Annotated in this window: 131 protein-coding genes, 1 pseudogene and 1 other annotated feature (1 of these 133 cut by a window edge); of the genes and pseudogenes, 13 read left to right on the top strand and 119 right to left on the bottom strand. The window is 42.9% G+C overall.

What is annotated here, in order from left to right:
* Positions 1–89 precede the first annotated feature (89 nt).
* From mtrB to J2Z69_RS02630, 20 genes are all read right to left on the bottom strand, one after another.
* Positions 90–320: a trp RNA-binding attenuation protein MtrB gene (gene mtrB / locus J2Z69_RS02725; RefSeq protein ID WP_209858913.1), complete on the bottom strand. Its 231-nt coding sequence runs from the start codon at positions 318–320 to the stop codon at positions 90–92.
* A gap of 99 nt (positions 321–419) precedes the next feature.
* A complete protein-coding gene (locus tag J2Z69_RS02720; protein WP_209858912.1) occupies positions 420–692 on the bottom strand; it encodes an HU family DNA-binding protein in 273 nt (90 codons plus the stop codon).
* Between the two features lie 216 nt (positions 693–908).
* Positions 909–2,387, bottom strand: coding sequence for a stage IV sporulation protein A (gene spoIVA, locus J2Z69_RS02715; protein ID WP_209860455.1), 1,479 nt, complete (start codon positions 2,385–2,387; stop codon positions 909–911).
* A gap of 390 nt (positions 2,388–2,777) precedes the next feature.
* Complete coding sequence (locus J2Z69_RS02710; protein ID WP_245338925.1) at positions 2,778–3,521, bottom strand: DUF3939 domain-containing protein; 744 nt, start codon at positions 3,519–3,521, stop codon at positions 2,778–2,780.
* 27 nt (positions 3,522–3,548) lie between these two features.
* On the bottom strand, positions 3,549–3,893 hold the full coding sequence (locus J2Z69_RS02705; protein WP_209858911.1) for a 2Fe-2S iron-sulfur cluster-binding protein: 345 nt from the start codon (positions 3,891–3,893) through the stop codon (positions 3,549–3,551).
* A gap of 53 nt (positions 3,894–3,946) precedes the next feature.
* On the bottom strand, positions 3,947–4,534 hold the full coding sequence (locus J2Z69_RS02700) for a nucleotidyltransferase family protein (protein ID WP_209858910.1): 588 nt from the start codon (positions 4,532–4,534) through the stop codon (positions 3,947–3,949).
* Positions 4,535–4,576: 42 nt separating this feature from the next.
* Positions 4,577–4,756, bottom strand: coding sequence for a DUF2768 family protein (locus tag J2Z69_RS02695; RefSeq protein WP_209858909.1), 180 nt, complete (start codon positions 4,754–4,756; stop codon positions 4,577–4,579).
* A gap of 144 nt (positions 4,757–4,900) precedes the next feature.
* Positions 4,901–5,176 carry a stage VI sporulation protein F gene (locus tag J2Z69_RS02690; protein ID WP_209858908.1) on the bottom strand — a complete coding sequence of 92 codons (276 nt, stop codon included), beginning with the start codon at positions 5,174–5,176 and terminating at the stop codon, positions 4,901–4,903.
* 66 nt (positions 5,177–5,242) lie between these two features.
* On the bottom strand, positions 5,243–6,283 hold the full coding sequence (locus tag J2Z69_RS02685; protein ID WP_281069375.1) for an NAD(P)H-dependent glycerol-3-phosphate dehydrogenase: 1,041 nt from the start codon (positions 6,281–6,283) through the stop codon (positions 5,243–5,245).
* Positions 6,276–6,887 (bottom strand): glycerol-3-phosphate 1-O-acyltransferase PlsY, encoded by a 612-nt coding sequence (gene plsY / locus J2Z69_RS02680; RefSeq protein WP_209858904.1) that lies wholly within the window; start codon positions 6,885–6,887, stop codon positions 6,276–6,278. The genes J2Z69_RS02685 and plsY overlap by 8 nt, the downstream gene beginning before the upstream one ends.
* A 12-nt stretch (positions 6,888–6,899) precedes the next feature.
* Positions 6,900–8,222, bottom strand: a complete 1,323-nt coding sequence (der, locus tag J2Z69_RS02675) for a ribosome biogenesis GTPase Der (RefSeq protein WP_209858901.1) — start codon at positions 8,220–8,222, stop codon at positions 6,900–6,902.
* 236 nt (positions 8,223–8,458) lie between these two features.
* A complete protein-coding gene (gene rpsA, locus J2Z69_RS02670) occupies positions 8,459–9,703 on the bottom strand; it encodes a 30S ribosomal protein S1 (protein ID WP_209858899.1) in 1,245 nt (414 codons plus the stop codon).
* A gap of 137 nt (positions 9,704–9,840) precedes the next feature.
* Complete coding sequence (locus J2Z69_RS02665; protein ID WP_209858897.1) at positions 9,841–10,425, bottom strand: lysophospholipid acyltransferase family protein; 585 nt, start codon at positions 10,423–10,425, stop codon at positions 9,841–9,843.
* On the bottom strand, positions 10,422–11,120 hold the full coding sequence (cmk, locus tag J2Z69_RS02660) for a (d)CMP kinase (protein ID WP_209858895.1): 699 nt from the start codon (positions 11,118–11,120) through the stop codon (positions 10,422–10,424). The genes J2Z69_RS02665 and cmk overlap by 4 nt, the downstream gene beginning before the upstream one ends.
* A gap of 95 nt (positions 11,121–11,215) precedes the next feature.
* Positions 11,216–11,464 carry a hypothetical protein gene (locus J2Z69_RS02655; protein WP_209858894.1) on the bottom strand — a complete coding sequence of 83 codons (249 nt, stop codon included), beginning with the start codon at positions 11,462–11,464 and terminating at the stop codon, positions 11,216–11,218.
* An 86-nt stretch (positions 11,465–11,550) separates the two neighbouring features.
* Positions 11,551–12,204 carry a flagellar brake protein gene (locus tag J2Z69_RS02650; protein ID WP_209858893.1) on the bottom strand — a complete coding sequence of 218 codons (654 nt, stop codon included), beginning with the start codon at positions 12,202–12,204 and terminating at the stop codon, positions 11,551–11,553.
* Positions 12,205–12,334: 130 nt separating this feature from the next.
* Positions 12,335–13,696, bottom strand: a complete 1,362-nt coding sequence (gene ypeB / locus J2Z69_RS02645; protein WP_209858892.1) for a germination protein YpeB — start codon at positions 13,694–13,696, stop codon at positions 12,335–12,337.
* Positions 13,697–14,010: 314 nt separating this feature from the next.
* Positions 14,011–14,700 carry a glutamic-type intramembrane protease PrsW gene (gene prsW, locus J2Z69_RS02640; RefSeq protein WP_209858891.1) on the bottom strand — a complete coding sequence of 230 codons (690 nt, stop codon included), beginning with the start codon at positions 14,698–14,700 and terminating at the stop codon, positions 14,011–14,013.
* A gap of 76 nt (positions 14,701–14,776) precedes the next feature.
* The gene (locus J2Z69_RS02635) at positions 14,777–15,391 is read right to left on the bottom strand and encodes a genetic competence negative regulator (RefSeq protein WP_209858890.1); all 615 of its coding nucleotides are present in this window, start codon (positions 15,389–15,391) and stop codon (positions 14,777–14,779) included.
* A gap of 191 nt (positions 15,392–15,582) precedes the next feature.
* On the bottom strand, positions 15,583–15,936 hold the full coding sequence (locus J2Z69_RS02630) for a hypothetical protein (RefSeq protein WP_209858889.1): 354 nt from the start codon (positions 15,934–15,936) through the stop codon (positions 15,583–15,585).
* A gap of 94 nt (positions 15,937–16,030) precedes the next feature.
* Here J2Z69_RS02630 and J2Z69_RS02625 point away from each other — a divergent pair, with 94 nt between their 5' ends.
* On the top strand, positions 16,031–16,888 hold the full coding sequence (locus J2Z69_RS02625) for a polysaccharide deacetylase family protein (RefSeq protein WP_425354974.1): 858 nt from the start codon (positions 16,031–16,033) through the stop codon (positions 16,886–16,888).
* Positions 16,889–16,964: 76 nt separating this feature from the next.
* Here the strand turns inward: J2Z69_RS02625 and J2Z69_RS02620 are convergent, their stop codons facing one another.
* Together J2Z69_RS02620 and J2Z69_RS02615 are read right to left on the bottom strand one after the other, a co-directional pair.
* Positions 16,965–17,393, bottom strand: a complete 429-nt coding sequence (locus J2Z69_RS02620) for a hypothetical protein (protein ID WP_209858887.1) — start codon at positions 17,391–17,393, stop codon at positions 16,965–16,967.
* A complete protein-coding gene (locus tag J2Z69_RS02615) occupies positions 17,390–17,983 on the bottom strand; it encodes a CPBP family intramembrane glutamic endopeptidase (RefSeq protein ID WP_209858884.1) in 594 nt (197 codons plus the stop codon). Before J2Z69_RS02615 ends, J2Z69_RS02620 begins: the two co-directional genes overlap by 4 nt.
* 140 nt (positions 17,984–18,123) lie before the next feature.
* Positions 18,124–18,354 (top strand) — a binding site (T-box leader).
* A gap of 202 nt (positions 18,355–18,556) precedes the next feature.
* Between J2Z69_RS02615 and serA the strand changes: the two genes are divergently transcribed.
* Complete coding sequence (serA, locus tag J2Z69_RS02610; protein WP_209858882.1) at positions 18,557–20,155, top strand: phosphoglycerate dehydrogenase; 1,599 nt, start codon at positions 18,557–18,559, stop codon at positions 20,153–20,155.
* A 132-nt stretch (positions 20,156–20,287) separates the two neighbouring features.
* Here the strand turns inward: serA and J2Z69_RS02605 are convergent, their stop codons facing one another.
* The 34 genes from J2Z69_RS02605 to J2Z69_RS02440 all read right to left on the bottom strand — a co-directional run bounded on the left by J2Z69_RS02605 (position 20,288) and on the right by J2Z69_RS02440 (position 48,783).
* Positions 20,288–21,742, bottom strand: a complete 1,455-nt coding sequence (locus J2Z69_RS02605) for an ATP-binding protein (protein WP_209858880.1) — start codon at positions 21,740–21,742, stop codon at positions 20,288–20,290.
* Positions 21,743–22,459: a response regulator transcription factor gene (locus J2Z69_RS02600; protein WP_209858878.1), complete on the bottom strand. Its 717-nt coding sequence runs from the start codon at positions 22,457–22,459 to the stop codon at positions 21,743–21,745.
* Between the two features lie 71 nt (positions 22,460–22,530).
* Positions 22,531–23,805, bottom strand: coding sequence for a cytochrome c biogenesis protein CcsA (gene ccsA, locus J2Z69_RS02595; protein ID WP_209858876.1), 1,275 nt, complete (start codon positions 23,803–23,805; stop codon positions 22,531–22,533).
* Positions 23,802–25,475, bottom strand: coding sequence for a cytochrome c biogenesis protein ResB (resB, locus tag J2Z69_RS02590; protein WP_209858872.1), 1,674 nt, complete (start codon positions 25,473–25,475; stop codon positions 23,802–23,804). The genes ccsA and resB overlap by 4 nt, the downstream gene beginning before the upstream one ends.
* Positions 25,476–25,497: 22 nt before the next feature.
* Entirely contained in the window at positions 25,498–26,022 is a 525-nt protein-coding gene (gene resA, locus J2Z69_RS02585; protein WP_209858870.1) for a thiol-disulfide oxidoreductase ResA, read from the bottom strand.
* Between the two features lie 115 nt (positions 26,023–26,137).
* Positions 26,138–26,896, bottom strand: coding sequence for a pseudouridine synthase (locus J2Z69_RS02580; RefSeq protein ID WP_209858869.1), 759 nt, complete (start codon positions 26,894–26,896; stop codon positions 26,138–26,140).
* 84 nt (positions 26,897–26,980) lie between these two features.
* Entirely contained in the window at positions 26,981–27,514 is a 534-nt protein-coding gene (locus J2Z69_RS02575; RefSeq protein ID WP_281069362.1) for a spore maturation protein, read from the bottom strand.
* A gap of 6 nt (positions 27,515–27,520) precedes the next feature.
* Positions 27,521–28,156 carry a nucleoside recognition domain-containing protein gene (locus tag J2Z69_RS02570; RefSeq protein WP_209858868.1) on the bottom strand — a complete coding sequence of 212 codons (636 nt, stop codon included), beginning with the start codon at positions 28,154–28,156 and terminating at the stop codon, positions 27,521–27,523.
* 19 nt (positions 28,157–28,175) lie between these two features.
* Positions 28,176–29,255: a D-alanyl-D-alanine carboxypeptidase family protein gene (locus tag J2Z69_RS02565; protein WP_209858867.1), complete on the bottom strand. Its 1,080-nt coding sequence runs from the start codon at positions 29,253–29,255 to the stop codon at positions 28,176–28,178.
* A 140-nt stretch (positions 29,256–29,395) separates the two neighbouring features.
* Positions 29,396–29,911, bottom strand: coding sequence for a GerW family sporulation protein (gene ytfJ, locus J2Z69_RS02560; protein ID WP_209858866.1), 516 nt, complete (start codon positions 29,909–29,911; stop codon positions 29,396–29,398).
* Complete coding sequence (locus J2Z69_RS02555; protein ID WP_209858864.1) at positions 29,884–30,567, bottom strand: DUF2953 domain-containing protein; 684 nt, start codon at positions 30,565–30,567, stop codon at positions 29,884–29,886. Before J2Z69_RS02555 ends, ytfJ begins: the two co-directional genes overlap by 28 nt.
* 160 nt (positions 30,568–30,727) lie before the next feature.
* Positions 30,728–31,396, bottom strand: a complete 669-nt coding sequence (gene scpB, locus J2Z69_RS02550) for an SMC-Scp complex subunit ScpB (protein WP_209858862.1) — start codon at positions 31,394–31,396, stop codon at positions 30,728–30,730.
* Complete coding sequence (locus J2Z69_RS02545; protein WP_342591545.1) at positions 31,365–32,156, bottom strand: segregation and condensation protein A; 792 nt, start codon at positions 32,154–32,156, stop codon at positions 31,365–31,367. The genes scpB and J2Z69_RS02545 overlap by 32 nt, the downstream gene beginning before the upstream one ends.
* Before the next feature lie 694 nt (positions 32,157–32,850).
* Positions 32,851–32,973: a cyclic lactone autoinducer peptide gene (locus tag J2Z69_RS02540; RefSeq protein WP_209858858.1), complete on the bottom strand. Its 123-nt coding sequence runs from the start codon at positions 32,971–32,973 to the stop codon at positions 32,851–32,853.
* On the bottom strand, positions 32,974–33,495 hold the full coding sequence (locus J2Z69_RS02535) for an accessory gene regulator ArgB-like protein (protein WP_209858856.1): 522 nt from the start codon (positions 33,493–33,495) through the stop codon (positions 32,974–32,976). It abuts the gene before it with no gap.
* A complete protein-coding gene (locus J2Z69_RS02530) occupies positions 33,488–34,117 on the bottom strand; it encodes a hypothetical protein (protein WP_209858854.1) in 630 nt (209 codons plus the stop codon). Before J2Z69_RS02530 ends, J2Z69_RS02535 begins: the two co-directional genes overlap by 8 nt.
* 16 nt (positions 34,118–34,133) lie before the next feature.
* Positions 34,134–34,445: a hypothetical protein gene (locus tag J2Z69_RS02525; protein WP_209858852.1), complete on the bottom strand. Its 312-nt coding sequence runs from the start codon at positions 34,443–34,445 to the stop codon at positions 34,134–34,136.
* Positions 34,446–34,694: 249 nt separating this feature from the next.
* Positions 34,695–35,096, bottom strand: a complete 402-nt coding sequence (locus tag J2Z69_RS02520; protein ID WP_209858850.1) for a PH domain-containing protein — start codon at positions 35,094–35,096, stop codon at positions 34,695–34,697.
* A 351-nt stretch (positions 35,097–35,447) separates the two neighbouring features.
* The gene (locus tag J2Z69_RS02515; protein ID WP_209858848.1) at positions 35,448–35,882 is read right to left on the bottom strand and encodes a peptidylprolyl isomerase; all 435 of its coding nucleotides are present in this window, start codon (positions 35,880–35,882) and stop codon (positions 35,448–35,450) included.
* 180 nt (positions 35,883–36,062) lie between these two features.
* The gene (gene lysA / locus J2Z69_RS02510; RefSeq protein WP_209858846.1) at positions 36,063–37,397 is read right to left on the bottom strand and encodes a diaminopimelate decarboxylase; all 1,335 of its coding nucleotides are present in this window, start codon (positions 37,395–37,397) and stop codon (positions 36,063–36,065) included.
* Positions 37,398–37,501: 104 nt separating this feature from the next.
* Positions 37,502–39,220, bottom strand: a complete 1,719-nt coding sequence (locus tag J2Z69_RS02505) for a spore germination protein (protein WP_209860447.1) — start codon at positions 39,218–39,220, stop codon at positions 37,502–37,504.
* Between the two features lie 37 nt (positions 39,221–39,257).
* Entirely contained in the window at positions 39,258–39,683 is a 426-nt protein-coding gene (locus J2Z69_RS02500) for a stage V sporulation protein AB (RefSeq protein ID WP_209858844.1), read from the bottom strand.
* Positions 39,683–40,312, bottom strand: a complete 630-nt coding sequence (locus tag J2Z69_RS02495; RefSeq protein WP_281069361.1) for a stage V sporulation protein AA — start codon at positions 40,310–40,312, stop codon at positions 39,683–39,685. Before J2Z69_RS02495 ends, J2Z69_RS02500 begins: the two co-directional genes overlap by 1 nt.
* A gap of 165 nt (positions 40,313–40,477) precedes the next feature.
* Complete coding sequence (gene sigF, locus J2Z69_RS02490; RefSeq protein ID WP_209858842.1) at positions 40,478–41,233, bottom strand: RNA polymerase sporulation sigma factor SigF; 756 nt, start codon at positions 41,231–41,233, stop codon at positions 40,478–40,480.
* A gap of 11 nt (positions 41,234–41,244) precedes the next feature.
* Positions 41,245–41,697, bottom strand: a complete 453-nt coding sequence (spoIIAB, locus tag J2Z69_RS02485; RefSeq protein WP_209858840.1) for an anti-sigma F factor — start codon at positions 41,695–41,697, stop codon at positions 41,245–41,247.
* A complete protein-coding gene (gene spoIIAA / locus J2Z69_RS02480) occupies positions 41,694–42,047 on the bottom strand; it encodes an anti-sigma F factor antagonist (protein WP_209858838.1) in 354 nt (117 codons plus the stop codon). The genes spoIIAB and spoIIAA overlap by 4 nt, the downstream gene beginning before the upstream one ends.
* A gap of 91 nt (positions 42,048–42,138) precedes the next feature.
* On the bottom strand, positions 42,139–43,326 hold the full coding sequence (locus J2Z69_RS02475; protein ID WP_209858836.1) for a D-alanyl-D-alanine carboxypeptidase family protein: 1,188 nt from the start codon (positions 43,324–43,326) through the stop codon (positions 42,139–42,141).
* Between the two features lie 169 nt (positions 43,327–43,495).
* Entirely contained in the window at positions 43,496–44,320 is an 825-nt protein-coding gene (locus J2Z69_RS02470; RefSeq protein WP_209858834.1) for a purine-nucleoside phosphorylase, read from the bottom strand.
* 60 nt (positions 44,321–44,380) lie between these two features.
* A complete protein-coding gene (locus J2Z69_RS02465) occupies positions 44,381–45,277 on the bottom strand; it encodes a site-specific tyrosine recombinase (protein WP_209858832.1) in 897 nt (298 codons plus the stop codon).
* A 78-nt stretch (positions 45,278–45,355) separates the two neighbouring features.
* Positions 45,356–45,592: a DUF4227 family protein gene (locus tag J2Z69_RS02460; protein ID WP_209858830.1), complete on the bottom strand. Its 237-nt coding sequence runs from the start codon at positions 45,590–45,592 to the stop codon at positions 45,356–45,358.
* Between the two features lie 152 nt (positions 45,593–45,744).
* A complete protein-coding gene (gene fur, locus J2Z69_RS02455; protein ID WP_209858828.1) occupies positions 45,745–46,212 on the bottom strand; it encodes a ferric iron uptake transcriptional regulator in 468 nt (155 codons plus the stop codon).
* Between the two features lie 95 nt (positions 46,213–46,307).
* A complete protein-coding gene (gene spoIIM / locus J2Z69_RS02450) occupies positions 46,308–46,952 on the bottom strand; it encodes a stage II sporulation protein M (RefSeq protein ID WP_425354979.1) in 645 nt (214 codons plus the stop codon).
* Positions 46,953–47,030: 78 nt separating this feature from the next.
* Positions 47,031–48,221: an endonuclease Q family protein gene (locus J2Z69_RS02445; protein WP_209858824.1), complete on the bottom strand. Its 1,191-nt coding sequence runs from the start codon at positions 48,219–48,221 to the stop codon at positions 47,031–47,033.
* The gene (locus J2Z69_RS02440; protein WP_209858822.1) at positions 48,214–48,783 is read right to left on the bottom strand and encodes an NUDIX hydrolase; all 570 of its coding nucleotides are present in this window, start codon (positions 48,781–48,783) and stop codon (positions 48,214–48,216) included. Before J2Z69_RS02440 ends, J2Z69_RS02445 begins: the two co-directional genes overlap by 8 nt.
* A 97-nt stretch (positions 48,784–48,880) precedes the next feature.
* Here J2Z69_RS02440 and J2Z69_RS02435 point away from each other — a divergent pair, with 97 nt between their 5' ends.
* Positions 48,881–49,024 (top strand): Z-ring formation inhibitor MciZ, encoded by a 144-nt coding sequence (locus J2Z69_RS02435; protein ID WP_209858820.1) that lies wholly within the window; start codon positions 48,881–48,883, stop codon positions 49,022–49,024.
* A gap of 76 nt (positions 49,025–49,100) precedes the next feature.
* A complete protein-coding gene (locus tag J2Z69_RS02430) occupies positions 49,101–50,300 on the top strand; it encodes a hypothetical protein (RefSeq protein WP_209858818.1) in 1,200 nt (399 codons plus the stop codon).
* 96 nt (positions 50,301–50,396) lie between these two features.
* Here the strand turns inward: J2Z69_RS02430 and J2Z69_RS02425 are convergent, their stop codons facing one another.
* A complete protein-coding gene (locus J2Z69_RS02425; protein WP_209858816.1) occupies positions 50,397–51,518 on the bottom strand; it encodes a M20/M25/M40 family metallo-hydrolase in 1,122 nt (373 codons plus the stop codon).
* An 82-nt stretch (positions 51,519–51,600) separates the two neighbouring features.
* Between J2Z69_RS02425 and prli42 the strand changes: the two genes are divergently transcribed.
* Positions 51,601–51,699: a stressosome-associated protein Prli42 gene (prli42, locus tag J2Z69_RS02420; RefSeq protein ID WP_209858814.1), complete on the top strand. Its 99-nt coding sequence runs from the start codon at positions 51,601–51,603 to the stop codon at positions 51,697–51,699.
* On the opposite strand, the gene lipB is transcribed toward prli42, so the two are convergent.
* The 5 genes from lipB to lpdA all read right to left on the bottom strand — a co-directional run bounded on the left by lipB (position 51,689) and on the right by lpdA (position 57,391).
* Complete coding sequence (lipB, locus tag J2Z69_RS02415) at positions 51,689–52,384, bottom strand: lipoyl(octanoyl) transferase LipB (protein ID WP_209858812.1); 696 nt, start codon at positions 52,382–52,384, stop codon at positions 51,689–51,691. The genes prli42 and lipB overlap by 11 nt on opposite strands.
* Before the next feature lie 25 nt (positions 52,385–52,409).
* Positions 52,410–53,795, bottom strand: coding sequence for a dihydrolipoamide acetyltransferase family protein (locus J2Z69_RS02410; RefSeq protein ID WP_209858810.1), 1,386 nt, complete (start codon positions 53,793–53,795; stop codon positions 52,410–52,412).
* A gap of 33 nt (positions 53,796–53,828) precedes the next feature.
* The gene (locus J2Z69_RS02405; RefSeq protein ID WP_209858808.1) at positions 53,829–54,815 is read right to left on the bottom strand and encodes an alpha-ketoacid dehydrogenase subunit beta; all 987 of its coding nucleotides are present in this window, start codon (positions 54,813–54,815) and stop codon (positions 53,829–53,831) included.
* Entirely contained in the window at positions 54,815–55,843 is a 1,029-nt protein-coding gene (locus J2Z69_RS02400) for a thiamine pyrophosphate-dependent dehydrogenase E1 component subunit alpha (RefSeq protein ID WP_209858807.1), read from the bottom strand. The genes J2Z69_RS02405 and J2Z69_RS02400 overlap by 1 nt, the downstream gene beginning before the upstream one ends.
* 129 nt (positions 55,844–55,972) lie before the next feature.
* Positions 55,973–57,391, bottom strand: a complete 1,419-nt coding sequence (gene lpdA / locus J2Z69_RS02395; RefSeq protein ID WP_209858806.1) for a dihydrolipoyl dehydrogenase — start codon at positions 57,389–57,391, stop codon at positions 55,973–55,975.
* A 156-nt stretch (positions 57,392–57,547) separates the two neighbouring features.
* On the opposite strand from lpdA, the gene J2Z69_RS02390 reads away from it, so the two are divergent.
* Positions 57,548–57,841, top strand: coding sequence for a DUF2627 domain-containing protein (locus J2Z69_RS02390; protein WP_209860443.1), 294 nt, complete (start codon positions 57,548–57,550; stop codon positions 57,839–57,841).
* Positions 57,842–57,989: 148 nt separating this feature from the next.
* Here the strand turns inward: J2Z69_RS02390 and J2Z69_RS02385 are convergent, their stop codons facing one another.
* The 5 genes from J2Z69_RS02385 to J2Z69_RS02365 form a co-directional block, all read right to left on the bottom strand.
* Positions 57,990–58,208 (bottom strand): hypothetical protein, encoded by a 219-nt coding sequence (locus J2Z69_RS02385; protein WP_209858805.1) that lies wholly within the window; start codon positions 58,206–58,208, stop codon positions 57,990–57,992.
* A 21-nt stretch (positions 58,209–58,229) separates the two neighbouring features.
* Complete coding sequence (locus J2Z69_RS02380; protein ID WP_209858804.1) at positions 58,230–58,619, bottom strand: hypothetical protein; 390 nt, start codon at positions 58,617–58,619, stop codon at positions 58,230–58,232.
* A gap of 270 nt (positions 58,620–58,889) precedes the next feature.
* A complete protein-coding gene (locus J2Z69_RS02375; protein ID WP_209858803.1) occupies positions 58,890–59,432 on the bottom strand; it encodes a GNAT family N-acetyltransferase in 543 nt (180 codons plus the stop codon).
* 41 nt (positions 59,433–59,473) lie between these two features.
* Positions 59,474–60,478 (bottom strand): LLM class flavin-dependent oxidoreductase, encoded by a 1,005-nt coding sequence (locus J2Z69_RS02370; protein ID WP_209858802.1) that lies wholly within the window; start codon positions 60,476–60,478, stop codon positions 59,474–59,476.
* Positions 60,479–60,828: 350 nt separating this feature from the next.
* Positions 60,829–62,064, bottom strand: coding sequence for a WG repeat-containing protein (locus J2Z69_RS02365; RefSeq protein ID WP_209858801.1), 1,236 nt, complete (start codon positions 62,062–62,064; stop codon positions 60,829–60,831).
* Positions 62,065–62,325: 261 nt separating this feature from the next.
* On the opposite strand from J2Z69_RS02365, the gene J2Z69_RS02360 reads away from it, so the two are divergent.
* From J2Z69_RS02360 to J2Z69_RS02350, 4 genes are all read left to right on the top strand, one after another.
* A complete protein-coding gene (locus J2Z69_RS02360) occupies positions 62,326–62,793 on the top strand; it encodes a hypothetical protein (protein ID WP_209858798.1) in 468 nt (155 codons plus the stop codon).
* 423 nt (positions 62,794–63,216) lie between these two features.
* The gene (locus J2Z69_RS19090) at positions 63,217–63,912 is read left to right on the top strand and encodes a tyrosine-type recombinase/integrase (protein WP_245338922.1); all 696 of its coding nucleotides are present in this window, start codon (positions 63,217–63,219) and stop codon (positions 63,910–63,912) included.
* A gap of 129 nt (positions 63,913–64,041) precedes the next feature.
* A complete protein-coding gene (locus J2Z69_RS19085; protein WP_245338921.1) occupies positions 64,042–64,926 on the top strand; it encodes a hypothetical protein in 885 nt (294 codons plus the stop codon).
* Positions 64,927–64,973: 47 nt separating this feature from the next.
* Entirely contained in the window at positions 64,974–65,417 is a 444-nt protein-coding gene (locus tag J2Z69_RS02350; RefSeq protein ID WP_209858796.1) for a hypothetical protein, read from the top strand.
* A gap of 511 nt (positions 65,418–65,928) precedes the next feature.
* On the opposite strand, the gene J2Z69_RS19080 is transcribed toward J2Z69_RS02350, so the two are convergent.
* From J2Z69_RS19080 to J2Z69_RS02190, 33 genes and pseudogenes are all read right to left on the bottom strand, one after another.
* Positions 65,929–66,129: a hypothetical protein gene (locus J2Z69_RS19080; RefSeq protein WP_245338920.1), complete on the bottom strand. Its 201-nt coding sequence runs from the start codon at positions 66,127–66,129 to the stop codon at positions 65,929–65,931.
* Positions 66,130–66,159: 30 nt separating this feature from the next.
* Positions 66,160–66,366: pseudogene (locus J2Z69_RS19445) on the bottom strand (BRO-N domain-containing protein); the annotation flags it as partial.
* Between the two features lie 341 nt (positions 66,367–66,707).
* Positions 66,708–67,529 carry a sporulation transcription factor Spo0A gene (gene spo0A / locus J2Z69_RS02340; RefSeq protein ID WP_209858792.1) on the bottom strand — a complete coding sequence of 274 codons (822 nt, stop codon included), beginning with the start codon at positions 67,527–67,529 and terminating at the stop codon, positions 66,708–66,710.
* Between the two features lie 203 nt (positions 67,530–67,732).
* Complete coding sequence (gene spoIVB, locus J2Z69_RS02335; protein WP_209858789.1) at positions 67,733–69,064, bottom strand: SpoIVB peptidase; 1,332 nt, start codon at positions 69,062–69,064, stop codon at positions 67,733–67,735.
* 134 nt (positions 69,065–69,198) lie between these two features.
* Positions 69,199–70,917, bottom strand: a complete 1,719-nt coding sequence (gene recN, locus J2Z69_RS02330; RefSeq protein WP_209858787.1) for a DNA repair protein RecN — start codon at positions 70,915–70,917, stop codon at positions 69,199–69,201.
* Between the two features lie 24 nt (positions 70,918–70,941).
* On the bottom strand, positions 70,942–71,391 hold the full coding sequence (ahrC, locus tag J2Z69_RS02325; protein WP_209858785.1) for a transcriptional regulator AhrC/ArgR: 450 nt from the start codon (positions 71,389–71,391) through the stop codon (positions 70,942–70,944).
* 30 nt (positions 71,392–71,421) lie between these two features.
* Positions 71,422–71,889: a hypothetical protein gene (locus J2Z69_RS02320; protein ID WP_209858783.1), complete on the bottom strand. Its 468-nt coding sequence runs from the start codon at positions 71,887–71,889 to the stop codon at positions 71,422–71,424.
* Positions 71,890–72,056: 167 nt separating this feature from the next.
* A complete protein-coding gene (locus J2Z69_RS02315; protein ID WP_209858781.1) occupies positions 72,057–72,899 on the bottom strand; it encodes a TlyA family RNA methyltransferase in 843 nt (280 codons plus the stop codon).
* 43 nt (positions 72,900–72,942) lie between these two features.
* Positions 72,943–74,850 (bottom strand): 1-deoxy-D-xylulose-5-phosphate synthase, encoded by a 1,908-nt coding sequence (gene dxs / locus J2Z69_RS02310; protein WP_209858779.1) that lies wholly within the window; start codon positions 74,848–74,850, stop codon positions 72,943–72,945.
* Between the two features lie 138 nt (positions 74,851–74,988).
* On the bottom strand, positions 74,989–75,894 hold the full coding sequence (locus tag J2Z69_RS02305) for a polyprenyl synthetase family protein (RefSeq protein ID WP_245338918.1): 906 nt from the start codon (positions 75,892–75,894) through the stop codon (positions 74,989–74,991).
* A complete protein-coding gene (xseB, locus tag J2Z69_RS02300; protein WP_209858777.1) occupies positions 75,891–76,157 on the bottom strand; it encodes an exodeoxyribonuclease VII small subunit in 267 nt (88 codons plus the stop codon). The genes J2Z69_RS02305 and xseB overlap by 4 nt, the downstream gene beginning before the upstream one ends.
* Positions 76,138–77,460, bottom strand: a complete 1,323-nt coding sequence (gene xseA, locus J2Z69_RS02295; protein WP_245339002.1) for an exodeoxyribonuclease VII large subunit — start codon at positions 77,458–77,460, stop codon at positions 76,138–76,140. The genes xseB and xseA overlap by 20 nt, the downstream gene beginning before the upstream one ends.
* A gap of 72 nt (positions 77,461–77,532) precedes the next feature.
* Positions 77,533–78,396 (bottom strand): bifunctional methylenetetrahydrofolate dehydrogenase/methenyltetrahydrofolate cyclohydrolase FolD, encoded by an 864-nt coding sequence (gene folD, locus J2Z69_RS02290; protein ID WP_209858774.1) that lies wholly within the window; start codon positions 78,394–78,396, stop codon positions 77,533–77,535.
* Between the two features lie 27 nt (positions 78,397–78,423).
* Positions 78,424–78,882 (bottom strand): transcription antitermination factor NusB, encoded by a 459-nt coding sequence (nusB, locus tag J2Z69_RS02285; protein WP_209858771.1) that lies wholly within the window; start codon positions 78,880–78,882, stop codon positions 78,424–78,426.
* A 188-nt stretch (positions 78,883–79,070) separates the two neighbouring features.
* Positions 79,071–79,304 (bottom strand): DUF2273 domain-containing protein, encoded by a 234-nt coding sequence (locus J2Z69_RS02280; protein ID WP_209858769.1) that lies wholly within the window; start codon positions 79,302–79,304, stop codon positions 79,071–79,073.
* A gap of 14 nt (positions 79,305–79,318) precedes the next feature.
* Positions 79,319–79,861, bottom strand: coding sequence for an alkaline shock response membrane anchor protein AmaP (amaP, locus tag J2Z69_RS02275; RefSeq protein ID WP_209858767.1), 543 nt, complete (start codon positions 79,859–79,861; stop codon positions 79,319–79,321).
* 71 nt (positions 79,862–79,932) lie between these two features.
* On the bottom strand, positions 79,933–80,340 hold the full coding sequence (locus tag J2Z69_RS02270; protein ID WP_209858765.1) for an Asp23/Gls24 family envelope stress response protein: 408 nt from the start codon (positions 80,338–80,340) through the stop codon (positions 79,933–79,935).
* Positions 80,341–80,453: 113 nt separating this feature from the next.
* The gene (gene accC, locus J2Z69_RS02265) at positions 80,454–81,797 is read right to left on the bottom strand and encodes an acetyl-CoA carboxylase biotin carboxylase subunit (protein ID WP_209858763.1); all 1,344 of its coding nucleotides are present in this window, start codon (positions 81,795–81,797) and stop codon (positions 80,454–80,456) included.
* Positions 81,798–81,855: 58 nt separating this feature from the next.
* Positions 81,856–82,356, bottom strand: coding sequence for an acetyl-CoA carboxylase biotin carboxyl carrier protein (accB, locus tag J2Z69_RS02260; RefSeq protein ID WP_209858761.1), 501 nt, complete (start codon positions 82,354–82,356; stop codon positions 81,856–81,858).
* 170 nt (positions 82,357–82,526) lie between these two features.
* Positions 82,527–83,315 (bottom strand): SpoIIIAH-like family protein, encoded by a 789-nt coding sequence (locus J2Z69_RS02255; RefSeq protein WP_209858759.1) that lies wholly within the window; start codon positions 83,313–83,315, stop codon positions 82,527–82,529.
* A gap of 30 nt (positions 83,316–83,345) precedes the next feature.
* Entirely contained in the window at positions 83,346–83,990 is a 645-nt protein-coding gene (spoIIIAG, locus tag J2Z69_RS02250) for a stage III sporulation protein AG (protein ID WP_209858757.1), read from the bottom strand.
* A gap of 30 nt (positions 83,991–84,020) precedes the next feature.
* Positions 84,021–84,839 (bottom strand): stage III sporulation protein AF, encoded by an 819-nt coding sequence (gene spoIIIAF / locus J2Z69_RS02245; RefSeq protein ID WP_209858755.1) that lies wholly within the window; start codon positions 84,837–84,839, stop codon positions 84,021–84,023.
* A 13-nt stretch (positions 84,840–84,852) separates the two neighbouring features.
* Entirely contained in the window at positions 84,853–86,046 is a 1,194-nt protein-coding gene (gene spoIIIAE, locus J2Z69_RS02240) for a stage III sporulation protein AE (protein WP_209858753.1), read from the bottom strand.
* Positions 86,047–86,065: 19 nt separating this feature from the next.
* Positions 86,066–86,455: a stage III sporulation protein AD gene (gene spoIIIAD, locus J2Z69_RS02235; protein WP_209858751.1), complete on the bottom strand. Its 390-nt coding sequence runs from the start codon at positions 86,453–86,455 to the stop codon at positions 86,066–86,068.
* Positions 86,456–86,465: 10 nt separating this feature from the next.
* Positions 86,466–86,669: a stage III sporulation protein AC gene (gene spoIIIAC, locus J2Z69_RS02230; protein WP_209858749.1), complete on the bottom strand. Its 204-nt coding sequence runs from the start codon at positions 86,667–86,669 to the stop codon at positions 86,466–86,468.
* A gap of 40 nt (positions 86,670–86,709) precedes the next feature.
* Positions 86,710–87,228, bottom strand: a complete 519-nt coding sequence (spoIIIAB, locus tag J2Z69_RS02225) for a stage III sporulation protein SpoIIIAB (protein ID WP_209858748.1) — start codon at positions 87,226–87,228, stop codon at positions 86,710–86,712.
* Positions 87,229–87,274: 46 nt separating this feature from the next.
* A complete protein-coding gene (spoIIIAA, locus tag J2Z69_RS02220; RefSeq protein ID WP_209858747.1) occupies positions 87,275–88,219 on the bottom strand; it encodes a stage III sporulation protein AA in 945 nt (314 codons plus the stop codon).
* A 92-nt stretch (positions 88,220–88,311) separates the two neighbouring features.
* Positions 88,312–88,578 (bottom strand): YqhV family protein, encoded by a 267-nt coding sequence (locus J2Z69_RS02215; protein ID WP_209858746.1) that lies wholly within the window; start codon positions 88,576–88,578, stop codon positions 88,312–88,314.
* A gap of 132 nt (positions 88,579–88,710) precedes the next feature.
* The gene (locus tag J2Z69_RS02210) at positions 88,711–89,964 is read right to left on the bottom strand and encodes an aspartate kinase (RefSeq protein WP_209858745.1); all 1,254 of its coding nucleotides are present in this window, start codon (positions 89,962–89,964) and stop codon (positions 88,711–88,713) included.
* 189 nt (positions 89,965–90,153) lie between these two features.
* Positions 90,154–90,711 (bottom strand): elongation factor P, encoded by a 558-nt coding sequence (gene efp / locus J2Z69_RS02205; protein WP_209858744.1) that lies wholly within the window; start codon positions 90,709–90,711, stop codon positions 90,154–90,156.
* A gap of 48 nt (positions 90,712–90,759) precedes the next feature.
* Entirely contained in the window at positions 90,760–91,833 is a 1,074-nt protein-coding gene (locus tag J2Z69_RS02200; protein ID WP_209858743.1) for a M24 family metallopeptidase, read from the bottom strand.
* A gap of 13 nt (positions 91,834–91,846) precedes the next feature.
* Positions 91,847–92,290, bottom strand: coding sequence for a type II 3-dehydroquinate dehydratase (gene aroQ / locus J2Z69_RS02195; RefSeq protein WP_209858742.1), 444 nt, complete (start codon positions 92,288–92,290; stop codon positions 91,847–91,849).
* A 77-nt stretch (positions 92,291–92,367) separates the two neighbouring features.
* Positions 92,368–92,859, bottom strand: a complete 492-nt coding sequence (locus J2Z69_RS02190) for a YqhR family membrane protein (protein ID WP_209858741.1) — start codon at positions 92,857–92,859, stop codon at positions 92,368–92,370.
* Between the two features lie 201 nt (positions 92,860–93,060).
* On the opposite strand from J2Z69_RS02190, the gene J2Z69_RS02185 reads away from it, so the two are divergent.
* Together J2Z69_RS02185 and J2Z69_RS02180 are read left to right on the top strand one after the other, a co-directional pair.
* On the top strand, positions 93,061–94,056 hold the full coding sequence (locus J2Z69_RS02185; RefSeq protein ID WP_209858739.1) for a DUF1385 domain-containing protein: 996 nt from the start codon (positions 93,061–93,063) through the stop codon (positions 94,054–94,056).
* A gap of 9 nt (positions 94,057–94,065) precedes the next feature.
* The gene (locus J2Z69_RS02180; RefSeq protein WP_209858737.1) at positions 94,066–94,389 is read left to right on the top strand and encodes a hypothetical protein; all 324 of its coding nucleotides are present in this window, start codon (positions 94,066–94,068) and stop codon (positions 94,387–94,389) included.
* A gap of 7 nt (positions 94,390–94,396) precedes the next feature.
* Here the strand turns inward: J2Z69_RS02180 and J2Z69_RS02175 are convergent, their stop codons facing one another.
* The 3 genes from J2Z69_RS02175 to mntR all read right to left on the bottom strand — a co-directional run bounded on the left by J2Z69_RS02175 (position 94,397) and on the right by mntR (position 97,617).
* A complete protein-coding gene (locus J2Z69_RS02175) occupies positions 94,397–95,362 on the bottom strand; it encodes a patatin-like phospholipase family protein (RefSeq protein ID WP_209860439.1) in 966 nt (321 codons plus the stop codon).
* 151 nt (positions 95,363–95,513) lie between these two features.
* On the bottom strand, positions 95,514–97,124 hold the full coding sequence (locus J2Z69_RS02170) for a family 10 glycosylhydrolase (protein ID WP_209858735.1): 1,611 nt from the start codon (positions 97,122–97,124) through the stop codon (positions 95,514–95,516).
* A gap of 64 nt (positions 97,125–97,188) precedes the next feature.
* On the bottom strand, positions 97,189–97,617 hold the full coding sequence (mntR, locus tag J2Z69_RS02165) for a transcriptional regulator MntR (RefSeq protein ID WP_209860437.1): 429 nt from the start codon (positions 97,615–97,617) through the stop codon (positions 97,189–97,191).
* Positions 97,618–97,822: 205 nt separating this feature from the next.
* Between mntR and splB the strand changes: the two genes are divergently transcribed.
* Positions 97,823–98,887, top strand: coding sequence for a spore photoproduct lyase (splB, locus tag J2Z69_RS02160; RefSeq protein WP_209860436.1), 1,065 nt, complete (start codon positions 97,823–97,825; stop codon positions 98,885–98,887).
* A gap of 19 nt (positions 98,888–98,906) precedes the next feature.
* On the opposite strand, the gene J2Z69_RS02155 is transcribed toward splB, so the two are convergent.
* The 16 genes from J2Z69_RS02155 to pflB all read right to left on the bottom strand — a co-directional run.
* Entirely contained in the window at positions 98,907–99,620 is a 714-nt protein-coding gene (locus tag J2Z69_RS02155; RefSeq protein ID WP_209858733.1) for a cytochrome c biogenesis CcdA family protein, read from the bottom strand.
* Positions 99,621–99,661: 41 nt separating this feature from the next.
* Positions 99,662–100,465 carry a metal ABC transporter permease gene (locus J2Z69_RS02150; protein WP_209858731.1) on the bottom strand — a complete coding sequence of 268 codons (804 nt, stop codon included), beginning with the start codon at positions 100,463–100,465 and terminating at the stop codon, positions 99,662–99,664.
* A 24-nt stretch (positions 100,466–100,489) separates the two neighbouring features.
* On the bottom strand, positions 100,490–101,200 hold the full coding sequence (locus J2Z69_RS02145; protein WP_425354978.1) for a metal ABC transporter ATP-binding protein: 711 nt from the start codon (positions 101,198–101,200) through the stop codon (positions 100,490–100,492).
* Positions 101,201–101,283: 83 nt separating this feature from the next.
* Positions 101,284–102,237: a metal ABC transporter solute-binding protein, Zn/Mn family gene (locus J2Z69_RS02140; RefSeq protein WP_209858727.1), complete on the bottom strand. Its 954-nt coding sequence runs from the start codon at positions 102,235–102,237 to the stop codon at positions 101,284–101,286.
* A 177-nt stretch (positions 102,238–102,414) separates the two neighbouring features.
* Positions 102,415–104,439, bottom strand: coding sequence for a methionine--tRNA ligase (metG, locus tag J2Z69_RS02135; RefSeq protein ID WP_209858725.1), 2,025 nt, complete (start codon positions 104,437–104,439; stop codon positions 102,415–102,417).
* 163 nt (positions 104,440–104,602) lie between these two features.
* Positions 104,603–104,737, bottom strand: coding sequence for a hypothetical protein (locus J2Z69_RS19440; RefSeq protein ID WP_425354973.1), 135 nt, complete (start codon positions 104,735–104,737; stop codon positions 104,603–104,605).
* Between the two features lie 53 nt (positions 104,738–104,790).
* A complete protein-coding gene (gene yidD, locus J2Z69_RS02130; RefSeq protein ID WP_209858723.1) occupies positions 104,791–105,057 on the bottom strand; it encodes a membrane protein insertion efficiency factor YidD in 267 nt (88 codons plus the stop codon).
* Position 105,058: 1 nt separating this feature from the next.
* Positions 105,059–105,520: a Fur family transcriptional regulator gene (locus J2Z69_RS02125; RefSeq protein WP_209858721.1), complete on the bottom strand. Its 462-nt coding sequence runs from the start codon at positions 105,518–105,520 to the stop codon at positions 105,059–105,061.
* A 179-nt stretch (positions 105,521–105,699) separates the two neighbouring features.
* Entirely contained in the window at positions 105,700–107,319 is a 1,620-nt protein-coding gene (gene nagZ / locus J2Z69_RS02120; RefSeq protein WP_342591544.1) for a beta-N-acetylhexosaminidase, read from the bottom strand.
* A gap of 25 nt (positions 107,320–107,344) precedes the next feature.
* On the bottom strand, positions 107,345–108,970 hold the full coding sequence (locus J2Z69_RS02115; protein ID WP_245338917.1) for a response regulator transcription factor: 1,626 nt from the start codon (positions 108,968–108,970) through the stop codon (positions 107,345–107,347).
* On the bottom strand, positions 108,924–110,765 hold the full coding sequence (locus J2Z69_RS02110) for a cache domain-containing sensor histidine kinase (RefSeq protein ID WP_209858717.1): 1,842 nt from the start codon (positions 110,763–110,765) through the stop codon (positions 108,924–108,926). Before J2Z69_RS02110 ends, J2Z69_RS02115 begins: the two co-directional genes overlap by 47 nt.
* A 24-nt stretch (positions 110,766–110,789) precedes the next feature.
* A complete protein-coding gene (locus J2Z69_RS02105) occupies positions 110,790–111,617 on the bottom strand; it encodes a carbohydrate ABC transporter permease (protein WP_209858715.1) in 828 nt (275 codons plus the stop codon).
* Positions 111,617–112,501 carry a carbohydrate ABC transporter permease gene (locus J2Z69_RS02100; RefSeq protein ID WP_209858713.1) on the bottom strand — a complete coding sequence of 295 codons (885 nt, stop codon included), beginning with the start codon at positions 112,499–112,501 and terminating at the stop codon, positions 111,617–111,619. The genes J2Z69_RS02105 and J2Z69_RS02100 overlap by 1 nt, the downstream gene beginning before the upstream one ends.
* Positions 112,502–112,623: 122 nt before the next feature.
* Positions 112,624–114,000, bottom strand: a complete 1,377-nt coding sequence (locus J2Z69_RS02095) for an ABC transporter substrate-binding protein (protein WP_209858712.1) — start codon at positions 113,998–114,000, stop codon at positions 112,624–112,626.
* Positions 114,001–114,217: 217 nt separating this feature from the next.
* Positions 114,218–114,955 (bottom strand): pyruvate formate-lyase-activating protein, encoded by a 738-nt coding sequence (pflA, locus tag J2Z69_RS02090; RefSeq protein ID WP_209858711.1) that lies wholly within the window; start codon positions 114,953–114,955, stop codon positions 114,218–114,220.
* A 48-nt stretch (positions 114,956–115,003) separates the two neighbouring features.
* Positions 115,004–115,343, bottom strand: the 3' end of a protein-coding gene (gene pflB / locus J2Z69_RS02085; RefSeq protein ID WP_209858710.1) for a formate C-acetyltransferase. It continues 1,910 nt past the right edge of the window; the window shows 340 of its 2,250 coding nt (coding positions 1,911–2,250); its start codon lies beyond the right edge, outside the window — the gene reads right to left on this strand; its stop codon occupies positions 115,004–115,006.

Here is a 115,343-nt window from a genome sequence, read left to right as displayed (position 1 = left end):
TACAGTTTGCCCAAAAGGAAGAACGTTCAAAAGCACTGGAATCTTAAGGGTGACTCTTGCGATTAAAAAAAGGCAGGCTAAGCCTGCCTTTACTCTTCTGTATCTACTACTCCATGTTTCGTCATGACGATGGCTTTGCCCCGTACTTTTACAGCAGAAGTATGATCAGTGAATTGCGCGATCAGCACTTCACCTTTGTCCAATTTCTCCGTATGATGAAACCGGGTATCCTTGCCTCTTGTTAAGCCAATGACTTGAACACCTTGTTCTTTCGCCTTAATGACAAAGTACTCTGTATTTTTCTGTTCTTGCTCTTCCATGCTCTTACACCTCCACGAATCCTACGAATCTTCTAAAAAGAAAGAAAAGGCCGTGAACATCTGCTCACGGTCTTTGGGTTCGGAAAGTATGTAGAAATCTTATTTGATTCCGTCTTTGAGTGCTTTACCCGGTTTGAAAGCGGGAATTTTACTCGCAGGGATTTCGATTTCCTCTCCGGTTTGTGGGTTGCGTCCTTTGCGTGCGGAACGTTCACGAACTTCAAAGTTGCCAAATCCCACTAATTGTACTTTATCTCCGTTTTGAAGAGCCTCGGAAATAGCTTCAAATACCGCATCAACTGCTTTGGTAACATCCTTTTTGGATAGTTCCGTAGATTCGGACACGTGTGCGATCAAGTCTGATTTATTCATCCTGTTTCACCTCCCCGAAAAGGAATAACTTCTTCTCTGCTATACTGTGTTTCCGTTTTGACCGAAAATATACATATCTTCGGAAGAACAAACTTATAGTAATACACCTACAACATAATTTCAAGGGATAATCCGCTTCTGGCTTGCGATTAGTATGCTTTTTCGCATAAAAATAGCCGATCCACCGCTAAAATGGACCGGCAAAAGCTAATGTAGTTAAAGGATGATAGCGATTAATCCACCTGAACCTTCATTGATAATTCGCCCTAAAGTTTCTTGTAATTTATAGCGAGCATTATCTGGCATTAGCGCTATTTTACCCTGTATGCCTTCTCTTACGATAGAGTGAAGCGAGCGACCAAAGATGTCAGATTCCCATATTTTAATCGGATCACTCTCGAAATCTTGCACGAGATAGCGTACAAGTTCTTCACTTTGTTTCTCCGTACCAATGATAGGAGAGAACTCCGATTCCACGTCGACTCGAATCATGTGAATAGATGGAGCCGTGGCTTTTAGCCGCACACCAAATCTAGATCCTTGGCGTATCAGCTCAGGTTCATCGAGAGCCATTTCTGCTAAAGAAGGAGCAGCAATTCCGTAGCCCGTTGTCTTAACCATCTCAAGTGCCTCAGCAAAACGATCATATTCGCGCTTCGCATGGGTAAAGTCTTGCATTAATTGTAGCAGGTGATCTTTGCCTCTGATCTCAACTCCAACCACATCGGTTAGAATCTGATCATATAGCTCATCTGGGGCGAACAAATCAATCTCTGCAACTCCTTGCCCCATATTTAAGCCACTGAGTCCGGCACGATCAATAAATTCATACTCTAGGAAATTACTCACTACTCTATCGACATCACGCAAACGACGGATATCCTTCACTGTATCTCGGACAGAATTCTCATAATTGCTACGTAGCCAGTGGTTCTCATTAAGAACCATTACCCAACTAGGAAGATTAACATTAACTTCATGAACAGGGAACTCATACAGAACTTCTCTGAGAACACCCGTTACGTCTTCCTCAGTCATAGTTGCCGCACTAAGTGTCAATACAGGAATATCATATTTTATAGCCAACTCATTTCTAAGTTGAAGAGCCTCTTCGCTCCGAGGGCGTGTCGAATTAATAATTAAGACGAACGGTTTCCCCACTTCTTTGAGTTCCTCTATAACACGTTCTTCGGACTCTATATAGGAATAACGGGGAATATCTGCAATTGTCCCATCTGTGGTGACTACAACACCTAGTGTGGAGTGCTCTTGAATGACTTTACGAGTCCCAATCTCCGCCGCTTCCTGAAAAGGAATAGGTTCCTCGAACCAAGGAGTAGAAATCATACGAGGACCGTTCTCATCTTCGTATCCTTTGGCTCCTTCGACTGCATAGCCTACGCAATCGACCAGTCTTACATTGACTTCAAGCCCTTCATCCACCTTAATTTGAACCGCGTTATTTGGCACAAATTTGGGCTCCGTGGTCATGATTGTTTTGCCTGCTGCACTTTGTGGAAGTTCATCTACTGCACGAACGCGATCAGCTTCGTTAGTAATATTTGGGAGAACTACAGTCTCTACAAACCTTTTTATAAAGGTTGATTTACCCGTTCGCACTGCACCGACAACACCTAGATAGATGTCTCCGCCGGTCCGCTCTGCGATGTCTTTAAAAATATCCACTTTCTCCAATGCCAATGAAATCCCCTCCTCAAATTTCGCCGAAGGAAAAATGCTTTTGAGAGCATCCGCTTCGTTATTCACCACAATCTTAATTACTGTTGCAACGGCAGAGCGCAGTTGCCCTTGCCCGTGTCCGCCGCCGGAAGTCGCTTGGAGAAAAAAGAACGAAGCGGCGTTAACTCGTACATGCCTTAGGACTAGTACCATCATATGTACCAGTTGAGAAAATATGACTGAAATATTCCGATAGAATGCATAGAATAGCACGCTTCTAGCTAGCCATGAGAGTCTATCCCTCAGCATTTTCCGCCATAGAATATATGTATGTGGAGCAGTCGGGAGTATGCATTTAATATATAGTAAATCACAAAAAAAAGACCCCTAAAGGAGTCTTATCTATTATAGATTTGGCTGTGGAACAGGCTGATTATTGACCCAATAATAAGGCAAAGAACGGACGGGAACATAGTAGGATTGATCTAATAAAAGATCCCGAATATCTTTTCCAAGCTCAGGTTTTGTTCCGGATTTTTGAACAGCTTGCATAAGATCAAAGGCATAATCTGGATATATAATTCCTTTTTTGTCCATTATAAAATCCACAATCTGGTTGGAATAAAAGCTCGTCCATGCATAAGATTCTCCATTTAAAACTTTCAAATCCACGGTGTAAATTCCAGGAGATTGTTCCTTAAACTCTGGAAGTTTGCCAGCATGCGCGCTCTTATATTTCGTTACTAACCTCTGAACATCATTAGTCTTCTGCACTGTAATCAGGTCCATCACTTTGACCGTAGGCTTGATCTCTTCGTTCTGAATTAAGAAGTAGACCGAACCACCCATTTCATACGCAGAAGAGGGGATCTCGTCTATGAATCCTTTCTTCTGGAGTTGATCCACATTGACTTTGTATTTCTCGTATTTTGGCGTATCCTCAGAAGCTGTCACAATAGGTAAAATACCCGTTTCCTTCTGAAACTGATCTACAGCCCGTTGTACGCGGTCCACACTCTCGCGGTAAGAGGCCTGCTGTCCTCCATTTTTGCCCGGATACATGCATCCACTCATAGAAAGGATGAACAGGGCGCATACCGTCATCAGAACAGTTGTGCGTAGAACTCTAATTCCATACCATGTATTCAACCGAATTCACCCTTTATCTAAATTACTTCACCAAAGATCATCATTTTGCTGCATTTCAAGTTGGCGACGGACCGCAGCTTTCAAAGGATCTTCTGGCAGATCTACATGACCGTTCCCAACGATTTTGGCCTGACAAGCAAGCCGGGTCCCTTGATCAATCAATTCTCCTAATTTGTGAAGTTCTGCTCTTTCAGGTGAAGAAAAAGAGGACGAAGTTTCTCCTATACTCACCTTGCACATAAGGCATCCCGCATTACCACCACACCGTGTAGCTATGAATATCCGAGCTTGACGTGCCGCTTGAAGTACCGTTGTCCCAGGACGAACCTTTACGGTCTTGTTCTGAGGACCGAACGATATCTCATAGTCCATAATACGCACGTCCTTTCCTTGAAGTATGTATTGCAATTTTGTATAACCACTACTTAGCCTATTACATCCAAAATAGAAGCACGATGTGCCTTTGACCAGCGATTGGATTGAAGTATTTCCAACAAAAGAGCTCTATGCTTATTAGCATTGTTCTTCAAAACCTCGGCTATAGGCACGTACCGATCAGGTCGATCTCTAAGCAAATTAAAAACATATTCATGCGCAAGTGGCATAAGATAAAGATGGTGTCCATTCATTTGAAGAGTCGGAGCCTCCTGCTTGAGCAGACCTCGAATATTCACACAATAGTGACTTCCTCCACTTCGAACTTCGAATCCTCCAACCAACTCTGCGGTATAGTTCCCAATTTCATAATGGCTTAATATAGATTTATATATTCCAGATGTGTCCAAACGAGGAGTATCCAAAGCCATGTAATTAAGCTTGTTATGTACATTTCCGATATCCTGTTCATCCATATAAATATCAATATCCCTCGGGGGTTGATGAACTTGAACACCTTGCAACCATAGGCTACAACTGCCTCCAATGAGCCAGTCTTGCTCATCCTCTAAATGCCTAGCAAGCTTCGTCAAGGATTCAGATAATGCATTAGATTGTATCTGCCACTCTACTTCCATCCATGGTACCTCACTTTATGCCCTAATTCTGTTGATGTAATGTTAAGTTATGGATACGACACCGACTAAAAAACCTGTAACCATAATAAGAAATGCGATAAGTGACAGTATACCCCTAACCCAGCCTTTCGTCTTGGACCTGGCAAACGTAATTAAAAAAACGGACAAGCCCATAACGAGAATAGCCGCGATGGATAGCCACATTTTTGTCATTGCATCCATGAAAAAGTTCCCCCAATATATCATGATATGAATCATATTATAGCATCCCCCTATTAAAAGGGCTACGAAAAAGCACAGATCAAAAAGACTCTGCATCCTAAAATGCAGAGTCTTCGTTGGCATAATGCCTATTCAAGAATGATTTTATTTTTTGATCATTAACTTCATTAATGCTTCCATGTTGCTAGGGTTCATTCCACTTTTCTTTACAGCACCCACGATTTCATTCATCGTTGCATCTGAGACCGGAACCTTAGCCATAGCAGACACTTGTTTGATTAATTGGCGAAGCTGCGCTTCACTCTGAAGTGTCGAAGGTTTCACCGTGCTGGCAAGTTTCTTCACAGCGCCTTCCGTGATCGTTTTCCCTGTCTTTTTGTTAATCGCGTTCAGGGCGTCTTTAGAAATGCTCTTGTTCATGTTCTCCCCTCCTCCGGCAGTCGTCACACTCAGTGTATGAGTTCCTGCCGAAAAGGGTGTAGGCTATTAGGTATGCCACTGCTCATAGGTTTCTTGAGACATCATTTCCATCTCATTCTTCTTATCTCGGCCCATGAGAGCCTCTACAGCCGTCTTAGTGTCCATATCCTCGAACAGCACATGATAGATCTGTGTAGCAATCGGCATCTGAACACCATATTTCTTTGAAATAGCCCTAGCTGCCTTCGTAGTTCGAATTCCTTCTACTACCATGCCCATAGAATTCAGAACTTCTTGCAAGGGTTTGCCCTGTCCGAGCAAAGAGCCAGCACGCCAATTCCGACTATGTTGACTTGTTGCTGTAACCACTAAGTCACCAATTCCTGCAAGTCCTGAGAATGTCAAAGGGTTCGCACCCATCTCCACACCAATGCGCGTGATTTCGGCTAGCCCTCTAGTTAACAAGGCAGCTTTAGCGTTATCTCCAAAACCTAGCCCATCTGACATCCCTGCTCCTAAAGCGATGATGTTCTTAAGAGCACCCGCAAGTTCAACACCAACTAGATCACGATTTGTATACACTCTAAAGTAAGTATTCATAAATAAGTCTTGAGCACGTCTGGCCTGAGCTTCTTCAAGAGATGCAACAACAACGGTCGTTGGACATTTCTTCACAACTTCTTCTGCATGGCTTGGTCCAGAGAGTACAACAATATGACCTTCACTGCAGCCAAGCTCTTCGGAGATTACCGTTGAAATTCTCTTCATCGATTCCGTCTCAAAGCCTTTAGTAGCATGAACCACTAACATATCTTCATGCCAGTACGGTTTAAGTTGCTTCGAAACCTCTCTTATGGCAGAAGAAGGGGCCACAATAATGACGGCTTCTACTTCATGTAGAGCTTCTTTCATATCTGTAAATGCTGTAATTAGAGGAGAAAGAGTTATATCCGGCAAATAGCGTTGATTGCTATGCTTGGTATTTATCTCGTTCATTTGCTGTTCATTCCGGGTCCACATATGGACCTGAATTCCCTTATCGGCAAGCACACTGGCTAGGGCCGTCCCCCAACTTCCTGCTACAAGAACAGCTGCTTTTTTAAACAACACGTTTTCCTCCCTTGGACCCGAGTTTGTTCTCTTTTCCATGCACAATTTTTACTATGTTGGTTCGATGCCTCCAAAAAGCAAAAACCCCAATAATAATGCTGGTCCAGAAATAAGGTCCCGTATCTCCTGCGATCGCCAAAAATACGGGTGTAAATCCTACAAACAATAAGGAACCTAGTGAAACATAACGGGTTAATATAATAGCTATAATGGCAATCAAACCTGCCCATAATGCTGGACCAAAGGCGAGTGTAACCATCACACCAATCGTTGTGGCAATCCCCTTCCCACCACGAAAACGAAAATAAAGCGGCCAATTATGTCCAATAATAGCCGCGATACCGCAAAGAGAAGGGATCCATTCGGATCCGTTGCCCAGCCATCGGCCAAGCCACACAGCGGCAATTCCTTTAAGGACATCCAGTACAAGTACTAGAATGGCTGGTCCTTTTCCCAATATTCTAAGCGTATTGGTAGCACCAGCATTTCCGCTGCCGTGCTGACGAATATCAATTCCTTTCAAGAGGCGTGCCAGCAAAACACTAAAGCTGACAGAGCCCAATAAATAGCTGATAATGACTGCAATAACGGATGGAATCACAAACTTTCTCCCCTAACCTTCATCAGACTTGCGTCGTGTGAACAAACGAATCGGCGTTCCTTCAAAATCAAAGGCTGCTCTGATCTTATTCTCTAAATAACGTTCATATGAGAAATGCATCAAATCCGGATCATTAACAAAAACAACGATAGTCGGTGGTTTGACAGTAACTTGCGTAGCATAGTTGATCCGCATTCTGCGGCCCTTATCCGTAGGTGGTGGGTTAATGGCTACCGCATCGGAGATAACATCATTTAATAGATGGGTTTGCACGCGTCTATTGTGTTGTTCAGCGACATGCTTCACGACAGGAAGCAACTTTTGTAAGCGTTGCTTCGTCAGAGCAGACAAGAACACAACCGGAGCATACGTCATGAACAAGAAATGATCTCTGATCTTCTGCTCGAAGTTTTTCATGGTCTTATCATCTTTTTCAACAATATCCCACTTATTGACTACAAATGCTGAGGCTCTTCCAGCTTCATATGCATATCCTGCGATATGTTTGTCCTGTTCAATGATTCCTTCTTCGCCATTAATAACAATCAGAACCACATCTGCGCGTTCAATCGCTTTCATCGCTCGCATGACACTATATTTTTCCGTAGTCTCATAAACCTTGCCGCGTTTTCTCATCCCAGCTGTGTCAATCAACACATAACGCTGACCATCTTTTTCAAAAGGAGTATCAATCGCATCGCGTGTAGTTCCTGCCACATCACTTACAATCACTCGCTCTTCTCCAAGGATAGCATTCACCAGAGATGATTTACCCACATTTGGTCTTCCTATGAGAGCCACACGAATAACGTCTTCATCATATTCTTCTTCTTCAAGCTCAGGAAGCTTCTCTACAATCGCATCTAGTAGATCGCCTACGCCCATACCATGACTTCCTGATACACCGATGGGATCTCCAAATCCTAAGTTGTAAAATTCGTAAATATGATCGGCTCTCTCCATATTGTCTACTTTGTTCACAGCAATGACAATGGGTTTGCCTGATCGATATAACAAATTCGCTACTTCTTCATCGGATTGCGTGAGACCAGATTTCGCATCACACATAAAGACAATAACATCTGCCTCTTCCATCGCAAGTTCTGCTTGCATACGGATTGACTTAAGGATCATATCTTCCCCATCCAGTTCGATACCCCCGGTATCAATAATACTGAATGATTTGCCATTCCATTCCCCAATACCATAAATACGATCACGGGTAATGCCTGGCTTATCTTCCACAATGGCCAATCTTTCGCCGATTATACGGTTGAAGACGGTAGACTTGCCCACATTTGGGCGACCTACTATAGCCACAACGGGTCTTGCCATAATGAACTCCTCCTAAAAAGTTTACGTAGAACTGTTTACATTTAATACTGACAAACTATAGTTAAAGTTTTGCCATGCAAAACAATTTTGTAAACCTAGACTTTTTGTTTTCGTTAACCATCATAGCAAAAAATAACTTGCTTGGCTAACCCATCCATTCCCAATTTTACAGGGATATAAAAAAATCGACGAACTCGTCACCGAGTCCGCCGATTACTTTACATAGTAGTTTAAGACTATTTAAGTTTGCTCAACTTGTCGCCAAAAATGTCTCCAAGCGTTACGCTTAGACCTTGATTGCTTAGAGAAACGTTAGGATTGTTGTTGATATCCTCACGGTTCACTCGATCCGCACCGCCGCCTCTTCTTTCGCTTCTTTCAGGCTTAGCAGATTGCGCTGGAGCTTCTTCAGTTTCTTTGATGCTCAAGCTAACACGTTTCTCAGAAGAGTTCACGTCCAACACTTTAACTTGAACGGTTTCGCCTTCTTTGAGAACTTCTTGAGGTGTAGCGATATGTTTGTGGGAGATTTGGGAAATATGAACCAAACCTTCTACGCCCGGAGCGATTTCAACAAATGCACCGAAAGTAACCAAACGTTTTACTTCACCACTGATGATGTCTCCAGTGTTAAATTGTTGTGCAGCTGTTTCCCAAGGTCCCGGAGTTGCAGCCTTGATACTCAAGCTAATCTTGCCTTTTTCAGGATCTACTTTTAGAACCTTAACTTTAACTGCGTCTCCTTCAGAAAGAACATCCGCAGGTTTGTCAATATGGTTCCAAGCGATTTCGGATACGTGAACTAAACCATCCACGCCGCCTACATCAACGAAAGCGCCGAATTGAGTTAGACGTTGAACTTTACCGTCAATCAATTGACCTTCTTTAATTTCGCCGATCAACTTTTGCTTGTTGGATTCGAATTCTTCGTCCAACACTTCTTTTGCAGACAAGATTACTTTATTGTTCTCACGGTCAATTTCTTTCACTTTTACGCGAAGTGTACGACCTTTGTATTCGATGAAATCTTCAACGAAATGACGTTCAACCATAGAAGCCGGGATAAAGCCACGAACACCAACGTCCGCAACAATACCGCCTTTAACAACGTCAGCAACTGTAACTTCGAAAGTCTCTTTGTTGTCAAAACGTTGTTGAAGAACTTCCCATGCATTTTCGCTATCAATGGCACGTTTGGAAAGAACAAGTCTTTCTTTCTCGTCGTCAATGCTAACTACTTTAGCTTCAACTTCTTGTCCTACTTCTACGGCATCCGAAGCGTTATCCAAGTGAACCGATGATAATTCACGAATAGGAATTACACCGTCATATTTATATCCAATGCTTACATAAGCTTGGTTGTCCTCGACTTTAACAATCGATCCTTTGACGGTGTCCCCTTTTTTCAAGGACACGACTTGCTCCAATTCATCTTGATTTGTCACTTCAGCATCATGCTGATCTTTAATTTCTTCCGACATCTCAATACCCTCCTCAATTCAAAACCCCATTTATTTAAACCCGCAGGAAGCGGAGTTCAAAACATGCAATATTGTTGTAGCTTTCCATATGTTCCCGATCTTCATGCATGGTCTTGACCCGGTTAAGTGTGGGTCTTCTAGCCGCGGGCTTTAAGCTCCGCGATATGAACCATAATTTTCTCGGTGGCCAGATCAAGTGCTTCTCCAGAAGGAGCATCTTTGAATTCTGACAAATCCACAGGCGCGCCGTAGACTACCTTCGTTTTTTTAAACATTTTATAATTGCCTATAATTGCTACAGGGATAACAACCGCGTTACTACGCAAAGCAAAACTTGCAGCACCTTTTTTCCCCATCGCATTCGCATTCTCACTTTGATTACGGCTTCCTTCAGGGAATATCCCCATAATATTGCCACTTCGTAATAAGTTGAGCGCTGTTTTGATAGATTCCTTGCTTACACCTCCACGTTTGACGGGAAATGCTCCAAGATTCCGAATCAGAGGACCAAGCACAGGTACTTCAAACAATTCGGCCTTTGCCATAAAATGAACCTTTCGATCCAATAAAATCCCAATCGTTGGCGGGTCAAAATTGCTGATGTGGTTAGAGCAGAGAATTACAGCACCTTCTTCAGGAATATGCTCAAGTCCACTTGCACGAAGTCTGAACAGGAGCTTATAGATTAATCTAAGAAGGGCACGGCATACCGTATAAATCATTTGCTTTCCTCTCTCCATCCACTGCGTTGTGCTAGAGATACAATAGCTTCGGTAACTTCCAAAGTATTCATCTCGGTTGTGTCCATCCAGATGGCATCATCTGCCTGACGAAGCGGAGAAATCTCACGTTGTTCGTCCAAATGATCTCGTGCTGCAATGTCATGCTCCAGTTGCTCCAGCGTGATCGATACGGAATCTTTCAATTCCATATAACGACGCCTTGCTCGCTCCTGTACAGTTGCTGTCATGAAAATCTTCACTTCTGCATCCGGGAGTACTGTAGTGCCGATATCACGTCCATCCATAACGACGCCTTTGCGCAAAGCCATTTGCCGCTGCAGCGATACCAGCTGAGTGCGCAGCCCCTCGATTTGCGCATATCGGGACACTTTGGCATTCACTGCGAGTGAACGAATGAGAGTGGTTACATTCTCCTCGTTAACAAGCACTTTCTGGCCATCTACACCAGGTATTAATTGAATAACCAAGTTTTGAGCCGTTTGAAGCACTTCTTGCTCTTCGTCAGGTTCAATTCCATGCTGAATCATATACCAGGTCACTGCTCTATACATAGCACCTGTGTCCACATATATGTAGGACAAAGCACTTGCCACCATGCGGGCGATCGTACTTTTGCCGGCTCCGGCAGGCCCGTCGATGGCAATGTTGATTTTCCCGTTAGATTCTGACTTCAACGGGGCATTCCTCCTCAACAAAGCCTCATTAAAAAAGCAGGCATTGCCTGCGACGTGAAAATTATACCACACAACAAGAGGGGATGCAAAAGCCTTCAGTGCCTTGATGATTTTTCCAAAACACGATTTAACGGGGGTAGCACGTCACCTTCATAATGATCTGCAGAGGACAAATAAGGCTTAAGCACTGGGATTTTAAGCAATCCTTGAAACAGAAAGAGAAGTACAACAAACAGAAAAATAGGCTTTACAATAAAGTGATTCATCTGATCGCTAAATGAAAGAAAAAGAGCCTCAAAGGGCTCTATATCTTCATTTATTTCTTCATTTTTAGTCTTGCTCATAGGCAACACGCCCTTCAAGTTAATGCCTATACTTTTCCCGGCGAATCCCTAGTTTATGCCTATTTAACATAGTTATATGGAGTCTTTTAACGATTACGAAAATCGAACTGGCGCTCAAAACAATAGCGAATTAATTTTTGGCGCTCAATATCGGCGATGTTACGGAACTTTAGCATTACTAGATTACGGCCAGTCTCAAGCTTTTTCATTCTTACAATCTCCGTCTCGATAGGCACATGTTCAATGGTACCATTTTTGTAAGGAAGCAATACCCAGCAATGCAGAAGCTCTTCCTCATTCAGCTTATAAGTAGGATCCACATAAAATGAGATCCCCCCTCCACCTACATCCTCCGTAAGCGCAATAAATCTCACATTTTTTTCAGTACGTACAGCGACTTCAAGTTCAGCAATTACTCTCAAAAAATTACGACGTTGCACTTTTGTAATGGAATCCAGTTCAGGCCTACGAATTCGAACTAACTGAATATTGTCACTCTTATAGCCAAGTACATATGTATTAAAATAGTGCTTAACCCCTTCATCATTGACAAAATACATGGACAATTCATCGCCCATATATAGTTTCTTCATTTTCCCGCCTTCTACAGGGATTGGCACTTCCATTAGTATGGAATCATCTTCCATTTCAGCAATTCTCGATTTGTATTCTTGCTTATTTTCTTTCTCTATCTCTGATGCAATTTGAATGTATACGTGGTCATTAATCTTAGGAAACAACCTTCTCACCGCCACAGGAATTTTATATGTATATGTTGGTAATTATAGCATGCAAAGCTGAATGTGCGAGAACATTTTAAAGACAAAAGACACCTCCCTTACCCCATAGGAAGATGTCCTTCAAAGTTGTTTATTTCAGCGTGGTTTCTTTACGTCCATCTCTAATTTCTTCTACCGCTTCTTCCTGACCATTATCGGCATTCAAGAAAATTCGATACTGTGACCCGTTGATACGACCACCGAATTCATAAGTCATGACTTTCTCGCCTTGGTCATTCTCAATTAAAGCCGTGCGATGATAAGTCACCTTAAGATCGGAGTTCAAAAACTTTTGTGCTTGAGCTAATGTAAGCTTTGGCGTAGTAACTTTGTTATCGTTTTGATGCTCATAGACATAGTCACTTGTCTGAAGTCCAATGATTTGTCCATTGTCTAAGGCTACCCTTGCGGACAGTTTCTCTGGGTAGATGTAGACATCACCTTTTTTAGAGACGAACGTAAGATTGGCGATATTCCCTAATTTATCGTATACCACCGTCTCCATGTCGCCATAGCCTTTGCTTTTCAGGAACTGTTTTGCCTTCTCATGCGCTTCCTGATCTGAAAGGGTTGCTTTTCCAAGCTGACGATTGTCATTATATGAAAGGAGATGTCCCCCATTACGAGTAAAGTCCATAGACAATGACTCTCCTGAACGTTTACCTGGCATAGACGCTGTAAAAGAAGCCCATTCGGTCCCTTTCCCATTCTCAATGACTTTAATAGTTGCTGCATGGTTCGTCTCAGAGAACGAGGCCGCCTTTTGCTTCACTTGTTCAATGGTTGTAGAGGGGCCTTCGAGTTTTTTGACTGATCTTTTGTTGTAAATACTCAATACGGAAGGTCCCCAGTCTAATTCAGGATATTCTCCCACCCGCTTATCTACAGTCTTAAAACCATCTACGATGGTATTATCCTGAGCCTTTTGCTCACTGGCCAGTGCTGTTTCTACATCCATCCAACGCAAGTGCTTATCGATGACTTTATTTTGAACTTTTTGAATTTCCGAAGAAATTTCGTTGGAGTTTTTGTACAGCGCTTTAAGGTTGCTCATCTCTTTAGAGGTCAAGGGATTCTTTGTTAAATCACGATTGGCTGTCTGGTAAGAAAAGCGGGAAATCCGAGATAAAAAATCTTCTGTCTTATTGAAATGCAGCAGCGTTAGCGGGAGTTGATTAATCTCGTTTTGAGCCTCACTAGTGATACGCCACACATTCATTAGGCCTTTACGATGCATTGAATTCGAGGTTGAAGCCACAGCAAGCGTATTCCCAAGCTCACCATGCAGACGATCTACGTGATAAGACAAATCGTGGAAAGTGCGTTGATATTGATTTTCCGCTTTAATAAGGATAGAATTCTTCTCCTGATTCTCCTGGTACCCCCATATTAAAGCCCCTACTAGCAAAACAGTTGCAACTGGGAATAAGACCCCACTGATTCTTGCATACATATGTCACGTGCTCCTTTCTTCAATGAACTGTCCTTAGTGTGACAAGAAGAAAGAAGCTTTATGCATATCATCCAAGGTTAAGCATTACAGATCCTCTTCTTCCAAATCGAAGAGATCTTTGTTATCACATAGGCACTGCTTAAATCCCGTTTCAATCCGTCCATTGTGTTTTAATCCTCGTAAAATAAACCGTTCCCCACATGCCAAACAAGTAATTTTCACTTTTACTCGCAACAAAAAAGCACCCTCTCTTTAAGATTTGATGATGTATATCATCTTCTTTTTAAGAGTAGAGTGCCCAATATTTAGTAACCTTAATCTCCTCTACCCGCCTGAGTTAGACGGAACGGAGATCGGCTATTCGCACGGTACATTTTGCCAATCCCACCGAACCACAGAAAAGCCATTAATGGAACTGTATACCATAACCAGTATTGCGTAATGTTCTCCAAAATCCAATCGTACACGCCGTGCCAGAATATAGGCAGAATTAATGAACAAGCCATGAACCAACGGGTTGTCTTCGTACCAGGGAACTTAGAACGTCCGAGATAATAACCCATAATCACTCCAAACATCGCATGTCCCGAAACTGGAAGCAAGGCGCGAATTAATAATGTTCCCATCGTGGCCTGATGATATAATGCAAAAATCACGTTTTCAACTGAAGCAAAGCCAAGCGACACAGCAGTAGCATACACAATGCCATCATAGGGTTCGTCAAATTCCATGTGATTATAGATCATATGATACAGTACAAACCATTTCACTAATTCTTCTATTCCAGCAGATATAACAAAAGCATCAACGAACGAATTCTCACCTAACCAGATGGTTAGTCCTCGCTGCAGAATCATGATGGGCAAAACAATTAGAAAACCTAGCAAAAATATTTTGATGACCATATGAAGCGGTTCGGAATCATATTTATCTTTGAGATAGAAATAGGTTAACAAGGCAATGCCCGGAGCCACCGCTGCAGTTCCTATCGAAAAAAAAAGCAACGGCTTCTCCTCCTCTGCAAATGCGCCATTACATAGTTACAGGCGGAAGAATATATGCTTCCGCCTGTTGTACAATTTAGGATTGTCTTTTGAAATGTTCACAGATAACACGAACTGCATTCTCAGGCATAACGAGCTTACCGTATTCCTCAAGAACAGCAGGTGTAACTGAAGTAGACTCTCCATATTCTGCTAGCACGGCAATCAGTGCCGGATGCTTCACTTCATCAAGGTCTTCAGGTTCAAGGTGCAGAATCCATTTACCTTTATAATTAAATAATCTGCCGGCATCTGTTATTGAAGGCTGTAATACATGCGCCGCTTCAATCAGAATCTCGAAGTCACTAAATGCGTAGACAATCGCATCACTTAGTTCTAGCGTGACTTCCATTTCATAAATCTCTTCCGGCATCTCATCTTCATGCAGGGATCCAAATTGTTGATTCTCATATTTTCCTCGTGTTACTATGACGACCATACCCTGTGCGGGTAATGCGAATACTTCTACAGCAAGAGGTCCAGAGGCGTCAAAGCCAACTTCACTATAAGCCTGATCCATCATTTCAGTAAATAGGTCATGGACTTTAGGTATTTCCTGCCACATGTCCTCTTTCTGAATCCCTCTCTCGCTTAAATCGTCGAACGTGAGGAAAATCCGTATCTTATCCTGGCCCAATCTTTCTATCTTCATACAGGATCCTCCTCTCCAAGCCGAAGTTATCAAACAGAATAGTTCCTGTTCTTATTAGATGCTTGAAATGGTTCTATGTAATCATGTTATCATTTATTTTATTCAATTGCACGTAAATATATTGACAAAAAAGAATCATTTCCGCTTCACCCTTAGGGATCTGAGAAATGATTCTAATTTGTTGTCCATGTTTACAAACCAGGAATTACTGTGTTGGTGTCTTTCAGAATTTGCTCCACTTCTTTGTGAAGTTCAGGATTCCCTCTGATGATGTCTTTAATTGACTTCAGATTGGATTCCTTCGTATGTGCCGAGCTGTTCTGTGAGCTTGGACTGGGTGACACCTGGCTTGTCTGAGAACCACTAGAATAGGAATCTGTACCATTAAAAGATCCCTCTGTTTTTTGTTTAGCTAGACCCATCCAGTTTGCTGCAGATCCTATTCCACCGCCCGCGCCGCTAAGCATCGAAGATTTCTTCTTAGAAGCGTACATTACCGCGGCTGCTCCCAGTAATACTCCGCCAATAAATGAGGAAGAACTCAAGATAAACACCTCCTTGTATGTTAGAATCGTATGTAGTGTTAGCCAAATACCGCCAATTCATGCGGTATAAATATAGAAAGCGAGATGAAATCTTTTGTTGAACAAAAAGTTACTAGTCGTTGCAGTTTTGAGCCTACTCCTCAGCGCATGTGGTCAAAAAAGTGATTCTTCCTCACAAGCCCCTGCTCCAGAATCTGTGAGCAAACCAGCCACGCCACCTACTACTCCAGTAGATAACACAAAGCCATCGACACCATCAACTGCCGAACCTACAACTCCTGCTGACCCGGCCGAAATCCCTCTTAAATATCACATGAACAAAGTATATAATATTGTTCCTAATGAGGAAGGCACTGAAAAGAAAGTCGTACTTTTAACTTTTGACGATGGCCCCAAAGAAAAAGTAATGATTGACGGACTAATTGATGTTCTTGATAAACATAAGGCCAAAGCTATCTTTTTCGTAAATGGTTATCGCGTCAAACAAAATCCAGATCTGCTTAAACTGATTCATGAACGAAATCAAATCATTGGCAATCATAGCTGGGATCATATTTCTCTGAAAAAACAGCCTGAAGCTAAGGTGAAAAAACAAATTGAAGATGTACAGCAAGCGGTGAAAGAATTGACAGGCCAGACCCCTACATTCTTCCGTCCTCCTTTTGGTGAAGGTGGGGATGTAGGACGCAAAGTCGCTCAGGACAACCATTTATTATATATGACCTGGTCCAATGGTTCACTCGACTGGACTCTAAAAAGCAAAGGAACTAACAATCCAGAGACTGTCGTAAAAAATGTATTGGATCAGCTTCACCCAGGATCTAATATTCTGATGCATGAACTCCCTTGGACTGTGGCTGCACTTGACAATCTGCTTACGAGACTCGAGGAAAAAGGTTATTCTTTTGTAGATCCTAGAAGTATTGACACCAACTATAAAGAATCCAAGTAATATACAGCATTTACGTCAAAAAGAGCAGCCCTTAATGGGCTGCTCTTTTTGGTCATTTTCATAATTTTTTATAGATTTACTTTGGTGAGTTATTTTTTTGCTGCAGGGCATTTACGCCCCAGACGGAATGCTGCATGCCCCAGAAAAATAATAAGATTAATAAGGCAATAAATATAAATACTAATGAATTAAAAAACCAACGAGTCCATTTCAAACGTTGTGATGGAAATACTTCTCGCCGAGAAGGCATATCATCCGCTAGCAATGCTTCATCTGTAGTTACTGCTGATTCTTGATAAGCGGATTGTAACTCATGCAAAGCTCCAGCCGACTTTCTAGAGAGGGCTTGTTTCTCCTTACGAATTGTCTGTTCTTTATTTACAATTCTTTGACTCCGAGTTAGCTTAGGCAAATTGTCTATATCCTTAGGACTTGTATCCTGTAGCGCTCTTATCTTAGGTTGCTGGCGGCTGTACCGCTCCATTCTGCTCAAGCGTTCTTTCATTTGTCCCTCCGAAAACGAATAATCAGACCAGACACCAAGTCAATCACAAAATGGCATAAAATTGGCGCCCATAACACTCCCGTTACATTATAAATATATCCTAGAGCAAAACTACTAAGAAACACCCATCCTGTTGGGATCCAATGCTTCAAATATCGAATGTGGATGACTGCAAAAACAATACTTGTCCAGTAGATGCCAATTGAATGCTGTACTGCTCCGCGAAATAAAACTTCTTCACATATAGCAACTACTGCCGCAATCAAGATAATATGCCAAACGGGTCTATTTTTGAAAATCATATCATTAATGCCGCCGTCATCCATACTCTCTTCAGGTATAACTTTAGATAGCAACAAATCAATGATAAAGATCAGACCCGCTAATCCTCCTCCCCAATAAAGGAAAGATATATCTGTAGGCCATGCAATGATATGAAAAATGTTTTGTTTCTGGAAAAAGAGAATCACTAAACCAATCAAAAGGGTAACAACCTGTGTAATATAAAGATTTATTAATAATAACTTCTCTGTTAGTTGATCTGCTTCAATTCGTCTAATTTTAACTTGGCCCCATTTGAACTTTTTCATGGTATGTGATTTCCTTTGAGTTGAGATATGAAAATCATACCGAATCTTGTCACTTAATTCAAGGAACGCCCGAACTATACGATTCTATATTGACACTCTTTGGCGGCTTATGATACATTATGAAAAAATTAGTTATCTCTCAAAACACGTTGAAGGAAACAAAATCGTCTAGCAAGCTTACAGAGAGCCGGTGATTGCTGCAAATCGGTAGCTTGAACACGAATTTTAGCATTCCTGAGTCATTACACTGAATTATAGTAGGTGTGATCGGAGGAATTCCGTTATCAATTCTGTCGTTATGACAATGGAGGCTAAACCTGTGAAGGTTTGGTGAATTAGGGTGGTACCACGATGAACTTCTCGTCCCTTACTACGGTAGTAGTATGTGATTTGGGGTTTTTTTTGTTGTAATAAAAGCAAAATTTCCCCTTGTATAAGAAGAATCACATATGTATCCTTTTCCGCGCTGCCACTATAATGAATTAAAGGAGTATTTTAAGGCATAACGCCCACAGGCAGGCCTTTTAATTATACTGTACAAAGTTCACACATTTTGGAGGGGGATAAGAAACCATGTTTAAAGTACTAGTGTCAGACCCAATCAGTGACTTGGGGATTCAGAAGCTTGTGGATGCAGATGATGTTGTTGTGGAGAAGAAGATAGGACTTAGCGAAGAAGAACTCATTCAAATCATTCCTGAATACGATGGACTGCTAGTACGGAGCCAAACTACGGTAACTGACAAAATTCTAGCTGCGGGTGAACGCTTAAAAGTGGTAGGACGAGCTGGTGTTGGGGTCGATAATATTAATCTTGAAGCGGCAACGCAGCGCGGGATTATTGTAATCAATGCGCCTGATGGTAATACGATTACAACTTGTGAGCATGCTTTTGCTATGATGATGGCTCTTGCTCGCCATATCCCCCAAGCCTATGCCAAAACGGTAAGTGGTGTATGGGATCGTAAGTCTTTCCTTGGTGTTGAACTTCATCACAAGACGCTCGGCGTGCTTGGAATGGGACGGATTGGTAGCGAAGTGGCTAAGCGGGCAAAAGCTTTTGGCATGGAAGTCCTTGGCTTTGATCCTTTCCTTACCGAAGAACGTGCGGAAAAAATGGGCATCACGTTAGCCAGTGTAGACGATATTGTACGAAATGCGGATTTTATTACTGTTCATACCCCTCTTACTCCCGAAACACGCGGTATTATCAGCACGGATCAATTTGCCGTAATGAAAAAGGGTATGCGCATTATTAACTGTGCACGAGGCGGCGTGATTGATGAGAATGCTCTTGTGGAAGCAGTGAATCAAGGTATTGTTGCCGGTGCTGCCTTTGATGTATTCGAACATGAGCCACCTCAACCGGACCACCCTTTCCTGAATAATCCGAAAATAATTGTTACTCCTCATCTGGGTGCTTCTACCGTCGAAGCGCAAGAAAACGTAGCGATTGATGTATCGGAACAAGTCCTGCACATTTTAAGGGACGAGCCCTTTAAAAATGCAGTAAATATACCTCCAGTTGCGCCAAGCGTCATGAGCAAACTTCAACCTTACTTTGTACTTGGCGAGAAATTGGGTACAGTAGCTGCGCAAATTACGAACGCCGCAATACAAGAAATCGTCGTGAACTATGCAGGAGATCTTTCCGAAGTAGATACACAACCTTTGACTCGTCATATCCTTAAAGGGGTGTTATCACGTCACTTTGGTTCCGACGTGAACATCGTTAACTCGATGCATCTAGCCAAGGCACGTCAAGTAAATATAGTGGTCTCCAAATCGGCTACAACCAAAGGATTTACTAACCTGATTAGTGTGGCCCTAAAGCTTGAGAATGGAGAAGAATCGATCGTAGGAGGTACATTATTAGCAGGGTACGGGGAACGCATCGTCCAGATTAATAAATTCACCGTTGATTTGGAACCTACCGGTCACTTGATCTATATCTCTCACCATGATAAGCCGGGTATCATCGGTAAAGTGGGTACGCTGCTAGGGAATAATGATGTGAATATCGCGGCGATGCAAGTCGGACGCAAGACAGTAGGCGGCGAGGCGATCATGGTTCTAAGTGTAGATAAAGAAGTTCCTAAAAAGGTTCTCGAAGAGCTAGTTCAGCTTCCAGAAGTGAATACAGCTCAGGAAATTGCACTTTTAAGTAAATAATAATAATCAAAAAAAGAGTTGCATTCCTCAAGGGATGCAACTCTTTCTAATATCGAGCCAGATAGATGTTCCACGTTGAACAATATTAAACTACGGCATTCAACAAGAATACTCGCTCATAGTCATAAGACGCTAAGATTGATGTCTTTCGACAGGTAGCTGGACTTTGAAGGTCGTACCCTGTCCTACAGAGCTAATTGCTGTAATTGCACCGTGATGAGCTTCAACAATATTTTTGACAATGGCTAAGCCTAAACCGGTTCCCCCTGATTCCTCACGGACCCTTGCCTTATCTGCCTTGTAAAATCGTTCGAAGATAAAGGGGAGGTCATCTGGCGGAATACCCACACCCTCATCTCGAATCTCAACAATCAAGTCGTTCAACCGTCGACTGGCCACAATCTCAATGCGCTTCCCACTAGGTGTATGTCTAAATGCGTTATCTAGTAGGTTCGTGAACACTTGTTCCAGTCGATCTTCATTGGCTTCTTCCAGGATACATTCTTCTTCCGTACAGGAAAGTCTAAGATCAATCTCACGATCTTTGGCCCGTACGCTAAACTTCCGATATACCCTTTCCAGAAGCTCTTTTACGTCAAGTGGACGCATGAGAATGTCGGTATGACCTGCCTCCATACGTGCCAGATCCAGAAGATCTTTGACAAGTCGCCCCATACGAAGTGATTCATCATGAATAACTTGTACCAATTCTTCACTCTCTTCTGGTGATGAGGCCATACCGTCAAGCAACGCTTCGCTATAACCTTGCATCATGGACAATGGAGTACGGATCTCGTGAGAGACATTGGCTACAAAATCTCGGCGCATTTTCTCAAGCTGCACTTCTTCCGTTACGTTCCGAAGAACGGCCACCGCTCCTCTGATACTTCCGTCCGAAGCCAGGGGGGCCATATGAACAGACCAGACTGCCTGTTTCACATGAACATTTCCACTCTGATCCCCTTCTTGATTCAGAACACTACGAAACATTGGATGAAGCGGTTCTGGAACAAGCATACGTTCCGCCCGGTGCTGGCCGCCTGGTAATTCCGTAATTAGATTTTGCGTATTGAGCTTGGCATCTGTTAGACCTATCCAAGATTGAAGTACTAACTCACCCGGCGGGTTAGTAAGAATAACTTCCCCTTGTGTATCTAAGGTAATCACGGCATCATTCATGCTCCGCAAGACGCTGGCTAAGTGCTCCTTCTCATGCTTCAGACTACGAATGGTATTCTCCAGTTCCTCTGCCATATGATTAAAGGAATTTGCAAGCTCGCCAATTTCATCACTAGTCTTCAAAGAAAGGCGCGTGTCGTAGTTTCCTTTGCGCACGGCATCTGCTGCACGAATCAGCTGTTGCATAGGTAAAGTGATCTTATTAAACAACAACAGAGCAAAAAAGGTGGTCATAGAGAACCCAATGATCGAGACGAAGGTGAACAATTGCTTGATTGCACCCGAGTTGGCAAAATTAACATCAATATACGGAAGTAGAAACAAGCCGAGAATAACGAGGACACTTGCGACCAGACATATGATCGTGATCCACAGTTTGCCGACAAGCGTTCTCCAAAAGGTCCGCACTTATTTTGCCACCTCTAATTTGTAACCGACGCCCCACACAGTAGTAATCATCGCCGCTGATTCTGGTGAGACTTTGTTCAGCTTCTCGCGAAGACGTTTGACATGAGTATCTACTGTACGTAAATCTCCAAAGAACTCGTAGTTCCATACATCTTTTAACAATTCTTCCCTAGAGAACACTTTATCCGGGGAGACTGCAAGATAGTGGAGTAATTCATATTCTTTAGGGGTCAGACTGACTTCCTGCCCACTAGCTGTTACACGGTGTGCATCATGTTCAATAAGCAGATTTGGAAACACGATATTGTTGCTTGTGTTGGTCTCTTTAGACAAGTATGCCGTGGCTGAAGATCGACGCAAAATCGCTTTTACTCGGTATATGACCTCGCGTGGGCTAAATGGCTTCACAACGTAATCGTCAGCCCCTACTTCAAAACCTTGAACACGATTAATCTCTTCCCCTTTAGCCGTTAACATAAGCACAGGTGTAGATTTCACTTGTCTAAGGCGATTGCACACCTCAACTCCGTCTATACCGGGAAGCATGACATCCAGCAATATCAGGCCGTAATCTCCCGTAGTTGCTTTGCGAAGGGCGGTCTCACCGTCCTCAGCTTCATCAATCTCATAGCCTTCCTTTTCCAAATACATCTTGAGCAGGCGCCGGATACGTTCTTCATCATCTACAACTAGAATACGATCAACATGATCTGACATTTTCACTCTCAATCCCTTCGTCCATCTACGACTTCACTCCTTTAATAAGGAGATCCGTTACTCTATAAGTATCAGTTCGTTCCTGCATAAGAATGCAGACCCGCTATTACAAGATTTACACCTACGAGGGTGAACATAATCACAAGGAAGCCAATTACCGCAAGCCATGAGGCTTTACGCCCTTGGAAGCCGCGTGATAACCGTAAATGTAAGTATGCACTGTAATATAGCCAGCTTATTAATGCCCATACTTCTTTGGGATCCCAGCCCCAGAATCTGCCCCAAGCTTGCTGAGCCCAAATCATAGCAAACACTAATGCACCTAGCGTAAAGATCGGAAACCCAATCGCAATAGCTCGGTAACTAATTTCATCTAAATCATCTGGATCTAACCCTTTTAATAATGGAGACACGAGTTCTCCCAATGATCTACGTATAATCAATCTTAACAGAATATAAATAATTATGCCCGCGAGGATGGACCATACAATAGTATTTAACTTTCGGCCAGCCGTAATTCCATCAATCCATGAAGGAGCATGGAACAGGGGCTCAGTGATGCCTATAAAACTTTCCATGTGGTCTGTGGTACTGTCGTAAGGAGCAATAATTGGAGGCATGGTGTACGCTACATTTTCCACTTTACTTGTGGAGACCCCCGTTGTTGCACTTGTAGTCACATGTTCTCTAGTGAAGACGGTCTCATACCCCCCAAGACGGAAAGCAAAAACAGCTACGATAAAGCCAATAACAATAATAATAGAAAATAACGTGAATTCTACCCATCTACGCTGACGACGATCGGACTTATCTGTTCCTTTGAAGTTAACCGTCCGTAGTAAGTACATAAATGCTGCCGCAAAACCGACAGCAAAAAAAGATTCTCCTGTTGCCGCTAATGTAACGTGGATATACAACCAAATGGATTTGAGCGATGGAATCAGTGGCTGTACTTCTCTGGGAAACACGGCAGCGTAGGCCATTACTATAATAGCAATTGGAAGGGCGAACAAACCCAGTGTAGTTTTGCGATAGATGAGAAATACTACCGTGAAGGCAATCATAATCATCATCGACAGAAAGGACATAAATTCATACATGTTGCTGACTGGGATATGCGTTCCGCCTGCCCAGCGTGTACCGAAATAAAGTAAATGACCTGCTAGTCCAATGGATGATGTGGTAAAGGCTATTCTTCCCCACTTCCGCATATGTTGTTCGGGATTACGGTTGCTCCAATTTCTTCCCATTACGGCTACAGCAAAAAAGATGAATGAGGCACAATAAATGAAGAAGCTGTACATAAAAGCATGTTTACTGATTTCTAATAAATCGAATGAACTCATCCTTTGTTCCTCCCATTATCCAGAGACTTCTCATCAATCGTGATGCCCATCTGTTTCAGGAACGAAGAAATTTCCCTACGCATCCCAAACCAGTTTTTTGTGGTATGTCCGCCCAGTGTAACTCTCCCCTGATCGACACGCAGCCAAATACGTCGGTGAGTCCAATAGAATCCAAGAACAAGTCCTAGCATCACAATGCCTAGGCCAATCCACACGAAAGGCATTGCGCGGTCTGTACGAATATTCAAGAATGTAGTAGATTTAGCAAAATCAACATCGCCCATGGCCAGAACATCAAGCTCCAGCTTCTTTTCTAGTCCGCCTAGCTTCTCGTTGATTAGATCCTGTTGAAATTCTTCTTTATCTATCTGCTTGGGGAAATAAATATACTGAGATCCTTCCTTCGGAAGGTCAGGTCCCTTCACCACGAACAAAAATGCCGGTGCATTCGGATTGGGTGATTTGGAAGAAGGCTCCCCATCATCATTCAGCATGAAATCCATGTATTTGTTTTTTAGTTCTAATGTATAAGGACCTAATGTATAAGATCTTTGTGGATTCATCATGTCTAGTTTGAATTTGCCATAGTGTTCACCAGTGACTTTGTTCACGAGTACCGGTTGAACAGAACGCAGTTTCGGTGTCATATCGAAATCATATTGATAGGCTTTCAGTCCTTTGTAACTAAGCGGCTTGTTCACCTCAATATCATGACGGAGAACTTCTTTGAGTACTGGCTTTTTCGAAGGGTCATTACAAGTTGCAGTACATTCATACAACACCGCTTTGGTCTGGAACAATTTTGGAAGCATTTTCCCTGTGCCTTGAAACTCAGTAGGCAACTCTTTCTCACTGTAATATTCAACGGTAAACTGCTCATTTTTCAGATACATCGTCGTATTAGGAATGTGCTTAATTTCGCCTTCGGGGAAGCTAACGTATTCATCCATATGTAATCCCGGCATCCCTCGAAATAATACAGCTAGAAGGAAAATAATCAGACCGATATGAATAATATAAGGCCCCCAACGACTAAATCGTTGCTTCTCAGCTAGCAATGCATCCGGTTCGGTATGAACACGATACCCTTTCTTCTTGAGGAAAGGTCTAGCGCGGGTAATCCACTCTTGGGGTGAACCTTCAATATCCCCTTGGTACACAATCTTCTGGCGAGTCAAAAATTCCATATGCTTTTGAATTTTCTGCTTGGAGAGGGCCTTATACAAAGGTAGAATCCGGTCCAAGCTGCAAATGACCAGTGAAGAACCTATTAGCACCAATAAAAGAATGAACCACCAAGAATTATAGGTATCTGAAAATCCTAAAATATAATAAATATGTCCCAATGTACCGTAGGTAGTCTTATAATAGTCACCCGGATTTGAAAGATTAATAAAGGTACTCTCCTGAGGATAGATGGTTCCCAGCATCGCCCCGAGCAAGGTAAGGATAATAAGATATATGGCTACTTTTACAGAAGAAAAGAAGTTCCAAATCCGATCAATCCAGGTTGGATTTGCACGCTGAGATCGACGAGCTGCCCCGTCATAGCGCATTTCAAGCAGGTTACCCTGTCCGTCGGGCTCGAACAATGGTTTGCCGCAAGCCTCGCACAATACGGTACCTACACGATTTTGATGTCCACATTCACATTTAGTGTTGATAATCATAACGCTATGCCCCCTCTTCTCATTATGGCTGAACCAACTGCTCAATCTGATTACCTAAAGTCTCCAGATCCAGCTCACCTGTATGAATGGAGGTTATTTTGCCTTTAGCGCTTACAAAAAAAGTCGTGGGTAAAGGGGAGATTCCAAAATCACGAACCGCATCACTATCTGAATCCAGCACAATAGGGAAATTGACCCCTCGCTGATCCACGAAATTCTGCACCGTCATCTGATCCTCACCTGCGTTAATTCCAAGAATAACCACACCTTTGTCCTTCCACTTCTCCCACTGTGCTTGAAGTGCAGGCATTTCTTTCACACAGGGCTTGCACCATGTGCCCCAAAAATTAATAACCATAGCTTTTCCTTCATAGTCCTCCAGATGGTGGACACTGCCATCAATGCCTAGCAGTGCAAAAGAAGGCGGCTTATCGCCAACCTCCGGCTTGTCGTGTGAACCTAACACAGCCGAACCGATTGCGTAGCCGCCTAATATCACTATGAAGAACAGAATCACGATTTGCACCGGACGTCTGTATCTCTTCATAAAGTTGTGGCTCCTTCTCTATGACAATTGGATATAACAAATCATGGACATTTAGTGAATATCCTATGAATATTATAACGAAAAATGCCACAATTTCTGTAACTTAATTTGAAGATTATGTGTCCGACTTGATCTGTTTTCTAGGCTTATCTGCTTTCTTCGCATTACGCATGAGCTCTTCTACTTCTTGCTTGTCCAGATGTCGATACAATCCACGTTTCATATTGCCTAAATGCAGCTCTCCAAAAGAAATCCTCTTCAGACGGGTTACGGGATGGTTAATGGATTCAAACATCCGGCGTACCTGACGATTACGGCCTTCATGGATAGTGATACGGATGGTGGATTGTTTCTCCCCAGGCTCAATATCATAATAATCAAGTTCAGCTGGAGCCGTCATACCATCTTCCAACATAACCCCCTGCTTAAGCTTATCCAACAGCGTGCCATGGGGAACTCCTTTTACGGTAGCTAGATAAGTCTTAGGTACATGATGCTTAGGATGAGTTAATAGATAAGCAAAATCCCCATCATTTGTAAGCAAGAGCAATCCTTCTGTATCATAATCAAGACGGCCAACCGGGAATACCCGTTCGTTCACGCCTTTTAGGTAATCCGTAACAATCTTGCGGCCTTTATCGTCCGAAGCGCTTGTAATGACACCTTTAGGTTTGTTGAAAAGAATGTATAACTTCTTCTCTACTCCAACGGATTTTCCGTTGACTGTAATTTCATCTACAGCAGGATCTGCTTTGGTACCAAGCTCAGTTACGGTCTCTCCGTTCAATTGCACCTTGCCTGCAAGAATAAGTTCCTCGCACTTCCTGCGGGATGCAATACCAGCCTGAGCCAAAATTTTCTGTAATCTTTCCATTGTCTATAGGTCACCTCATCCTAATGATACCTATTAGGCCCCAAAATCACAATAGCCCTCCGAAGAGGGCTAGGAACTAAGGCCTTAAGAGAACAGCAATAGACATACCGCAATCGCTGCAATAAATCCAACCAAATCTGAGAACAAACCTACTTTCAAAGCATATCTTCCGTTTTTAATGCCTACCGCCCCAAAGTATACCGTCAATACATAAAAGGTAGTGTCGGTGCTTCCTTGAATCGTGGAGGCTATTCGTCCAATCATGGAGTCAGGTCCATATGTCTTGATCAAATCTGTCGTGAACGCTAAGGAACCTGTGCCTGTCAGCGGCCGGAGAAAACCAAGCGGCAATACCTCAGTGGGAACACCAAGCTTCATCATCAAGGGAGCAATCCAACCCGTAAAAAAATCCATAGCTCCCGAGGCTCGAAAGATACTAATCGCCACCATCATGCCTACGAGATGAGGAATAATGCTAACCGCTGTACTGAATCCATCTTTGGCTCCATCGACAAAAGTCTCGTATACGGGAACCTTACGCATGAACGCATACAGTGGGATAAATGCAATCATCATAGGAACGGCCCATGCTGAGAGCACATGAATCCAACTCATCATGGACAATCACCCTCCTGTCGTTCGTATAGGAGCAGGGGTCTTATGAAGGGGAGGCGGCGTGTGCTTCCACGCTCGTCTTCGGTACCATCGATCCGCACCAATGGCTGCTAATGTTGCAACCATCGTTGCAAGCAGAGTGCTGCCTACAATTTCTGCAGGATTGGCTGAACCAAAATTAAGACGAATCGCTATGAGTGTCGTGGGAATTAGCGTAATACTTGCTGTATTTAAAGCCAACAAAGTGCACATAGCAGGCGTTGCCGTTTCTTTATCTGGATTCAAAGTCTGCAATTCTTGCATGGCCCGAATGCCCATGGGTGTTGCCGCATTTCCTAATCCGAGCAAGTTGGCGCTCATGTTCGATAATATGTAGCCCATCGCCGGGTGGTTTTTCGGAACATCGGGAAATAGATAACCCACGACGGGACCCATCAGTTTGGATATTCCTTTGACAAGACCAGAGTCCTCAGCAAGCCTCATAATTCCTAACCAGAAGACCATAATGCTGATTAAGCCAAAACAGACAGTAACCCCTGTTTTCGCCCCTTCAAATGCCGCTTCTGTAACTACGTTGATATTACCTTTGGCCGCAGCAAAACCAAATCCAATTAAAATAAAAGCAAGCCATATTTTATTAACCATAGTTTCCCCTCCCCCAAGCCTATGGATGAAGACTATTCGGTTCTATTAAAGCCTTCTCGAATAAAGGGACCTCCCCTATAGGAGCGCCTTGCAATTGCAGCTCTAATTTACCTCGATAGTTAAATTGAGCAATACCTGGTGCAATAGTCACTTCCTTCTTAGAAATATATTGTTCTTCTCCCTCGCACAGTGGATATTTGAACGAAGTCCCTGTCACCCAAGTCGTGCCTGCTACGACTTGTCCTTGCTCAACAAGAGTCTTCAGCGGATAATATTTGAACCCAAAATCCAGAAGCTTCGCATGATCATTCCAGTCATCCCCATCATTGATGGTAACCACTGCGAGTTGTTGCTGATTACGTGTAGCCGAGCTTACCAAGCATCTTCGCGCAATTTTAGTGAATCCGGTCTTTACCCCGTCTGCACCTTCATACAACCGGAGCATTTTGTTCTTATTCGCCCATTTGTAATCCCATGGATCATTCGGATTAGGAGCAGTTCTCATCGGAGTACTCACGATTTTGCTAAATTTAGGATTCCTCAGCGCATAAGCCGTTAGCTTGGCCAAATCATTTGCCGAAGAATAGTGCGTCTTGGCATCCAGACCATGCGGGTTAGCAAAATGGGAATGCGTCAAACCAAGCGCCTCTGCCTTCAGATTCATCAAATAGACGAATCCTTCTTCCGATCCTCCAATATGTTCTGCAATAGCAGATGCTGCATCATTGCCTGAACGAAGCATCAGTCCGTACAGCATGTTCTCTAGCGTCATTTCCTCACCAAGTCTTAAATAAATGGACGATCCTTCTTTTGCGAAGGATTGCTTCGTTACTTTAACTTTCTCATCCATCTGCCCTTGTTCAATGGCAACTATAGCGGTCATAATCTTCGTCAGACTAGCAATAGGCAGAATTTCATCTCCACGGACACTGTACAATAATCTACCCGATGTTACATCGATTAAGGATGTTGCTCTAGCATGCGTCCCTGGGTTAGGGGGAAGCTTATTATCGGCCCCCCATGCTTGAGAAGGCAGGACCAACATTACGCTTGTTAAAATCCAAGCTAAACTATGCTTAAATGCTCTAGTTGTGTACATGCTTCCATTCCTCCGCGTTAGGTTTCAATCCTATTATAGATTTATATGCCGTTAGACAAGGGAGTATGTCCACCTTTGAATGCAAAATCCCTTCCGCAAGTGCCGGAAGGGATCATGACTTCTTGTCCACTAGGGGCAGCTTATAAATTATGCCCGTATTGACTTTGACTGGTGGAAGATTCTTTTACTGTCACATTGATTTGTTCAGGTGGTACAGAAGTCGAAGAAGAATTCGACGAGGTTGATGATTTACTGCTTCCCGAAGCAATCATCGTCTGAATTTTATCAATAATGTTAGGGACAGCATCAATCATTTTTTCTACAACATGAGTCTGATTATCCAAAGGTACGACATGTACGCCCTGCTTGCCTACAACGAGGAAAGCAATCGGATTAATGGAGACCCCACCCCCGCTACCACCACCAAATGGACGGGATTTACCTTCTGTTGTACTGGTAGGACTTTGAGCAAATTTCTCATCAATGTTAAAGTCACTACCTCCAGCCGCAAACCCAAAACCAACCCGGCTTATAGGAAGGATCACGCTACCATCCGGAGTTTCTACGGCCTCACCTACGATCGTATTTACATCAACCATCTCTTTAATGTTTTCTAGAGCTGTTTGCATTAGCCCTTGAATAGGATGCTCTGCCATTTCTTAATTCCTCCTTTCACTTTTAACACACGAACTATAAGCACTAGTCCAGCATACATAGCATATCCACACCGAATTTGTGCTATGCAAGTCATTTTTGTGGAAATTTGAGGTTTCAACCCAAACAGCGGAATAATATGAAGCTTAGGTGCCGTCTCCATTTGCAACAGATAGGATAACCCACCAATTAAACTGCATTTGAGGGCCCATAGACTTCCCGCAAGTATGGCCGTCTGGTCGGCAGCATCTAGACAAATTTCAGTAGTCCAATCCAAATGAGTTACTTTCACATGACGTAACGTTTGAAAAAGCCACATCTTGATATCTTTGGTTGCCTGTAAAATCCTTCTAAATTTATCTCGCCAGTCCTCTACCTGCGCTTTATCAATATTTTGTTTCTCCTCGGAATGATGCCTTTTTATGAAGTTATCTTGGGCTTTTTCCTCGACAACAACTCCCTCTTGCATATCTTTGAAGATGATTGAAGGAATTTCATATTGATATTTGATCATACCTGCTAAAGCTTTAGCTTCCACAATGATGGTATCATCTTTATTTTTCTTCACAATATTCAGGGTCAGCCTGATTTGGGTCATCATCACCGCAAAGAGGAGTACTGCTATAATGAGCACCCCTCCCCCTATCCAAATCCACAAGATTGCACACCCCCCATCCTGCCTTTAAATAGAAACTATAGATTAGTATGGCGCTAGGATAAGAAAACCATTCATAAAAAGGAAAAAAAAACCGCTCATTAATAAGCGGTTTTTTTTGGGGTATCCTTTTCAGTTCAACAGAATTCCAAGATTTCAAACCTTACTTTTGATCCGCAACCCAGCTTTGATCATCTAAAGATACTGCAATTTCTGTATCCACTTGGGGACTTTCCTTCACGTCATCAAACGTAATTTGTTGTTCCTCGAGCTTCTGAAAGAGCAGCTGCGTCTCTTCTTCAAGATTCTCTTGATTATCGAACTCTTCCATATCGGGAAGGTCCACAAGACTTCCGAGTCCAAAGTAATCTAAGAAAGCTTTGGTAGTTCCGTATAAAATAGGCCGTCCAATTGCTTCTGCTCTGCCTATCTCTTCAATCAGATCTTTATTGACCAAAGTATGTATTGCTCTTTCCGACTTTACTCCTCGAATCTCTTCGACATCTACTCTTGTAATTGGCTGACGATAAGCAACGATAGACAAGGTCTCCAAAGCAGCTTGAGAAAGCGAAGAGCGTGAAGGTGAGTAAGCTAACTTTTCAAAATAAGGAGCATGTTCCGGAATCGTAGCCATTTGGTAGCCGCCGGCAATCTGAATAATTTGCAATCCACGTCCTGCTTTTTTAAAAGCCTTTTTGAGATCTTTTAGTGCATCTATAATGACATCATTCGGCTGATCTAGTACTTCAGACAGCTGTCTAACAGTTAGTCCCTCATCTCCTGCCAGGAAGAGTAAACCCTCAATAATTGATTTCAGTTTCTGATAATCCATCTAACTTTCCTTCTCCTCTCCACTCCATCACAATATCTTCAAACAGCCTGTCCTGGTAACAGACAATTTGTCTCATCTTCATCAGCTCTAAAATGGCTAAAAAAGTTACAACGATCTCGTGTCGGTCCATTGAGATATGAATTAATGTTGAGAACATCACTCGGCCACCTCGGCCTGATTGTTCCAAAGTAGTCACCACATCACGAATCCGATCTTTAACTGAGATCTCATCCCGGTGTATACGCGTGACAATATTGCGTTTGGCAGCTTTGCGAATTGCCTTTTGGAACATAGCGATCAAATCCCCAGCATGAAGCCCTTTTACCGGATTCTCTACAATCTCAGGCATGAACGGACTTAAGTCCTCCGGCTCCTTTGAAAATATTAAACTTCGCTCCCACTCTTTGTCATGAAGATGTTCCGCTATGCCTTTATATTTGCGATATTCAATCAGCTTCCGAATGAGTTCCTCCCGAGGATCCTCTTCTTCTTCATAGTCATCATAGAATTCTTCTATCTCAATGACGGGCGGCTTGGGTAGGAGAAGCTTACTCTTCATCGATAAAAGAGTAGCCGCCATCACCAGAAATTCACTTGTAATCTCTAGTTCAAGTTCCTGCATACTGTGTAAATATAGTAAATATTGATCGGTAATGTCGCTGATTGAGATATGCTGAATATCTATTTCTGCTTGATCAATTAAATGAAGCAGTAAATCCAGCGGTCCTTCAAAAGTCTCCAGCTTATAAAGTACGGTCACTTGCTGCTCCTCCACCCAAAATAAAAAATGCAGCGCCCGCACATACGGGCCCTACATTAAATAAGCACTATTTTAACTGTTTAGTCAAGTTTGTCATCTTTGTTGTAGCAAGCCTATATTCATCCTTTATTGCCTGCCTTCCTTACAGCCCCTATCCAAGGCCTGCTTGATCTCCTTCGTAATCACAATTCCTAAAAAATGCGGACGTACCAACCCTTATGGCTATTCCAGTGGTTTCTAAGAGCATGAAATGCACACTAGCCAACTAGGGTAATCCCAGCCCAATGATTAACATTCTAAAGATAGTAAAGCTCAGTCCTCACTGGTATTTTCCAATTTTTGGTCAGCGCATCTCAACTCGTTAAACCATGAATATAAAGACTATATCCCTCTTTTTTAGACAACGCAATACAGAGATAAGGCACTCAATGTGTACCACCAGAGCTACCTAATTTGAGAATATCATCCTCTTCATTACTCTGACCGTATTACCTCAATAACAAGCTAAAATTAAATCTTCTGCTATTTAACGTAGATGTTCAATATCTAGACGAACCCACTGCGTATATAGCTCTAATGTTGTATGTACTATCGATGAAATTCAGTGAGATATAAAGGGTATACATTCCCAAAAGGGAACTTTTGTTCATAACCTAATAACAGGAACATTGTAATACTTATAGATTATGAATTTCTATACTAAGAGTTCATCTGGCGTTTCACCACTGTATAAGTACAGTACACTCGCCGGCTTTACTGTTAGTATCGCTAATGCAGACAACCAAGTAGCAGCTTTAAAAACAAAGGATCTCATCATTCATTTCACCTCCTTCCATGGAACTAGAGTCAGCGCTTGGAGAAGAAAAGATACGGCTAACGTAGGAGATCCAATAAGGAGATTTATCGCCACGATGAGAGTTGAAGCTAGCTTTAATTTCGGATAATGTCTAGATTTAATTCTGGATTGCTTCTCGATATCTGAAGGTGCAAATAGAAAGACAAGAATTATATTTAATATATTTAACACAACGACTACGCTATAACTAAAAGTTAACAATGAAAGGATCACAAATGCCGCAGTAGTTATCAGCACACACTTCATCCCTGATTTTAAGTGGATGCCCCCAGATACCATGCGCAAACCGGGAAAAGCAACTAAAATCATGAGCATTTCAGGTATTGTTCCAATCCACTTAGATATGAATATACATAGCCCAATAATCATGAATGTATTAATCAAGATGCCTAATGCATGTTTTAATACAGCAATTGAAGCTGGATGCTCAGGGACCAATCGTTTGATCCCCGTCGCAATGTGTAAAGCCATAGTTTCAATCAAACTCATCTTTCTCCTTTATTACCGCATAAAACAGCAAAAAAGATAAAGCTACTGTAAAGAAGATAATATTTAGCCATATTTCATTTAAAAATAATATGACTGTTATGGCGATGAGAAATATAAACATTAGTGCTAATAGAACAATATCCTCTGATTTTAACCGCACCTTCTCGAAATCAAAAGTAAAGCCAAATCTGAGCTTATAGATGAAATGTGATATTCCAATAACGACTACGCCGGTAGAAAATTGGCCTATGTAACCATTTATAGGAATTCGCATTGCCTCAGCAATAGAACCAAATATCGCTATCAATAGTGCCGTTTGAACAATACCAAATATGAGGAAACCTGCTATCGTAAGTGAGAAAGCACCAATCAAAGGTATTTTGACAACGGTTCTATAAAAAAATGTGAACAACAGAATACTAATAACGGGTACCATGTATGAAAGGTCATACTCGTTTCTTAGTACAAAACTCTGTAAATTCATTAGTAATATAATAAATAATGCTTGCCATGTGTATTCATTAGGTTTGTATCTAAAAAGGGACATGCTTAGGTAGTACCAAGCAAATGTTTCAATTGTCGAAAATACCATGAACCCTAAAGGCTCTAGCGACATTCATGACGCCTCCACACTAATTATTCTTTTTGTCTCGCCATTCGGATAACTTGTCCAAATATTGATTTATTGTTTCTTCAGCCCACAGCGGTCTTTTACCCACACAAGTATTTGGTTCTGGAAAGAACTTCGTTTTACGAGTATGGTGCAGGTTCTTTGGATCGATTTCAATTCTTTCTGCGACTTCTTTGCTCCCGAGTAAAGGAGGTAATTTCTTGCCGCTAGTGATCTCCCTCTCTTTCTCTAACTCATCTAATAGCTGGTTAATAACTCTGCAGGCTTCTCCACCTAACTCCCGTGCTTTGGCCCGATAGCTGCTTAATAACACAAAACATACCTCCTCTGTCATATTGCCTATTAAGTAATTTTGTGTAATTGAAATATAAGGGAAAGCCGTATATTTCACAAGAGGTTCCCGTAATTTTTTTTATTCGTTCTGCCCAAAATTCCAAACTAAAAAAAATTACACGATAAAAAACCTTCGTAGGATGAGAATCCTTCGAAGGGTACATTGTAATTCAATGCATGGCTCTACTTAATGGATAAAAACATAATGCCAAAGCTACATACGTACTAGCTAATTAAAGGATTCACCTTGATCTACAGAACCTAAAATATTCGCTGCCGTACGTAGCGGATTATTCATCGCAAATTTTGTAACAATATTATCAATATGACTATAGACTTCGCGAGGAGCTTTTATTGACTTTAGCTCTTTTATGGGTGTATCTACATCGGCTACATTCAGAAGAATAGATCCACAACCAAATATACGTTGCCAAAATGGTAGAGTAATACTCTTATCAAGTACTTTATAAAAGTCTAACTCATCTTCTACTACATTTAAAAAACCTCGTCTAGTCACTAGCCTTTTTTCATATACAAAGTATTTCGTAAATGAAATGGGTAGTCCCAAAATTGTACATGTTCTACCTGACCATATTAAAGCTCCTCGGGTTGTGCTTTCTCTGTTAGACACTAATTCTTACCCCCTATATGTATTGAATAGCATATGTAGTTACACGAAGAGAATTCAGTTATGTTTCAAATCATGTCACAAACATGTATTAGATAACTTTCACTGTGACTACGATTTTTTCCATTTTATTTAAAGAAATTTCACTCCAATGAATTTCAAAATTATATGCCTTATCTTTCTCAGGTATTTAAATCTTTCAAATGTAAAACCAATTGTATTTGGCTTGACTGAAGTTGCTGTTACTTTAAACGAATCTTTTAAAATAATATCTGGGCCTGTTGTATTAAAGTCTGGAGAAAGACAGAAAAACCACTTAAGGATCACTCCTTAAGTGGTTTTTGTCTACAATTACTATTCTTCCCAGACAGTAACTTCTTTCATCTTATCGCCTTGTTTAGCAGCGTCAATGAATTCCATACCTTGCGTTACTGCACCGAATACTGTGTGTACGCCATCCAAGTGAGGTTGAGGTCCGTAGCAGATGAAGAATTGGCTACCGCCTGTGTTTTTGCCTGCATGAGCCATGGAAAGAACACCTTTCGCATGCTTCGTTGTGTTTGTTGAAGTTTCGCAATCAATAGTGTATCCTGGGCCACCTGTTCCGTTACCTGTAGGACAGCCACCTTGAGCTACAAAACCAGGGATAACCCGGTGAAAGCTAAGTCCGTTATAGAAACCGCTGTTCGCTAATTTTTCAAAGTTAGCTACTGTGTTTGGTGCTTCTTCTGGCAAAAAGTCGATAAGTACTTCTCCACCATTTTCAAGAACAATTTTACCTTTTTTCATTTGGTTTCACTTCCCTTTGTTTGCTTGATTTATCCTGCTTCATATAAAGTTTACCTATTGATTTTACTTCATTAGCTATACTAGATGCAATGTTAGGAGGAAGAACGAAGTAAGAAGACTCTGCTAACATGCCTGATATGAATCAAAAAAGCAGATGCGTAAGGCATCTGCTCCTTCTGTTTAAGCGTTCAATGACGGTTGTTTTTGAATTCTAGCCGGGATCAGGTCGTTCGCAACAATATCATTCAATGATTCTCTGCGCACCACGATATCACTTTGACCTTCATTTACGAATACAACTGCGGGTCTACGAATTCGGTTGTAATTACTAGCCATGGCATAGTTATAGGCTCCTGTACAGGATACCGCGAGTAGATCTCCCGTGTTCACTTTTGGAAGCTCTACATCCCAAATCAGCATATCTCCACTCTCACAGCATTTACCCGCAATAGATACAGTCTCCTCAACTGAATCATTAGCACGGTTAGCTAATGTAGCTTCATACTTGGATTCATACAAAGCGGGGCGCGGATTGTCGGTCATTCCACCATCAACAGCTACATATTTACGGACACCAGGAATATCTTTGCTAGTACCCACGGTATAAAGCGTCGTTCCCGCATCCCCAACAATGCTACGGCCTGGCTCCACCCAAATTTCTGGAAGAGTAGTGTAAGCAGCAGCAAAATGTTCTTTCACAGCGTCCGTAATAGCTTTAACATACTCCGATACTTTCAGCGGCGTATCCCCATCCATGTAGCGAATACCGAACCCTCCGCCTAAATTGACCACTTGGAAGGTAACGTCCGTTTCTTGTTTTACTTTTACAGCAAAAGCAGCTACACGCTCTACCGCCATTTGGAAGCCTTCAACTTCGAAGATCTGAGATCCGATATGTGAATGCAAACCAAGCAAATTCAAATTGGACTGGGATGCAGCGAGACTTACGGCTTCATAAGCAGAACCATTTCCAATATCAAAACCGAACTTGGAATCGGTCTGACCTGTCGAAATATATTCGTGCGTATGGGCTTCAACCCCAGGGGTTACACGAAGCAGAACATTTACCTTTACTCCGTTGTCTTTAGCTATGGCATTTAGCAGATGAATCTCGATGAAGTTATCAACGACAAAACATCCAATTCCCGCAGTAATCGCCATTTGGATCTCTTCAGGTGTCTTATTATTGCCATGAAAATGGATACGCTGAACCGGGAAGCCTGCTTCTAGTGCCGTGTGTAGTTCTCCCTCAGATACGACATCTAGCGAAAGACCCTCTTCTTCAGCTAGTCGGCACATCGCAAGCGTACAGAAAGCTTTACTTGCATAGGCCACTTGGAAAGACAGTCCAGAAGCTTTGAACGCTTCCACATATTCACGACTACGCTGACGAACGAGCGCCTCGTCTACAATATAAAGAGGTGTACCATATTGTTCTTTCAGTTCTACTGTATCGCAACCTCCAATTTCGAGGTGACCTTGTGCATTAATTGTACTTGTACCATGTAAAAACATCTGGCAATCCTCCGATATATCTGATTTTGACATTAGTATAGCAAACATACCTGTCCAGAATAATGGATTTTTGCGCATTTGATTTGTGTTATTTATCAGACGGATTACTTCTCTTTTTTCACTTTCAGACGGGTGTTATCTCTAGTTTTGTTGAAAGACGGGCGCTGTTTGGCATAAAGGACGGGAACCCTGATCAAAACAGACAATAATGCTTTTGCATTAAATGGAATGAACGGCCACAAATACGAAGAGTTGTACGAACGACGAATAGTCAGCAGCAATATAAACAGCGTTACCCCTCCGACTAGTCCAGGGGCTCCGAAAATAGCTACAGCGACAAGAAGGAACAATCGAATTAACCGATTTGCAAGTCCCAATTCATAACTCGGCGTGGCGAACATCCCTATCGCTGCCACCGCCATATACAGTACCACCTCATTGACAAAAAGGCCTGTTTTTACAGCGATATCCCCCACGAGAATGGCAGCGATTAAACCCATGGCAGATGCCAAAGGAGTAGGGGTATGAACGGCAGCCATGCGCATCAAATCCACTCCAAATTCCACAAGAAGAAACTGCATAATCAAAGGGATTTTCGCTTGCGCTTGAGGACCAATGAACGAAAGTGCTGGAGGTTTAAGTTCAGGATGTACAACCATGAGTAGCCAAAGGGGGAGCAGGAACAAGGAGGCTAATATTCCACAGAATCTCACCCATCTTAAATAAGTTCCCATCGTAGCTGTCTGTCGATTCTCCTCCGCATGCTGACACAAATCAAAGAAGGTCGTCGGCAAAATCATCGCACTGGGTGAGGTATCCACCAAAAGGACGAGTCGACCTTCTAGCAGATGAGAAGCCACGACGTCAGGACGTTCCGAATAACGTACGAGCGGATAGGGATTCCATCCTTTTCCTACAACGGCTTCTTCGAGTTGTTTATCTGCCAAAGGGATACCATCGATGTCGATCGCTTTAATCTTGGTTCGTATGCTTTCTACCTGAATTTTATCTACAATATCATCGATATAAGCGATACTTACGTCCATACGTGTTCTTCGGCCCACTTGGAGTACTTCAAATTTTAGACCCGGATCCCGTAACCGTCGCCGAATGAGAGCCACATTGGAAAGTAACGTCTCAGTGAAGCCATCTCTGGCCCCCCGAACCACTCGCTCAAGCGATGGCTCTTCGGGTCCACGCACAGGAAAGGTCCGGGTATCCATCACAATCGCTGTGTTTTCTCCCTCAATGAAGAGGGCGCTATTGCCGGTAAGCACCTTATTTAATACACTGCTCAGCTTGTCTATCTTCTCGACCTGCATGTGTGGAATATAACAACTGAAGAAGGCATCTACTGCTCCGCTAGATAAAGACTCCGGTGTAAGGTAAGTTAAGCGTTTGATAATCTCTTGGATGATATTGTCCTTCGCGAAGCTATTAATAAAGAGCAGTCCTGTCTTTCGACCGCCAAAAGCCATTTCACGAAAATCCACGTCAAAACTTTCACCTAGTCCCATCACTTGAGTCAGCGTCTCTTTGGTTACTTCTAATTGGTCACTGACTTCATCTTTACCCTGCCAATACACGATGGACTCTTCTATATTTTCCGATTGTTCTGCTTCTTTTTTTGAAGTCCCTGTAGCAGAGGAGTTTGAAGATGAACTAGCTGATTCCCTTAAAGGGGCATCTTCTTTAGCTTGCTTCGTGTGCTCTTGGGATGATGCCCTATCTTCTCCAGTAGACTTAGATTCAGGAGAACTGGGCTCATCTCCTGTACTTGTACTTCCGGGAACCGGCCCAGGAAGATCATCTTGAATTTGCATATCTTCGTCATGCATGAGCACTTCACCCCTTCTGCCTTTAAGGCTGATAAATAAACCACTCGAATAAGGAACCTGCTACTTTACCAAATACCATAGCTAGCAGTAACCCAAGTACATACTTTTGCATATGAAGTCGTTTAGCCAATATCGGTAATACATTCAAAACTTCGGTTAAAGCTGCGGCGAACATTCCAATAAATATGCCATTTAGTAGACCTACAAAGCTTGTAATCAATCCCCAGTTCAAATAGAACCGAACATTCCAGAAATCCATTATGGTTCCTAGAAATGATCCACAGACCATAGCCCCTTCGTACCAGTGCACTTTATCGTAGGAGCGGGTTAGCTGAGCTAACCTTGGGATGATATCCAAAACAACGAAAAGAGCTATTACGCCGGCCCCTACGGCTACTCCACCCGCTAATCCAAGAAAAATAAGAATAGGACCATAAACTAGCGCCATCACTCGGATTGTTCCTTGATCGGCTCGTGTACCGACTTCCTAAATTCTTCGGAGATGACATATTGATTCATATTTTCTTGATACAGGTACATTTCCACCTCAAGCGGCGTCGGTTCTTCATTCCACTTCTTCTTAAAAATATGATTAAAGAAAATAACCATCCCAAGTCCAATACCAATGGAATACGCACCTTGGAACAAATAAGGATGTTCATCTCTCTTACCCGTGATCATCTCTACCAATCGTATCTGAACTTTGGGCATACTTACATCTTCATGAAAATTCATAATCGTAAGTACAGAACCAAAAAACAGGAGTAACCACACCAATACAAACAAAATTTTGGAAGGTTTCTTCTCGTCTTTGGCGATTTCCACCAAGGTTTGAGGTTCGCCAATGTATTCAACATTACAATCGGGAATTACTTCATGAATACGAGCAATGATATAGAGCAAATCCATGATCATCCGATTCCCATCCTGTACTTCAGGTCGATCCAGCACGATATTCTTTAATATTTGTTCATTCTCTGAAGGTGCTAAAATTTGTGCGATATCCCCAAGATGCACAGACATCCCTGCTGGCAACCTTACATTTTTGCGTAATCGCAAATAAATCGTGGGAGCCAATTACAATCACTCCTTTCTATGAATGAACCTAGTATGCATCGTGATCCCTTTTTTTACTCTTATTTCCTCTACAAATAAGCTCCACTGGGCACATACTTTCCCTAAATGAATGCAAAAAAACGCATCGCATAGTCGATCTGCGATACGCTGTATTCCAACTCTCATTCATTGTGCAATTTGATCTTTTATATTTTGGAGTATCTTCTTCTCAAGCCGGGACACCTGCACTTGTGATATTCCAAGCCTACTCGCTACCTCAGACTGTGTTTGATCTCGGTAATATCGAAGGTAGACAATAAGCCGCTCCCGTTCACTCAGTCCATCTAAAGCTTCATGCAGAGCTAACTTATCGAACCATCGATCCTGAGATTCATCTGCAATCTGATCCATGAGGGTAATGGGATCCCCGTCATTCTCGAAGACGGTCTCATGAATTGATGCTGGAGGTTTGTTCGCCTCCTGGGCAAAGACGACTTCTTCCGGAGTTACCTCTAACGAATCCGCTACTTCCTTAATTGTAGGCAGACGATTGAGGATTTTGGCTAATTCATCTTTCTTTTTCCGAACTTTGTTCGCCATTTCTTTAAGAGAACGGCTCACTTTCAGTGTGCCATCATCTCTAAGAAATCGCTGAATTTCTCCGATAATCATAGGTACCGCATATGTGGAGAATTTGACATCATAACTCAAATCGAACTTATCTACAGATTTAAGCAATCCGATGCATCCGATTTGGAACAGATCTTCTGGATCATAGCCCCGATTCATGAATCGCTGTACAACCGACCAGACCAGACGAATATTAGAGTTCACCAACGTGTCTCTAGCCACCGTGTCCCCTGACTGACTCAGGGCAATCAGACGTTTAACTTCAGCATCATCTAAGTAATTCTGAGAGGTCACTTTCACATCGGCACCCATATATCCAACCCCTAATTGTATAGAGCTTTCTTGGATTCAATCCTCTTCTTCATGCGGATCGACGTCCCGCCGTCGATATCACTGATCAACTCGAATTCATCCATGAAATTCTCCATAATGGTAAAACCCATGCCAGAACGCTCAAGTTCAGGCTTGGAGGTATACAGCGGCTGTTTGGCGAGTTCCATATCCTCAATCCCCCGTCCCTTGTCTTCAATCGTCAAAGAGACAACATCCTGTTCAATAGCTACTTCAATATAGACAATACCTTCAGCATCGCTATCATAGCCATGAATGATACAGTTCGTTACCGCCTCCGATACTACGGTCTTCAAATCTGTAATTTCATCCATGGTTGGATCGAGCTGTGTGACAAATGCAGCGACTGCTACACGGGCAAACGATTCATTTTCCGATTTGGCAGCAAATTGCAGCTTCATGAAATTGCGAGTTGCATCCGTCATAAGGCCACCTCCAGTTCAGAGAGAGCGAGGCCCTCATTATCAAAAACAGGCATAATCTTAAATAATCCTGACATGTCAAACAGTCGATAGACTGAAGCATTTACATCACAGACAGCCATACGGCCTCCCTTTTGCTTAATCAGCTTGTATCTGCCAAGAATAACCCCCAAACCTGAGCTATCCATGAATTCCAGAGCTTTCAGACTGAACACGATATGTCTACAGCGCCCTCTCAAAATCTCTTCATCGAGCTTAAGCCTAACGGATTCGGCTGTATGATGATCCAGTTCTCCGCTGAGTCTCACGATAAGCGCATCCCTATGCTTTTCCAGCTCCATTTTCAAATTCACGTCTGTTCACTCTCCTCTCTGACAATGAACACTCATTCTACAATGCGAAGGACGATTCCTGCACCCCGACAAAACTAGAAGAAAACTCCTATCAATCTACAAAAAACAGTTTGGATGTGGTCCGTTTGAAGAGCGTCCACCAGCTTGCTTTCTCAATAGGCGATGTAGCACGTAGATCATACTCTTTGATGACATGGTCACCTTGATATACGACTAATTTCCCGATTAGCTGATTCTCTTTCACCGGGGCGGAAATGGTTGCAGGAGCAATGAGCTTGTGAGTGATCTTCTCATTTGAGGAAGATTTCTTCACCAGCACGCTATAGGGATGTGAAGCTGCTAATTGCAGTTCTTGGGTATCTCCTTTTTGCACTTGAACCGTACCTATGACATCTCCCTTTTTGAAAAGAGACTTCACCGCAAATTGGGAAAATGCGAAATCGAACATGTTGCCCACTTCGCTGTTGCGGATTTTGGTATTGGGTTCACCCAAAACAACAGCGATTAGGCGTAGTCCCTCTCTTTTTGCTGTAGCTGAAAGGCAGAATTTAGCTTCTGATGTATAGCCCGTCTTCAAACCATCCGCTCCTGTATAGAACCGAACTAACTTGTTCGTATTCACAAGCCAGAAAGGCTTCGCTGAATCTTTGCGGAGATAATCCTGATACGCCCCTGTATATTTAGTAATCTGTTTATGTTTGAGCAGTTCCCGGCTCATCACAGCTATGTCATGGGCGGAAGAGTAGTGATCGGCCGTAGGCAGACCATTGCAGTTCGCAAAATGTGTATCTTTCATCCCTAGTTCAGCAGCTCGCGTATTCATCATCGCCACGAATTGAGGCTCAGAACCTCCAAGCTTCTCAGCCATAGCGACAGAGGCATCATTCCCTGATGCCATGGCAATGCCCTTCAGCATCTCATCCACCGTCATCTCTTCGCCGGGCTCCAAGAAGATTTGTGAACCACCCATTGAAGAAGCATATTCACTTGCCTTTACTTTGTCGGTCAACTTAATTGTGCCTTTGTCAATAGCTTCGACGGTAAGTAACATCGTCATAATTTTGGTAATGCTTGCCGGAGGCAGCTTATCATGACTTTTTTTCTCGAATAATACCGTGCCTGTATCTGCATCCATCAACACAGCGGAACTTGCACTCGGTGCTAGTTCGGTATTAGCATTAGGCTGCGCTGGTGCTTCCCCTTTCGCAAATCCTATGGGCAGCATCGCTGTAAAGGTCAAAAGAATAGCTAAAGCAAAAGAAATCCACTTTTTATTCATCCCTCTATCTCCTCTCAAAACTTAAACTCTGATAGCTTAGTATTGTCCCATGCTGTCCAGAATATTCCTGTGAATCTATAAAAAAAGCAGACATCCCTCGGAAATTCCCGATAGGACATCTGCTTCTTAATTTATGGAGTCTATGTTTCTTCTAACCTTACTAACGAGACTATAGCTTTGGAATTAGCGTTAATACTAAACCCAGGAATTTCTCACGCACCAATTCGGTCGTCTCCATCACTTCACTATGAGAGAGAGGTTGATCCAGAATGCCAGATGCCATGTTGCTAATACATGAAATTCCGATCACTTCTATCCCGGTATGACGAGCTACAATAACTTCGGATACCGTCGACATACCTACAGCATCCGCACCTATAGTACGCAGCATCACGATTTCAGCTGGCGTCTCATAGGCAGGACCCAATAACCCGGCGTAGACTCCCTCTTGCAAAGTAATGTTCAGCTCACCGGCTACATCACGAGCCAAACTGCGTAGACGACGGCTGTAAGCCTCGGACATATCTGGGAATCGTGGACCGAGGTTATTATCATTAGCCCCAATAAGCGGGCTAGTCCCTGTTAGATTCAAATGATCCGAGATCAACATAAGATCTCCTGGTCTAAAGGAGGTATTTATTCCACCAGCTGCATTCGTTACAAGCAGTTTGCTCACGCCAAGCTCTTTCATCACACGTACTGGGAATGCAGTAATCTCTGGACCATATCCCTCATACATATGAAATCTGCCCTTCATGAGAACAACTTGACGACCACCGACGGTGCCCAAGATCAATTCTCCTGCATGCCCTTCTACCGTGGACTTAGGAAAATGTGGAATGTCACTATAATCGATCGTAATCGGATTTTCAATATGATCAGCTAATACACCGAGTCCTGAGCCTAAAATTAATCCCACCTCAGGTATCGCTCCGGATTGTTGTTTGATGTAATCTGCGGCTTCTTGAATGATTCCTTGGTTTAATGTAGTCATCTTCGTAATCGCTCCATTTCATATCTTCTGTAATCGTCTGTGATTATGTAGCAGGCATGCTTAGGTCTCGGGCTTCGCCCTGGGATGATGATGCTGATAGACCGTTCGCAAGCTTTCTTTGGATTTACTCAAGTATGCCTGAGTCGAGATCGGTGCTGTATGACCGAGCATTTCTTGAACCGAACGGAGATCAGCGCCACTGTCCAGCAAATGTGAAGCGAAAGAATGGCGAAGCGTATGAGGTGTAATTTCAGTGGATATGTTCGCTTCTGCCGCCACCTTTTTCATCAACTTCCAAAAGGCTTGCCGGGACATGCTATCCCCAAATCGACTCACAAATAAAGCGGTAGATTCGGGATTAGCTAGCTCTGGGCGCCCTCTCTCCAAATAAGCTTCAAGCTTGTGACGTGTCGTCTCTCCAAAAGGAACTATCCGTTCTTTACCTGTATCTTCCGCAGGGCGAACAAACTTTAGAAATAAATCTACATCGGACACCCGCAGCGCAATGAGCTCGGATACTCTTAGACCTGTACCATATAACAATTCTAACATAGCCTGATCCCTTAGTCCCGCAGAAGTAGATGCATCTGGAGTAGACAGAAGCCTTTTGACCTCTTCCAGACTCAGAATCTGTGGTGGGTTCTTTACTACCTTGGGAAGCTCCACCGAAATCATCGGATCATAGGCGATCAGGCGCTGCATAGCTAAATAGCGAAAAAAAGAACGCAGAGACACGGAAGCCCGAGTAACAGAGGCCGAAGCTCGTCCAGCCTGAAATAACCCATTAAAATAGGCGGCTAACTGTACCCTAGTGATCTGATCCACACGAACACAGCCATTTTGCTCCATATTTTCAGAGAATTTCTCTAAGTCACTTTGGTATGATGTAAGGGTCGCTTCGCTTCTCCCTTTATGATTTCTTAGATAGTCTAAAAAAGAGGCGATCTGCTCTTTCAATGCATTCCCTCCTCACTTTTATGATTAGAATACATTATGAAATAGCGATAACTCATGGGTACCTTGTTGCTATCACTACTACTCCCCATACCAATAGAACATCTTGAGCCTCTCCACAATGGAATCTCCTTCCCCTTGTGTAAGCTCATCGTGATGAAAAGCTTTAACAGCTGAGCCTTCTGGAGTTCCGTATTTATCTGACGGAAAGGTCATCACATCGAGCCATCCCATCATTTTATAAAAAAGAAAAGAAAGCACCAAAAATATCAGAATCAACTTGATCATTCTAAGCCATACCCGTACAGAAATAATCATCTTGTCACCTCATTTCTACTACTAAATCTAGGAGCGCCTTCGCTGTCTCTCTAATTCAGTATATAGACAAGTAGACTTACTTATGTGTGGCAATGACTCAAAAAAAGCCCTCAACCTGTGTACGGCTGAAGAGGGCTTTCACTAACTTACAATTATTCGCTATCGCTAGTCTTGTCTTTATCTTTGTCCTTGCAACGATAACATATTCCTTGAAAATCTAACCGATGATCCAACACAGTAAAGTTATATTCGTTCTCTAGCCGCTCTTCCAAAGGTCCTAACCAGTCTTCGCGGATTTCATCCATAGCCCCGCATTGCACACATATCAAATGATGATGATGATGCTTCGTAGTATCCGTACGCAAATCATAACGGGCTACACCATCTCCAAAATTAATCTTCTCTACAACATGAAGTTCACTCAATAACTCTAATGTACGATAGACGGTAGCTAGTCCAATTTCGGGAGCTTTATCTTTAACGAGCATGAACACATCTTCGGCGCTCAAATGATCGTCTTCATTCTCGAGCAATACCCTAACTGTGGCTTCCCTTTGGGGCGTCAACTTATAACCATGGGATTGCAGTTGCTGTTTAATTTTATCGATCCGTTCTTCCATGTTTAACCTCCCCCTTGGAAAAAAAGCCGAACCATTGTTCTACAAATCACTTCTTTCATTATAGGGGGATTTAGTCAGCAAAGTCAAACATTTTACTATAGTGTAGAAGCGGTTGAAGCCTGTTCCAGTATGGGAGCTACCCAGCTGATCATAACCGGTGTTACCCATGTCTCAAATGTTGAAATACCCAATATAATGACAGCCATACTTATAACCATGAGGGAATAATTCATAAAAGGTTTGGCCATCGACCCATGCCGCCTTAGCATGACACGGCTCCGAATAATGTTGAGTGAGAAGGTAACCGCGGCGACACTACAGACGAGCAAGGCTGGGATGAGGACTAAATTATGCGGTGCGATGGAGACGAGTGCAAATAAGAGTCCAGACCATGTATACTCTCCGATCAGACAGCCAACGGAGAATCCTATGAGTACCCCTTTTAAAAAGTCGAGTACTAGTATTCCTGGTAACCCGATAACAGATAATCCGAGAATCCAGATCAGACCCAACCATTTTAAATTTAATAAGGCAATGCTCCAAAATCCTGCTGCATCTTGCATGCCACCCGGCTTATAATTCGTAACGAAATCCCCCAGATACCTAGAGATATCCTGTTGTTGTTCTAATGTGAGTGCATTTACCATGAGAGCCCCGAATACTACACCCATCAGAAAAAGCACAGTCACGAATATATAGAGGGGGATTTGTTCCTTGAGTGTATTTCTAAACGTTCGCAGCATAGTTGTTCTCCTTCCTTGTCCACAGTTACCCTTGTTAAGAGTCTATGAATTACTGGAAAAGACTATGCTAGTGTTCTAAGGATGGACGATTTTGCCATAGGTCCCTCCTCCACCTGCGGATACAATTAAAGACCCGCTGCGAGCTTCCGATATACGAACAGCCAATTCCTCCCCAACCACATCCGCAATCTCGGCAGTCGGAACGTGGTGAAGAATATTCATTTCTGTACCGAATCGCTCCAGCAATCGTTCTCTCTTGGAGGGACCTAACCCTGGAATGAATTCCAGTGGAATTTGGTAGTAATAGGGTGGACGATTGGCGGGTGGACGAGATACCTCACGGTCTGCGATAGATATAATTCGATCTAGCACGCCTCTTACTAGCTTTGGGCTTCCACAGTAAGGACAGCGCTGTCTCGTTACATCTTGTTCATCAATAATGCTCTGGCAGGTGGCGCAGTAGCTTCTATGGTACTTGCCGAGTCTTGGATTTAATCCATAATTGGCGATAACTCTACGCCCTTCTTGACGCGCCAGCACTTTTTCAAATTCACGATAGTTCAGTTCAGCCAGCTTCATTTCGTTATATTCTCGCCCAATTTTGCCAAGAGAATGGGCATCAGAATTAGTAAGGATCGTATAGGAATCCAGTTCACTTATATACCCAGCCATCTCCGTATCTGCACTGAGCCCTAGCTCCACAGCACTGATCTCTTCCAGATTAAGCACCTTAGCCATTTGGTCTGCAGCACTGCCGTATATACTTTTATGTGGAGTGAAAATATGTGCGGGAATCACCATTCCGCCCATGCCATATACTTGCTTCTGTAATTCCCGCACAGGTGCATATAATCTCTGCGAACTTAAGCCCACATTTTTCATTCTTGTCGATAGCCAAGAGGTAAACTGCTCCATTATAGAGAGACTTGGAAAATACACTAGGAGATGGGCAGGTGCCATGCCCGGTTCACGAATTTCAATCTCACTGCCTAATAAGATGGTGGTCCCTCGGTACTGAATGCCCCCATCAGCAAGTTCCTTCATCTCTCCCTTCATCAGACTTGAATGAATATCTTCCTGTACGCCAGGTGCATGGCAATCTATGATTCCGATAAGCTCAATACCTTTACGATGTGCAGCTTCCGCAGCAATCCGGCTAAAGGTAAGATCGCGACTCCCACTAATCTTGACGGGTTCATCGCGTCCTGTGCGCCCAATATGAATATGAAGATCCGCATAGCAACTGCGCAGTTCTGGCTCACGCATGCCCGAATTGACCTGTATTCATGGCGAGTTCCCACATATATACGGCCAGCAAAGTTTTGGCATCGGCAATCCATCCATCAGCCACGTATTTTTTAACTTCAGCTAGATCTGCTTCATGAACTTCCACGAACTCATCTTCATCTGGAGAAGATGCCCCCTCTATCAGATCTTCCGCCAAGTACAAGTGAATGATTTCATCTGCAAAACCCGGAGAAGTATAAAAAGAATGTAAGAGTCTAATTTTCGAGCAATCATAGCCCGTCTCTTCTTTTAATTCTCTTTGAGCAGCTTCCATTGGATCTTCGCCTACTTCTAATTTACCGGCAGGAATCTCTAATTCGCATCTTCCCATCGCTTGTCGATATTGATTCACCAGCAATAATTTCCCTTCCCTCACTGCAAGCACAGCTACGGCCCCCGGATGGCGAATAATCTCTCTTTTGCCTTGCGTACCGTTCGGTAATTCAACTGTATCTACTTGGAGTGATATTACTTTTCCTTTAAAAATCTGCTCACTTGAAATCGTTGTCTCATCTAATTGAGGATTTGGGGACTTTGTCATCTTTTTCTGCCTCCTAATAGTGAACTGCGCATAACTTGTCTCTTTAGAACATATGGTGTTAGTATATCAAACCTCACTCAAAAAGGAGTCCTTTCCCATGAAAAGCTATTTAACTCTGGATCAGTGCCGCATCTGCGGAAAAGCTTGGCAGGTTCGCATTCAACTTGCTCAGTGGCAAAAGGAAGCAGGACCAGCTGTCGCCATTAAGGATTTTTTAGCGTGGCGGGTACAAAAACCATAAATATTTTACATTTTATACAAAAGATGAATACATTTAGTGTCCATTTATGGTATGAAGAAGAGAGGAGGGTTGTCCTGTGGAAAATAAACGGTTCGTTCGCCCAATAAATAACCTCACTAAACCGCTTTTGGTCCTTTATCAGCAGAGCCTCAAATGCAAAGATCGCGGTGATTTGAAGGAAGCGATATCCTGTCTAGAATCGGGTCTCATGTCCACATTTAGTACAGACTCATCGCAAGTAAGCGATACGCCACTGCTAGCCAAATGCTGGCTTGAGTACGGCCGCCTTCTACGAGCAGACAACCAGCATGCTAAAGCAATCTTCGCTTTAGAACAATGCTTCCTAAGTCCAGATCATAAGCGCGAAGCTATGGTATTCTGGGCAGACCTTTTGCACGAAGAAGGGTATAGCGATTGTACCATTGCCGAAAGGCTAACTGACAAACTCAATTTCGCCTCGGATTCTAAGGAAATGTGTATTGAAATTCTTTGTCTTATTGGGGCTTACGAAACCGCATACGTTTATTATGATCAGGAAGATGTCGAATCCCTCACAGGGGGTCTCAAGCAACTGTATATGGAATGCTTGGTTCGATTAGCAAAATATGATGACGCTCTCACATTCGCCTCTAAGGTGATGGAGACAGGGCAATTACGCCAAGTGTTCTATGATCCTATTGCTATGGATGCCATGCTCTGCAGGTGGGAACAAGGCGACGAAGAATATCTTAATATTCCAAACCATCAGCTATTATCCGAAGCGCTAAAGCGAGCTGTAAAGTTAGGGTTCCATCGCCTAGCCACTCAAATCGCCACTAAGGATGACTATCTCAAATGCGAATTAACTTTGCACATGTACTCAGAGGGATACACGCAGGCTGCAAAATACAGAATGGACACATTACATTTAGACACTATGCAAGATTACAATAAGCCATTAGCTAAAGAGCTTTCCTTTATAAAAGGGGAGATGTACTACGATGAAGAAGACTATGAGATCGCTGCAGATCTTTTTGAAAGTCTTATCGACCTTGATCCACTTGAACCAAGCTATCGTTTTGCCGCAGCTTCTTCCTATTTACAGCAGTCCGCTAGACAGATGTCTAGCAAGCTTGAATCTTCTATTGAGAATAATATCGTAATGATAGAGCGTACTTATCACTATCTAGACATTATTACCCAATCTTTATATATCGTGCATCGCTCCAAATGGCACACAGATTGGGGACCTGCGCAGCGACGGAATCGACAAGCTATGCTTCAATTTTATATCTAGCGAATACCATATAAAAGACTGCCTTTCAGAGGATGACACTTTGGGTCAAGTTCTGAAAGACAGCCTTATTTTAGTACCTAGCTATGATCCTCTTAGTTACGCTTTTACGGTCCATTTAATAATCTCAAGAACAAACTCAGCACCCTTAACAATATCATCGGCATGAATTCGCTCTTGCGTCGTATGAATATTCTCATAACCTACAGCTAAATTAGCAGTGGGAATTCCTAATCCATTGAAAATATTCGCGTCACTCCCCCCACCCGAAATAAATGTCTCACCGGATAAGCTTAGGGACTTTGCAGCTCGCTGAGCCAACTGAACTACAGGAGAATCCTCACTATGCTGGAAGGAAGGGTATAGTATATAACTATTCACTTTACCGGTTGCGTGATAGTCTGTACAAGCCGATTCGACAGCTTCTTTCATTTCGGCAATTTGCTTCTCTACCTTCGCTTGAACGATGCTTCTTGCTTCGGCATATAGTTTCACATAATCCGTTACAATATTGGTCGCCCCCCCGCCCTCGAACTTGCCGATATTCGCCGTCGTCTCTGCATCAATCCGGCCCAGATTCATACGCGAGATCGCTTTACCCGCTACTTGGATCGCACTGATTCCCTCTTCTGGATTCACGCCTGCATGGGCAGATTTACCGAAGATCTCAATTTCAACCTTAGCCTGTGTAGGAGCTGCGATACAAATCGAACCCACTTCTCCATTAGAATCGAGAGCATATCCATATTTTGCATACAATAACTTAGGATCTAGCGATCTTGCTCCAAAGAGACCTGACTCCTCGCCTACGGTAATGACGAACTGAATATCCCCATGAGGAAGTTGATTCTCCTGCAGCGTCTGAATCACTTCAAGCAATGAAGCAAGTCCTGCCTTGTCATCCGCACCTAAAATGGTAGTCCCATCACTCGTAATCCATCCATCTTCACCGACGATGGGCTTAATGCCCACGCCCGGCGTAACGGTATCCATATGACATGTGAATAAAATGGGCTCTGCCTTTACCGTACCTTTTAAATTTGCAATAAGGTTCCCTGCGCCGTGCCCAGTAACTGCTGCTGATTCATCTTCGATCACTTCTAATCCAAGGCTTGTGAATTTCTGCTTTAGAATATCAGCTATCGCTCTCTCATGTTTTGTCTCACTGTCGATTTGGACAAGTTCCTTGAATAAATCGATCACACGCTCTTTCTGAATCACTGGACTTTCCTACCCTTCTGTTATGCGTTAGAATGAATGGACATGCTATTGTAGCCTTATTTTCTATAAAGGAGCTAATCTCATGCCCAAGAAATGGATGAAAATTTTCATTTATCTTATGCTGTTTGCCATGGTCGGTTCAACCCTACTCATGGTTGTAGAACCTTTGTTCAATCGTTAGAGGCATCTGTCCAAGAGACATCATAACCAAACACCTGACTGAAATAAGGAATGATGTCTCTGGCCGCCTGCTCCACTGATATTTGTATACCCGCTGCGTCCTCCAAGGAAGTGACCCCGAACTCTTGAATGCCACAAGGAATGATCCCCTCAAATCCTTCATGTTGAATCCCCGACTTGATATTAAAAGCAAATCCATGGCTGGTCACGAATCCTCGTCGACCACGGCATTTGTTGAATTTAACGCCGATTGCGCATATTTTCAAAGCCCCAACCCATACCCCGGTATACTCTGATTTGCGACTACCCTCTATGCCAAAGGAAGCCAGATAATCGATAATCACCTGTTCCAAATCTCTTAAATAGCCGTGCAGATCTAACCCCTTGGAACCATCTAATACTAAAATAGGATAGCCCACAAGCTGGCCTGGTCCATGATAGGTAATATCCCCGCCACGATCAATCTCAAACACTTGAATGCCTTGCGCTTGAAGCTGTTCGGGACTTAGCAATAAATGTTCTGGATGACGCTGGGATCCAATCGTATATGTAGGTGGATGCTGCAAAAGCAGCAGGGTCTCCTGCTGCTTCTGTTCATCCACGCGCTTCACGATCTCTTTCTGGAGTGCCCATGCTTCACCATAATCCATGATGGGCCGGTAACTAGCTTCCAGTGTTTTCGTCATGATGCCACGCCTCTTTCCTATAGGCTTAATAGACTTGAGTATCTAGTGTATACCCTTCAATGTTATCTTTCACGCGCTGCATGAAGCGGCCGCAAATGACACCATCGAGAATTCGGTGATCCAGCGACAAGCAAATGTTAGCCATGGAACGAACGCCAATCATATCATTAATGACAACCGGACGTTTTACAATGGATTCAAAGGTTAAAATAGCCGCCTGCGGATAGTTAATAATCGGTTGTGACAAAATGGAACCAAAGGATCCCGTGTTGTTCACGGTAAACGTTCCACCTTGCATATCATCTAGCTTCAACTTGCCTTCGCGAGTCTTGCGAGCGAGTTCTTCGACTTCTCTAGCCAACCCCGCAATGTTCTTCTGATCCGCCTTCTTGATAACAGGTGTCATCACAGAATCATCCGTTCCTACCGCTAATGATATGTTGATATCACGTTTTACGATAATTTTGTCCACGGCCCAGACGGAATTCATAATGGGATAGTCCTTAATTGCACTGACTACCGCTTTCATCAGAAAGGCTAAGTAAGTTAAATTCACGCCTTCTTTGGCCTTGAATTCATTTTTTAACTTATTTCGGAGCTGAACTAGATTCGTCACATCAACCTCAATCATCATCCATCCATGCGGAATCTCAGACACACTTTGACGCATTCTCGTAGCAATCGTATTTCGAATTGGCGTAATATCAATATATTGCTCAGCTTGGCCACCCTCAACCTCAATCGTAGGCAGCTTAGGGGTATCACTTAAATGCATTCCTGTGTGTCTAACCGGCTCATTAGCTCGTTTCTCAGGAGAGATCGCAGCAACTGGAATGCTACTCTGCTGAGTAGATACTACACTTTCCTGTTGAGAATTCGATGGAACTTGAGCTTGTACGGGTGTAGAAGCAGGGATGTTAGCTAAATTCCCACTTCCTGTGCCCACACCAGATTCGACATAGTTCAGTACATCTTTACGTGTAATTCTTCCACCTAACCCACTGCCTTTAATCTGAGACAAGTTCAGTCCATGCTCAGCGGCCAGTGTCTGCACAGCTGGTGAATAGCGATTTCGCTGAGATACATCTTGGCCCGTGAAGTCCAAGGACTGCTGAACTTGGGGTTGCCCTTGCTCTTCAGCTTGTACCGGCTCTTGTCCTTCAATCCCGATCTGACAAATGATGGTTCCTACATCAATCGTATCGCCTTCCGCAGCAAAAATCTCGCCCATAATTCCATCTACTGTAGAAGGAAGTTCAGCATTTACTTTATCCGTAATCACTTCACAGATTGGTTCGTACTGCTCCACCGGATCTCCAGGCTTCTTGAGCCATTTTCCAATTGTAGCAGAGACCAAAGACTCCGCTAATTGGGGCATGGCTACGTCCGTCCACAATTTGTTAGATGACATATACTCACTCCTAATCTGTTCACAACCTATATTTTAGAAAAGTGCAAGCTCAAGCATAGCTTCTTTCACTTTGTCTTTGCTGAGCATGAAAAATTTCTCCATCGGAGGGCTGATCGGCATAGCCGGAACATCCGGGCCGCACAGTCTCTTAATTGGAGCATCCAGTTCGAATAGACATTCTTCTGAGATAATTGCAGACACTTCTGCGCCGATTCCACCCGTTTTATTATCTTCATGAATAATAAGTACTTTGCCTGTAAGACGAGCAGACTCGATTATGGCTTCTCGGTCTAGGGGCTGTAGTGTACGCAAATCCAAGATATGAACCGTAATTCCCTGCTCCTGTAACAGTTCTTCCGCCGCCTGCATAGCAAAATGCAAAGGAAGACTATAGCCAATCACCGTAATATCCGTACCTTCACGGATGACATTCGCCTTACCAATCGGAATGATATAGTCATCCAAAGGCACGTCTTCTTTGATTAACTTATAGCATTTCTTATTTTCAAAAAAGAGTACGGGATCTGGATCGCGCACAGCCGCTTTGAGCAAGCCTTTGGCATCGTAAGCTGAATATGGTGCGATAATCTTAATCCCTGGTGTACCAAAGAAAATCGATTCCGGACACTGCGAGTGATAAAGTCCACCGAAAATACCGCCACCGATGGGCGCACGAACAACCAGAGGACAGCTCCAGTCATTGTTAGAGCGGTATCTTATTTTAGCTGCTTCGCTAATAATTTGATTCGTGGCCGGAAGCATGAAGTCTGAGTACTGCATTTCCGCAATCGGCTTCATTCCGTACATAGCTGCGCCGATAGCAACACCTGCAATCGCTGATTCGGCAAGAGGGGTGTCCATAACGCGATCTTCGCCAAATTGCTCTTGAAGTCCTTTGGTGGTCGTGAACACGCCGCCTTTAAGGCCAATATCTTCTCCAAGTACGAACACGTTCTCATCGCGCTCCATCTCTTCTTTCATGGCAAGACGAATGGCTTCAATATATTCCATAACTGGCATTAGAGCACACTCCCTTCATCCCCATGGTAGACATGCAATAAAGTATCTTCTGGCTTAGGGAACGGAGCTTTATCCGCAGACTCAATCGCCTCTTTGAGTTCTTTTGCAATCTCAGCAGACATAGCTTCGTCTTGCTCCTCGCTCCAAATCCCACATTCGATCAAGTATGCCTTTAACTTCGGCAGGCCGTCCTTTGTCCAGTTCTCATCGACTTCATCTTTGGTCCGATAAGCTAGATCATTGTCAGACGTGGAGTGCGGAGACAAGCGATACATCATCGCCTCAATCAAAGTAGGACCTTCACCACGAATGGCGCGTTCTCTTGCTTCTTTGACGACGCGGTATACTTCCAAAGCATCATTCCCATCTACCCGAATACCTGGGAACCCGTATCCAAGAGCACGATCGCTTACTTTACCTGCCAACTGCTTATGAATAGGTACGGAGATCGCATACTGGTTATTCTCACACATGATGATAACTGGCAACTTATGAACCCCAGCAAAATTACAACCCTCATGGAAATCGCCCTGGTTGCTGGAACCTTCTCCAAAAGTGACAAAAGATACGATATCTTTCTTCTGCATCTTAGCTGCAAGGGCCACGCCCACAGCATGAGGTACTTGTGTAGTTACAGGGCTTGAACCTGTCACAATGCGCAGGCGTTTACTTCCGAAGTGCCCCGGCATTTGACGTCCGCCACTGTTCGGATCTTCAGCCTTGGCAAAAGCAGACAACATAAGTTCACGAAGAGTCATGCCAGCTGCTAAAACAGCTCCGTAATCTCGGTAGTAAGGAAGGAAGTAGTCGCGACTTCGATCTAGTGCGAACATCGCCGCTACTTGAGCCGTCTCCTGACCTATACCAGACACGTGAAAGTTAATTTTGCCTGCACGTTGCAGGAGCATATTGCGTTCATCGAACTTTCTGGCCATCAAAGTATATCTGTACATATCGATCACTTCAGCATGAGTCAGTCCCAACTGCTCATGTTTTGTTTTGGTATTCACCGTTGATTTCGTATTCATAGGGGAGTTACCTCCTTAATTATAGAGCCAAAGACCTCAGTCAATGCCTCGTCTTATAACCTGGTACTAAGACTAGGGTTAACTCTATTATAATCCCTTTCATCCTAAAAAGAAAACACCTTACGTCTATTAGAGACCAATGGCTCGTCCATCCATGGCTAGAGCGGCTTCTCCGATAATCTCTGCCAAGGTTGGATGAGCATGCACCGTACTTCCAATTTCCCAAGGGGTAGCATCCAGCACCTGAGCAAGCGTAGCTTCTCCTATTAATTCCGTTACATGGGCTCCGATCATGTGTACACCAAGAATATCTTGCGTGTTTGCATCTGCTATCAGCTTCACAAACCCTTCCTTTTCCCCTTGCACTAAAGCTTTGCCGATGGCTTGGAAAGGGAACTTACCGATCTTGAGTGTATGGCCCTTGGCACGAGCCTGCTTCTCTGTCATACCGACGGAAGCTACCTCGGGTCTAGTGTATACACAACGAGGAGTATGCAATGGATTGTAACCGTGGGAAGGTTCCCCGGAAAGGTGATGGACTGCTATGATACCTTCATGACTTGCAGCATGCGCAAGTTGCAAGCCCCCAATACAATCACCAATTGCATAGATATGAGGTTCAGTCGTCTGCATATGATCATTGACGCGGATGAACCCCTGCTGTAGACCAATATCCGTATTTTCAAGACCTAATCCTTCAACATTCGCTTGACGCCCAATGGAGAGTAGCAACTTTTCTGCTTGTAGTTCAATCGGTTGACCTTTCTGTTCAGCTCGGATCGCTACCCCCTCTCCTTTTACGAGAGAGTCCGCAATAATTGTAGTATCGGTCAAAATTTTAATGCCTCGTGCTGCAAAAATTTTGCGAAGCTCCTTCGCCACATCTTCGTCTTCAGCAGGCAGGATCTGAGATGCTGCCTCAACAAGGGTAACTTCTACCCCAAAATCATGCAGCATGGAAGCCCACTCTACGCCAATTACCCCGCCACCTACGATCAAAATAGAACGCGGAAGTTCCTCAAGTGTCAGTGCTTCATCGCTGCTGAGGATATAGGTCATGTCTGGCTCTAACCCAGATAAAATTCTAGGCCGTGAACCCGTCGCTATAATTAGATGATTTGGAACAATCGTCTCCATCTCACCATCCGCTAATTCAACAGCCACTGCCCCACTTTTAGGAGAAAAAATGGAAGGTCCAATCACTCGCCCATTGCCTTGGATGACACGAATCTTATGTTTGCGCATCAATCCTTGCAGACCTGAATAGAGCTTGTCCACAATCCCTTCTTTGCGCTGCTGCACTTTGGGAAAGATAAGTTCAACCCCGGTGGTAGCTATTCCATAGCTTTCACTATCTTTCATTTGAGCATACAATTCTGCACTACGAAGCAGGCTCTTGCTAGGGATACATCCCTTATGTAGACAGGTACCGCCTAACTTGTCTTTCTCTATAATCACGACATCTTTGCCTAATTGAGCTGCCCGAATGGCAGCGGCATACCCACCTGTTCCTCCGCCTAACACGGCTACATCACATGTAATTGTCATTTCAAACCTCCACTAACCATGATCATAAAACTCTATGGAACATATTGTACCTTGTTTTGGCGTGAATACAAATAGAGCAGCAAATAGACAGATGTTCGGCCTCTAGGTTATGATAGAGAATATGAATCTTATGGAAAAGAAGGTACACACATGAGTATGAAAACCCTTACGGCCCGTTTTATAGCTGTCTTAATTCTCGTAATTCCTGGTATTATTGCCATGATTGGCTTTATATTTATGAAGGACGCGATATTCTTCTATATGTCTGACCATGGCAATGACAATCTTACTCATGTGACGTTTGATTGGATGCGTTTTGTGGGAGGATTAGTTATGTTCGCTATAGGTATGTCTTTTTTGGGAGGGTGGATTTATTTCCGCGACCATAAGCGCAACTATACCGGTCCCAGATCAAAGAACAAACCATCCACCAAGCAGTTGGATGTCTAGATTTGTTGCTAATGTTTGTTCGGCTTATTCATTTAATTAACAAAGAATAGTCTTTGTCCTGCTCTTTATACAGTTAATGTTAATATTACTTATATAAAATACCCCCAGAAGCTACAAGCCTCTGGGGGTATTCGCATAGATTATTCAGCTATTCGTACAATGCATTTTTGAGCTTACTTGACATTTTAGGTTCACGCGATGCCTGAAGAAGTAAGGCTTTTCTTAGTCGCTGATTTTCTCCTTTGAGCTGATCAATCTGAGCGTAGAGTTCTATAATCTGGTTTCTCAGTTCTGGCACCATAGGCTGAAAGTTAATCCAGTGCTCAGAAGGATCAGTCTGCTTGCTATCAACAGAATCTTGATTCATGATATGCGGCTCCTTAACTGCTTAGGTTTGATTACGCTTATATATAAGATCCAATAATTTTATAATTTCTCCAATTCCATAGAAAAAAGCCCCAATCATTGCTCCTAATACCCACCATTCTACCGCAATGATTTTGTCAAATCCTTCACTTACGCTATCTTTTCCTGTTATTATTCCTGCTATTAAACCTCCAACAATAAACAAGATACCGAAGATTTTGAGAGCGAACCCGATCCAGTTCCTGTTCGCAGCGTTTCTACGTGGAGAAATTATAGTTACGCCCTTAAAACCCTGCTGACGTAACTGTTCTGCTTCGGCCTCAGCCGCGACCATCGTGTCAAAACTCATTATTTTAGTAGTTTGTTGATCATTATGATCTTCATAATTCACTAAAAACGCCATACCTTCCATACTCCCTTCTACCTAACCCAACATCATATTACGGAAACTACATACTTAAACGCACATAAACTCAAAAAAGTTACATGCTCGCTAGGTATTACGTGATCCGTTTTCCTTTAAAGATCATACTCCAAAATCTCGAGAAAGCATAATTTCTTATGGTCTTAGGTTTATCTTATTCTCCAGATCCAAAGCTCATTCTAAATGGATAAAATCAAAAAAAGCCGCCCGCATAGAGCGAAGCGACTAGATGCTTATGACAAGAATATTACAGAGGTATCAGGAAGTAACCCAGGCCTGTTCACGATTCAAATCTAATCGATAACATTTTACAAGCACTTCACCATTTTGCATTTCTTTATCCGTGACCCGTTCAAACCCAAGGTACTCATATAGTCTTATCGCCGGTGCCATAAGATCAGACGTATGCAAATGAATGGACTCCGCTCCCGTTAGAAGGGCTCTTCTTGCCGTCTCCTGAATCAATTGCGTTGCAATGCCTTTACCCCTAGCCCTTGGGGATGTAGCCAGTAACCTTATGATTGGTGAGTGGATATTAAGATCCGGATTGCCATATGCCACATCGGAGGAATCGAATACCAGTAAACTTCCCACAATATCACCATTCAACTCGGCGATAATTCTAGCGGTAGGCCCTTCTTTATATACGGAATCTCTTATTGAATCGATATATTGCTTCCATCGCTCTGCTTCCATCCCATGCTCATACTGGCTGTAGGATTCTACCACCAATGCCTCTATACGTGGCTGGTCACGCTCCTCTGCATCACGAATGATGAGCACATCTATTGCTTCTGTCATTTTGAAATCTTCTCCTTCCAGTATGAGTTCCAGCATACACCTCAAACGGGTTGTTCTGCAAAAGCCTCCTGAATAAGCTCATAGGAGCGCCATTTAGCTGAGAAACTTCGAACGGGGGCAGTTATTATGAATTCGTCCACGTTATACTGCTGTTGCAAACTAAGAAGTTGCTTGCGTATGGTCTCCTTCGACCCCCGAATGAATAAGGCTTCTTTGGCCTCAATCGTATAGCTTTGACCTGATTGCTGACCGAATTCTTCAGCAGATTCAATTGTGGTTAGATTTACAGACTTACCATCCCCAAGAAATACTTTAACATTCAGAAACTTCTCGACCAAATGCTCAGCTTCGTCATCCGTTTCTGCTGCAACTAAGGACAAAGCTAATATTACTCTCGGCTCCTGTCCTTTAGTTCGATTAAATTGCTCTCGATACCGCTCTATAGCTTGTGCAGCAATGAGAGGATCACTGTTAATAAAATGGGCAAATACATAAGGTAGTCCCTGTTCTGCGGCTAACTCTGCACTCCCGCTACTTGTACCTAGCAAATAAAGTTCAGCAGATACAGCTGGAACAGGGGTAGCGTGCAGCTCTTCTGCACCTTGAAGAGGACTTTGTACATATTTCTGCAATTCAGTTAATTTTTCTTCCAGAGGAACTTGCTTAGCAACTCCCTTTTGTAATGCCTGTGTGGACTTCGGAAATCCCCCTGGCGCGCGTCCAATGCCAAGATCTACACGTCCTGGAGCAAGCGATGATAACAAGTTGAAGTTCTCTGCTACCTTATATGGGCTATAATGTTGAAGCATAATACCACCGGAGCCAATTCTTATTTTAGAAGTCTGCGCCAGTAAAAAGGATATCAGCACTTCTGGAGATGAACCAGCCAACTGCTTCGTATTATGATGTTCTGACACCCAGAATCTCTTATATCCCCACTGTTCCGCCTGACGTGCCAATTGAATCGTATGGATCAAAGCTTCCTCTGGTGTCTCTCCAGCATACACAGGACTTTGGTCCAAAATACTAAGCTGTATCTTTTCCATTAAGACTCACCTGCTTCCAAGTCTAATAATCGATATGATCTCTTAATACTAAAATATTTTATTTAGATCATGATCTCTTAAATTCAATATCTTTTAAACCGATAAAACTTACCTATTAAATAGGATTTATAATTTTACTTTATCATTTTCCTGATCTGCTTAGTTATAAATGCCCTCTATGTAGTTATAGAAAGGTTCTATTGCTGAATGCAACTGATACAAAGAAATCAGAAAAGCCAAATCATTATACATAAAAATAACTCATTTATGCTGCGCAAAAAGAGTCTTACTTGAACAGGCGAATGTGCCATATCATGCAGGACTCTTTTTTGATGCAACCGAAGTTCATTTTATTTAGTTGGTTTCCATATATATTTACCTAACTTGTTAATATAACCATATTTTGTGTACATAGGATTCAAACCATCCGGATCATCGCTAATTATTACACTTGCTATTCCGTTACGGAATGAATCTGCAAAATTATATTGCGGCTTAATAACTATAGTTCCTTTGGCGTCGATATAACCCTCTATATTGTTTCCTTCCGCATTTTCTAAGGTTACCGAGGCTAGTCCTTCAGAAAAAGGTGATACATTTTTATACTTCGCAGGAATGATGTATTTTCCTTTTTTATCAATAAAGCCCCACCTTTCTTCACCATTCACCTCTTCCATCACTGGAGCTAGACCTTCAGAAAAAGATGATACATCTTTATACTTCGTGGGAATGATATACTTCCCATTCTTATCGATAAAGCCCCATAATTCTTCACCATTCATCACGTTCATCACTGGAGCTAGACCTTCTTGAAAGGAATAAGCCTTATCATATTGAGATTGAATAACATAATGGCCAACGGTGTCAATATACCCCCATTTACCTTCCTCGTCTTCGACCGCGGCAATACCATGTTTGAATGGTTCAGCATTAGTAAATTGTGACTTAATAGCAAGAGCACCCTCTTTATTCAAATAACCATATTGATCTCCTACTTTTACCGGGGACAAACCTTCATCGAAAACCAGATTATTCACAGACAAAGAGTATTCATACTGAGGCTCAACAATAATTTTACCTGTATTATCCATGATTCCTACTTTTGCTTTCCCTTTTTTACCAAGTAACATTTCTTTATAATTGCTTATAATTACAGCTCTTCCATTAGTGAAACCTTCCGAAACGTAGGGCCCCATAGAAAAGGGCTCTTTTCCATATTTATCTATGTACTTTGTCTTCACTATGCCATCAGAATACATAAGCACCGCTGCCATGCCTTCGTTAAAATCGTCTACTTTCTCATATGTATAAGGGATGACTAGTTTTCCTTGTTCATCAATAAAGCCCACTTTTAATTGCTTATCCACTAGCTTACCGACCAATGCACGATTTTCCTTGAAGTCTCTGGCATAATCAAACTGAGGTTTAATTCTCACCTTGCCACTTGAATCTATGAAACCATATTTGCCATTTTGCTTGATGACGAACAAGGCACCTGTATTTAAAGGTACCGCTGAGGCTTTTATCCAAGTAAAGCAGCATATGAAAACGATAGTCAAAAATAATATGGATAATTTTTTTCTCATCCCAAAAAAACTCCTCTTATTTAATCAATTTTCTATCTTTCTTGTATCTAACTTCAACCACATCATACTTCACGTAATTCTCTTTCCCCCTCACCTAGCATCCTCCTAAAATTTGTATGCTATTTAGAGTAATTCGACTTCTCTAATCTGATTCCTTCTTGGCCTAGGAACAATGACCTAATTTCATTTTCATGTATAAACTAGAGCGCTTAACATAAGCTCCCATTAGGGGGAATTATCCAATCTGAAGGAGTGTGAAGCATGAAAAAAAGATTAGCTGCTTCTCTTGTACTACTGTTTGCTATTTTCTTATTAGGGGGGAATTTAAGTAGCTCTGCGGCACCCACTACCTATGTTCATGGTATTTTCTCACAGAAGCCTTTGTATGTATTGGATGGAACGACCGGCAACTGGTTAACCTCGACCAGTGGTAACGCCATAGCAAGTTGGACTGAAGTCCCTCTAGCCTCAGGCAATCAGGCGTTCTTCAACGCCATCGCGGAAGTAGGAAGCGATCGTTTTGAGTTCCGTCTAGTCAGTCTGGGATCGACTACCGTGGATCAAATTTATGGCAAGTATGATATTTATAAAAATAATGTGAAGGTCGCTTCCGCCATTCCTGGCACCGTGTATGGGCTTAACCAACCCGTCGGCAATTATTTCAAGTTTTATAATAGTACGAACACATGGCATGTATCCGGATATATCACAAGTCGTCTTGATTACTAATCATTTATAAATTAAATAAAGAAGTCTCGTCTCCCCCTCGAACTTCTTCTCAACATTGTTAAAACAGGATTAGGTCAAAGTAGGTTATACAGTTAATAGTTGATCTGGATAATCTAACATATGAAGATAAACGAGTATAAAAAAACGCAAATCCTCGGCGATTCTGAGGGCTTTGCGTTTTTTTGTTAACTATATGGAATTACTCTGAGCAAATGGAATCGTCTAGCTTACCTTATGCTCAATCCGCAGCTTGTCGGCCACCATCGCGATGAACTCGCTGTTGATCCCGGATTGGTTGGTAACGGTCGAAATCGCACAACGATGCGGAAAATTAGACGTGAACAATTCGTTATTGCAACAAACTTTGCGCACCTTTATCGGAACGTTTAGCGAAACTTTATCGCTAAAGGAGGCGCGGATAAATTGCCGCCAAAACAACCGAAATTCGCATTTGTTTCAAAAGGAAACCGCCCCGTTAAAATTGATTTAGAAAAGCAAATTACGCACTTCATTGATTCTAAGCGTATTGAGAAACGCTCACCAAAAACCATAAGTGCTTACTTTCAAGTTCTCGAACAATTTCGAAAGTGGTTCGTTGATACAGGTGAGAAAGAAATTTCATCAGAGATATTACGTAAATACATCGGATATCTCACGTCTGAAAAGATACGGTGGGACGACTACCCTACTAGTCCAAATGGTGGGTGTGGGCTATCTGCCAGAACAGTCAATAACGTAATACGAAACATGCGTATTTTTTTAAACTATTTAATGAAGGAACGCATCATTTCTCACTCACCCATGAACGCGGTAAATTATCAAATACAGAACAAGGAAACTTTCGAAATATTCACGGATGAAGAAGTGACAAAATTGTTAGGTTCGCCGAATCTACGCGTATATACTGGCCGGCGCGATTTTTGTATGATGCTAGTCCTAATTGATGGCGGGCTACGGATTAAGGAGATGACGAGTCTCCTCGTGTCCGACATAGATTTTAAACTCCGTCAGGTAACTATCCGCGCTGAGATCGCCAAGACGAGGACTACCCGAATCGTCCCGCTTTCCCAGCGCACTATTAAAGAAATAGAAAAACTGATCTCTTACATGGACTTATAGTAAAACGACTTTCTTTGGTTAACACAATTTGGAGAACGATATTACGGAGATACATTTGCGAAAATGCTTAAGCTATATGCAAAAAGAGTTGGTGTCGTGGGATCCCGAGTATCCCCATTAATGTTTTGTATGGTATTTCCAGGTTTGACGTCTGCTAAAGAAACTAGTGTGCTGTCATCCAGGGAAGAACAAGAACAATATGTTATCAAGACTTATGAAATATCCAAAGAATTTGCTCATGATCTGACAGATAAGGATTTAAAAAAGTTTTCCTCTCAACGCCCAGTTGTTAGCACGAACAAGGAAGAATATTTTAGAATAGAGTATGAACAAGAAAATTCGAGTAATGGAAAAATGTTGAAAACCTTGGAAGAGGAGAGTAAGCCGGTTATTACTAAAATTACGAAAGAACAAGCTTTGGCCGAAGTTGAACTAGCCAAAAAAAATGAAGAATTAATTAGTCCTTTTGCAATTTCGGATTCTGATGTAAAAGTTACTGACTGGTTACGGTTAGAAACAAATATGACCTATTATACAAATAATGGTACAATCTCTAATTATGCAACTTGGCTTAAAGAAGCCAGCAATAAAAAATTGGATATATTAGCTTTAGGCGTAAACCAAGATGTGGGCATTAAAAAAGGGACCGTTAGTTTTTCTCATAAAGCTGAATTTTGGGATGGAACATATTCAAAATGGGACCCCTATACAGACAATTCAGCAGACATAGTGTATGATATTGGACGAGTAGCTGCTTCATTTAATATTTTCGATTCTTTTCGCCAAAAACAAAATGAGCGTGCTTATATAAGTGTTACAGTTCTTCCCAGACAAGGTGATAATTGGAATGTCGGCGCTCTTTATGATACTAAAGGGTACTATCGTCACCAACAAACACAGATAACGTTTACTCCAGGTGTTACTCTACCTTTAGGTGGGAGTTTAGGAGTGTCCTTTAGTGACAGGTTTATTGACGTTAATACATTCTGTCAATTTACTTATAAAGTTCAATAAAGCTAAGGTCCCTGTGACCTTTTGCTTTATAATTGAGGTGGTTATCTATGGTTAAAAGCTATAAATATATTATATTAGGCTTGCTTATCATTGCGATTGTATCTTTAATTATGGCTTTCCAAAATCAACATAAGGCAAAAAATTTGCAATTAAAGATTGATGACAGTTTGACGTCAAGTATTAGTGAATTAGACCATAAATTATCGAAAGTAGATATCAACACCTTCCCATCAAGCATAAACGTTATAATACAAGCTGCTTCTCATATGAGGGCGCTGGCTCCATTAAGTAGCTTTGAAAACTCGCAGGCAGGGATTTCGTCAGTAGCAAATTTACTTGAATCAGCTCTACTTAATATTGATAATTCAACTTATAAAATGACCGAAGACCAGCTAAACAAGCTGAAAATTCAAATTAAGGAGCTATCTAAAGATCCAGGTAATGTAGATATAACTAATCAATTAATTAATACAATAGGAACTATCAATTAAATAGAGCCCCGCTGGCTATGTGCTAGCAGGGCCTTTTTAAATTGATCCATTGAATATCTCTTCTGATCCGCCGACGCTTTAGCGGCCGATTAACAGGCTCCCGGCACAAAAGGCAAAATTCTTGCCCAGCATACTCCGCTGTGTATCGGTCCCTTATATCGAGTTGGCTGGCCGCATCAAGAAGCGCAACCTCCTCCGCCTGCTCAACGATCCCCTCGTCTATAGCGCCCATTCCTTCCGCCCACCTACGCCCAAATCCGATGCATTGCATAAACGGCTAGCTCATCCTGCGTAATACCGGATCCGTCGCCGTATCCCGTTTATATTGCGCCGACCTTTGTGCGTTCTTATCAACGCAATAATTCTCGTACCTCGTCCGCTTCCTACGCGTCAGCTCGCGATAATTCTTACCGTCTGAACCGTGCGACTTGGCTGCACTTGCGGACGCTTCCCGATCCCTACGTAAATCAAGTTGGCGCTCGGACATAAACGGGTATTCCGCGTGAGCGGTCTAGTACGGATTCGGGTCCGTTATCTCATCGTACAGTACGACGTCAGTCAAGCGGTCCATTAACGCAGAATCTGCGGTTATTGATGCTGGACGCTGACTCTTCGCTTCTGCGGCGAGGCGTGCGCAGCGTTCTTCCGTTAATCTTGTCACCGTCTTGAGTAGGAGATCTGGATCGTCCAATAGGGTATCAGTTGCGTACATGCCGTTTCGCCGGATTGACGGGATTACTTCGTGCGTGATCCAACGTTTAAAGGCGCGCGCCTCGGGCTTGCGAGAAGTTAGTATAAGCGAGTAGAGTCCGAATTCGTTCACCGTGACTACTTGCAGAGTTTGACCTGATACAAAGAGTGCTTGTACCAGCTTTTCGTCATCATCAAGACGTCGGACCGCCATGTTAACGTCTGAATGCTCCAAAATAGCGCAGACATCCTTTGCGATAAACCACGGTTCTCATTCGATCATCACCGCCCTTACCTCTGAGGGTCCGTACGTAAATACTTTCGCTAATCGGTTCATTCCTATCCTCCGCACACTTTCTACGCAAAAAAGAATAACGCCCAATCCCGAAGGACTGAGCGTTAGCATTGCTAAATTAATATAAATGAGGTACCATTCACGTAGCTAAACGGTCCAATAAGTTTGCGAAAAGGAACTTAACTATTGCGAAAAGTTTAAGGGTATCGAGCGCTAAAGTTTATCGGAATCTCCGTGCAACGAGCGGACAAATTAACGTGAACATACGTTTTGCCACACACGATAAACACACGACACGCCTACGTCTAGCTTACCTTATGCTCAATCCGCAGCTTGTCGGCCACCATTGCGATGAACTCGCTGTTAGTTGGCTTAGACTTGCTTATGTTAATCGTGTAGCCGAACAGATGCGAGATGCTGTCGATGTTACCACGTGTCCACGCAACCTCGATAGCATGGCGGATGGCGCGTTCAACGCGGGAAGGCGTTGTTTTAAATTTTTCTGCAATGGCAGGATATAGAGTTTTTGTAATAGCTCCTAAAATTTCGATATTATTATACACCATCGTAATGGCTTCCCTTAAGTACTGATATCCTTTAATATGCGCAGGAACACCGATTTCATGTATGATTGAAGTAATATTAGCATCCAAATTTTTTCCTTTGCCCAGTGGCACTACATTGTTAGATCTGAATACAGCGGATGAGGAAGAAACAATCTGCCCCACAGATGAATGTGAAGTTGGAGCGCCAACGAGTTGACGAATACGGTTCGCAAGCACTTCCATATCAAAAGGCTTGAGTATGTAATACGAAGCCCCAAGCTGAACTGCACGCTGTGTAATGTTTTCTTGTCCGAAAGCCGTTAACATAATAATCTTCGGTTGAGGATTTAGATTGAGCTCCCGCAAGCGTTCTAACACACCTAATCCATCTAAATGCGGCATAATGATATCTAGAATCAGTACATCCGGTAAATCATTGGATCCTTCCAGCATCTGAATAGCTTCCTCACCATTATAAGCAATGCCTGATACGATCATATCATCTTGCCCAGAAATGTATTCCGCCAATAAATTTGTAAATTCCCGATTATCATCCGCCAACAGTACTTCAATCTTTTGCAATGTGTGTATCCTCCTTCAGATTGTTTGATTAGTTTGTCGTAAGGCTCTTTTTGTCCTAATATATGGTTTCGACATCAATAAATGAATACCTTCTGTCGAATATTATTTTTCTTTATTTTTTTTCTGGGTTGATTTATAATTAATTATTTAATTGCAATAAGCGCTACTATTATATGTAATTCGACAAAAAAACCTTAAGGCGACTAGCTCGCCTTAAGGTTTCTTGTTCCCGACTTTAACAAAACCCCTGCATCTTGTAACATCCATTCAATGAAACAACCATACCCCGATTTAGGATCATTCACGAAAACATGTGTCACTGCACCAATTAACTTGCCATTCTGTATGATAGGGCTTCCGCTCATCCCTTGTACAATACCACCTGTTTTGGACACCAATCTGGGATCTGTAATTCGAATAACCATCCCTTTAGTTTCTGGTGCATCTTGTGTAGTAACATGAACAATTTCTATCGAGTATTTCTCCACTTTCTGTCCACTAACTACCGTTAAAATCTCTGCGGGTCCTTCCTTCACTTCTTCTGCAAAAGCGACAGGAATAGGATCTCCATATACACTATGGTCTGGATTCAACGGCATTTTACCAAAAATTCCAAACTGGGTATTTTGCTCAATGTTACCTAAGATTTTGCCTTCTTTAATAAAATGAGCACGTTTCTCGCCGGGCTCCCCATTTTCGCTCTTTGAAATGGAGGTTACACTGGATTCCACAATTTGACCGCTACCTACAACAATTGGAGTCTGAGTGTTCATATCTGTAATAACATGACCTAAAGCTCCATACACACCTTGTTGTGGTGCAAAAAAGGTAAGCGTCCCGACGCCTGCTGCCGAGTCTCTAATATACAGACCCAATCTCCAAATCTTATCCTGTTCATCAAATACAGGGGATAATCTCGTAGTAAAACTTCGTTCTCCGCGCTTGTAAGTTACGTCTAAGGCCTGCTTATTTTTCCCCGCCTGTTCTACAAGGGATGCAACATCTTTAACGTCTTTGAGTTCAGTCCCATTTAAATGCGTAATACGATCCCCTAACTCTAAACCTGCCTTTTCACCAGGAGAGATCTTGGTATTCGCTCTAGTATTGACCAGATGATGTCCCACCACCAAAATACCAGATGATTTCAACTTTACACCAATCGTCTGTCCCCCGGGAATAACTTTCAAGTCAGGCATCACATTAACTTTTACTGTTTTAAAAGGAATTTGACCGAATAATTTCATATGAAGATGTGCTTCACCGATCCCATGGGATTGCAACATAACTGGATGATGAGAAGATACAGGTACTGTAGTTGCGCTTGTTCCATCAAACTGTACAATATCGGGGCGATCTATACTGATTTGAGTCTGAACCGGGAGTGCTACATGAAGTTGCTTAATTTCACCTGCAAATAATCGAAGTTCATTAGGAAAGAAGGAGTGGTTAAGCCCTCCTGCCGCTGCTGTGCCCAAAAAGCAAAAGAAAAAGGCAAGAAAAAGGCCAAGCAGGCGCTTCCTGAGGTTCGGATTCAATGGCTGTCACGCTCCCTTTAGCTTCTTTCGCTTGACGAAAAGGTGGTCGCCAATTGCGTACCTTTAAGATACCCCCCAGATGGCCTTTTATTACTGTCAATCATTACGCCAACCGTAGAATCTAACACAATGTATTACGCTTTTTGAGCAGCTGCCAAGCCAAGCATTTCTTGGGCGTGATGAAGCGTCTTCTCTGTGATCTCTACACCACCAAGCATACGCGCGAGCTCCACAATTCGCCCCTCATCAGACAAGGATTCAACGAGAGTCATCGTTCGTCCATCGGATACCACTTTCTCGATAAGATACTGTCGATCCGCCATACAAGCGACCTGGGGCAAATGGGTAATCGAGAAGATTTGGCAAGACTCCGACAACTTGTACAATTTATCTGCAATCGACTGTGCTGCACGTCCACTAACACCGGTATCCACCTCATCGAAGATAAGAACAGGCACTTCATCATGCTGAGAAAAAATACTCTTCAGTGCGAGCATCATTCGAGATAATTCCCCACCAGAAGCGATTTTACTTAGGGGACGCAACGGCTCACCAGGGTTAGGTGAGATTAAAAATTCGGCGGTATCCAGTCCTTGCTTTCCGACCCGAATGCGCTTGCCTTTCCATTCTACTCCAGTTGGATCTTCCATCCGGCCAAGCTTCACTTTTAGCGAAGTTCTACCCATTTGCAAATCTCTAAGTTCTGATTCCATTTGCAGCGCCAAATCATCAGCACAACGCTGACGAGCCGCGCTAAGTTGCTCGCCTTGCTTCAGAAGCTTTTGTAAAAGGGTTTCCCGTTTCACTTTTAGCTTATCCATGATCTCATCTTTGTTCTCTAATGTATCTGTCTCAAGCCGAATCTGTTCGTAGTAAGCCAGTATTCGATCAATGCTCTCCCCATACTTGCGGCGAAGCGTGTTAATCAGATTCAAGCGATCCTCTACCTCTCCAAGGCGATCCGGATTGACTTCAATACTTTCCCTATAATTGCGAATTGCAAACGAAGCATCTTCAAGTTGGAAATAAGCAGACTGTAATTGATCTAAAATGGGTTGAATGCCTGTACTATCATAAGACGCCACTTCTTCAAAACGGGATATGGCTTTTGCAATAGTCTCGAGTCCTTGCGCACCATTCATAAGTTCATATGCATCTGAAATTGAACCCAGCATTTTCTCACTATGGGATAGCTTGACCTTTTCTCCGGAAAGTAATTCATCTTCCCCAGAGATTAATTGTGCCGCGGCGATTTCATCCAACTGGTACCGATACATATCAAGCATCTGGAATGTCTGACGACTAGACTTCTGGATCTCATTCCATTCTTTTTCTACTTTAACAAAGTCAGCATAGATTTCTTGATAAGCTTTTTTTAGTGGTGCTAGTTCATGTGATCCGAAGGCATCGAGCAAATGCAAATGACGTTCTGGCCTCAATAAAGTCTGGTGCTCGTGCTGACCATGAATGTTAATGAGCTGATCGCCCACTTCACGTAACATGGTTAAATTGACCAGTTGTCCATTAATTCGTGATGTACTTTTCCCTTGGGCGCTGATTTCGCGGCGTATAATTAAAGATTCAGATGCATTTCCGCCTATACCTAGATTAGCAAGTGTCTGCCATACAGGATGTCCATTCTTTAGATCAAAACTCGCCTCAATCTCGGCTTTGTCACACCCGTAACGAATCAAGTCCGCAGAACCTCTTCCTCCCGCAATAAATCCAAGGGCATCGATTATAATTGATTTCCCCGCTCCCGTCTCTCCAGTCAACACATGGAATCCTGAGTAAAAGGAGACATCTACGGCTTCTACCACCGCCAAATTTCGGATCGACAAGTGAACTAACATACACGGCACCTCCGTTATAAGCTATTACGAGATATAATTCATCACACGTTCAATGATGGATCGGCTATAGTCCTCTGTACGACAAATAATAAGGATCGTATCGTCTCCACAAATGGTTCCAAGTACCTCAGACCATTCCATATTATCGATGAGTACAGCCACTGAATTCGCGGTGCCTGGAAGGCATTTCATAACGACCAGATTCCCGGCATGGTCTATATGTACAAAGCTATCCACTAAATAGCGCTTTAATTTTTGAACCGGATTGTGTCTTTGGTCCGAGGGCATAGAATATTTATATTTTCCGTCATCCATGGGAACTTTAATGAGAAAAAGTTCCTTAATGTCACGGGAGACGGTGGCTTGCGTCACTTGAAAACCAGAACTACGTAATGCCTCCACTAGCTCATCCTGTGTCTCGATATCCTGACCTGTTATAATTTCGCGAATTTTTATATGTCTTTGACCCTTCATAAAATCCTCCATCAACGCATTACATGCGTCTTATTCTTCTATTTCGTCACTGTCGAGCGTAATGACCTTAATCTCACTATGCTCGGCATCAATATATATTAAACCTGCACAGTCGGGATATAAAAGCAAATAGGGCAACCATTCTTTTCTCAGCCATATTCCCGTCCATTCCACATGCAAGCGGGGCCGCGATGTTTTGACAAGATATATTTCGTCCCCTTGAGTCACCACATAATCAATAAATAAACGACTATTCAATCGAGTATGATTCATACGAAAGGTAAGAGGAACCCTTAACTTCCCGCTAATTACTGTATATCCAGCTTCTATAAGTAAATCTACGGCAGGATGATCCTCAATAATTTCATTTAGTTCAAAGCTCATATGTGTTCGTAAAGACATCGGCTTTCGGAGCCAAAACATACAACCTCTATAAAGTGCAAATAAGATGCCTAAGATGAGTACAATCATGATATAACGATCGGCTTGATCTCCCATAACATCACCTCTACTGGTCTATTCGACGGGCAGCGCGGGATGACCTTTTTCATGTTTTTCACGGTATAAAACAACCTATAAGCACGAAAACATCTGTTCCCATTATACAGGATTTATGCAAAATCACAAAGATTAAAAAAGCCGCTGTAACAGCGACTTATGAACAATTAAGATTTGTTCGTAAACGTATGTGAAGCCTGAGATGCCGTATTGTGAGCCAGCTCCGTTATTCGCTCTAAGGACCATTTTTCATGTATTTGTGCCTCATCTTCTAAGCGTAAATGAACTAAAAATTCGATGTTGCCTTCGCCCCCCGTAATGGGTGAGAACGTGAGTCCTTGTATGCGAAGACCCAGCTCGTTAGAAAAAGTCAAAATGTCTGTTAGCACATCCTCATGCACCTTAATGTCCTTAACGACGCCTGTTTTTGGTACTTTGGCTCGTCCCGCCTCAAACTGAGGTTTAATCAGCGCGGCAATATCTGCCGGTCTCTTCAATAGATGCAATAAGGGAGGAAGAATTAATTTTAAGGATATAAAAGAAACGTCGATGCTTGCAAAATCTGGGGTTGGGCCCTCTAAATCTTGAGGAGTCATATAACGGAAGTTCATCCGTTCCTTCACATTGACCCGTTCATCAGTACGTAAAGAGTAATCCAGCTGATTATAGCCCACATCAATCGCATACACATATTTTGATCCATGTTGAAGTGCACAATCCGTAAAACCGCCAGTAGATGCACCTATATCCAACATGGTTCTCCCTTCAAGATCCAAGCCAAACAAATCAATCGCCTTCTTTAATTTCAAGCCACCTCGGCTTACATAAGGATGAATCGCTCCTTTGACCGTAAGGGCCGTATCTCGGGGGATTTTCATACCCGCCTTTTCCAATCGATCCGTCTCACTATAGACCAAGCCAGCCATAATAGCTGCCTTCGCCTTCTCTCTGCTCTCAAAAAAGCCTTGCTCGACAAGCAAGACATCTATACGTTCCTTGGGTACGGACATAGTCATCTCCTGTATTAACCTAATTTGATAAAAAAGAGGCTGCCTATGAAGGCAGCGTCTTTTTGCCATATGCAAAATGGTGATCATCCCGAAGCTGCTGAATTTGAGCAATCAGGCCATCTGTAGTGAGTCCCACTTCCATACGTTGTTCCTTAATACTTCCGTGCTCGATAAATTCATCTGGAATACCCATCAATCGAATATCTACGCCGGAGATACCTTGCTTAGCATAAAATTCAAGAATTGCGCTTCCCAGTCCGCCCGCAAGTGTAGCTTCTTCCATCACCACGAGCTTCTGATGTGTTCTTGCTAGCTCCGTCAACATAGCTTCATCCAGTGGCTTCATGAATCTTGCGTTAATCACGGCAGCTTGAACGCCTTCGCGCTTAAGTTGATCTGCTGCTTCCTCTGCCAATTGAACCATCGGTCCTACGGCAAGAACTGCGACGCCTTCGCCTTCGCGAACCTTTTCCCATGTTCCAATGGGAATAGAGACAAGTTCTTTGTCCATTGGTACACCGACTACATTCACACGCGGATAACGATAGGCAATGGGGCCTTCATTATATTCAAGAGCAGTCTTCATCATATGACGGAGTTCATTCTCATCCTTGGGCATCATCAATACCATATTCGGGATATGACGCATAAAGGCAATATCGTAGACACCTTGATGTGTCTCTCCGTCTGCACCTACAAAGCCTGCACGATCAATTGCAAAAATCACATTCGCCTTTTGGCGGCAAATATCATGCACAATCTGATCATAAGCCCGCTGCATAAAAGTAGAATACACCGCATATACCGGCTTCATGCCTTCAAGCGCAAGCGCGGCACACATCGTTGCTGCATGCTGCTCTGCGATCCCTACATCAATCATTCGCGTTGGGAAACGATCCGCAAACTTAAGTAGACCCGATCCCCCAGGCATAGCTGGTGTTACAGCTACGATCCGTTCATCTTGCTCCGCAAGTTCAATCAATGTCTGACCAAAAATTTCAGTGTACATGGGATTGCCTACAGCCTTAAGAACTTGACCCGACTCCATTTTATAAGGCGTGATTCCATGCCATTTGTGGGAGTCCTGCTCCGCAGGGGTATACCCTTTACCTTTGGTGGTCAATACATGAACAAGTACAGGCCCTGTCACATTATCTGCCTGACGGAAAGTATCTAACAATTTCGGTAAGTCATGACCATCTACAGGACCCAAGTAAGTAAAGCCCAGTTCTTCGAACAATACCCCATTCATTACCATATACTTTAAGCTATCTTTAAGATTAGCTGCCGTCTTTGCCAACTTGTCGCCAATCGCGGGAATTTTTTTGAGAAGCAATTCCAACTCATCTTTGGCACGTAAATACGTTTTGTCTGAGCGAATCTTGCCTAAATAGTTGTGCATAGCCCCTACGTTAGGAGCAATGGACATCTCATTATCGTTCAGAACAACCATCAGGTTTTTCTGCTCATGTCCGATATGATTCAGCGCTTCAAAAGCCATACCGCCAGTTAGAGCACCATCTCCAATAATTGCAACAACTTTATTGTTGTCCCCTTTAAAATCACGAGCAAGCGCCATTCCCATCGCCGCCGATAACGATGTACTGCTATGCCCTGCTTCCCATACGTCATGCTCACTCTCGTTGCGCTTAATGAAACCGCACAACCCTTTATACTTCCGCAACGTATCGAACTTATCCATCCGTCCCGTAAGAATTTTGTGAACATAAGCTTGATGGCCCACATCAAATAAGAATTTATCATCTGGGCTGTTATAGTGATAATGAAGAGCAAGCGTTAACTCTACTACCCCTAGATTAGGTGCAAGATGCCCCCCTGTGGTCGAAAGTTTCTCAATTAAAAATTGGCGAATTTCTGCCGCAATGGGTGTTAGTTCTTCAACGGAATATTTTTTTAGGTCTTTGGGTTCATTGATTTGTGAAAGCAGCACATGAACTCCCCGCTTTCCTTCATTAGATTTGTCGTGGTGGACAAAAAATGTCCTGATATTATGTAGCATTATACCACAAAAGTAAGCGTTACAATAATTTGCTCAAAGCCGTCACATAGTGAACGACTAGGCGTTATCTTAATGGTCCCGATGTACCAGAAAATCAGCTAATTCAAGCAGACGTTCTGGATAGGGAATTTTCCCACTACTTACAGCCTCTTTTGCAAGTTGGGTAAGCCGCTTTACTTCAGCTCGAGATTGTTCAAGTCCGATGAAATAAGGATAGGTTACCTTTTGCATCTTGAGATCACTCTGAAGAGGCTTACCCAGTTTTTCCTCATTCCCAACGAGATCGAGGATATCATCTTGAATCTGGAAAGCAAGACCCAGACTGCGTCCGAATGTCTCCAGTATATGAAGCTGTTCTAACGAAGCCGAAGCAATTCGTCCTCCGGCTTTGACAGAGAACACAATCAAATCTCCAGTCTTGTGCAAATGAATGTACTTCAATTGTTTCAAGTCTGTGATCCCTTGTTCCCCTTCCATATCCGCCATCTGACCTCCAACCATCCCTTGAGGTCCGGCCATTTTGGATAGTTCTTCGACCATGGCTAGAGTATCCTCAGCAGGCACGTGGAACTTGGTGGTGGCTTGAGTCAGACTATAAAAGGCATGAGTTAACAATCCATCCCCCGCCAGAATAGCCGTCGCTTCTCCATGCACCTTATGATTCGTAGGCTTTCCTCGGCGAAGATCATCATTATCTAGGGCAGGCAAATCATCATGAATGAGGGAATAGGTGTGCACCATTTCTACGGCGCAAGCGACGGGCAAGGCAGCTTCTCGGCTTCCCCCCAGCGATTCCGCCGCAGCAATGACGAACAGCGGACGAATCCGTTTGCCTCCAGCCATTAGAGAATAACTCATAGCTGTATCCAGAGAAGCTGGAACATTCCACTCCTTAGGCAAATAATGTTGAAGACTGTCTGAAACCTCAGCATTTACCTCTTCCATATATTGTTGCAAAGACAACCTGCTAGTCAACTTAAGTCACCACTTTCTTCACGAGGTGCAGTAAATGGCTTCTTAACAATCTCCCCATCTTCCAAGGTGATCATCTCAATTTTGCGTTCCACTTGTTCAAGCTTATGGCTACAGAGCTGCGAAAGCTGCATACCGCGTTGGAACAGATCGATCGCCTTTTCTAAAGGGACATCTCCATGCTCCAATTGAGATACAATGTCCTCCAGCTGATTCATCGCTTCTTCGAAATTGATCTCCGGTTGTTTACTCGGTGTCTTTGGCATCTTGGGCTCCTTCCCGCTGCATGCCCCATACTTGACATGCCAGCGAACCATCTGTCACTTTAATTTTCACCATGTCTCCTGGTTGTACATCATGAAGCGATTTTATTAAGTGCTTCTCCTGTTCATCATATACGAGACTATACCCGCGGCTCATCACCTTAAGAGGACTTAAAGCATCTAAATGCCGAATGCCCGCTTGCAGCTTGGACGTGCGATCTTTCAGCAAAGCCGACATGTGTTGGCGAAGCTGCCGTGTACGATCATGCGTGCGATGCCGCGCATGAATGATTTGCTCCTGCGGATGATACCGCTGGAGCCGGGCATGCAGACGGCCATGACGTTCGGCCGTCAGTGTTGCACGCGAATGCATGCGGCTCTCGAGACGATGCTTCAGCATGTCGAGCCGCTCCGCGTGCTGGAGCAAGCTGCGCCGCGGGTGCAGTAGCACCGGCGAGCGCTGCATGCGAATGAGCCGCTCGCGTGCGCGGCTCATTCGGTGCGTCAGCCCCTGCTGGAGCTGACGCTGACGCTCGGCGAGCTGCTGCGCAAGCTCGGCCTGGTGCGGCACCGCCAGCTCTGCGGCGGCCGTCGGCGTAGCCGCTCTTAGGTCGGCCACGAAGTCTGCAATCGTGAAATCCGTCTCATGGCCTATGGCCGAAATGACAGGGATGTCCGACTCCGCAATCGCTCTAGCGACCATTTCTTCATTGAATGACCACAGCTCCTCCAATGATCCTCCGCCGCGTCCGACAATTAGAACATCGGCTTCGTCCATCAGGTTGAGCATGCGAATTGCGCTGACGATGGCGGGTGCTGCTTGCTTCCCCTGCACTACTACAGGATGAACCAAAATAGCAACCTGAGGATACCTGCGCTGTAGCGTCGTAACGATATCACGCACCGCGGCGCCCGTTGGAGAAGTAATGACTCCGATTACTTTTGGGAACCTGGGGAGTATTTTTTTGCGATCTGTATCAAACAATCCCTCGCCCTCAAGCTTCTTCTTTAACTGCTCATATGCTAAGTAGAGACTACCTACCCCGTCTGGTTGCATATGCGTGGCATAGAATTGATAAGCTCCGTCCCGTTCATATACGCTTACATTTCCTTTGGCGATGACGCGCGTTCCTTCTTTGGGGATAAACGGAAGCCGAGCATTGTGAGAAGCGAACATAATGCTCTTAATCCGGCTATCTTTATCCTTCAGAGTAAAGTACATATGACCACTGGAATGATGGGTGAAATTCGAGATTTCTCCGCGAATCCATACATCAGATAACAAAGTGTCCGAATCCATTTTCATACGAATATAACGATTGAGATCTTTAATTGAAAGAATGCGCTGCTCCACGGGGAAACCCCCTTAATTATAAAATTAGTTCGCTTGAATGCCAGTAAGACGCTTCGCTGCAAGTAACGTATTCTGCATTAGCATGGTAATCGTCATCGGCCCCACACCACCTGGTACGGGTGTAATCGGACCCGATACCTGCTTCACGCTCTCAAAATCAACATCTCCAGCCAGTTTGCCGTTATCCAGTCGGTTCACACCCACATCGATAACTACAGCTCCTGGTTTGACAAACGAAGCATCTACAAAATTAGCTTTCCCGATTCCGACCACTAAAATATCCGCAAGCTGCGTAAGTTCTTTCATATTCTGTGTGCGGGAGTGACACATAGTTACCGTAGCGTTCTCTCGCTGCAGAAGCAAGGATACGGGCTTTCCTACAATATTGCTTCGTCCAATGACAACCGCGTGCTTACCTGAAATTTCAAGGCCTGTACGCTTAATAAGTTCAATAACACCAGCAGGTGTACAAGGGAGCAGACTATCATCTCCAATAACTAAATTCCCCACGTTAACGGGATGAAATCCATCCACGTCTTTGGAGACTTCAATCGCATTGATGACCTTTTTCTCGTCCATATGCTTTGGCAAAGGAAGCTGAACTAAAATGCCATGAATATTGTTTTGATGGTTAAGCTTGTCCACTAAGGACAACAGTTCTTCTTGAGTAGATGAACCCGAAAGACGATGCACTTCCGAATAGTAACCAAGCTCATGGCAAGCTTTTTCTTTATGTTTGACATAGACTTGTGAAGCTGGATCTTCGCCTACAATGACAACTGCAAGTCCAGGTGTTAATCCGGCCTTACTCAATTGTTCCACTTCCAAACGCAGATCCTTACGGATATCCTCTGCAACTTGTTTCCCGCTAATAATTGGTGCTGTCATGATGCTCTCCCTCTCCCTTTTCTCTATTTATTTGTTTGATGCTGCCGTTTTTAATTGTTCAATATCTTGAATCATTTTACCCAGTACGCCATTTACGAACTTGCCTGATTCTACAGTACCAAAGTGCTTAGCTAGCTCAATGGCCTCATTGACAATAACTTTAGAAGGCGCATCTTCACGATAGATCATTTCGTATGTAGCCAGACGAAGCACTTGACGATCTACTCGAGACAATCGACTAATCTGCCACCCTTTCAAATAATCGCTAAGTAGGTGATCAATTTCAGCTTTGCGTGCCCATGCTCCCTGCACAAGTTCCAGAACGAAATCGGTCGTACCGTCCATATCGCCAAGACGTACTTCACTTTCATTTTCTTCCCCAGCTTCAGCAATTAGCATCGTCACCGCGTCCTGAGCTTCCACTTCGTTCATTTCCATTTGATACAGACTCTGTACGGCAATTTCTCTAGCTAATCTTCTTTTCATGTATGTCCTCCTCGAGGTTATCCTCTGAGCACTCTAAGTTCTTCAATACTTAAGAGTGATATGTTATTTTTGTGTAGTTATAGTGTGCATGACTTTTGACATAAAAAAACCTGTGATATCCTTTCTCCACAAAAAAACAGGCAAATTCAAGCGCAAGCTCTTTTTTCGGAGAAAGCATATCACAGGAATCATTTAAAAGGGCGCCAGCGCGCATTCAGCCATTCCCGAAGTGTGTTCCAAGGAACTAGGGGTTCTTGACTGAGATCTTTATGTTTGCCGATACTATATCCCACAAACAAAAGAAGCGCACAGAAAAGCATATTCCAAAATCCGAACATAAGATAAATCGGTATCAGCAGCAGAGCTGTCGCAAGACCGAGCAAACGTCCCTTATAACTCTCCCAAATTTGTCTCCACAACACTCTGGAATCCACCTCTATTCAACCCGGCTTTTGACTGTAGATGACTGGACTACATTAGCAATGTAGACGGATACGAAGGAGACCGGTATCCCGGTAATTTCTTCGATGTGATCGTGAACCTGACGTTGAACTTCTTCTGTCAGGGTAGGAATAGAGCTCTCCCCATCTACTAATGCTCGTATCGTAATGTGTAGTCCGGATTCAGAAATTTTGATCCTTGTCTTCACATCTTTTACGCCTCTCACCCGAGAAGCTGCCTTCAGACTCAAATTCTCAATCGTCTCTACCGAAATTTGAATGTCTCCAAACTCTGTCCGCTGATCAATGGATGGCAGAGAAGCTCGGTCTCTGCGAATGGAAATATAGAAGAAACGAACACTAAGCAAAAAGAGCACTGCCGCTACAGATACGGTGATAATAAATGCGAGTCTCTCATCACTACTGTTCTCAATACGCAGAGGAACAACTCCGGTAACTAGCAAAATGGTAATGACTGAGAGGATACCAATACTCAAACTGTAGATAAAAAGCAGAAATCTGTCTAAAATTTTAGCCACAGAACTTTGCACCCACCTTACATTATAGTAAACCCCTGACGCTGATCGTCAGGGGTTCGTCGCTGCGTTCCTTATTTCACCCTGTGGCTCAGTTCCGTGTCTTCGATTCTCTCGGCTGTCTTGAAGATTACGTCATGAATATGCACGTTGACTTCAATTACAGTCAGCCCGGTCATCGTTTCAATGGAACGCTTTACATTACGCTGGATTTCAGTGGCTACCTCAGGAAGGCGATTGCCATATTCAACAATAACGGATACATCTACAGCAGCTTCTAGCTGTCCTACTTCGACTTTTACGCCTTTGGACAAGTTCTTACGTCCTAATAGTTCAGCAATCCCTCCAGCAAATCCGCCACTCATACCTGCAACACCTGACACTTCAACCGCTGCCAGACCTGCAATGACTTCAATCACCTCAGGTGCAATTTGTATTTCTCCGATATCCGTTCTTTCGAATTCTGTAGGGAAAGTACTCATTGTCGTATTATCCACCTCTCAATAAGTTGGCGGTGTCCAGTACAGAAGACAGGCGCACTTATTATAAATACTATATCATTTCAGTTTCATTATGACAAACCATCCCGAAGTTCTTAAATCTCATGTTCTTCCAAAAATTTAATATCGAAATCTCCTTGAATAAAAACAGGATGTTCCAGCAATTTTTGATGGAAAGAGATAGTGGTATGAATACCCTCAACTACAAATTCAGACAATGCTCGTTTCATTTTGGCAATCGCTTCATTCCGCGTAGGAGCCCACACAATTAACTTGGCAATCATAGAGTCATAGTATGGTGAAATTGTATATCCTGGATAGGCTGCACTGTCCACTCGAACACCAGGACCTCCGGGTGCCAGATAAAAACCAATCTTCCCTGGGGAAGGCATAAAATTACGTAGAGGATCTTCGGCATTCACTCGGCATTCAATAGACCAACCGTTGATTACTACATCTGCTTGGGAGAACGAAAGAAGGTTCCCTTCAGATACAGAGATCATCTCTTGAATGAGATCGATACCCGTCACCATCTCGGTAACAGGATGTTCCACTTGAATTCTTGTGTTCATCTCCATGAAATAGAACTGCCCATCTGGGCTTAGAAGGAACTCTAGTGTTCCAGCGCCAGAATATTGAACAGCCTGAGCCGCTCGAACCGCAGCTTCACCCATTTCTTGGCGTTTCTCAGGAGATAGGATAGGGCAAGGAGCTTCTTCTACCAGCTTTTGACGGCGACGTTGAACCGAACAATCGCGTTCTCCTAAATAAACGGTATTCCCATGACGATCGCCTATGATTTGAATCTCCACATGCTTCATGCCTGTGAGATACTTCTCCAGATATACACCCGCGTTACCAAAAGCTTTTTGAGCTTCTTGTTGTGCCGTAGTAATTTGCTGAATCAGCTCATCTTCATTCTCAGCAATCCGAATCCCCTTACCTCCGCCACCTGCGGTAGCTTTGATAATAACGGGATAACCAATATCTCGTGCTACCATGATGGCTTCGTCCAAATCTTCTACCAATCCATCCGAGCCTGGAATAACAGGCACATTCGCAGCTTTCATTGTGAGCTTCGCAACAGCCTTGTCGCCCATCTTCGTAATGGCTTCTGGGGAAGGACCGATAAACGTAATATTACATGATCCACAAATTTCAGCGAAATCAGCATTCTCTGCAAGAAAGCCATATCCGGGGTGGATAGCATCGCATTCAGTCAGCGTGGCTACACTCATAATATTTGTAATATTTAAATAGCTATCTTTGGATAAAGTGGGTCCAATACAATACGCTTCATCAGCAAGTCGTACATGAAGAGAATCCTTATCGGCTTCCGAATAGACCGCCACGGATTGAATTCCCAGTTCACGGCATGCTCTTATAATGCGAACTGCGATCTCTCCGCGGTTCGCAATCAGTATTTTATGAAATTTCATGACTGCATCCTCCTTGGGTACTTAAAGGTTGCGGACGCTGCCCGCTTCGCTATAAAGATCACTCTGGTTTCACTAAAAAGAGCGGTTGACCATATTCAACAAGTTGACCGTTCTCTACTAAAATCTCCACGATCTCACCTTTGATCTCAGCTTCCAGCTCATTCATCAGCTTCATAGCTTCGATGATACAGACCGTTGTTTTCTCATGAACCTTATCCCCTGAACTGATATAGGGAGGTTTCTCAGGAGAAGAGGAACTGTAGAACGTGCCCACCATAGGAGAGACAATCGTATGTAAGTTATTAGGGATGGTAGCCGCCTCTTGTGAAGATGGGGCAGTCTGCGCAGATCCCGTTGGGGATTCGTGCTCAACAACCGCTTGAGGTGTAGGGGATGGGATATACGATACAGAAGGCGATGCGGATTGAACTTGTACAATCTCCGTCTTGCCTGGTTTGCGAATCGCAAGTCTAGTCCCTTCATTCTCAATCTCGAGTTCATGAATGGACGTAGAATCAACCAATTTAATAAGCTCTTTAATTTCATTTAATTTGAACATAGACTCATTTCACTCCTTCAGCTTCTTGACAATCAAGCTTTGGCCAATCTTGAACATAACTTTATGTATTATATCATAATAGACGGAAATGGAAAGAGCCCCAAGCTGGCCCGGGGCTTTCCCTTTTTTTACATCCATTTACTAGGGTTCATATATTCCTTCAAAGCGTTTTATTGCTTCACATATTGGACTTTGACTTTGTCTTGAGTTACACCCAGATCTTTAATTACTAGATCTAATATGGATACCGCTTGTTTTGCCTCAAGCTTATCACTAACTACAACAACCGTGTACTGATTATTATCTTCCGTAACTACAGCATCAGAGAACTGTTCTTTTAGCTTCAATTCGATATCTTCGATTTTGGCTTCTTTATCGGAGAGAGCCGCCAGATCATTCTGAGCTTTAGCACTCTCATCAAGAGGCTTGGATTGATCAGCAATCGTCTGCGTCAATTTGTCTGAGAGCTTGTTGTTCTTTTCCTGACGCTCATATTGATAGTTCTTAATGTTATCCGTTGCTGCTGCGCCCTGGGCTTCGATCTTCTTCAGCACTTCTTCATCTTGCTGGCTAGGATCCGTCGTTGTTGTCGAAGTAGTGTCTTTGGAACTGTCCTTAGTGGTTTCTTTTGTCGCTTTATCCTTGCTTGGATCTGTTGCTGTTAAAGAAGAATCTTCTGTTGTGGAAGCTGTATCTTTTTTATTATCTGTAACCTTGCTGTCTGTTGAAGTCGTATCTTTACTATCCGTGATTTCGGTTGCAATGACATCGTTATTCTTCGTATTAAGTGCTGTAGTCTTTGTCGTATTCGCATCCTGATTCATCACTTGCTGACCATCCGCCATCCTAGGCGTCTTGGCTGTAGGTCCTGAATCTTCTGTGAATAAATAGTAGGCAGAAAGGATGACCATCAGGCTAAGCATGGAGACGAGCCAAATTGTTTGTCTATTGGATTTCATTTGAATTCCTCCTGTATTTTCGATTAAAAGTTACTGAGACTGTTTTCTAGGCACGACCGAGATTTGATAGGAGGCTACATTCAGCCCTTTTTCCACGGCATCTACAATAAGCTGCTTAACTACGGGATTCTCGACCCCCCGGGCGACTACAAGCACCCCTCGAATCTTAGGCTTAATGCGCTTGGTAACAAGAGGCTGCTTATCCCCAGAAACGTCTAGTGTAACAATCTCCCCATCGCGCGTGTACTGGGTAATGTGACGTTTGCCTCCACCCGAATCGGTCTCATCTGTCTGTTCTTGGGCATCTTTGGTGTTACGCTGAACGACAACTTCCTCCGTTGAATCTACAGTTACCATGACATCTACTGGACCGACCCCTACAATCTTCTCTAATATCCCTTTGGTCTTATTCTCCAGCGTGCCTTCAATCCCCTCAAAAGCATCCTCCCCGGAGGCGGGTATCTCCCCACTGACCGCGTGTGCGGCTGTAGATTGTGGAGGTTCTCTTCCAGCTCCTCCCGTCTCTATTTTCTTTACATTGACGAACGAGTTAAATAGCATAAAAGCAACTCCAATGAGGCCAACGATCAGTAACAAGCGAAAAGCATTTATTTTCTTCGATCCATCTGGCCCTTTACCAAGCCACTGCTCCATTTTCTTCATCCAATTAGGCACGAACGCCACCTCCTTTATTTAGCATTTTTATTATTTAGCATGTGCTTCATCTACGAATTGAATCTGTTGTTGTAGGACTCCCCATTGATTTATAAGTTGCTCTATAATGTGGTCTTTGATAGCTTCCGAAGCTTGTTGCTCACTCCCTTGTTTGGTAGGGGCATGCTCGGATTCTACCTTGCTACTCTCCACTGGAGCTACAGATGTAACATCGACTTCTACTCTTTTTATCGCAGGAACCGATATTTCCTCCTTGTTCCTTTTAGCATCTGACTTTGAATCTATGGAATTGGAGGATGCCTTGTTTTGTTCCAGCGATGTACTTTTTTGTTCCAAGGATGCCCCATTTAGATATATCACTACTTTGGAAATAACAGGTTTGTCAGTTGTGGGTTGCGGCATACTAGAGTTCAAGGGATGTTCCAGTTTCTTGTCGTCTGTTTTGCGGAGGCCAAGTGATACTTCAACTTTATCGACTGAGACTTGATTTTGACTCTCAATCTGCTGCTTCATTTCTCGAGCTACCTCTTCGCCTACCCACTCCAGTGAATCTTGCTCTCTTTTTTGTTGTAATTCTTGGCCTTGCTTTAGAATCTGCTGTGTACTCCCGCCATCCGCGGAACTTGCTAACATGGAATCTGTGGACTGAAATAGAGCTGTCTCTAAAGCTTTAGATGTTCCCCCATGCACTAATTTGATAACGGGAGATAACAGGGTCAGCAGAATGAGAAGACTTACGACTAATTTTACATAGCGCTCAAAAGATCGATTAGGAAGTAAGAGGTCTACAAATACAGCTAGCAAGACTACAAAAATGATTTCTTTTAACCAGCCCCCCAGCCAGACCATGCGCTCACTCCCTTCACCTCATCATCACTGTGATATTGCCTGCAGTAAGCAGAATCGTAATCGCTAAAAAGAACATTAATCCTACGGCGGCAAGAGCAGCGAACACGTATAACATGCTTTTACCAATCGTCTCTAGACACGCTACAATCGGACTATCTCCAAGCGGCTGCATAATGGCTGCGGACAAATTATAGATCAAGGCCAAGGTTAAAATTTTGATGGCCGGGAACGCACATAGGAACAAGATGATGATGACGCCTACTAATCCCACTGCATTTTTGACTAACAAAGAGGCAGAAATGACAGTGTCTGTAGCATCTGCAAATACTTTACCGACGACGGGAACGAAGTTTCCTGTAAGATATTTAGCTGCTCGAAGGGTGACCCCATCCGCAACCGAACCCGTCATGCCTTTCACCGAGATGACTCCAAGAAAGACGGTGAGTAGAATACCTAGAAGGCTCATACTGATCGTTCTCAGCAAATTTGCGAGCTGAGTCAGTCTATATTTGTCCGAAAGGGAACTTACAATATGCAGAATCGCTGAGAAGAATAAAAGTGGAAAGATAACAGTTCGCACCAGCGTACCTACGGTATGAATCATGAAGACGACCAGCGGGTGGGTGACGGATACGGTGACGATGTTGCCCATGGAAGCTAAGAGTGTAAAAAGGAGCGGAACCATAGCCATCATGAAATCGATCATGCCGGTAATCGCATCCGAGGCGTAACTTATCGCAACATGAAAGCTATTAATAGCCAGAATGATGATGACCATGTAGCAGATTGAATAGGCGACTTTGCTCACATTGCCTCGCTCAAAAGCTGTCTGAAGCGTCTCTAGTATCAGGCTGAATATGCTCAAAATTACGATGGTCACTAAGATGTGTCCGTTGTACAGAACTTCATGCCACATGTATTTCAAAAGTCCTGTTAACCCCGTCTTTACACTGAACTGCGTTCCTCCGGGCATGAGCATATCCATAAAAGAAGGAATTTTCTCATCCGGAAAAAACCCGCCATATTCCTTCATAAGATCTTTCCAATAGGTCTCCACCTGGTCGGTCGGCAATTCCGATGCTTGCTTCTGCATCCAACTATCGTTCTGACTATCTGCAAATAACCGGATAGGCCAGAAGATGAGATAACCTATGACGATGAGCACCAGTGTTCTTTTTTGCCAACTGAGTTCCTGGAGCAGCTTCATGGTCTTGTCCCCGTTTCTATCACACCGGCAGGAGCTTCATCACCGTCTCGATAATGATTCCGATAATCGGAATGGCAAGCACCATAATTAATACTTTACCGGCGAGCTCTATCTTGGAGGCAATGCTATCCTGACCGGCATCGCGGACGATTTGGGCCCCGAATTCAGCAATATAAGCAATGCCTATTATTTTCAGGATTGTCTTGAGATAAATCATCTGTACCCCTGATGCCTGAGCCAGATTGTCCAATACATCGATAATAGAACCGATCTTGCCGATTAACATGAGAAAGATGGTAATGCCTGTGGTTGTGGCAATGAGAAAAGCGAATATTGGCTTTTGTTCCTTAATAATCAGGATTAGTATAGTTGCAATCAGTCCTAGTCCCACGACTTGGATCATTTCCATGGCGGACCTCCTATTGAAACAGAAAGATCGATTTGATCTCTTGAAAAAGACTATCTAGCATTCGAATCACCATGAACAGCACCACTACGAAACCGATCAAAGTCACCCAATGGGCCATGTCTTCTTTTCCCATCTGCTTCAGCACCGTATGAATCATGGCAATAATGATACCGATACCCGCAATTTGAAATATGGCATTCACTTCTATATTCATCTATGGCACCTCACGATCAGTATAGAGCAGCACAGCTCGGTCAGTAGATCAGAATGACGATAAGCGCAGAGGTTAACAAACCTAAGCTTCTGAACATCTTTTCATAACGAGCTTGATCATCACGAGCTTCAGCCTCTTCTGCCTCCAACTGCCGAATCGCTGATTCCATATGACTCAGTTGATCTCGTCTATCGCTTGTTCCGAGAGTATAGGCTAGCTGGTGTAAGACATCTCTCTCACTTGCCTTCATAGCGGTATGTCTCCAGTGTTGATCTAGCGCTCTGTGGAGGCTCTCTTGAGCTGTAAGGCCCATGGCATCATTCATCCCCTCTGCGGCTGTCATCAACAATGAACGTAAGGGATCTTTATTCTGATGAGCGATTCGCCTAAGCGCATCGGGTAAAGGTGTAAAACTATACGTGATTTCGGTCTCCAGGCGTTTTAATGCTTGCATTAGACTTCGAATTTGGGATGGGCGATTGGCATATTGTCTAGCTTTCATCCAGCCTGCCATCGTACCCGCTACGATAATGAGCGCTGCTCCCAGAAGTTTCAACATGACCTTCACCTCGTTCTAAGATCAAGCTAAGGGCTAGCTTTAAAGACTATAGTGATGAACTCTTGATGCATTCAAAAGATAACCCTCGTTCATTTCGTTGTAGAATTACATACCTTTGGAAAAAAGGGGGATCCGCTAACCTTGATAGAGCAGGCCGATGAAGCAGTTCCTCCGCCTGTGTGCCATGTGCCGTTGCAATGACTCTTACGCCCGCATGAAGGGCTTCTAATACGGCTTCCGCATCCTCAGGCCTACCTATCTCATCGACGATTAACACTTCGGGAGACATGGAGCGAATCATCATCATCATCCCTTCCGCCTTAGGGCATGCATCCATTACATCTGTACGAGGACCCACATCAAAGCTGGGCACGCCTTGCTTACTTCCAGCTATCTCCGATCGCTCATCAATTATCCCTACCTTTAATCCTCCCCAACTTGCCTCTCTATGCCCCCAAGTTCCTTGACTAATCTGTCTAGACAAGTCGCGAATCAAGGTGGTTTTTCCTTGTTGAGGGGGTGAGATAATTAGCGTGTTCAGGACACTCTTATTGGTGAAATCAATCAGCTTCGGCACCAATGCATCTGCCACACCTTTTATTTCTCTTGCCACTCGGAGATTAAAGCTACTTACATCCCGGATATGCTCGACCCTGCCCTGGTTAAGAACCGTACGACCAGCCAGACCAATCCGATGGCCACCAGGAATCGTAATGAATCCCTTACGCAGCTCTTCTTCCATTGTGTACAGCGAATGATTGGTAATCTGATCTAGCAGACGATGAGCTTCCTCGCGTCCGGGTTGATAAGCTAAGGATGGATCTTTGGTTATATCGCCTTCTTGTGTTAAAAAATAAAATGTTCCCGCCGTATTTACTTCCAAGGGACGCCCCTCTCTCACCCTAACTTCTTCCACTTGATTCAATAGACTGAGCGGCATCTTCCTCAGAAGGGAGCTGATCGTCTGCGGGAATATGTGCATCCAGTTCATGTTGTCCCCTTCCTAATTCCTTATGAGGAGTAGTAATCTGTTTACTAAGACAAGTGTATGCCTGTACGCACAGGGTTATGACGCTAAATCTATCATTTTTTTAAAATTCCAATTAAGAGACAAATCACACCAAAGCCCACCCATATTATCTTGCCCCAAGACAACTTATCTGCCATTCCTGCGAGTCCTATTGCTGTTGTAATAATAAGAATGGTAGGGCCGACAAAGGCGAGTGCTGAATTAATAGCCAGCGCCTTATCCACTCTGCCTAGCTTGAGCATTAGAATGGCAGCCAAGATCTCTATCGTTCCTGATCCGAAACGCATGGCGGCCATACTGGTTACAAATTTATCAAGCATGCGAACCTCCTTGAGGTAGATTTATACTCTATCAATATGCAAGCCCGTCCTATTTTAGAAAATAAAAAAGAAGATCCGCTCTAAGAGCGAATCTTCCTATTTGGAATCATCATTAATATTTGGATTATAGCTTTATCTGCGATCTTGTGGTCCACCTACAAAGGCCTGTTCCTGCGTGTCTAAATTGTAAGCTGTATGTAGCGCAGCCACCACTTCTTGAAGTTTGTTGTTATCAATGACGCATGAAACTTTAATCTCAGACGTACTAACCATTTTTATATTTACACCTTGCTGAGAGATCACTTCGAACATTTGTGCAGCAACCCCTGGATGACTAACCATCCCTGCACCAACAATAGAAATTTTGACTAGATTGTCTTCAAAGTTCACTTCAGAAAACGGAAGATCTTCACGAATCCCTTCAATCACTTGAATGGCTCTCTCCCGATCTGTCAGAGCAACTGTGAAGGAAAAATCAGCTTTACCATCCGTAACGCCACTTTGCACAATAATATCTACGTCAATTTGTGCCTTAGCCAAAGAACCGAATACTTTTGCGAGTACACCCGGAATATGAGACACTCCAAGAATACTAATGCGTGCCACATTTTTATCAAAAGCAATACCGCTTACGACCACACCTTGTTCCATGTTAGCTTCCTCCTTCACCACTGTTCCTTCGTTATAGTTAAAGCTAGAGCGAACGACGAGACGGACTTGATGATGCTTCGCGTACTCTACTGCTCGTGGATGAAGAACGGCTGCACCCAAGTTAGCAAGCTCCAGCATTTCATCATAAGAAATCTCTTGAAGCTTCCTAGCAACCTTCACGACCCGCGGATCGGTAGAATAGATTCCGTCTACATCTGTATAGATCTCACATACATCTGCTTCAATAGCCGCTGCTAATGCTACCGCTGTCGTATCCGAACCTCCGCGACCAAACGTAGTGATTTCGAAATCCTCCGTCATCCCCTGGAACCCTGCAACCACTACGATATGACCTTCATCTAGAGCTTTCTTCACTTTATCAGGTCGAATATCTGTAATTCTCGCTTTACCAAATACCGATTCCGTCCGAAATCCTGCCTGCCATCCTGTATAGGAGACTGCCTTTCGTCCAATCGCGTGAAGTGCAATCGACAGCATTGCAATCGAAATTTGCTCCCCGTTCGTCATCAGCATATCCAATTCCCGAGTAGGCGGTTCTTCATTTAGCAGTCTTGCTTGATCGATAAGATCATCTGTAGTATCGCCCATGGCTGACACGACCACTACACATTGATGGCCTTCATCCTGCTTTTCGGCAATGCGTTTGGCCACGCGCTTCATTCGCTCTGTATCTCCCACTGAGCTGCCACCGAACTTCATAACGTATAAAGCCACAACCAATCACTCCCTATTCTCATGAAAATCCTCTAGATTTATGATCCAAGCAGTTCCAGTCAGTAACGCTTTAATTCAGTATAATACGAAAGTCCTGAGCAGAGTCAATCTTTTTGCCCATTTTCATAAAAATTCCCCCAGCCCTTAAAGGGTTGGAGGAAGGGGGTAAATTCAAGAGCTACTATGGATTTAAGCGCGGGAAGAATATTTACCTTCACGTGTATCGATAAGCAATACGTCGCCTTCATTAATGAATAAAGGAACTTGAACATTCAGGCCTGTCTCAACCTTAGCATTCTTCGTCGCACCTTGTGCCGTATTTCCTTTAACACTAGGCTCGGTTTCGATAACCTTAAGTTCAACGCTTGTTGGTAAGTTGATCCCAAGAATTTCACCTTGGTAGCTTACAATTTTAACGTTCATGTTCTCTTTAAGGAAGTTCAGTTCCCATTTCAATTGATCCGCATCCAAAGAAAATTGGTCATACGTCTCATTATCCATAAAGGTATGTTCTTGACCACTTGCATAGAGGTACTGAACATCACGGTTTTCAATTTGAGCACGGCCAATCGTCTCGCCCGCACGGAAAGTTTTCTCCACCGTGTTACCGTTACGAAGATTTTTTAGTTTGGAGCGTACAAATGCTGCACCTTTACCGGGTTTAACGTGTTGAAAATCGATAACGGTATAGATGTCACCGTCTACTTCTACTGTAAGGCCTGTTTTAAAATCGTTCACTGAAATCACAGAGTATCCTCCTCAAATTCGTTCAACAATAAAATAAAAACTTTGAACTTATGATATAACAATAAAATCTTTTGTCGATTCCGTCAAACGCCGGATTCCATTCTCAGTAATGACAAGGTCATCTTCTATACGTACGCCGCCAAAACCAGGGATGTAAATGCCCGGTTCAACGGTAACAACCATACCCGGTTGAAGGATCGTATCACTGAGCTGAGAAAGACGCGGGGATTCATGAACCTCCATACCAAGCCCATGTCCTGTACTATGTCCGAACTGTTCACCATAGCCGTGACGCTTAATAATGTCTCTTGCTAAGGAATCCGCTTCTCTTCCGGTCATACCAGGACGAAGGTGGTCTAAGGTATGCATCTGAGCTTCAAGTACAATATTATATATTTCGCGGTGCTTATCTGTTGGCGTGCCTAAGACCACGGTACGGGTAATATCGGAGCAATATCCTTGATACAGTGCGCCGAAATCCATTTTGACAAATTCATTTTGACCTAATACCCGTTCACTTGCAACCCCATGCGGGAGGGCGGAACGTTCGCCGGAAGCTACAATCGTATCAAAAGAAGAGGAAGTTGCCCCATTCTTACGCATATAAAATTCCATCTCAAGTGCCATATCAAGTTCTGTGACACCAGGCTTCAATACATCCAGCATATGCATGAATGTTCGGTCTGCAAGCTCAGCAGCCTGCTTCATAATGTGCAGTTCTTCCTCATCTTTGAAGACCCGGAGCAGTTCAACTAGACCCGTAACAGGCTCAAGCTTAACCGGAGCTAGTTCATCAGCATAGTGCCGAAAAGCTGAATATACGACGTGATCTTGCTCAAAACCAAGCTGTGTAATGCATTGGGATACAAGCAACTCCTTAAGCGTCTCCACTACGGAAGATCCATGTTCCACAACTTCAAATCCAACCGCTTGCTGCGGGGCTTGAATCATATAGCGAAAGTCTGTTAAAAGATAGGCCTTGTCTTGAGTGATTAGCACATAGCCTGCCGAACCTGTAAAACCAGAGATATAACGACGATTAACCTCACTAGTAATCCATAGGGCTTCGATATTTCTCTTCTGTAACGATTCTCTTAATTTCAATACTCGTTTGTTAGTCATTGAGTTAACTCCCTTATCTGCTTGAATTCAGGTAACGATGCAGTGCCAGTAAGCCAAGCTCATAACTATAGTCACCAAATCCAGCAATTTGACCTACACTAATTGGAGCGGTAACGGAAGTATGTCTGAACTCTTCTCTCGCATGGATATTGGACATATGCACCTCAACTACAGGCAAATTCACGGTCGTTAGCGCATCACGCAGAGCATAGCTATAATGCGTTAGTGCACCTGGGTTAATCAAGATTCCATCCGCTTGTCCAAGCGCAGCATGAATTCGATCTATTAATGCACCCTCATGATTGGATTGGAAAAAAGAGACGTCCATGCCTAGTTGCTCCGCTAGCTTCTTCAGTTGGTCCTCGATATCACTGAGACTAAGGGAACCATACATTCCAGGTTCACGAATGCCAAGCATATTGAGATTCGGGCCATTTATGACCAGCACATGACTCATCTTCATCCATCCTTCCTGTAAATTAACCAAAAGTTATTTTATCATAGGATGGATATTTTTGAGAAGCTTTTTCCCCCTTACCTGAATACCTTCTTCGGCTCTCTAGCCCGTTCTTCCGTATATTCGACAGCGATGGTGTAACCAATGAACAGCCCCCATAACATAAAGATACAAAATTCACTAATGATCGTATCCCATCCCGCCTGACGAAGAGGAGGCACCATTTTGTACATAGGGCCTATGAAGAAAATGATGACCCACCACAGAATCCCATAAGCTAGACCAGGCCACGGTCCTTTCATTTTACGCAAAGTAAAGATGTATATATATGTAGCTACTAGAGAGAACACTGTAAAAAAGAGCCAGCCCATATAATATCCCGGTTGAGTCTTCAGATAAGTCGTCTTAAAAAAAGGTTCTGCAAGAAAGCCGGGAAGTACGGATGTGAATCTCAGGAAGTAGAAAAAACCATGAAATCCACCCCAAATTAAGCCCGCAAATAGGCCAAGTTCAAGGGCAAACCACCAAGGATTTGTTACTTGACTTGCTTGTGTCTTCTGCTGTGTCATCGTATTTGTTCCTACCTTTCTTGAACAAGCTCGTGCGCTTCGTTTTGCCAGTTCGCATGAAAGTAGTATGTACATTTCGAAAAAGGTTAAACAAACTAGAATTTCATCATAAAGTCCGTTACAATAGACCATACACACGGATGATCTTCGCCTCTATGCGACAGATCCCTCCCCATTATGTAAAGTAGGAAGGTGAAACGGTTGGCAGATCAATCTAAACCCGCGATATATGGCGGTCAAGCCGTAATTGAGGGTGTTATGTTTGGCGGCAAGCATGTGAATGTAACGGCTGTCCGTCGCAAGAATGGAGACATCACATTTTTAGAAGTGCCGAAGAAAGATAAGAATTGGGTTATGAAGATTCGTCGCATCCCTTTGATCCGAGGCCTTGTGAGCATCATAGATTCGAGCGCAAAAGGCTCAAAACATTTAAATTATTCTGCGGAAGCGCTTGCTGATGATGAGACAGCTCCTGAAGAGCGTGCACAGCAGAAGGAAAAAGAAGAATCTCGCTGGTCTTTAGGCATGGTCCTCGGTGTTGCCGTGATGGGGATTCTATCATTTTTATTCGGTAAAATTGTACTCACGCTCCTTCCAGCTATTATTGAGGATTTTCTTTTTCACAATGCATTCAGTAGTAAGCCCTTGCATACCTTGCTGGAAGGGGTCATTAAGATCCTATTCCTAGTCATTTATCTATGGGCTATCTCCCAGACACCGATGATTAAAAGACTGTTCCAATATCATGGCGCTGAGCATAAAGTGATTAGTGCATTTGAAGCCGGAGAAGAACTCACTGTAAAAAATGTCCAGAAATACAGCCGGCTCCATTACCGCTGTGGTAGTAGCTTCATCGTGCTTACGGTGATTGTTGGGGTCATTATTTATTCCTTCTTCAGCTGGGATAGCTTATGGGAACGGATCTATATTCGTCTCCTGCTTCTCCCTCTTGTCATCGGTGTATCCTTTGAATTACTCAAGATTACGAACTCCATGCGCGATATTCCGATCCTTCGTTACCTTGGATATCCTGGGCTTTGGCTTCAACTCCTCACCACCAAAGAACCTCATGATGATCAAGTCGAAGTATCGATTGCTTCCTTTAACCGGATGCGGGAAATGGACATGCTGCTTGGACAACAATTAGTAACGGATCATAAGCTTGGAGGCACCTATCTAGATCCTGTGAAAGGATGATGAAACCCCATGATCAAAGATTCTGTTATCTTTTGGACCGCCATCGTTCTTGCTATAGTTGGCGCCGTAGATACTCTTATTAACGGGTATTGGCTAAATTGGTTTATTCCCGTAGCGATCATCGCTGCAGTGTTCCTTTTGTATAAATTCGGTCCTGGGCAAGCACGTAGTTCCCAACCCAAAATCAAGCCTTCTGCTCGTACGATGGCCAAAACAGGAAAGGCAGCGCCTCAGCGCCGCCCCGATGCTACTAAACGTAGAAATTACCCTTTTCAGGTTATAGAAGGTCAAAAAGGGAAGAACAGTGATCCAGATCAACCTAAATATCATTAAGTTATCATTAGAAAGCCTGCTGAAAGTACTTTATGAATTCTTCTTCATAGCGCTGGGAACTCCAGTCGCTGAAGAACTTGGTTCCTGCACGGAGCCCGGATTCATAGAGCAGCAGGCTTTCTTCATGTGTAATATTAAATTCAGTAGGACTTACGCCAAGAATAGGGACCTTAATTGTTCGATATCGATTCTCTTGTTCAATATATCTTTCGTCATGTGCCGACAACATCGTCTCGACCAAGGCTTGCAGCATAGAGAATGGGCCTTTTATATTGTGAGGCTGATTACTATTCTTCCCTACCATCTGAAAACCCACTGTCGGAATTAAACCTCCATCCGTTCGTGTCCCCTCTTGGTCAAATAACCATAGTGGAAGATTGCTCAGTAGCGCCCCATCCACAATATGATCAAATTGTTCTGCAAAAGGCCTACCTACGACCATCTTAGGAGGTAAACGCAAGAGCACTGGATCAAAAAAGTAGGGAATACTACAACTCATCCTTACGGCATGAGCTACATCGAAATCGGCAGACTTAATCCCCAGTTTGTCCAAATCATCCGGTAACACCAAAATTTTGCCGCTTGTGATATCCGATGCGATAATTGTGAGCTTACCACTCGGTAAATCTTTGAAAGTCTGAATACCCTTTGTTTTAAGTACACCCCGTAGCCAGTCTTCCAATGCCTCCCCAGAATATAGACCTTTCTTCAATAAAATTCGTAGAGCAGGACCAATTAAAGAAATATTGAAAATCGACGCCCTTTTTAGAAATTTGGTGAACGAGGTATCCATGATAATATTTTTCATCTCTTGCGCGTTGTATCCAGCAGCAATCAAAGAGGCCACTATAGACCCTGAAGATGTACCTGCTACACGTTCGAACTGAACTGCATGCTGTTCAGCCGCTTGTACGGCTCCAACCAAGGAAATACCGCGTACCCCACCTCCTTGGAATACACCGTTGATCCGCAACATAACGAACAACCCCTATCCTCGTTATAAGTGTGACCATCCGTTTCTGATGAATAATGAACTTCCAATTGTCGAAGTTCCATCAGTATAGTCTACTGCTTATGTATGAGAATAGGGGCTGAGGTATGACTTTTGAACAACCTATTTTCCGCTAATTTGTAGAGAAATAATTTTGGAGTAAGGGCAATAATCCTAGCGGATTTTTCAGTATATCTTTAGCACTATAAAATATGCTGCCTTTTACTTCGGGATACGTCGCATTCAGCTTCAGTTGATTAATAATTTCTTGAGCAGACTGCCACCCTATTTCAGGGGTACCAATCTTATAAGGGGCCTGACCTATATACAGCTTCACAGGAGTGCCGCGAACTTCTTTAGCCCACCAATCTACTAGCTTGTCATATCTTGCCACATTAAAAGTCATACTCCAGTAAATTTGAGGAGCTACATAATCAATCCAACCTTGATTGATCCAAGTACGGACATCAGCGTACATACTATCATACGTAGTAACGCCTGCCTTTGTATCGGAACCTGTGAGATCTTTGGATTGGTTACGCCATACACCAAAAGGCGCATAACCGTAACTTACTGAAGGTTTGGCGGTATGAATCGATTGTCCTAACTGCTTCACAAATTCATTAATATTATAGCGGCGCCAATCGCCTTTATCTTTGATTTGCAAAGGATTAAAGGTTGCGAAAGTTACGCTATCGTCGAACTTGTCTGAAGAACTCTCACCTGAAGGATAGAAGTAATCGTCCAAATGTACTCCATCAATATCATAGTTCTGCACCACTTCCATGATTGCATCTATAATTTGCTGTCTTGCCTCAGGAATACCAGGGTTAATATAAGGCTTCCCGCCCTGCTTTACAATCCAGTCTGGATGCTGTGCAGCTGTGCTCGATGCAGGCAGCTTAGAAGTATCGGAACTCACGCTTGCACGGAATGGATTGAACCAAGCATGAAACTCCATACCGCGGCGATGGGTTTCTTGAATCATAAATGCTAATGGATCATACCCCGGATCTTTTCCCGGTGTACCGGTCAAATATTGTGACCAAGGTACAAGCTTGGAGGGATATAGAGCATCCGCAGCAGGACGTACTTGCACAAACACGGTGTTAATCCCCACGTTCTGCAGCTTATCTAATAAATCGACGTATTCTTGTTTTTGTTTGGACTCTTTACCATAGGACGAGGTACTAGGCCAGTCCAAGTTGTACACCGTGGAAATCCAAGCTCCTCTTAATTGATTCGAAGGTTTGGGTACGGGCGTTGGATCTATAGTGGGCTCTGTTGTTCCTCCATCGTTCCCGGGCGACCGAGGGGTAGTTAGGCTTACTAACTGTTTGGAAGCGTTCCAATCTACTGCAAGACCTAATTGTTCTCCAATGAATCTAAGCGGCACCATCGTGCGACCCTTTAATGTAAATACAGAAGCATCGAGTTTGACCGCATTCCCATTCACCTGCGCAATTTTGGTCCCCATCTTCAATCTTAGTTCATCTCCAGACTTCACAATGACTGCGGTCTGGCTGGATGGCAGCCATTCAACCTGTGCACCTAGGCCCTGACTAATCACACGTAAGGGCACCATAGTAAATCCTGATTTAGTTAAAGGTGCCACATCACTTTGCAGGACTTGCCCATCAAGTTGAAGGGTGATGCTTGCTGGCTTAGCCAACACATAGGACGACCATGTAGAGAGACCGAGCACCGACAGTAGCAACAGCATCATCAATCTTCTTAACTTCATAATCCTTTACATCCTCCTAGCTGAAATAGAATAGGCACCCGCCTAGTTAATAAGGACAGATGCCTCACTTTGAATTGCTGGTTAATCCCTCATGTACTTCATTAAGATGCTGAACTCTAAGTCCATCTTGCTTGAAATATTCGACTAATGTCTCAATTCGGGTGATGGAATCCCAACTTAAATGATGTTCAATACCTTCTACATCTTTGTAAATATTCTCCTCTTGCACCCCAATAAGAGTCAGAAATTCTTCCAGCAGCTGGTGCCGATCGACTAATTTTTTGCCCACCTTTTTGCCTTTGCTAGTCAATATCAATCCACGATATTTCTCATAGATTAAATATTCGTCTTTGTCCAACTTTTGAATCATCTTGGTCACAGAGGAAGGATGAACCTCCAAACCTTCGGCGATATCCGAAACGCGGGCATACCCCTTTTCATCAATCAATTTGTAAATACGTTCCAAATAATCCTCCATACTGGGGGTTGGCATGTAATCCCTCTCTTCTTCAATATCAGCCGCAATCACCTGCTCTGATAACTTCCTGCTCTTGTAATGATACATGTTCGCAACTGGACTTGGCAAGTCTTGGCGCTTTTCGCTGCCTCTATCCATCATTTAATTACCATGGTTGCTAGAACGCAAACTCAGGCACAATAACCTTAGTTCGATCAGATTGGAGGGAATATCAGTGTCCATGAAACTTGGGGAACCCCCAGTGAAAACTTTGAGGCGTACTAAGCCATTTATTCCTGATTTCGTATATTTTGAACCGGCAGCTTTAGACTATCCCAGAGGCCAAAAAATTATGGATTGGGTTGTATCAAAAAATCTTCCTTACAAAATGACTTCTTCCCATAACCGAATCACGGGTCTACCGGGAGATAATGAGTTGCAGCAATACAAAAATGCCAAACGAACTTTAGTGGTTGGAGTTAGAAAAACATTGAAATTTGAACAATCCAAGCCTTCTGCAGAATATGCCATTCCTATTTCTACAGGGTGCATGGGTCATTGTCATTACTGTTATTTACAGACGACATTAGGGGCTAAACCCTATATTCGTGTATACGTTAATACCGAAGATATTTTAGGGGCAGCCAAACAATACATTGAGGAGCGCAAACCTGAACTCACGCGATTTGAAGCTGCCTGTACTTCAGATCCTGTCGGAATTGAGCATATCACGGGGTCTTTGACCGATCTGATAAATTTTATGGCTAAAGAAGAATATGGCAGACTTCGGTTCGTCACCAAATTTCATCATGTAGATCCATTTCTTAAGCTCAATCATAACGGGCACACCCGAATTCGCTTCAGTATTAACTCCGATTATGTAATTCGTCAGTTTGAACCTGCCACCTCTCGTTTTGAAGAAAGAATTGAAGCCGCTGGTAAAGTTGCGAAGGCTGGTTACCCGCTAGGCTTCATCATTGCTCCTATCATCTGGTACGATGGCTGGGAAGAAGGATACGCCGATCTGTTACAACGATTATCTATAGCTATGCCCAAAGAACCCGTCAAAGATTTAACTTTTGAACTTATTCAACATCGATTCACGAAGACGGCGAAAGCGACCATTGAAAAAAGATATCCGAAGACCAAACTTGAGATGGATATTGAAAAACGCAAAAAAAAATGGGGGATGTATGGACAAAATAAATACGTCTATCCCGATGAACAACAAAACGCCCTGCGCGAATTCATCACAGAGCGAATTTTTGAACATTTTCCATATGCACGGATTGATTATTTCACTTAATATTCTATTTTCAAGAATTTTAAAACTTTAACCATTCCGGGGTAACCTGCTGTAGCCAAATCGTAATGTAAGTCATGCGATTTGTGAACAGCAGCACCCCCATTAATAGCATCAAGCTCCCTCCGACCTTCATAAGAAGATTGGAATATTTCAGTATCCATTTCGTTGAACCAATGAAGAAAGCCAGTACAAAAAAAGGAATGGCAAATCCAAGACTATACGCCGTGATAAGTGGTAGCCAAGAGTCTGGTGAGCTCGCAGCCAATGCAATGATTGCGCCAAGAATAGGTCCAACACAAGGAGACCAACCCGCAGAGAATCCAATACCAAAAATAAATGAACCTATGTAACCCGCTGGTTTGAATTTGAGGTCCATCTTCCGCTCTTTCATCATGAATTTCGGTTGGAATATTCCCGTAAGCACAAGTCCCATAACAATGATCAAAATGGCAGATAACTGACGAATCAAATCCCGATTACTATTGAAAAAGTGACCGAATAACCCCGCTCCAAATCCCAGCGTATAGAATACAACTGAAAATCCTAATATGAACGCCAACGTATGGGTCATAGTCTTAAAACGAACTTGAGATTGATCCTGCTCGTTGCGAATCGTCTGAACGGACATCCCGGTTATATAAGACAAGTAAGATGGATAAAGCGGCAAACAACACGGAGAAATAAAGGACCCCACCCCTGCTGCAAAAGATACCCATACATTAATAGTGGACATATGTACCTCCTGTGGTAAATGCCCGCTCAACTTATAAGGACTTAAGTAGAAAACCCTTTTTTGCCAAGCAGCGTGACGATTAAAATCGTAATTAATAACAAAACTATTGTTGCTCCTGGTGCAAGATTATATATTCCTGCAATCATAAGTCCTGCCACCACAGCAATTTCAGCGATGATGACCGAGAAAACCACGGAACTTTTGAAACTTCTGGCGATGAATAGACTGCATGCCGCTGGAATTGTCAAAAGAGCTGACACTAATAGAGCACCTACAATTTTGATTGCAGTACTTACGACAAGTGCTGTCATGACGGTAATGAGCAAATTCAACCATTTTACGGGCAGTCCACTGACGGATGCCGCGTCTTCTTCGAACGTAAGAAGGAAAAATTCTTTGAAGAATAATCCAATAGCAGCAACAACAAACACGGTAACGATACCCACTACATATAAATCTATCGTATCTAGCGTATAAATACTACCAAACAAATAACTGACAACATCGGTATTATACCCCATCCCCAGTGTGAAGAATAGAGAGGCCAGAGCTACTCCTCCCGACATAATAATGGCAATAGAAAGCTCCGCATATCCTTTATAAGCCTTACGTAGTTTCTCTATCGCAAACGATGCAACAATAGCGAACACAAGTCCAACTGCAATGGGATACACCTCTATTAAAAAACCTAGCGCTACCCCAGCTATCGTCACATGCGCCAACGTATCTCCAATCATAGATAATCTGCGTAATACAAGAAATATTCCAATGAGCGGAGCCGTGAGCCCAATGAGAAGTCCACCTGCTAATGCTCTTTGAAAAAAATCGGCTGTTAATATTTCCAAGGTTTCGTTCTCCTTTCTGTCCTCTTAAATGAGCGAGTGTTGCAAGTCAGGAATCTCACAATGGGGGTCATGCGAATGTCTTGCGTAAAACTTAATTCCCCCGCTACGATCTTTGGGTTCTTTTCCCAAGTAATTCTCAATCATATCAATATCATGAGAGACCATGAGGAAGGTCATCTGATGATGTGCATGCATGTGAAAAATCAAATCAAAGAAATCGGTCTGTGTCTGAATATCAATTCCCACCGTAGGCTCATCCAAAATGAGCAAATCAGGATGATTAATTAATGCCCGAGCTAAAAATACACGCTGTTGTTGTCCACCTGATAACTGGCCAATACGCTTATCCGCAATCTCCGTAATCCGCATGACTTCCATGGCATCCTCACTTTTCTTGCGATCCCCCTGTGTCATTCTTTTTAGAACTTTACGATTACTGTAGAGGCCAGACATGACGACTTCCTTCACCGTGGCTGGAAAAAGAGGATTAAACGAATTTTTTTGAGGAACGTACCCAATCCGTTCCCAATCTCTGAACTTGCGAACGGGTTCTCCGAACAGTCGTATCTCTCCCGAAGATGGCGCAAGCAATCCTACAATCATTTTAAGTAGCGTAGTCTTCCCTGTGCCATTGGAGCCAATGATGCCCACGAAATCGCGTTCTTTTGCGGTAAAGTTCAAATCCGTAATGACTTTCTGATCTTTGTAGCTAAAAGAAACCTGGTCCAGCTCCATGATATTCTGATGACAATATCCCGCTGTCTTATCTTCCTGTGTGTTCATAGAACTTCATCCTTTCTTCTTCTGTATCCGTCCTACTATTCTAAGGCTAGTAACAGATTGTTCAAATTGCGCTGCATTAAAGTAAAATAGTTGTCTTTATTCTTCACTTGTTCTTGAGTTAATCCTTCTACGGGGCTAAGGACCAAGGTCTTTACGCCAGTCTCCCCAGCTAAGGTGTTGGCTAAGTTTTTTGATACCATCTCTTCAAAAAAAATATATTTAATTTTCTTATCTTTTACCGTGTGCGTTAATTTGATAATATCCTGAGCCCGAGGTTCCGCATCCGGAGACAATCCCATAATTGCGTACTGTGTAAGTCCATAATCTCTGCATAAGTAACCAAAAGCTTGATGTGATACGACAATCTCTTTATTCACCGTGGTAGATAGAGCACTTTCGAATTGGTGATCTAAGTCTCGGAGTTTCTGAGCTAATCCTGAGTACCTAGCTTCATAGTTGGCTTTATGCAAAGGATCTGCGGCCACATAGCTGTCTTTTATATTTTTTATCATGAGAAGAGCCGACTTAGGGCTTACCCAAGTATGAGGATCTGTATGATGATCGTCTCCGGTCTGGTCTTCTTTAGAGGATGAATGACTAGGTTCACCTTCTTCATCATTCGCATAAAGTAAAGGAATTCCTGAACTAACCTCCACGGGCTTCACGACCGCATCTTTATTAAATCCCTTAACAAAATTAGGCACCCACCCTTCAAGACCTGCTCCATTATACAGAAATAACTGAGCTTTGGATGTATTAATTAGATCCTTACTCCGCGGTGTCCATTCATGGGGTTCAACACCCGTGGGTAGCAGATTAGTCACATGCGCATCCTCTCCCCCAATAGATGCCGCAAATTCATAGATCGGATAAAAACTAGTTACTACATTAAGTTTGCCTGCCACAATGGTATTCTCCTGCTGTCCACAACCTGTTAATACAAAAAGGACCGCAATAAAGCTGACTCCTAATTTTATGTATCGTTTCAAAACGTCTCACTCCCGCATTTTCGTTCATTTGTATATTTTTGATTAATCGTAATTATTACTATTACATTATAAGATCAGGTTAAAATAATTGTCAACACTCAACATCAGTTTACCCACACCCCATTAAAAAAGACCCTTTCCTATGATAAGGAAAAGGTCTTTTCTAAATTTAGATCGTTATTTCACTATCGAGCCATTTGGCATATGATCTGGAACGGTAGCTAGGGTAAGTTGATCTCCCTGGGAAGCGGCTAGAATCATCCCTTGGGAAAGTTCACCCCGAAGTTTAACAGGTTTCAAATTGGTCACTACTAGCACCTTTCTTCCTGTCAGCTCTTCCGGCTTATAGAACTTGGCGATGCCTGAGACCACTTGGCGCTGCTCAAATCCGAGGTCCAATTGTAGTTTGAGTAATTTGTCTGCTTTGGCTACGGGTTCAGCCGAAAGAATCTGTCCCACACGCAGCTCTACTTTTCCGAACTCTTCAATTCCAATTTCTTCTTTCATTTCTGGCTGTTCCTCTGCTGTAGAAGATGCAACTTTAGATGTTGACTGATCCGCTGTCGTTGCTGCTGATGTTGTGCCCCCAGTCATAGCCTCGACAATATAAGCTACTTCTTCCTTCACATCTAGACGAGGGAAGATCGGATTCCCTTTGAATAGTTTTGTTCCTGCTGGAATTGAACCAAATGTCTTCAGACTATCCCATGCCGTCCATTCTCCAGATGTAAGCCCCAATTGCTCCCATATTTTCGCAGGTGCTTGAGTTAAGAACGGCTGAAGCATGATCGATGCAAAACGAAGAGATTCCACTAAGTGAACCATAACGGACTGTAATTCTTCTTTTTTCGCTTCGTCTTTGGCTAACGCCCAAGGTGCAGTCTCATCGATATATTTGTTCGTACGGCTTATAAATGCACCAATTGAAGTCAGCGCTACAGAAAATTCTAGATTCTCCATGACTTCCTCTACTTTGCTCACGGTCTGATTGGCCATATCGACCAGACTCTGATCAAATGCTGTAACATTCGGTTGATAAGCCGGTACTTCCCCATTACAGTACTTATCGACCATTGCTACAGTACGATTCAGCAGATTGCCAAGATCGTTCGCAAGATCGGAGTTCACCCGCTCTACGAAGCTTTCTGGTGTGAAAGTTCCGTCCGAGCCAAACGGCACCTCACGAAGTAAATAATACCGCGTAGCATCCAAACCGTAGCGATCAATCAGCATATTAGGGTCCACAACGTTACCTTTGGACTTAGACATCTTCCCATCCTTCATCAGTAACCAGCCATGGGCAAAAATCTTCTTCGGCAAAGGTAAATCCAGTGCCATCAACATAATCGGCCAATAGATTGTATGGAACCGTACAATTTCTTTACCCACCAAATGTACATCAGCGGGCCAGAATCGGTCATACAGCGATGTATCTTCGCTACCATAGCCTAGCGCGGTAATATAGTTAGATAAAGCATCAATCCATACATATACGACATGCTTAGGGTCGCCTTTAACAGGCACGCCCCAACTAAAGGTAGTCCGAGATACAGCCAAATCTTCTAGCCCTGGCTTAATGAAGTTGTTGATCATTTCATTTTTACGGGACTGTGGCTGAATGAAATCAGGATTTTCTTCGTACAAGGCTAACAATCGATCCGCATACTTACTCATCCGGAAGAAATACGATTCTTCTTTTACTAGTTCCACAGGATGGCCACTATCCGGGCTCTTCGCTCCCGTAATCACACCTTTGTCATCCTTAACGATATCTACAAGCTGCTGCTCTGTATAAAATGTCTCATCAGGAATACTATACCAACCTTCATATTCCCCTTTGTAAATATCCCCTTGCTTCAGAAGACGGTCAAAAATGTCTTGTACTACTTGGCTATGACGTTTCTCTGTAGTTCTAATGAAATCATCGTTAGAAATGTCGAGTTTTTTCCATAATTCTTGAATGCCAACTACAATTTCGTCTACGAATTGCTGTGGTGTCTTGCCTTTTTCTTCTGCTTTTCGCTCAATTTTTTGCCCGTGCTCATCCGTACCCGTAAGGAATCGAACATCATATCCCCGAAGTCGCTTGTACCGGGACATAGCATCCCCTGCAACCGTTGTGTAGGCATGACCAATGTGGAGCTTATCACTCGGATAGTAAATCGGCGTAGTTAAATAAAACGTTTTTTTTGATTCTGGCATGATATGTACCTCCTAAATGAATTGAAAAAACAAAAAACTCCCGCCCATAATGGGACGAGAGAGATCTCACGTGTTACCACCCAAATTCCCTGACTATACTTCACTCAGGCTCATTGTTGTCTATCACTAGACATCCCTTTAACGCTGGATATGCGCTTCAGCCTTACCGATTGTATCCATTAGACACAATCTGCTCGAAAGAAGTTCCTCCCGGACCATATTCTAAAATGCCTCCAGACCGGCTTGCAGCATTATCTCCGGCTCTCTGTAACTGGCGGTACACTTTATACTTATCCATTCTTCGGAATTCATTATATTTGTAATATATGAAATGTAATCAGAGATGTCAAGCTATGACGTCCCAGGATGAGTAGAAGATTTCGAGTTCTTGTCCTTAACTGGTGGAACTAAATCCACTCCGCCCGGATGAAAGGGATGACATTTGCCTATCCGCTTCGCGGCAAGCCATGAGCCTTTGACAGCCCCATGCAATTCAACCGCTTCCAAAGCATAAGCCGAACATGTCGGATAAAATCGACATGATGGAGGCGTGAGCGGCGAAATAAATTTTCGATAGAAGCGAATAGGACCCTGCACTATTTTGCGCGTGACAGCCATTCTACTTCTCCCCTTCCACAGTCGCTGGAGTTAGGTTCATGCCTGCCCGGTCCTCTCGGCAATTCTTACAGTATCCGAATACCTCGAATTTGTGCTTTACAATCTGGAATTGATCTGGGGCATCTGCAAAAGTCATCGGGCAAAACTGAATAGGATACGTCTTCTCACACTGCAAACAAATCATATGATGGTGATGATGATCTTGATTACAGCTTCCCCGGAATTTCAATCCATCTTCAAATACGATCTGCTCAATAACGCCCAATTCTTCCATCACCCGAAGATTACGATACACCGTATCAAAACTAAGTCCGCTATATTTTTTGCACATAAATTCGTATACATCTTTAGGAGTTAAATAACCATCTGTCTCTGCAAACAGCTTAGCTAATGTCTTACGTTGATCTGTAATACGAAGCCCTTGACTCGACATGGTCTGAATAATTTCATCGGTTGACAGCATCATATTTCCTCCTGCCCTGACACAATCTGTCTACGTTTATCATGCCGTAAAAGACACGAAGAGTCAATGTGATCGAACCTATGTAACGAAGACAGGAATCAGATTATTGCGCAAAAAGCCTTGAGCACAGATCTCGTGAATCTGTAACCCAAGGCAAGTACATTAACTGTTCAAGGTAGTTAGATACTTGCACCCGTTCCAGCAGGATATTTACTTCCAAGACTCACAGGAAGCTTGCCGGCAGGTATAACTTCGCCTACTAATACTTTAGCAATCGCATCCACTGTAACTGGGCGATTCTCATAGGCACAAAGATAGGTTCCAACTTGCGGCACCTCATTAATATCATAAGGATTACGAGTGGATACTACAATAAGTTTGCCTTGTGTTAGTTCATATAGTTTATCTATCAGAAGCTTTTGACCCGAAGGTAATGAACCTTCCGAAGTATAAGTTACGACTACAACTTGATCATAATTGACACTACGTTCAAGTACACTAGCGATTTCTTCATCCGTAGGATGAGAGCCAATAATAATCTCTTCTGCCTTTAAATAAGGTTGTAAAGCTTCTACTAATGTATAGCGGAACACACCGGGTTCATCCACTTCGGTAAAGTGTCTTACTTCTGCCCATACCGTTAGTGTAGAAACATCTTTTTTTAATGGAAGATTACGAGCTTCATCATTAACCAGTGTGATGCTTTGTTCAGCAACTTGACGAAGCATAGGCTCAACTTTATCCACAGGTGTTAAAGGTACTGGAATCTCAGGGGCTTTATCAGTGATAGACCCAATGCGTTTATTTTTCAAATCTAGAATTCGTGACACAGACTCATTAATTCTCTCTTCCGTAATTCTACCGGATTGCACTGCATCTAGAACAGCTTGAATGGCTGCAACTTGATCTTCAAGGGTATGACTAACTAGAACAAGATCCGCTCCCGCTTGAAGGGATTTCACAGCCCCTTCAGCAACGCCAATGGATTTGGATATCGCATGCATCTCAAGACAATCCGTAACAATAAGTCCCTCGAAGTTCAACTCTTTGCGGAGAAGTGTTGTTAATACATCATAGGACAACGTAGCTGGAATTTCCTCAGACTCGAAAGCCGGGAAAATGACATGCGCAGTCATAATCATATCGACACCTTCTTGAATCGCCTTCTGGAAAGGAGGCAATTCAATTGCATACATACGCTCTTTGGAGTGTGGAACCACTGCTAATCCAAGGTGTGAATCCACAGCCGTATCACCATGTCCCGGGAAATGTTTAGCTGTAGCACTAACGCCTTTATCTTGGAATCCCTTAATAGCTGCTGCTCCGTGCTCTGCAACAAGATGTGGATCTTCACCAAAAGAACGAACACCGATAACTGGATTTGCCGCATTATTATTCACATCTACAACAGGAGCGAAGTTCAGGTTAATACCCAGTTGTATTAATTCATCCGCTGCCATGGATGCGATCTTTTCTGTAAGTTCTAATTGGTTCGCTGCCCCCAAAGACATGCTTCCTGGAAAACGAGTGAATCCCTCGTGGTCAATTCTCGAAACCATTCCCCCTTCTTGATCGATGGATACAAATAAGGGAATATCGGTTTGAGGCTTGGAAATCTCTTGCAAATGATAAGAAAGATCAGCTAATTGCTGAGCTGTAGCAATATTGCGGCGGAAATATACTACACCACCTATATGATATTGTTCAATCAGCGTCTTAATTTGTTCGTCCGGCACCAAAGTATGGAAGCCACAAATAAATAACTGACCTATTTTTTCTGGAAGAGTTAACTCATTCAAAGACAACAGAAAGCACCTTCTTCTATTAGGATGCGGGAGATTCCTTTAATCGGTACTCTGAAGGAGTCATCCCGATATACTTTTGAAATACCTTAGTAAAATAACGCCGTTCTTGATATCCTACACCTACGCCGATTTGAGCAATACTTTTATCACTACTCCGGAGCAGGCATTTGGCCATTTCCATTCTTTGCTTGGTAAGATACTCAACGAATGTTTCTCCAAAGTGATTTTTGAATAGAAGGCAGAAATAGCTGCAACTAATACCCAAATATTCAGCAATATCTTCAATTCCGAAGTCCTTGCCCAGCTTATGTTGAATATAATCTTGAGCAGACAACATTAACTGTTCAGAAGTCTTCTTCGAGGATACGGACTCTCTCGAACGCTCAATCAAAGTCACAAGCAGGGAGAGCAGATCTTTAAGGTTTAACGAATTTTGTAGCTGTTGCCACACTGATTCTTCTTGATCTACAGGTAACATGTGAAGCTCGCGCATTTCTCGGATCAAATGAATCAGCAGATAGTGGAGAAGCTTTTCGGCACGACCCACCGAATTTTCATTCAGGTGTCCTACATAATGCTTCAGTTCTGAAATCATTTGTTGAAGAGCTTGACTATCACCATTTCTTAGTCCAGTCCCGATTTGCTCAATCCACTTCCACTGCGTAGCATTGTAATCTTGTACAGGAATAGCATCCTTAGACACCACTTTATCCGAATTAACAAACCACTCATTGGCAGGGTTCACAATAAGCGCTTGCTGCATTCTCTTATATACACTAGCCATCTGGCTAAGAGCAATAGGACCTTGTTCCAAGCACATTCTTAAGAGCATGTTATCTTTTTGATCGATGAGGGCCTGTAATTTTAAAAATCCCGGATGCAGCAATTCCTTGGACAGTCGATGACCAATACCTGGTGAGGAGCAGACTACACACCATTCACCTTCACGAATTTGCAAGACGGTCTGCTCTTTCATTAGCGGCTGGAATGTCTCCCGAATCATTTCTTTCATATGAAGATTCCAGGCTTTGCGCTCATGAACAGACCAGGTAATCGACTGGTGAGCATATCCTTCTAAATCAACGAGTAAAATTGCGTACTCTTTGCGATCGAGAACATCCTCATCCTCCCCCAAATGAATATCACCTTTATCAGTCTCTTGCCCTAGGAGCGTGTGTAATAGAAAATTTTCATTGGCCCAATGAACGACTTGAGTAAGTTGTTGCTCTTTATAAAGCTTTTTACGTTTTTCTTTTATTTCTAGGCTAAGCGTACGAACCGTATTTTCCAATTCCACATAATCAATGGGCTTACAAATATAATCTTTTACACCATATTGAATAGCCGCTCGGGCATATTCAAATTCCTGATAACCCGTGAGTAGGAGTACTTCACAATGGTTGTTTTGACTGCGTAATTCCTTTATGAATGTAATTCCATCCATAACTGGCATACGGATATCACTTAGTATCAAATCAGGCTGATGTTCATTGACCATCTTAAGGGCTTCTATACCATTTTTAGCTAATCCGACGATCTCAAAGTCCATATCTTCCCAAGGGAGCACCTTTGTTAGGTTTCTCATAATTGGAACTTCATCATCTACCAGTAAGGCTTTCAGCTTCAAATTTATCACCCAATTCATATTTAGGAATGACACACTGGATCACAGTGCCGTGCCCCGGAGCGGAGCAGATAAACAAGCCATATTTGGGACCGTACTGATATCGGAGTCGATCAAAAACACTTCTTAGTCCGAGACCTCTCCGTTCTTGATTTTTAGCTAAAGAAACAGGTGTTTGTGTGTGGTTAAGGTCTGAATATTGCAGCTGCATCAAGCGTTCTGACGAGATTCCGATGCCATTGTCTTCAACGATTAGAAGAATATGATCCTCTTTCATTTCACCTGTAATCTTAATTTTTCCTGTATATTCAATACCTTCAAATCCATGTTGAATCGTATTCTCTACCAGAGGTTGCAGGGTAAGTTTTAACAGCATACAGTTCATCATCTCATTAGGAATATCGATCTGATAATCGAACAAATCCTCAAATCTGAATTTCTGAATTTCCAAGTAATTAATCAGATGCTCAACTTCAAGCTGCAGTGAAATTTCTTCCGTTCCCTGAAAACTAATTCGAAGAATACTGGCAAGCCTAAGCACCATTTCATTCACTTTACGACCCTCATTCTGAGCGGCAAGAATGTTAATAGACTCTAATGTGTTAAAAAGAAAATGCGGCTTAATCTGAGCCTGTAATACTCTAAGTTCTGCATTGGTTTTCTTTTCTTGCTCCAACTTCACTTCTTCAAATAATTCAGAGATTTTGTCCATTTGGTTGTTGAATCCTTTTTGTAGAAGAAGCAGTTCATCATCGCCCTTTTCATCTACTCTGGCACTAAAATCTCCATCCTCCACTTTACGCATGAACCTCACGATAACCCCAATAGTACCCGTGATTCGATTCATGAAAAATACATTAAATAATACAGCTGCAAATACACAAATGACGATAATCCCTACGAACCATTTAGCAAATACCATAATCTCACTAGATAAATAACTCCATGATGTGACCGATACGATGCTCCAAGGATGATCCTTAAGCTTATAGACCGAAATGACACTTTCATTTCCGTTAAATTTCCCTTTAAAGCTTTGGTACTGCTGTGTTCCAAGTACTACGGATTTACTCAAATATGTCTCTAAAGTAGTTCCATCAAGTTTTGCAGCATTGTCATATAGAATCTGACCTTTACTGTTGTTAATAAGAAGAAATCGGGTATCCTGCATGTCTTTCCCAAGTTTCAGGTTTTTGAAAACATCTTCAAAGCCTTCGTTCTTGATCTGTACAATGAGAATCCCGAGATTCTTAAGGTTAACAGTGTCTTTAATGAGACGAATTTGTGTAAATACCGAATCTGAGCCCGTAAGTTCTGGATACTCATGAGGAGCTACCCATACTGGGGCTCCATTTCGTTTCCACATCTCGTTAAAAATCTGTGTTTGTTTAAATTTAGAGAATTGCAGCGGTTTGAAACTTTCCTTATTAAATATGGATATCACTTGAGTTCCCTTAATATTATATAAAAAGGCAAAATCTATAGAGGGGTGACTAAACAAGATTGTACGAAAATTCCGCTGAGCATCGTTTAGTTGAATTTGATTGGCAGTAGTGAGATCTTGTTTGTTCGGATTATCCGATAACAAGGCTGCCTTATAGACATCTTTCTCAATGCCATTATTAGTCACCCGATCCATTTCTCCAAACAAGCTAGAGATACTGTAACTAATAGCAGTAAGGCCATACTCAGCCTGTTCACTGTATTTTGTCTCTATGGATTTGAATGTGATAAAGAAAGTTATGATACCCAGTATAAAAATAGGAATGATAATTAATAGGATAAAAGCGGTAAGCAGTTTGATGCGCAAATTCATAGAATTGCTCTCCCAATCAAGCGATTATCCCTTAACGCCGCCCGCTGTAACCCCTTCAATAATCTTCTCTTGAAGAATCGCATACATAATTAAGACAGGAAGTACACTGTATACTATGCCCGCTGACATCTGTGCATAGTTGATCTGGTATTGGTCACGGAATTGAACCATACCTACAGGAAGTGTACGCAAGTTATCATCAGAAAGGAAGTAGTTAGCTAGCAAGAATTCGTTCCAGTTCCCCAAGAAGTTGATAATAAATACTGTTACCATAGCTGGAACCGTTAAAGGTACTACTATTCTAGCAAAGATACCTGGGGACCTCAATCCATCAATAACTGCAGCTTCTTCAATCTCAACAGGCAGTGACCTCATAAAGGCTGCTAGAATTATGATAGTGAAAGGAATAGCATTCGCAATATACGGAATAATTAGCGCCAGATGGGTGTTTAAGATATGCATTTTACGTACCAATGTGTAGATCGGAAGCATTAATGCGTTGTTAGGAATCAACATTCCCACCAGAATAAGTGAGAAGAAAATCGTATTCCATTTACCATGACGCATACGTGTAACTGCGAAGGCAAACATTGCCCCAATCAAAATGGATACTACCGCTGACAATATAGAGATATACAAACTGTTAACAAAATATGTGCTGATCTTAGCGTTCACCCATGCTTCAACATAGTTATTGAAAGCAAATTCCTTAGGCAAACCAAACGGATGAAGTGCAATCTCATTGTTGTCTTTCTTCAGAGACGAAAAGACTACAAACAAGAAGGGAAACAATATTACCAACAGGTAGCCCATCAAAAAAATGTGTGGAAAACCTTTTCTAAGACGAGCCATTAATACTCAATCCTTTCATTACGACGGGCAATCAACAATTGATATACAACGGTAATGATGAGCGTGAAAATAAAGATCAACACTGCAATCGTATTACCGAACCCGTACTTAAAGTTAGTAATCGCATACTTAATCATATAGGTAGCCATAACTTCCGTTGAACCAGCTGGTCCACCTTTAGTCATAACAAGGATAATATCCGCTGCCTTCATGGCACCCGCTATAGAAAGCATAATGACAACTGAAATGATTGGAGTAATTAATGGTAGTGTAATCTTGGTTGCACGTTGGAAACCAGTTGCACCATCAATCGCCGCTGCCTCATCCAATTCTTTGGGAATGGAGAGAATTGCTGCTAGTACCATTACAATATAGAAACCGGTCCACTGCCACGCATTCGTAACTAAAATGGACAACATTGCGAATTTTTCATCGGAAAGCCAATATATCTTATCAATTCCAAAGATTCCAAAGATTTTGTTCAAGAGACCGATATCCGGTTCATAGATAAATCCCCATAGAATCCCAATAACTGCTGTAGACATAATGGAAGGAAGAAATACTGTAGTCTTGTACAGACCTTTTAGTCTCTTCACGTTAGCTATCAAAAGGGAGAAAAATACAATTAATGGTACTTGGATAAAGCAAGAAAACAAGATAAAAAATCCGTTATTCCTAACGGAAATCCAGAAACGTTCTTGCCCCAGAGCCTTTTCATAGTTATTAAAACCAACATATTTCACAGTACTAGAAACACCATTCCAACTGGTAAAGCTATAATAGATCGAAGAAAAAATCGGATAAATAAAGAACATAAAGAATAAGATTAAGCCTGGTAATAGAAACAAGATGAATACAGTAGGATTCTTCAACGCTTTATTCATGACTACCTCCGGTTCTTGGGACATTGGCCTTGCTCTCTTTCTAATGTCTCAGGGATGAATGATAACTTTTGGGAAAAGGAATGCATCCTCACCGAAGTAAGGATACATTCCATATTAAACAATTATTCGTTGTCAGCGTTAGCTTCTTCTTGAACTTTTTGAAGCTCTTCACCCATCTTCTCAGGAGTGGTTTGGCCACCAATCAACTTCTGAATTTGGATGTTAGAGATTTCAGTTGTTACAGGCCCTTGTACCAAGGAGTCAAATGCTGGGAATGAAGATTTAGAAGAATTCAATACAGATACAATATCTTGCAACAATGCGTCTGATTTAGTAGCTTCAGTCAATTTTGCATCATCGATCTTCATAGCAGGAAGCACGCCATCTTCAGTCAAACCGCGAAGAACCATATCTTCACTGAAATAATGTTTGATGAAGGATTTAACAGCAGCTAGTTTCTTAGGATCGCTAGCAACAGATGCGGAGAAACCGTAACCATTGTTCACATCACGCATAAGAGCTGTTTGGTCGCCTTCGCCACCATCTACTGCTGGAAGGTTAAAGAATCCAACTTTACCAATCAATTTTTCACCAGATTGGCCTTTTTTGAATACTGAAGATTTCCAAGTTCCATCATAGAGAAGTGGTACTTCGCCACTAGTGAATTGCGTTGTGTACTCAGCGTACTCAAATCCAAGTTCACCTTTTTTGAAGTAACCTTTTTTCTCCCATTCTGCATACTTAGCAAAGCCTTTTACTACGTTAGGATCTGACCATTTCGCCTTACCTGTAGCAAATTTCTCTGTTACATCTGATCCAGCATAACGGGACCACAAATGGTTAGCTAACATCAAAGGAACCCAGCCCGCTTTGGAAGCTGCTGCAAAAGGAGTTTTTCCGTCCGCTTTGATCTTAGCCAACAGGTCTTCGAATTCAGCCCAATTTGTAGGAACTTTAAGGCCTTTTTGTGTGAAGTATTCTTTGTTATAGAAGATACCTTCAGCAGATCCACCAACTGGCAATCCGTAAATTTTACCTTCATACGTAAATGGTGCAAGGGAAGAGAATTTATCACTTAATCCAAGTTCACTTAAGATTGGAGTCAGATCAAGCAATTTACCTTCTTTAGCGTATACTTTGGAATCAGGGCTACCAAATAGATCAAAAATATCTGGTGGGTTACCTGCAGCCATCTCACCGCGAAGTTTTTCTTTACGGTTCACGTCGGATTCAACGCCATCAAGCTTGATCGTAAGACCTTTGTTCTCTTCTTGTGTTGCTTTTACAACATCTTGAAGGATTGCAAGACGTTTAGCTTTGTCTGCACCTACTTGAGTATGACGCAGTGTCAACTCGAATGGTGAGTCATCAACTTTTGTAGGTGTCTCTGTAGACGGAGTTGTTGGCGCCTTTTCTGATTCATCTTTCCCACCGCATGCTGTAAGCAGTGTAGTGGACACCATCATTAGGGATAGTAACAATACCAAGCTCTTTTTCATTTTTTTATGACCCTCCTAAAGGATTGGTTTGTCTTACACTTTCATTATAGGAACCGCTTTCAATTTTGGTAAGGAGGACATATTTCTAAAGAGGGATAATATCCTCTAAAGATATTCATGTTTTCGTTTTCAAATAACACAAGACGTGATATAACCTTACACATAGGTTGAGTATCACGTCTTATGAATGATTTTTATTAAAATTATGTTATTATACCTAACATTTAATTGTATTCAAGCGACCTTTTTCTACAATTTCATAGGCTTTTCGCACTTCACCGTCGGTTGGTGACGGAATATTGTGTAGAGGATATTGCCACTTCAACGCCTCCCATTTGTAGATACCCATCTGATGATAGGGTAAAATCTCAAACTTTTCTACCGTCTGTAAGCCACCTATGAATCTACCTAAGTCATATAAGTCTTGTTCTTCATCGTTAATACTAGGAACAAGGACATGCCGAATCCACATCGGTTTGTGATGTTGAGAGAGCCAGCCAGCCATTTGAATCATTTTCTCATTAGGTTTTCCTGTTAATTCCATGTGCTTTTCATTGTCTATATGTTTGAGATCTAACAGTACCAAATCCGTGACCTCAAGAAGATCCTTAATATGGTCCCCTTCATTATAGCCGTTCGTATCGAGGGTTGTATGAAGTCCCCAGCGCTGTTTAACTTGCCTAAAAAGTTCAGTAACAAAAGCTGCTTGAAGCGTAGCTTCCCCGCCAGATACCGTTAGTCCTCCTCCAGATGAACGATAGTAGGAAAGATAAGGTTCGATCTCCTGAAGGATCTCCTCCACCGTAACGTCACGTCCACCTGTTAGACTCCAAGTATCTGGATTATGGCAGTACTTGCACTGGAGTAAGCAGCCCTGCATGAAAAGGACGAAGCGTATCCCCGGGCCATCTACGGTGCCAAACGTCTCCACGGAATGAATATGACCTGTAAGCATAATTCTCCCTCCTTCTGCAAAAAGCTGCTTATGCATTGTATTAGGTAATTACATGGAGCCATGGAATGTGCGATTAATTACATCTAGCTGCTGCTCACGTGTTAGTTTCACAAAGTTCACGGCATATCCAGATACACGAATGGTCAACTGTGGATACTGCTCTGGATGTTCCATCGCATCGATTAATTGTTCTCTAGCAAATACATTTACATTTAGATGGTGAGCGTTACTTCCAAAGTAACCATCTAACATGGCTACTAGGTTTGAAGATCGTGTCTCTTCTTCTTTGCCTAGAGCTTTAGGAACAATTGAAAAAGTATTCGAAATTCCATCTAAGCTGTGCTCATAAGGAAGCTTTGCAACGGAACTTAAGGAAGCCAAGGCTCCT

The sequence above is a fragment of the Paenibacillus shirakamiensis genome (assembly GCF_017874255.1).
In the GTDB taxonomy this organism is placed as follows: Bacteria; Bacillota; Bacilli; order Paenibacillales; family Paenibacillaceae; genus Fontibacillus; species Fontibacillus shirakamiensis.
The sequence above is the reverse complement of the archived record's forward strand: the minus strand, read 5'-3'. Positions and strand labels throughout refer to the sequence as shown.

Coding starts and splice junctions, on each gene's coding strand:
- J2Z69_RS02155 (WP_209858733.1), bottom strand. CDS start 99,620: ATGTCCACTATTAATGTATGGGTATCTTTTGCAGCAGGGGTGGGGTCC.
- J2Z69_RS02615 (WP_209858884.1), bottom strand. CDS start 17,983: ATGAAAAAGTTCAAATGGGGCCAAGTTAAAATTAGACGAATTGAAGCA.
- spoIIIAB (WP_209858748.1), bottom strand. CDS start 87,228: ATGTTGAAACTTCTGGGAGCAGCGCTCATTATCGTAGCGGGTACGATG.
- J2Z69_RS02530 (WP_209858854.1), bottom strand. CDS start 34,117: ATGTCGCTAGAGCCTTTAGGGTTCATGGTATTTTCGACAATTGAAACA.
- spoIIAB (WP_209858840.1), bottom strand. CDS start 41,697: ATGACGGATGCAACTCGCAATTTCATGAAGCTGCAATTTGCTGCCAAA.
- J2Z69_RS02500 (WP_209858844.1), bottom strand. CDS start 39,683: ATGGCGCTAGTTTATGGTCCTATTCTTATTTTTCTTGGATTAGCGGGT.
- J2Z69_RS02095 (WP_209858712.1), bottom strand. CDS start 114,000: ATGAAAAAGAGCTTGGTATTGTTACTATCCCTAATGATGGTGTCCACT.
- xseB (WP_209858777.1), bottom strand. CDS start 76,157: ATGCCAAAGACACCGAGTAAACAACCGGAGATCAATTTCGAAGAAGCG.
- J2Z69_RS02515 (WP_209858848.1), bottom strand. CDS start 35,882: ATGAAAAAAGGTAAAATTGTTCTTGAAAATGGTGGAGAAGTACTTATC.
- J2Z69_RS02600 (WP_209858878.1), bottom strand. CDS start 22,459: ATGTCAGATCATGTTGATCGTATTCTAGTTGTAGATGATGAAGAACGT.
- J2Z69_RS02375 (WP_209858803.1), bottom strand. CDS start 59,432: ATGACAGAAGCAATAGATGTGCTCATCATTCGTGATGCAGAGGAGCGT.
- lpdA (WP_209858806.1), bottom strand. CDS start 57,391: ATGACAATTACATGTGATGTAGCCGTGTTAGGCGGAGGAACAGGTGGG.
- J2Z69_RS02360 (WP_209858798.1), top strand. CDS start 62,326: ATGAAAAAAAGATTAGCTGCTTCTCTTGTACTACTGTTTGCTATTTTC.
- J2Z69_RS02505 (WP_209860447.1), bottom strand. CDS start 39,220: ATGCAAATTCAAGATGATCTTCCTGGGCCGGTTCCCGGAAGTACAAGT.
- spoIIIAC (WP_209858749.1), bottom strand. CDS start 86,669: ATGAATATAGAAGTGAATGCCATATTTCAAATTGCGGGTATCGGTATC.
- nusB (WP_209858771.1), bottom strand. CDS start 78,882: ATGAAAAGAAGATTAGCTAGAGAAATTGCCGTACAGAGTCTGTATCAA.
- resA (WP_209858870.1), bottom strand. CDS start 26,022: ATGAAGAGATACAGACGTCCGGTGCAAATCGTGATTCTGTTCTTCATA.
- rpsA (WP_209858899.1), bottom strand. CDS start 9,703: ATGTCGGAAGAAATTAAAGATCAGCATGATGCTGAAGTGACAAATCAA.
- spoIIIAD (WP_209858751.1), bottom strand. CDS start 86,455: ATGGAAATGATCCAAGTCGTGGGACTAGGACTGATTGCAACTATACTA.
- J2Z69_RS02405 (WP_209858808.1), bottom strand. CDS start 54,815: ATGCCAGTTATGGAATATATTGAAGCCATTCGTCTTGCCATGAAAGAA.
- J2Z69_RS02435 (WP_209858820.1), top strand. CDS start 48,881: ATGAAAAGCTATTTAACTCTGGATCAGTGCCGCATCTGCGGAAAAGCT.
- xseA (WP_245339002.1), bottom strand. CDS start 77,460: ATGAAAATGGATTCGGACACTTTGTTATCTGATGTATGGATTCGCGGA.
- pflA (WP_209858711.1), bottom strand. CDS start 114,955: ATGCTTACAGGTCATATTCATTCCGTGGAGACGTTTGGCACCGTAGAT.
- J2Z69_RS02380 (WP_209858804.1), bottom strand. CDS start 58,619: ATGGAAGGTATGGCGTTTTTAGTGAATTATGAAGATCATAATGATCAA.
- J2Z69_RS02705 (WP_209858911.1), bottom strand. CDS start 3,893: ATGGACTATGAGATATCGTTCGGTCCTCAGAACAAGACCGTAAAGGTT.
- mntR (WP_209860437.1), bottom strand. CDS start 97,617: ATGCCAACCCCCAGTATGGAGGATTATTTGGAACGTATTTACAAATTG.
- prli42 (WP_209858814.1), top strand. CDS start 51,601: ATGCCCAAGAAATGGATGAAAATTTTCATTTATCTTATGCTGTTTGCC.
- J2Z69_RS02540 (WP_209858858.1), bottom strand. CDS start 32,973: ATGATGAGATCCTTTGTTTTTAAAGCTGCTACTTGGTTGTCTGCATTA.
- J2Z69_RS02105 (WP_209858715.1), bottom strand. CDS start 111,617: ATGGCTCGTCTTAGAAAAGGTTTTCCACACATTTTTTTGATGGGCTAC.
- J2Z69_RS02350 (WP_209858796.1), top strand. CDS start 64,974: ATGGTTAAAAGCTATAAATATATTATATTAGGCTTGCTTATCATTGCG.
- splB (WP_209860436.1), top strand. CDS start 97,823: ATGAAACTTGGGGAACCCCCAGTGAAAACTTTGAGGCGTACTAAGCCA.
- lysA (WP_209858846.1), bottom strand. CDS start 37,397: ATGTTTTTACATGGTACAAGTACAATTAATGCACAAGGTCACCTCGAA.
- recN (WP_209858787.1), bottom strand. CDS start 70,917: ATGTTAGTTCACTTGTCGATCCGAAATTTGGCGGTGGTAGAAGCCGTA.
- J2Z69_RS02440 (WP_209858822.1), bottom strand. CDS start 48,783: ATGACAAAGTCCCCAAATCCTCAATTAGATGAGACAACGATTTCAAGT.
- J2Z69_RS02410 (WP_209858810.1), bottom strand. CDS start 53,795: ATGTCATCTAACAAATTGTGGACGGACGTAGCCATGCCCCAATTAGCG.
- J2Z69_RS02370 (WP_209858802.1), bottom strand. CDS start 60,478: ATGGAAAAGATACAGCTTAGTATTTTGGACCAAAGTCCTGTGTATGCT.
- J2Z69_RS02400 (WP_209858807.1), bottom strand. CDS start 55,843: ATGAATACGAAATCAACGGTGAATACCAAAACAAAACATGAGCAGTTG.
- J2Z69_RS02655 (WP_209858894.1), bottom strand. CDS start 11,464: ATGAGCAAGACTAAAAATGAAGAAATAAATGAAGATATAGAGCCCTTT.
- J2Z69_RS02390 (WP_209860443.1), top strand. CDS start 57,548: ATGAAAACCCTTACGGCCCGTTTTATAGCTGTCTTAATTCTCGTAATT.
- sigF (WP_209858842.1), bottom strand. CDS start 41,233: ATGGGTGCCGATGTGAAAGTGACCTCTCAGAATTACTTAGATGATGCT.
- J2Z69_RS02720 (WP_209858912.1), bottom strand. CDS start 692: ATGAATAAATCAGACTTGATCGCACACGTGTCCGAATCTACGGAACTA.
- J2Z69_RS02270 (WP_209858765.1), bottom strand. CDS start 80,340: ATGAGTACTTTCCCTACAGAATTCGAAAGAACGGATATCGGAGAAATA.
- aroQ (WP_209858742.1), bottom strand. CDS start 92,290: ATGAGTCATGTGCTGGTCATAAATGGCCCGAATCTCAATATGCTTGGC.
- spoIIIAF (WP_209858755.1), bottom strand. CDS start 84,839: ATGGTCTGGCTGGGGGGCTGGTTAAAAGAAATCATTTTTGTAGTCTTG.
- folD (WP_209858774.1), bottom strand. CDS start 78,396: ATGACAGCACCAATTATTAGCGGGAAACAAGTTGCAGAGGATATCCGT.
- J2Z69_RS02100 (WP_209858713.1), bottom strand. CDS start 112,501: ATGAATAAAGCGTTGAAGAATCCTACTGTATTCATCTTGTTTCTATTA.
- scpB (WP_209858862.1), bottom strand. CDS start 31,396: ATGGATTATCAGAAACTGAAATCAATTATTGAGGGTTTACTCTTCCTG.
- J2Z69_RS02695 (WP_209858909.1), bottom strand. CDS start 4,756: ATGGATGCAATGACAAAAATGTGGCTATCCATCGCGGCTATTCTCGTT.
- accC (WP_209858763.1), bottom strand. CDS start 81,797: ATGAAATTTCATAAAATACTGATTGCGAACCGCGGAGAGATCGCAGTT.
- ccsA (WP_209858876.1), bottom strand. CDS start 23,805: ATGAGTTCATTCGATTTATTAGAAATCAGTAAACATGCTTTTATGTAC.
- serA (WP_209858882.1), top strand. CDS start 18,557: ATGTTTAAAGTACTAGTGTCAGACCCAATCAGTGACTTGGGGATTCAG.
- fur (WP_209858828.1), bottom strand. CDS start 46,212: ATGGAAGAACGGATCGATAAAATTAAACAGCAACTGCAATCCCATGGT.
- resB (WP_209858872.1), bottom strand. CDS start 25,475: ATGATTATCAACACTAAATGTGAATGTGGACATCAAAATCGTGTAGGT.
- J2Z69_RS02620 (WP_209858887.1), bottom strand. CDS start 17,393: ATGAAAGAACGCTTGAGCAGAATGGAGCGGTACAGCCGCCAGCAACCT.
- J2Z69_RS19085 (WP_245338921.1), top strand. CDS start 64,042: ATGGTATTTCCAGGTTTGACGTCTGCTAAAGAAACTAGTGTGCTGTCA.
- J2Z69_RS02570 (WP_209858868.1), bottom strand. CDS start 28,156: ATGGTTAATAAAATATGGCTTGCTTTTATTTTAATTGGATTTGGTTTT.
- J2Z69_RS02385 (WP_209858805.1), bottom strand. CDS start 58,208: ATGAATCAAGATTCTGTTGATAGCAAGCAGACTGATCCTTCTGAGCAC.
- J2Z69_RS19080 (WP_245338920.1), bottom strand. CDS start 66,129: ATGTACGCAACTGATACCCTATTGGACGATCCAGATCTCCTACTCAAG.
- J2Z69_RS02320 (WP_209858783.1), bottom strand. CDS start 71,889: ATGGGAGATCAAGCCGATCGTTATATCATGATTGTACTCATCTTAGGC.
- yidD (WP_209858723.1), bottom strand. CDS start 105,057: ATGGCTGTCACGCGCAAAATAGTGCAGGGTCCTATTCGCTTCTATCGA.
- accB (WP_209858761.1), bottom strand. CDS start 82,356: ATGTTCAAATTAAATGAAATTAAAGAGCTTATTAAATTGGTTGATTCT.
- J2Z69_RS02580 (WP_209858869.1), bottom strand. CDS start 26,896: ATGGAAAGATTACAGAAAATTTTGGCTCAGGCTGGTATTGCATCCCGC.
- J2Z69_RS02125 (WP_209858721.1), bottom strand. CDS start 105,520: ATGCTGTCAACCGATGAAATTATTCAGACCATGTCGAGTCAAGGGCTT.
- J2Z69_RS02475 (WP_209858836.1), bottom strand. CDS start 43,326: ATGAATAAAAAGTGGATTTCTTTTGCTTTAGCTATTCTTTTGACCTTT.
- der (WP_209858901.1), bottom strand. CDS start 8,222: ATGGCAAGACCCGTTGTGGCTATAGTAGGTCGCCCAAATGTGGGCAAG.
- ypeB (WP_209858892.1), bottom strand. CDS start 13,696: ATGTATGCAAGAATCAGTGGGGTCTTATTCCCAGTTGCAACTGTTTTG.
- J2Z69_RS02690 (WP_209858908.1), bottom strand. CDS start 5,176: ATGAACAAGAGCATTTCTAAAGACGCCCTGAACGCGATTAACAAAAAG.
- metG (WP_209858725.1), bottom strand. CDS start 104,439: ATGCCAGAATCAAAAAAAACGTTTTATTTAACTACGCCGATTTACTAT.
- J2Z69_RS02110 (WP_209858717.1), bottom strand. CDS start 110,765: ATGAATTTGCGCATCAAACTGCTTACCGCTTTTATCCTATTAATTATC.
- J2Z69_RS02470 (WP_209858834.1), bottom strand. CDS start 44,320: ATGACTACATTAAACCAAGGAATCATTCAAGAAGCCGCAGATTACATC.
- J2Z69_RS02445 (WP_209858824.1), bottom strand. CDS start 48,221: ATGCGTGAGCCAGAACTGCGCAGTTGCTATGCGGATCTTCATATTCAT.
- J2Z69_RS02145 (WP_425354978.1), bottom strand. CDS start 101,200: ATGGAGCTGGACCAGGTTTCTTTTAGCTACAAAGATCAGAAAGTCATT.
- J2Z69_RS02565 (WP_209858867.1), bottom strand. CDS start 29,255: ATGTACACAACTAGAGCATTTAAGCATAGTTTAGCTTGGATTTTAACA.
- J2Z69_RS02665 (WP_209858897.1), bottom strand. CDS start 10,425: ATGATTTATACGGTATGCCGTGCCCTTCTTAGATTAATCTATAAGCTC.
- J2Z69_RS02575 (WP_281069362.1), bottom strand. CDS start 27,514: ATGATGAGTTGGATTCATGTGCTCTCAGCATGGGCCGTTCCTATGATG.
- spoIIIAE (WP_209858753.1), bottom strand. CDS start 86,046: ATGAAGCTGCTCCAGGAACTCAGTTGGCAAAAAAGAACACTGGTGCTC.
- J2Z69_RS02700 (WP_209858910.1), bottom strand. CDS start 4,534: ATGGAAGTAGAGTGGCAGATACAATCTAATGCATTATCTGAATCCTTG.
- J2Z69_RS02365 (WP_209858801.1), bottom strand. CDS start 62,064: ATGAGAAAAAAATTATCCATATTATTTTTGACTATCGTTTTCATATGC.
- J2Z69_RS02460 (WP_209858830.1), bottom strand. CDS start 45,592: ATGATTATTTCTGTACGGGTATGGCTTAGAATGATCAAGTTGATTCTG.
- ytfJ (WP_209858866.1), bottom strand. CDS start 29,911: ATGGCAGAGCATCCTATTCAAGGGCTAATGCAAACAGCTCTAGAAAAC.
- lipB (WP_209858812.1), bottom strand. CDS start 52,384: ATGACGAAAACACTGGAAGCTAGTTACCGGCCCATCATGGATTATGGT.
- J2Z69_RS02190 (WP_209858741.1), bottom strand. CDS start 92,859: ATGACACAGCAGAAGACACAAGCAAGTCAAGTAACAAATCCTTGGTGG.
- J2Z69_RS02255 (WP_209858759.1), bottom strand. CDS start 83,315: ATGAAATCCAATAGACAAACAATTTGGCTCGTCTCCATGCTTAGCCTG.
- mtrB (WP_209858913.1), bottom strand. CDS start 320: ATGGAAGAGCAAGAACAGAAAAATACAGAGTACTTTGTCATTAAGGCG.
- J2Z69_RS02315 (WP_209858781.1), bottom strand. CDS start 72,899: ATGTCCGTACCCAAGGAACGTATAGATGTCTTGCTTGTCGAGCAAGGC.
- ahrC (WP_209858785.1), bottom strand. CDS start 71,391: ATGAAGGGTCAAAGACATATAAAAATTCGCGAAATTATAACAGGTCAG.
- J2Z69_RS02215 (WP_209858746.1), bottom strand. CDS start 88,578: ATGCTTGATAAATTTGTAACCAGTATGGCCGCCATGCGTTTCGGATCA.
- J2Z69_RS02180 (WP_209858737.1), top strand. CDS start 94,066: ATGATCAAAGATTCTGTTATCTTTTGGACCGCCATCGTTCTTGCTATA.
- J2Z69_RS19440 (WP_425354973.1), bottom strand. CDS start 104,737: ATGGATAAGTATAAAGTGTACCGCCAGTTACAGAGAGCCGGAGATAAT.
- J2Z69_RS02635 (WP_209858890.1), bottom strand. CDS start 15,391: ATGAAGATAGAAAGATTGGGCCAGGATAAGATACGGATTTTCCTCACG.
- J2Z69_RS02170 (WP_209858735.1), bottom strand. CDS start 97,124: ATGAAGTTAAGAAGATTGATGATGCTGTTGCTACTGTCGGTGCTCGGT.
- J2Z69_RS02200 (WP_209858743.1), bottom strand. CDS start 91,833: ATGACTAACAAACGAGTATTGAAATTAAGAGAATCGTTACAGAAGAGA.
- spoIIIAA (WP_209858747.1), bottom strand. CDS start 88,219: ATGAACTGGATGCACATATTCCCGCAGACGATCAGCTCCCTTCTGAGG.
- J2Z69_RS02115 (WP_245338917.1), bottom strand. CDS start 108,970: ATGAATTGGGTGATAAATTTGAAGCTGAAAGCCTTACTGGTAGATGAT.